Below are 114,074 nucleotides of genomic sequence, written 5' to 3'. Positions count from 1 at the left end.
TCGCGACCCTGTTCGGCACCCGCCAGGTGGACGCCACCGAGCATCACCACGGCATGATGCTGGCGATCGCGCTGGAATCGGTGGTCAAGCTGCTGGCGATGGTCGCGGTGGGCGTGTTCGCCTACGTGTGGCTGAGCGGGCGCGACGGCCAGGTGCTGCAGTCGGCGCGCACCTTGTTCCAGAACACCCCGCCGGTCGGCTTCATCTCGCAGACCCTGCTCAGCTTCCTGGCCATCGTGTGCCTGCCGCGGCAGTTCCACGTGGCGGTGGTGGAATGCAGCGACATCGGCGACATCCGCAAGGCGCGCTGGCTGTTCGGGCTGTACCTGGTGGTGATCTCGGCGATGGTGGCGCCGATCGCCGCGGCCGGCATCGCCCTGTTCGGCCAGTCCGGCGAGGTGGCCCACGACAGCATCGTGCTGGCGTTGCCGCTGGCCGAGGGCCGCACCGCGCTGGCGCTGGTCGCCTACGTGGGCGGGTTCTCCGCCGCCACCGGCATGGTCATCGTCTCCAGCATCGCGCTGGCGACGATGATCAGCAACGACCTGGTGATGCCGGTGCTGCTGCGCCGGCGCGGGCACCAGGCGGCCGGCGCCGACGTCGCCTCGCGGGTGTTGTGGATCCGCCGCCTGGCGATCCTGCTGCTGGCGCTGATCGCCTACGGCTATTACCGCAGCAGCAGCAACGACAGCTCGTTGGCCTCGTACGGGCTGATGGCCTTCGCGGCGGTGGCGCAGTTCGCGCCGGGCGTGATCGGCGGGCTGTACTGGCGCGGCGCCAGCCGCAAGGGCGTGGAGACCGGCATGGCGCTGGGCTTCGGCACCTGGATCTACACCTTGCTGTTGCCAGCGCTGACCCAGGCCGGCTGGCTGGCGCCGGACTGGCTGCACGAAGGACCGTTCGGCGTCTCCTGGCTGCAACCGCAGCAGCTGTTCGGGATGAGCGGCTGGGACCCGCTGGCGCACGGTACGTTCTGGTCGCTGCTGGTCAATGTCGGCACGATGATGCTGGTGTCGGCGCGCTGGCGCCCGGGCCTGGACGAGCGGCTGCGCGCGGCGCCATTCCTGGAGCCGTATTCGCAGCGGCCGGCGGTGGCCGGCGACTGGCTCGGGCACGTGCACGTGATCGACTTGCAGGCCCTGGCCGAACGCATGGTCGGCGAGCGCCACGCGCGCCGCGCCTTCGCCGAACAGGCGCAACTGCTCGGCCGCGAGCCGCAGCCCAGCGCGGTGGCGGACCGGGTCTGGGTGCAGTTCACCGAACGCCTGCTCGCCGCCTCGATCGGCGCGGCCTCGGCGCGGCTGGTGCTGACCAGCCTGCTGCGCGGCTCGGGCATGGACCTGGGCGAAGTGGTGGCGGTGCTCGACGAAGCTGGGCAGGAGCTGCGCTTCAACCGCGAGATCCTGTCCACCACGCTGGAGAACATCAGCGCCGGGGTCAGCGTGGTCGATCCGGCGATGCGCCTGACCGCGTGGAACCGGCGCTACCAGCAGATGTTCGGCTATCCCGACGGCATGCTCTACGTCGGCCGCCCGGTCGCCGACCTGATCCGCTACAACGCCGAGCGCGGCGAACTGGGCGAGGGCCGCATCGAAGACCAGATCGGCCGCCGCATCGCGCATCTGCGCGCCGGCACCTCGCATGTGTTCGAGCGCACCCGCAGCGACGGCAAGGTGATCGAGATGCGCGGCCAGCCGCTGCCCGGCGGCGGCTACGTGACCAGCTACAACGACATCACCGACTACAAGCGCGCCGAGCAGGCGCTGCTGGAAGCCAACGAGACGCTGGAGCAACGCGTGGCCGAGCGCTCGCGCGAGGCCGAACTGGCGCAGCAGTCCAAGACCCGCTTCCTGGCCGCGATCAGCCACGACGTGCTGCAGCCGCTCAACGCGGCACGGCTGTTCGCCTCCGCGCTGCGCGAAGCGCACCAGAACGAGGAGCAGCGGCATCTGGCCGAACGCGTGGACGCCTCGCTGCGCGCGGCCGAGGAGCTGCTCGACGGCCTGCTCGACGTGTCGCGGCTGGACGCCGGCGGCATGCTCCCGACCATCGAGGACTTCGATGCCAGCGTGCTGCTGCGCGAACTGGCCGCGCAGTACACCCCGGTCGCCGCCGGCCGCGGCCTGCGCATGCAGGTGTACGCGCGGCCGATCTGGGTGCGCAGCGACCGCCGCCTGCTGCGCCGCGTGTTGCAGAACTTCCTCGCCAATGCGCTGCGCTACACCCGCCAGGGCCGCATCGTACTGGGCATGCGCGGCCGTGGCGCGGCGCTGGAGCTGCAGGTGTGGGACACCGGCCCGGGCATCCCCAAGCACCACATGCAGCAGATCTTCGAGGAGTTCCAGCGCTACCAGCAGCCGTTCGACTGGGGCGAGCAGGGGCTGGGCCTGGGCCTGTCGATCTGCCAGCGGATCTCGCGCCTGCTCGGCCACGACCTGGATGCGCGCAGCGCGGTCGGCCACGGCAGCATGTTCGCCATCGCCGTACCGCGGGTGGCGCCGGTGCCGCAGAAGCAGCAGCGCCAGCAGCGCAGCGCTGCCGCCAGCGATTCGCTGGCCGGGTTGCGCGTGCTGTGCGTGGACAACGACCAGGAAATCCTCGACGGCATGCGCGCGCTGCTCGGGCGCTGGCAGGTGGAGGTGATCTGCGCCAGCACCGTGGACGAGGCGCTGCCGCTGGCGGCGCGCGCGCCCAATGTGATGCTGGTCGACTACCACCTGCACGACCGCCTGGACGGACTGGATACGCTGGACGCGCTGCGCGAGGCGATGGTCGGCCCGGTCGCCGGCGCCCTGCTCACCGCCGATGGGCGCGACGAACTGAAACTGCTGGCGCGCGAACGCGGTTACCGGCTGCTGACCAAGCCGGTCAAGCCGGCCTCGCTGCGCGCCTTCCTCACCGCGTACCACGATCCGATCAAGGGCGATTAGCGCGCTGCAGGCCCCTGTGCAGGCAGTGGCGTATCGGCAATGTACCTGCATGCCGCGCTGCCGCCGCGCAGCGGCGACAAGTGCCTCTTCTCCACCTGCCTGGAATTCACCGCCAAGCCGCCGCCGCAGGGCTGAGCCGGCAGCGGCGGGGCGTGCGCGGATCAGCCCGCGCCGTGCAGGTGCTCGAACAGGATGGTGCTGCCGATTGCGATCAGCAGCACGCCGCCGCCGATCTCGGCGCGCTTGCCGGCCAGGGTGCCGAGCACGCGGCCGAGCATGATGCCCAGGGTCACCATGGTCAGCGTGCACAGGCCGATGACCACCGCGACCTCGGCGATGTTCACGTCGAGGAAGGCCAGGCCGACGCCGACCGCCATCGCGTCGATGCTGGTGGCAAAGCCGGTCGCGGCCAGGTTCCAGAAGCCGTGGCGCTTGGGCGCTTCGGCGGCGTCCTCGGGCGCATCGGGCTTGAGCCCGGCGACGATCATGTGCACGCCGAGCGCGCCGAGCAGACCGAACGCGATCCAGTGGTCGAACGCGACCACGTACTTGGAAGCGGCCTGGCCGAGCACCCAGCCCAGCACGGGGGTCAGCGCCTCGATGCAGCCGAAGATCAGGCCGGCGCGAAGCGCGTCGCGCCACAGCGGCTTGCGCATGGCCGCGCCCTTGCCGACCGCCGCGGCGAAGGCGTCGGTGGACATGGCGATGCCGAGCAACAGAATGGAAAGAAACGACATGGGGGGAGGACCGCGCCGGGGCAGGAGACGAACGACGAGTGCGCGCGCCCGGCTTTCGCCACGCGAGCTCGCCGCTGGTCTCGCCAACCGAGATGGCTGCCCGCACCACGGCGCAACGGCCGAGTATGTTGATGCGGGCGCTGTCCGGTGCTGCTGGACAGCAGGCTACTCCCCAAGGGACGCGCAGTCTAACAGCGGCAAATGCCGGCGAATACGCTTCGAACGCACGCGAACCTGCAGCTGATTTTCTTAGCACGCGCTATATCGACATGCGCGCAGCCAATGCACGCGTAGCGCAATCGGTGCATGGCTCAGCGTGTCTGCGCGTGCGGATGGTCACGCCGCAGAATTTGGAGGCCGCCCGCGTTGCCGCCGCTCAGCGGTAATCCGGATAGTCGCGGCGTACGCGCTCTTCCACCGCCACGGCGAGCGGATGCGGCGGACACTCGGGCAGGTTGCGCAGGATGGTCCAGGGCGTGTCGATCAGCAGGTGGCCAGTATCGAAGTGGGGCAGGCCGTCGCGCATGCGCAAAGCCTGCACGGCGAGCAATTCGGCGGGATATACGCCATTGAAGCTCTCATCGAATTCATAGGTATTGCGCTCGGTACTGCCTTTGCTGCGGGCGATGTGCCAGTCTGCCGCATCCAGCATGGCGGCCCGGAACGCCGCTGCGTCGGTGCTTTGCCACTGGTCGAGTACGGCCTGGTATTCGGGGATCAGCGGATGCACGGGCCGGTAATGGGTGGGGATGCCGAAGGCCTGTGCGAACAGGTAAATGAGGAAAGCGTCGTTGGTGCCTTTCCCCCAACCCTCGCCACGCCACTCGTCGGGTTTCAGGGCCTGGTCCTTGTGCGCGACCTGGATCAGGAAGCGGGCGCCGGCCTCGGTGGCGTCCCACTGCGAGAGCATTGCGGTACCTGCCGCCTTCATGCTGGTCCAGAACGGCAGCAGCGGTTGCCGCTCGGTGGTCCAGGCCAGGGTCACCGCGGCTTCGAAGCGGAAGGCGATCGAGCGCATCGCCACCGCCCAGCGCAATGGCTGCGCCAGTTCGTCCAGGCGGCCCTGGCCGCTTAGGGCGCAGGCTTGCATGGCGTAAGCGTGGCCGGCCTGGCCCAAGTCCAGCCAGACTTCGCCTTTCAAGGCGCCGGATTGCGCGAGGCACGCTTCGATGCGTTCCAGATACTTGGCGGGCCTGCGATCCGTGGTGAACGCCCATTCGATCCATTTGTCGCAGGACTTGAATAGCTTCTTCAACGAGGGATGCCACGCCGGCAGGTGTTGGACCCGCTTGCCGGTTGCCATCAACTCATCCTCGCGCTGCGTGGGGTTAGGTCAGGTTGCTCGGTTTGCTGGGCGAGTGCCTGCTGCTGCTGTACCTGCGAAAAGCTCTCGGCTGCCGGGCGCTGTGCCGCCTGCTCGGCATCCACGCGGACGTGGAAATGCGGAGCTTTGTCGGCGCCGTGCGGAGAACTGACCGCGAATACCAGCGGCGCTTCCGCGCTGCCCCCGATACGCACGGAATCCAGGGACTTGCACAACGGATCGGCCTTGTGCTCGTAAAGAAGGTGGGCAGCAATGTTACGGCTTTGCTCTTCGTTCCAGCGGCCGTCGCCCTGCACTTTGCGCAGGATAGTATCGAACGCGGCATGGTCTGGGTGGCCGGCCTCATCTGGCGTCAGCATGGTCTGCTTCGGTGCCGGTTTGACCCAGGGTTCCACCGTGCGTTCGATTTGCAGGCGAGGGGAGTCCGGTGTGCGACTCAGGTTGAGTTGCACCCACGTGGCGTTGATGTTCCCGGCCTCTGGGCCAATTTCTCTTCTTATTCCATCTGGTATGTCATTCAATCCAGGAATCGTGTTCTTCGGATCCCAGTGCTTTTCCGCACGGATCGCCAGCTCGATCCGCTTGGCCACGAATTGTTCCGGATCCCCCCGCTGCGCCGGCGCCATCCCCTTGGCCGAGGTCTTGATCTCGAAGAACTCCAGATCGCCGTCGGGGTTGCGGCCGACCAGGTCGATGCCGTGGCCGGAGCGGTTCTTGATCGCGACGATGTCGCTGTAGCCCTGCTCGACCAGGTGGTGGGTCTGGATGGCTTCGCCGATGTCGCCGAGCTGGCGCGTGGTGAGCCGGGTCAGGTCCACGCCCTGGGTGCTGTGGCCCAGCGCCGTCGGGAAGTCGATCCGCCCGTCGAAGACATCCGGGCTGCGCTTGAGGATGGCGGTGAGTTCGCGCGGCGCCAGTTCGCCGCTGCGCAGCAGGCCTTCGACATTGTCGGTGGCGCGCGCGGCGCGGACCAGGTCGTCGAGGTGGCCGTCCTGGCGGGCCTGGCCGACCAGCCCGCGCAGCAGTTGCCGTGCGCCTTCGCCGGCCTCACCGCCACGCCGGGCGGCCTGGCCGGCTTCTTCCAGCGCTTCGGCGTAGGCGCCGGCGCGGCCGGGCAAGCCCGCGTGGCGCTCGGGTGCATGCCCGGCGCCGTCGTGCGCGCGCGTGCCAGCGCGTTCGGCGCGGGCGGCCTCGGCCAGGCCTGCGCCGGCCTCGGCGGCGGCGCGCGGGGCGATGTCTTCCATGAGCTGCGCGGCCTTGCCGAGCTTGCTCACCTTGCTCGCCGGCACCAGGGTGGCCAGGATCTCCACTCCGACCGCACCTTCGGCGCTGCCGATGTACTGGCGCTCGCGCCCATCGCGCTGCGCCTGCGCCAATCCCTGTTCCCAGTGCTGCCACGCCTGCGTGGCGGCGCTGCGGGCCTGGTCGATCGGCTTGTGCGGGTCGGCGGCCACCTCGGCCGCATAGATGCGGGCCATGCCGACCACCACGTCGCGGTAGTGCGGGTCGGTGGCCAGGCGCGTGCCCATGCGCGCCAGATCGACGGTCTCGCCGAGCGTGGTCAGGGCGTGCGCGGCGCCGCCGGTGACGAAACCGTAGCCTTGCTGCGCCTCGCCGATCACGTTGTTGCTGGCCTTCGCCGCGGCGCGCAGCGCAGGCGAGGCGTCGGGATCGGCGGCGGTGTCGCGGGTGCTGCGCTGTGCGGCGGCCAGGCCGTCGCTGACCTGGCTGTTGGCCCCGCGCACCGCGTTGCGCGCAGCGTCGTAGACCTGCCCGCCGGCCTGGGCGGCCTGCTCGCCCAGCCGTTCGAGCCAGCCGTCGCTGAGGTTGGCCTGGTCCAGCGCCTCTGCGAAGCGCTGCCGTTCCTGCGGCGTGTCCAGGCGCCGGTCGATGGCGGAAAAGAACGCGCGACGGTCGAACGCGGCGAATCCCGGCGAGGCCGGCAGCGCGCGGACCAGCGCGGCGGCATCCACGCTGCCCAGGCCCTGGTGCTGCAGGATCAGCCGTTGCGCCTCGTAGGCCAGCGGATCGACCCGGCCCTGCGCATCGGTGGCGGCCAGCAGCGCGGCGATCTCGGTGGTGCTGGTCATGTGGGGCCTCCTGGCGTCTGTACTGCGCATGCTCCCCTGAGGCCGGGGTTTTAGCGCGCCTGCGCCGGTATGGCAAGTCCTAACCTGGCGACTGGCTCAGTCCTCTTCCAGCGGCAGCACGATGGCGTCGCTGTCGATGGCCAGTTTGCCGGCCATCAGCACCGCCTGGGTGCGGTTGGTGACGCCGAGCTTGCGCAGGATCGCGGTGACGTGGGCCTTGATGGTGGCTTCGGACACGCCCAGGTCGTAGGCGATCTGCTTGTTGAGGCGGCCGGCGCCGAGCATCTGCAGCACGCGGAACTGCTGCGGGGTCAGTTCGCGCAAGCGCTGCCCGACCTCGCGTTCGGCGCGGTCGGTGGGCGGCACGTTATGCGCTTCCGGCGGCGCCCAGCGCTCGCCATCCAGCACCGTGCTCAGGGCCAGGCCGATGGTGTCCGAGTCGGCCGACTTGGGAATGAAGCCGAACGCGCCGTGGTCCAGCGCGCGGCGCATTACCGTCGGTTCCTCGCGCGCGGACACCACCACCACCGGCAGCTGCGGATGCAGCGCGCGCATGTGCACCAGTGCGCTGAAACCCTGCGCGCCTGGCATGTTGAGATCCATCAGTAACAGGTCGGCATCGGCGTGATGGTCGGCCAGCGCATACAGCGCCTCGACGCTGTCGGCCTCGTACAGCTGCACCCCCGGCATCACCCGCTGCACCGCTCCGCGCAGCGCCTCGCGGAACAGGGGGTGGTCGTCGGCGATCAGCAGGGTGGGCATGGGTGAGGCCGGGAATGGGGAGTCGGGAGTGGGGAATCGCAACAGCAAAAGCAACAGCAGATTTCCTGGCGCTGGGGGTGTGGAGGCGACCGGGAATCGCTTTTCACCATTCCCGATTCCCCATTCCCGACGCGCGTCAGCGCGTCAGTCGCTCGTTCACCAGCGAATCCACCACCGACGGATCGGCCAGGGTCGAGGTATCGCCGAGCTGGTCGGGGGCGTTCTCGGCGATCTTGCGCAGGATGCGGCGCATGATCTTGCCCGAGCGGGTCTTGGGCAGGCCCGGCGCCCACTGCAGGTGGTCGGGCGCGGCGATCGGGCCGATCTCCTTGCGCACCCAGGCCACCAGTTCCTTGTGCAGTTCCTCGCTCGGGGTCTCCTCGGCGATCAGGGTCACGTAGGCGTAGATGCCCTGGCCCTTGATGTCGTGCGGGAAGCCGACCACCGCGGCCTCGGCCACCTTCGGGTGCGAGACCAGCGCGCTCTCCACCTCGGCAGTGCCGATGCGGTGGCCGGAGACGTTGATGACGTCGTCCACGCGGCCGGTGATCCAGTAGTAGCCGTCGGCGTCGCGGCGGCAGCCGTCGCCGGTGAAGTAGCTGCCCGGATAGGTGCGGAAGTAGGTGTCGATGAAGCGTTGGTGGTCGCCGTAGACGGTGCGCATCTGCCCCGGCCATGAGTCGCGCAGCACCAGGTTGCCTTCGGTGGCGCCTTCCAGGACTTCGCCGTCGGCGTTGACCAGGGCCGGCTGCACGCCGAAGAACGGCAGCGTCGCCGAGCCGGGCTTGAGGTCGATCGCGCCGGCCAGCGGGGTGATCAGGATGCCGCCGGTCTCGGTCTGCCACCAGGTGTCCACGATCGGGCAGCGGCCGTCGCCGACCACATCGAAGTACCAGCGCCAGGCTTCGGGATTGATCGGCTCGCCGACGCTGCCGAGCAGGCGCAGCGACGTGCGCGAGGTGCGCTTGACCGGCGCCTCGCCCTCGCGCATCAGCGCGCGGATCGCGGTCGGCGCGGTGTAGAAGATCGTGACCTGGTGCTTGTCGATGACCTCCCAGAAGCGCGACACGTTCGGGTAGTGGGGCACGCCTTCGAACATCAGCGCGGTGGCGCCGTTGGCCAGCGGCCCGTAGACGATGTAGCTGTGGCCGGTGACCCAGCCGACGTCGGCGGTGCACCAGTAGATGTCGTCCTCGCGCAGGTCGAACACGGTCTCGTGGGTGTAGGCCGCGTACAGCAGGTAGCCGGCGGTGGTGTGCAGCACGCCCTTGGGCTTGCCGGTGGAGCCGGAGGTGTAGAGGATGAACAGCGGATCCTCGGCGTTCATGCGCTCGGGTTCGCATGTGGCCGGCTGGCTGTCGACCACGTCGTGGAACCAGCGGTCGCGCGGCGCCTGCATGTCCACCGCGCCGCCGGTGTGGCGCACCACCAGCACTGTTTCCACGCTGGTGGTGCCGGGCAGCTTCAGCGCCGCATCGACGTTGCCCTTGAGCGGGATCTTCTTGCCGCCGCGCAGGCCTTCGTCGGCGGTGATGATCAGCTTGCTGCTGCAGTCGATCACCCGGTCGGCGATCGAGTTGGGCGCAAAGCCGCCGAACACCACCGAGTGGATCGCGCCGATGCGCGCGCAGGCCAGCATCGCCACCGCCGCGTCGGGAATCATCGGCAGGTAGATCGTGACGCGGTCGCCCTTCTTCACTCCGAGCGCGCGCAGCGCGTTGCCGAGCCGGCACACGCGTTCGTACAGTTCGCGGTAGCTGACGTTGTAGGACGGCGTGTCCGGGCTGTCCGGCTCGAACAGCAGCGCGGTCTTGTCGCCGCGCGTGGCCAGCTGCCGGTCCAGGCAGTTGACGCTGGCGTTGAGCTCGCCGTCGTCGAACCAGCGGATATGGAAATCGTCCAGGGCGAAGTTCACGTCCTTGATCCGGGTCGGCTTCTTGAACCAGTCCAGGCGCTCGGCGGCCTGGCCCCAGAATGCCTCCGGCTGTTCCACCGATTGCCGGTACAGGGTCTGGTACTGGGTCTTGTCGATCCGTGCCTGGGCGGCGAACTGCGGATCGACGGGGTAGATATCGGCCATGGTGCCCTCTGCAATGAACGGGGCGCCGCATGCGGCGGCGCGTCATCGCGCAGTTTGCCGCATTCCACTGTTAAGCGCGCACGCGCCGGGCTTTAGACGATGGTCGTAAACCCCGCCCCGTTCGACTAATGGCCAATAGGCGCGACCGGCCGCGGCGCGCACTGTGCACCCAGCCGTGCCTGCGCGCGGCGGACATCCATTATTCGGGAGGGAGTAATGAGCCACCGCATCGCATCCTTGGCACGGCGCCCGTTGGCGGCCGCGCTGGTCGTCGCGCTGATCGCGCCCGGCGCGGCCTTCGCCCAGAGCGGCAAGACGCCATCGGCGCGCGAGCAGGCGCTGGAAGCCCGCGTGGCCGAGCTGGAGCGGCAGGTGCAGCAGCTGCTGTCCTCGCAGCAACAGCAGCAGGGCCAGATCGCGCAGGCGCAGAGCGAGGTCGCCGCGGTGAAGTCGAGCCAGGCCGCGCCAGCGGCGCTGCCGGCCGGCAAGGCGCCGATCCAGGTGACCACGATCACCCCGGGCGCCGCCCCCGGCACCACGTTCAAGGTCGGCGGTTTCATCAAGGCCGATTTCCTGGCCACCCGCACCGGCGACGGCCAGCTCGCCGACGACGCCACCGGGCGCGCGCTGTACCTGCCCGGGCAGACCCCGGTCGGCGGCGGCAAGTCCGGCACCGACTACAACGCGCATGCCAAGTTCTCGCGCATCAACTTCGGCGTGGACAGCGTCAGCGACGCCGGCAACAAGGCCGGGGCGCTGGTGGAACTGGATTTCTTCGGCAATGCGCTGGGTACCCAGACCGCCACCAATACCTACGGCGCCACCCTGCGCCATGCCTACATGTACTGGAACCACTGGCTGGCCGGCCAGACCTGGTCCAACTTCATGGACCCGGCGGCGCTGCCGGAAGCGGCCGACTTCATCGGTCCCACCGACGGCGTGATCTTCGTGCGCCAGGCGCAGCTGCGTTACACCAACGGCGGCTTCAGCGTCGCCCTGGAGAACCCGGAAACCACCGTCTACAACCGCAGCGCGAGCGGCGCGATCACCAGTGCCAGCTCCGACCGCGGCGCGCTGCCGGACCTGACCGTGCGTTACGGCTGGAAGGGCGACTGGGGCAGCTTCGGCATCGGCGGCCTGCTCGGCCAGCTGAAGGTGGACAACCGCGCCACCGGCGCCGACGCCAGCAAGGCCGCCGGCGGCCTGACCCTGGGCGGCAAGTGGGTGGCGGGGGACAGCGACAGCCTGTTCTACCAGCTCAGCGGCGGCGAGGGCATCGGCCGCTACGTCGGCCTGGGCATCGCCCAGGACGCGGTCTATGACGCGGCCGACCGCGACCTGGACACGGTCGGCGTGGTCGCCGGCTACATCGGCTGGCGCCATGCGTTCTCGCCCAAGCTGCGTACCAATCTGATCTACGCGCGCAGCGACTACGACAACGACACCGCGCTGACCGGGCTGGGCGTGACCAAGAACGTGCAGAGCCTGCGCGGCAACCTCTTCTACACGCCGCTGCCCAAGGTCGATGTCGGTGCCGAATTGATGGTCGGCAAGCGCGAGATCGAAAGCGGCGCCAAGGGCGACATCACCCGCCTGCAGTTCACCACCAAGTACAGCTTCTGAGGCCACGGCCGGCGCGGCGCCCTGGGAGGGCGCGCCGTGCCGCCGCGGACTCGCCCGCACCCGCGACGGACCGCGTCACCCCACCACCACCGCCACCGCCACACCACCCGCTTCGGAGGGGAAGCTTCCTATGTCCAGCACCGCCATCAACCCGTCGGGCAAGCCCCTGACCCAAGGTCACAAGAAGGTGATCTTCGCCTCCAGCCTGGGTACGGTCTTCGAGTGGTACGACTTCTATCTGTACGGTTCGCTCGCCGCGATCATCGCCAAGCAATTCTTCAGCGGGGTCAACGAGACCACCGGCTTCATCTTCGCGCTGCTGGCCTTCGCCGCCGGTTTCGCGGTGCGCCCGTTCGGCGCCGCGTTCTTCGGCAGCCTGGGCGATCGCATCGGCCGCAAATACACCTTCCTGGTCACCATCGTGCTGATGGGCCTGTCCACCTTCATCGTCGGCATCCTGCCCAACTACGCCAGCATCGGCATGGCCGCGCCGATCATCCTGATCGTGCTGCGGCTGGTGCAGGGCCTGGCGTTGGGCGGCGAATACGGCGGCGCGGCGACCTACGTGGCCGAGCACGCGCCGCCGGGCAAGCGCGGCCTGTACACCAGCTTCATCCAGACCACCGCCACGCTGGGCCTGTTCTTGTCGCTGCTGGTGATCCTGGGCACGCGCATGACCCTGGGCACCGAGGTGTTCGAAGACTGGGGCTGGCGCATTCCGTTCATGGTTTCGATCGTGCTGCTCGGCGTGTCGGTGTGGATCCGCATGCAGTTGAGCGAATCGCCGCTGTTCCAGCAGATGAAGTCCGAGGGCAAGGGCTCCAAGCAGCCGTTCCGCGATAGCCTCAAGGACGGCAATTTCCGCCTGATGCTGCTGGTGCTGCTCGGCGCCACCGCCGGCCAGGCCGTGGTCTGGTACGGCGGCCAGTTCTACTCGCTGTTCTTCCTGACCCAGACGCTGAAGGTCGACGGCACCACCGCCAACCTGCTGATCGCGGCGGCGCTGGCGCTGGCCACGCCGTTCTTCGTGATCTTCGGCTGGCTGTCGGACAAGATCGGGCGCAAGAAGATCATCCTCGCCGGCTGCCTGCTGGCGGCGCTGACCTATTTCCCGATCTTCAAGGGCCTGACCCACTTCGCCAATCCGGCGGTCGAGGAAGCCCGGCAGAGCGCGCCGGCCGCGGTGGTCGCCGATCCGGCGACCTGCAGCTTCCAGTTCGATCCGATCGGCAAGGCCAAGTTCACCAACTCCTGCGACGTCGCCGCCGCGGCGCTGGCCAAGGCCGGCGTGCCTTACGCGATCAAGCCGGCGGCGGCGGGGTCGCTGGCGCAGGTCAGCATCGGCGGCACCCAGGTGCCCGCGTACGAGGCCGCCGGGCTGGGCAAGGATGAGGCCAAAGCCAAGTCCGATGCGTTCGGCAAGCAGCTCAAAGGCGCGCTGACTGCGGCCGGCTATCCGGAGAAGGCCGATCCGGCGCGCATCAACAAGCCGATGACGCTGCTGCTGCTGTGGTTCCTGGTGATCTACGTGACCATGGTCTACGGCCCGATCGCCGCCTACCTGGTCGAGCTGTTCCCGACCCGGATCCGCTACACCTCGATGTCGCTGCCTTACCACATCGGCAACGGCTGGTTCGGCGGCTTCCTGCCGACCATCTCCTTCGCCCTGGTCGCGGCGACCGGCAACATGTACTACGGCCTGTGGTACCCGATCGGCATCGCGTTGATGACCTTCGTCATCGGCCTGTTTTTCCTGCGCGAGACCAAGGACGTGGACATCACCAAGTAAGGGCTGCCCCTTGCGCCGGGATGCTCCCGGCACCGCGACGCCGGCCTTGCGCCGGCGTCGTCGTGTGCGGCATGCGCCGCGCGCGCAGGGGCTGAGGGCCGGCGGCCTGCACACCTGCTGGCTCGACGCGCACGGCCTGGTCGTGCCGGACGGCATCGTGCTGCATGACGCAGTGGCGCCGCTGCAGGGCGTCCTGTAGGAGCGGCTTCAGCCGCGACACACAGGTCTGCGCAGGCCATGCCTGCTGGCACCGCCACGCATCGCGCCATACGCCGCCATCGTATAGTGCGTGCATGGTCATTTCCGCCGCCACTTCCGGCGCCACCGACACGCCGCTCGCCGCATTGCCGGTCACCTTGCAGCGGCTGCGCGCCGCCTGGCAGGCCGCCAAGCCCGACCAGGCGCAGCGCCGCGACGACCTGCTGCGCCTGCGCGCGGCGCTGAAGCGGCGCCTGCCGGAGATGGCCGACGCCATCGCCGCCGATTTCGGCCATCGTTCGCGCCACGAATCGCTGCTCGCCGACGGCATGACCGTGCTCGGCGAGATCGATCACCTGCTGCGCCACCTCAAGCGCTGGATGCGGCCGCAGCGCGTCGGCGCCGGCTGGCGGCTGTGGCCGGCGCGTGCGGAAGTGCGGCCGGTGCCGGTCGGCGTGGTCGGGGTGATCGCGCCGTGGAACTATCCGGTCAACCTGGCGCTGATTCCGCTGGCCACCGCGATCGCCGCCGGCAACCATGTCTACCTGAAACCGTCCGAGCACACCCCGCGCACCGCGCAGTTCCTGCAGTCGCTGCTGGCCGAGGTGTTCCCGCCGCAGCGGGTAGCGCTGGCGCTGGGCGCGGCCGAGGTGGCCGGCGCCTTCGCCGCGCTGCCGCTGGACCATCTGGTGTTCACCGGCTCCACCGCGGTCGGGCGCAAGGTGATGGCCGCCGCCGCGCCGAACCTCACCCCGCTGACCCTGGAGCTGGGCGGCAAGTCGCCGGCCATCGTCTGCGCCGACTACCCGCTCGCGCAGGCCGCCGCGCGCCTGGCCACCGGCAAGTGGTTCAACGCCGGGCAGACCTGCATCGCGCCGGACTACGCGCTGATCGACGCCGGCCGCAGCGCGGCGCTGGTGCAGGCGCTGCGCGCGCAGGTGCTGGCGCGCTACGGCGACTTCGCCGCGGCCGACGACTACACCCGCATCGTCAACGCAGGCCAGTACCGGCGCCTGCGCGGCTATCTGGACGACGCGCGTGCGCGCGGGCTGGAAGTCATCGAACTGGCCAGCGTCGAGCCCGGGCGCGCCGAACGCGAACGCCTGATCGTGCCGACCGTGGTGCTGCAGCCCGGCGACGACGCGCTGTTGATGCAGGAGGAGATCTTCGGCCCGATCCTGCCGCTGCGCAGCTATCGCACGCTGGACGAGGCCATCGCGATGGTCAACGGCCGCGACCGGCCGCTGGCGCTGTATCCCTTCAGCCACGACCGCGCGCAGGTGGAGGCGATCCTGCACGCCACCGTCGCCGGCGGCGTCACCGTCAACGACAGCCTGCTGCACTTCGCCGCCAACGCGCTGCCGTTCGGCGGCATCGGCCCCAGCGGCATGGGCGCCTACCACGGCCGCGCCGGCTTCGACGCCTTCAGCAAGGCGCTGCCGATTTTGTGGCAGTCGCGTTGGGCCGCCAGCGATCGGCTCAAGCCGCCGTATACGAAGATCGCGCGGTTGATCGATCTGCTGCTGCGCTGATCGCGCAGGCCTGGATGCCTGCGACGTCCTCGGCCGCTTCGACCCGGGACGCACACCGAGACGCGCGACCCGCGGCGCAGACGCGTGCGCGATGCCGACCTCCTTAGACAGCGGCGGCAGCGCCACGCGTAGCGGGTTGCCGCGCCGTCGTCGCGCGCCAGCAATAATTAATTCATGGTTAGTAATTAGATTGTGCCCCGACGCCACCGCCGATCACGGTCGGCTTCGGCCTCTGCGCGGCCCATTGCCGTGCTCGGAGCGCGCAGCAAGCGAGTCCGCCGCAGTGTCGACCTGCAGGCGCTCGTCCACCCCTTGCGCCACTTTTCCAACTGGGACAGAGACAATGAAAACCAACCTCGCGCAACATCCGCTGGCCCGCGCCTGTCGCGTGCTGGCGACCCTGGCCACCCTCGCCGTCGTGCCGCAACTGGCCATGGCCTCTTGCGGCGACAACACCGACACCAAGATGAGCCGCATCATGTTCAAGGGCAGCAGCGGCAATGCCGTGGTGCTGGCGCATCGCGGTCTGTGGGGCAAGTATTCGGGCATCGGCGACATGCCGGAGAATTCGCGCGGCGCGCTGCAGACGGCCAACGACCAATGCATGGACGGCGTCGAACTGGACATCAAGATGACCAGCGATGGCGTGCCGGTGGTCCTGCACGACTACAACCTGGGGCGCACCACCAACGCGTGGACCGCGTTCCGCGGCGGCACCAAGTACAACCCGGCCAACAACACCGGCACCAACCCGGCCGTGAACACGGTGCCGTGGTCCACGGTGGCCAAGCTGTCCCTGCTCACGCCCGACCGTCGCACCACCACCGGCTACCACGTGCCGCGCGTGGACGATCTGTTTGCCTACTACAAGCAGCACAACCTGAAGACGCCGATCGTGTTTGACATCAAGGACGCCGCGTCGGTGCGCGCGGTGAACCGCGCCGCTGCAGCCGCATTCTCCGTCACCGAAGGCAACTACGTCGCGGCCAAGGTCAACGTGACCCTGTATCCGACGCGCGCCGCCTACCGTGCCGACGGCGACGGCATGATCGGCATTCCGGTGTTCACCACCAACATGCTGACCAAGGTCAACGTGAACAATTCGATCCTGGCCTGGATCACCGATCGCAAGCCGATGGAAGTCAATGTCAAGCAACTGAACGGACTGCTGCAGAAGCATGCCGATGCGGTGCGCGAGGACGGCGCCCGCCTCGGCGTGTTCCAGGCGATTCCCGACGGCCCAGGCGGCGGCCAGTTCTACAACAACACCGGCGCCTGCTGCTATCGCCTGTCGGACCTGTACTTCTCCTATTCCGGCGGCCGCGACACCGCGGACAACCGTGGCGACCTCAACTACATCGTCAATCAGCAGGCCTTCGACCTGATCACCACCGACGATCCGAAGGCCGCGATCGCCTACCTGCGCGCGCGCGGCAAGCACGACTAATCAGTGCGCTTGGCCGGCCGGCCCGAATGGGCCGACCGTTTCCGACGACGGCGCACCCATGCCGTCCGCTATGCCAATTTCCAGGAGTCGAACATGTCCCTCTCCATCGCCAGGCGCGGCGCCGCCATCGCCTGTCTGCTTGCGGCCTGTCACATCGCTGCCGCGTCCGCCGCCGCCAGTGCCGAGCCTGCCGGCGCCGATCCGGTGGTGCTGCGCGTCGGCGCCGCACGCTTCACCGCCAGCGAATATCGCGCGTTGGCCAGCACCGACGCGTTGAGTGCCAGCGGCATCGACCAGCCCGACACGGTCCGCCAGTTCGCCGATCGCGTGATCCTGCTCGAGCAGGCCAAACACCACCACCTGGAGCGCGATCCGGCGGTGGCCGCACAGCTACGCCGGACGGCCGACACGATCCTGGTCGAAGCGGCCATGGCCGACCTAGCCAGCCGCGCGCGCATCGACGAGGCGCAAGTGCAACGGCAGTTCCAGGCCCATCCCGGCGACTACGACGAATACCACCTCAGCCATCTGTTCGTGGCGCTGCATCCGCAATCCGATGCGCGCCGCGGCCACGACCTGTCCGAGGCGCAGGCGCTGCAGCGTGCCGAAGCGCTCAAGCGGCAGCTCGATGCGGGCGCCGATTTCGCCACGTTGGCGGTGCGCGAGTCCGACGACGGCGCCACCGCCGCGGACGGCGGACAGCTTTCCGCCGCGTTCGGGCGCTACCTGGCCGACCCGTTCGTCGCTCCGGTGCAGCAGCTGGCGGTGAACCAGGTGTCCGCGCCGGTGCGCGGCCCCGATGGCTATCACCTGATCCGCCTGGATGCCAAGACCGCAGCGCGTTTCGATGCGGTGCGCGGGCAGATCGAAGTGCAATTGCGCGAGCAGGCGGCGGCGCAGGCGTTGCAGCAATTGCGCCAGACCCATCCGCTGAGCTTCGACCGTGCGGCGTATGCCGCCAACGCCCACTGAGCCGGCATGGACACGCTCGCACGGACACGTCCGTCGACAGCCACGTCGCGGGGGCATGTGCTGGTTGCCGCAGCGGCGCTGTCGTGCGCGGCACTGGCCATCGCGCTGCTGCGGCCACAGGCGCCGGCCGCAAGCGTTGACGCCGCGCGGCCGCGCACGCAAGCCGCGATGACGCGAGCGCTGCCGCAGACGCCGCCCGCCGCCGTCGCGGTAACGCCCACGCCGCCTTCGGCCTGGACCGCGGGCGTGGACGCGCAGCGCATGTACGCCATCGCCATGCAGTACGACGCGTGCCGGGAGCGCGCGCAGGCACCGCCGCCGAGCGCTGTGCTGCCTCCAGGGATCGACGAGATGGACAGCGCGGCGGCCGCGGCGCAGCGCGACGCCGAGCGCCAGCGCCGCGACGCCTGCGCCGGCATCGGCCGCGTGCAGTACGCGCAGATCGACACGATCCTGCGCAGCGCTGCCGCGCAGGGCGATGCGGATGCGCAGCGCACCTTGCTGGAACAGCGCGTGCACGGCGTGCTCGAGCGCGCCAGTGCCGGCCTTCGCCCCGGCGAACGGATTGCGCTGCCGGCGGCTGACGAGCGCGAAGCCGAAGCCGTCGTCGCCGATCTGGAAACGCTGGCGTTGCACGGCGATCGGCCATCGATCGACGCGCTGGCGCAGTTGCTGGAGGCGCCGACCCTGGCCATCGCCGATCCGGCCTATGCGGCGGCCTGGCGCCTGGCGGCGCGGCAGACGCCGGAGCAGCCGTTCCCGGCGCCGGAGCGGCTGGCCGGCGGCGAGGAGTTGCTCGAGCGGCTCGATCCCGCGCAGCGGCAACAGGCACTGGCCCTGGCGCCGGCGCTGTACGCGCAGTGCTGCGCCCGCCGCTGAGCGGGCGCTGGCGCGGCAGGATTGGCCGTCGCGGCGGGCAACGGTCAAAATACCCGCCGGCCGCCTGTTATGGATTTCCCCTTGAAGATCGCCTCATGGAACGTCAACTCGCTCAACGTGCGCCTGCCGCACCTGCAACAGTGGTTGGAGACGTTCGCGCCGGACGTGGTCGGCATCCAGGAAACCAAGCTGGAAGACCACAAGTTCCCGGACGCGGCGCTGGCCGCGGCCGGCTACCGCAGCGTGTTCGCCGGGCAGAAGACCTACAACGGCGTGGCGATCCTGTCGCGCGCGCCGCTGAGCGACGTGCAGATCGGCGTGCCCGGGCTGGACGACGCGCAGAAGCGGGTCATCGCCGCCACTGTCGGCGAGCTGCGCATCGTCAACCTGTATGTGGTCAACGGCCAGGACGTGGGCACCGACAAGTACGCCTACAAGCTGCGCTGGCTCGAAGCGGTGCACGCCTGGCTCGCCGCCGAACTGCAGCGCTACCCGCGCATGGTGGTGCTGGGCGATTTCAACATCGCCCCGGACGCGCGCGACGTGCACGATCCGCAGGTGTGGAGCGATAACCACATCCTCACGTCCACCGCCGAGCGCGGCGCGCTGCACAAGCTGCAGGCGCTGGGGCTGCACGACGGTTTCCGCCTGCACCATGCCGACGGCGGCATCTTCAGCTGGTGGGACTACCGCCAGGCCGGCTTCCGCCGCGACCTCGGCCTGCGCATCGACCTGACCCTGGTCTCCGACGCGCTGAAGGCGCACACGCGCGCGGCCGGCATCGACCGCGAGCCGCGCGGCTGGGAACGTCCCAGCGACCATGCGCCGGCCTGGATCGAGCTGGACGTCGAAGGACCCGGCGCATGAGCGAACGTCATCCGCGCCGCTGCATCGACAAGGTCGGCGACACCGCGATCGCGCCGCTGCACCGGCTCAGCTGCCACTGCGGCGCGGTGCAGATCGACCTGGAACTGCCGCACGGCATCGTCGATCCGCGCCGCTGCAACTGCTCGCTGTGCCGCCGCCGCGGCGCGATTGTCGCCTCGGTGCCATTGGCCGCACTGCACGTGCGCGAGGGCGCCGAGGCACTGCGCCTGTACCGCTTCAACACACATACCGCGCAACATCATTTCTGCGGTGTGTGCGGGATCTACACGCATCACCAGCGCCGCTCCGATCCTGGCGAATACGGCTACAACGTCGGCTGCCTGGACGGCGTGGATCCGTATGCGCTGGCCATCGCGGTGCCGGTCAACGACGGCGTGCAGCATCCGGCCGACCGCGCCGCCTCGTGAGCGGCGCCGCAAAAGCAAACGCCCGGCGGACCGGGCGTTTGCGCACACCTGCAGCGGCGTTTGCGCTTAGCGCGCGCGGCCGCGGGTGAACAGGTTGACGATGGCCAGCAGGATCACCGCGCCGATCAACGAGTACAGGAACGTCCACAGCGTGATCGCCTGGTTGATGCCGCCACCGAACAACCAGCCGGCGATCAGCGCGCCGACGATGCCGACGACGATATTCAGGATGATGCCCTGCTGTGCGTCACGGCGCATGATGATGCTGGCCAGCCAGCCCACGATGCCGCCGACGATCAACCAGATGATGATGCCCATGGGTCACACTCCTAGATTCTGCCCGCACCGGAAGCGGTGTGGCGTGCGCCATTTAAGGAGCGCTGCCGTGAAGCGCCCGTGTACCCGGGCAGGGGTGTCGCAGCGGCCATTGTGGTTTGTGGAAGCCGCGTGAAGGAGCCTGCCGAAGCGCCGCTGCACCCGGACCCGCCGCAATGGCGGTACGGCCCGGTGGCGCTGTGGCTGCGCCCGCATCCGCCGCGCACGCCGGGCGAGGCGCAGGCGCGGCGCCTGCTGTCCGCCGAGCTGGCCATGCCGGAGGCGCAACTGCCGCTGCGCCGCGACGAACGCGGCCGGCCGTGGCTGCACGCGCCACTGGCGCATGTCGGCACCGGCTGGAGCCACAGCGGCGACTATCTGCTGGTGGCGATCGGCGCGCACGCGCGGCTGGGCGTGGACATCGAACACCAGCGCGCGCGGCCGCGGCTGCTGGAACTGGCACAGCGCTTCTTCCATGCCGACGAAGTCGCCGCGTTGCAGGCGCTGGCCGAACCGGCGCGCGAGGCGCTGTTCTTCCGCCTGTGGTGCGCCAAGGAAGCGCTGCTCAAGGCGCACGGGCACGGGCTGTCGTTCGGGCTGCACCGGCTACGCTTTGGCGAAGACGCCGCCGGTGTGCTGCAGCTTGCCTGGTGCGACCCGGCGTTGGGCATGGCCGCGCGCTGGCAGGTGCACGAGTGGGTGCCGGCGCCGGACTATCGCGCCGCGCTGGCCTGGTATCCGCTCGACTCGGCGTAGCGCCGCCCGGCCTGATGGCGGTCTGCTTTGGGTAAGCGCGGGAACGGCTCCCGTTCGGGGATCTGCCGTGCCGGTTTCTCCCGGCGTGGGGCGCCCTCATCTATCCGGCGCGTGCCGTGCATCGCATGGCCGCTGTGGCGCCGCGCTCGGTTTGCTTGAGCGCATACGCGATTTGCTCTTCGGTGAAACGGGGCTTCTTCATCGCCTGAATCCTTTTTTTGCCACGGGATCCATACGGTGCGGAGTCTCTACTTTAGAATAGAACGGTTATAGTTACCTGTATCCAGGTTGGACTCAGCGCCTAGACACTCGAAACCGTCAGGAAGACCGAACCGGTCAGCGCTCGCGCCGATCATGGGAGCGCCACGGACAGGCCGACACCGAGGTGTCGTGCACCGGTTGCGCTTGGAAGCGCTGGAGCAGCTAGCTGCGTTTCGCTAAACTTCTTAATACGCTTTAAGCAATGGCCTTGACTAGATCTCCCACTCGGATGGTTCCCAATCGACGCGGTATCAGTTTTTGGCCAAATGTCAGGCCTTGCGCGCTGCTGCGATAGCGAGCAAGAGTGCGAAGCGGCTCGCCGCTGGCGTCGCGTTCGCCCCGTTTGAAGTCTACGTTGGCGAATACACAAAGCGTACGGGGTTTTCCCACCTCGAATTCGGTTTCGCCGATCTGGATGCACTTCCATCCATCTTCTACATGGGGGCCCTGTCCACTGATCACCAGATTCGGGCGAAACTGCAGCATCGGCACCGGGATGGCCAGCTTGGTATTGAGCAGATCCACGGACTCTTTGGAGATCAGCAGGATGGGGAAACTGTCTGCCAAGCTAACCACATCACCGGGCTGGGCGTACTTGGAGTCCAGTGGTCGCAGGCATTGAGGATCCATATGCAGCAGGCGCACCGACTGCTTGAGGAATGCGCTTAACCATGCATGTGCATCGGCGCTCGCCAAAGCAGGTGCGACCGATGAACCCCAAACAGCGGTTTCTACCCGCGTCACGGGATCAAACGGCGCTTGTACCGTGATGGCAGGCATTTCCGGCGCTTCCAGATGCAGCAGTCCGCTCTCGCCGGGCCGCGCACGGATCAGGGTCAGTTTCGGACATTCCCGGCCAGTGAGTGCCTTGCCCATCGCATCGACGACCATCCAGCGCCGGTCATGCCGCAGTCCGGAGAGTTCCAACTGTGCTTGCCCGCAGGTCAGGGGCGCACAGGATTTCATCGGATAGATATGTATCGATACGAGTGAACAGGTCATGGTAATGTCGCTAGAGAGGATATTAGGGACGGCAGTCGGGTCGGTGGCTGCCTAGCCGCGGCATTCCGTGGAGCTACTAGTTGTTGTAGCCGCCCCAAAGCAGCGCCTTGGGGATTCTGGCCTCCTCGATCGTGATCGCGCCACCGCTGTCGCCATCGCCACTGGCGGCGAGCGCGTCGACGATCTTCAACGCTTGCCGGTCCAGCAACAGCGCCGCCATCGCTTGCAATTCGGCGAAGATCGTGCCGTCCGAGCGAGACGACTCCAGCTCCAGCCTGACCGCGATCTCGCCCAGGCATCTTACGCCGTCGAACAGCCGCCATGCCCTGGCGGCCAGCGGAGAAATCTTCAACGCCGACATTCTGCCGATCAGGTAGTACTGCCCCTGGAACTGGCGCAGGCGGAAAATCCGGCATTTGGCGAAAATCGCCTCAGGGACGATCATCGCGTCTCTCCAAGCAGCGCCGTCTCCAGCGCACTTTCTTGATGATGGAATTCATCGATCAGGTTGAGGCAGTCGTCCAGTACGGTACACCGGGCCGCAGGGCTGGAGCAGTCCCGGTACAGAGCGTGCAGGATCGTGTCCTGGGTAGCTGGGATGCGATGGCTGACGCTGTCGAAAGCCTGCTTCCACCACTTGGTCCTGTCGACGCTGGCGCCCAAGTAGTTGGCGTAGATCGTCGCCAGCGACATTAGCGCTTCACGGGCCAGGAAGAAGGCCGACTCGGGTTCACCGATTTCCAAGCGGCCTGACAGATCTTCGTATAGGTGATTGAGGCGGGCGACCCGCATGCGTGCCTGCCACAGGCAAAGCCGTTTGACGCAAAGCCGCTGCTGGAGCGCCTCGAAGGCCGTGCGCCGATGTAGCGGTTTAGCTACCGACAGCCGGTGCAGAATGCTCTGCACGCTTTCCACACCCAGGTGGCTGGACAACGGGCGGGTGTTGACGAACATGCCGGGATCGGCGAAATCGAGCGCATCCAGGCGCTCGATCATTTCGGTGATGTCCTGTTCTAGGAACACCGCCACCTCGACCGGCGCGCCCCGGAACTCATCGACGAGAAAGGCCGTGCGCCCCGAGTTGGCGACACGATAGCGCCTTTCCTTGACCCTGCGCTCGATCTCGGCCGGATCAGCGATGATCACCACGTCCACGTCCGAGGTCGCGCTGCCGCGACCTTCGTTGATCGAGCCGCTGTAGTAGCACAGGAAGTCGCCTGGAGCGGCGAAATCTAGAATATCGCCTGGTGTCAGAGAAAATTTGCGAAAGAATTCCTCGTCGTTCAAGAACGGCATGCTGTCAGGCTTCCATGGAAGAGAGATTTGGCAATACCCACTTCAGCCCATGCAAAATTCGCGGAAGCGCTGGGCAAGTTGTGGAAAATCTTCGTTAGGGCGAGGCAGGCCTCGCATCGACCCTGGTGCTATCTTGGCATGTACGAACGCTGGCGAGGCGGCGTTTTCGTAGAGCTTGAGCGCGTTCTCGAACCCTGCCGCTGAGTCGACCGAAATTGCGAGCGCGTATCCACATGCCGAAGCGATCGCGCAGAAGTCGATGCCTGCGCTCACCGTTGGTTGGCCTCCAGTTGAGTCATGGCAACCATTGTCGAGCAGGACGTGCATGAATCCGGGCGGGCGCGCCGCGCCGATCGAGGCGAGGTTGCCCAAGCGCATCAGCAGCGCGCCGTCGCCGTCCAGCGCCACTACCCGCCGGCCACTGCCCAGCGCCACGCCGAGCGCCAAGGCACCGGCATGGCCCATCGAACCGGTCATGTAGAAGTGCTGCGGGCGGTCTGCCAGCGCGTACAACTCGCGTGCACACTTGCCGGTGTTGGCGATAATCGCCGTGGCGGGGTTCGTCGTAGCAAGCAGCAGGCTGAGCAATTCGTCACGGCGCAGCGGCACGCCGTGGCTACGCAGATCATGGAAACTCGATTGCGGTGTGATGGGCGTCGGCAGCGGCGGTGCCGGCAGCATGGCGAAGGCATCGCCGTCGAGGACGATGGCGGCGCGCTCGCGCGCGATCCAGGCACGCTGGGCCGTGTCGAGCGCGCGATCCCACGTGAAGTCGTGGGCGCTTGCATCCTGCCAGGCCACGACCATCTGCTCCAGCAGAGCTGGAGTGATCATACCCATCAGGGCATGTTGCGGCTCATCGTGTATGCCTGGGCGACCGCGCCAAGTCAGCATTACCAGAGCGGGGATCTGAAACGGCGCCAGCAGCGAGGTCATCGGGTTGACCATGTTGCCCAAGCCCGAGTTTTGCGACAAGGTGACGCAGCGCTTGCCGGCCAGCCACAGCCCGGCGCCAATCGCCAGCGCCTCGCCTTCGTGATTGGAATGCACGTAGCCGATGCGCTCGTGCGCCATGACGCCATTGATGAGCGGCGTCAGAAACGAGCAAGGAACTCCAGCGAAATAATCAAATCCCAGGCACGCCATGCGGTTTAGCACATCAACCGCACTGTGTGGCTGTGCGGTCGGCAAAGTTGAGTGCGGAGAGGTCATGGAATATGGATGGCGGATTCAACTCCGATTCGCAACGCTGTTGAGGACCTCCTCGGAGAAGACTTCGAGGGGCGTTTTGAATCCGAGTATCTTGCGCGGACGATTGTAGAGTCGCTGTTCGATCCATCGCAGGTGCGCATCGGTGATGGTGCTGAAATCGATGTGTCGTGGCAAGTACTGGCGCGTCAATCCGTTGGCATTTTCGTTGCTGCCTCGCTGCCATGCGCAGTACGGATCTGCAAAATAGAAGTCGCTCTGCAAGCAGGCGGCAATGAGCCGATGATCGGCGAATTCCTTGCCGTTGTCGGCGGTGAGGGTGTGCACCGTGTGGCCTAGGCCGCCCAGGCGCTGGACGATGGCGTTGCGCACGTTCTCGGCGGTGCCGTCAGGCGAGTAAGCCAGCAGATGCAGGCGACTGCGGCGTTCGGTCATGCTGACCACCACGGCCTTTCCGTGTGAGGCCCGGAGGGTATCCAGCTCCCAGTCGCCGATGCGGCTTCGCTGCTCCACCACGCTGGGGCGCTGTGTCCAGCTGCGCCGATGTGTCAGCTGTCCGCGGCCATCGCGCACGCCCCGCCGACGGCGCTTGCGGCGGCGCTTGCGTAGATGCGTGAACAACTGGCCACCGCGCTTGTGGTCAGCGTAGATGTGCCGATAGATCCATTCGTGACTGGCCAGGCCGGTGCGACCGGCAATCTGTTCCGGGCTGAAGTCCTCGCTCAGCAGGACCTCGATCTGTGCGATGCGCTCAGCGTCGATGCGTGGACGCCGGCTGGCCTGCGTGCGCCGATGCTCGCTGATGCGCTGTGCGTGATCTGGCAGATAGTGCCGAGCGTGCTGATTGCGGCGCAGTTCGCGGCTGATCGTGCTGGGCGCGCGCTCCAACGCATCGGCGATGGCCCGCATCGACATCCCGGTTTCATATAACGCATGCAAACGGTATCGTTCGGCCTGGTCCAGGCGGCTGGATGACATGGGCAACTCCACTTGGCGGTGAAGTCGCTCAAGTCAGGTCGCCGGGCCACTTCACAACCGTTGGTGTTGCGAATCGGAGTTGAAGCCGCCGATCGATTGGGGGCTAGACTGACAATAGGATTTTGCGCGGCGCGGCGTTCATACGGACGCTCTCCACCGTGTAGGCCGGCAGGCGCATTGCACAAAGTGAAAAGGGAGTTGTATGGCGGTCGCTGTGGGAAAAGGTGAACGGTATGCGCTCGCGGGCTGCCTGCTGCTGCTCGCCCTGTTCGTCGCGCTGGCGCTTCACAGTCATGTGTTCAAGTATCGCGCGCACGTGTCCGACGGCAACAGCAGCCAGCACGGCGCGCGCCTTCACATCTCGCGACAGACTGCGCGCGCTTTGCAGCACGCCAAGTTTGTCGGCATCGAGTTGGCCGGTTGCCTCGAATGGGCACGGGTGGCGCGGCTCACTGACAACGGACAGCTGTCTCAGTTCGGCGCATCGCCCCCACTTCCTGTCGTGATGGAGGTGGAACTGGCGGCGCCGCGCGGCTGCTTGGCGAACCGCCCCGGAAGCGACGCGGTGATCCTCGCGAACGAGACTTACTTGGCCCTGTTCGCCGAGTCGTTCATCCGGCGCTGAACCGCCTTGCCCCGCACCTAGCGAAGTTGCGGCCGTCGCGAACGCGCCAGGCATTGGCCGGGTGCGTCGGGTCATTCCGAACGCTCCATTTGAATGACCAGTCCCCACAGGTTGTCCAAGTCGTCGTTCTCGCCGAGATGGATCATCTGCCTGACTTCTTCCGAGGTGTAGATCAACGTCAACAACGGAGCAAGATGCGCGTGCAGCGTATCGATATAGAGTGCACCGATGCTCCTGGCGAAGCCGCCGACGAGTACGATCGCATCGGGGGCGTTGAACAGTATCCCGATGTGCAACACGTTCGCCAGGTGCTTGACCGAGCGCGATAAGACGTCGATGCAAAACGCATCCCCGAGCAGCATCGCCTTGACCGCGCTTTCGTTGACCAGCAGCCGGTCGGCGCTGAACAGGTTCTGGCCCAGCTCGGCCAGAATAGAGGCCAATGCCGATTCCTCGTAGCGCGAGCGCTCGGCTTCGTCCTGCGCGACCGTGCGTAGCAGGCGCGCAAACGACGAGCCCGAAGCGTAATGACCAAGGATGCCGACCAATTGTCCATCGCCGGTGACAGGGGCATGTGGACTTTCATCGACCTTGACCAGTCCAATCTCGCCGTTGCGCCCGCTTCTTTCGAGCACGAGGCGGCCGGCCTCGCGGTCATAGATTTTGGCACCGATGCCGCTGCTGACGCTGACCACCATGACCGAAGTCGCTTCGCCGAACCGTGTCGAGTTTCCGTAGCGTACGGCGGCGGCCGACAAGTCGTTGAGCACCGTGACTGGCATGGCCAGCGCCCCCGCCAGCGCTTGCTTGGGCAGGTCGCAACCGGATGTGCCCCAGATCGAATTCATGCGTGCAATCGCGCCGTTCCTATCGACCACTCCAGGGAAAGACAAGCCTACCCGAGAGATCAGCGGCCACTTCCGCTTCCATTCGTGGAGCTTGTCGGTCAGCTGGCTCACCCAGATCTGCTGGCACCGATCGCCGTCGTAACCGGTGGTCACCTTCGGCCGATGGGTCAGTTCGCGCTCGCTGTCGACGAAGTCGTTGCCGTCCCAAACGACGTACCTGGAATAGGTGTATCCAATGTCGATGCACAGCCAATACTGATCCACAGCGAAATCTCCTTTGCGCTAGTGATGGATGGAACGCGTACATCTAGCAACCGCTCACCCGCCCGGTACACCCGACGCGGGATACAGCCAGCGGGTGTGGCAAGCGGCGCAGCGCGTGCATGGCCTCATTCATCCGGGCCAGCCTGCTCGGTACCTGTACGCATTTGATTGCAAGGGGTTTCGGCCTTGTTCGAAAAATCGGCTTGTACAAAGCCGGCGCGAATGAACTTGCCGACGTTGCGGGTAAAGTCGCGGTAACGGATCGGGCCGGCCAGGCGCAGTACATATCCCTCGCTATCAGCCCGATTGTGTTTGCGCCACGCGCGCTCTATGGCGGCCTGATCGAATGCGCCATCGAACAAGACCGGCGCGCGGGTAATGCCGCGCTCGGCCAGGAAAGCGCTGGTCTGGTCCCAGCCGAGACAGGTGTTGGACGCATCCCACACCGAAAAGCCGATGAAATAGCTGTCCAAATCCAGATACTCGACCGTGTGTGTGAGATAGACGAACTCCCCGCACACCCGCCAGCCGTCGGGAATCCGATCCTTCTTCGCTTCCCAGAACTCGCGCAGCCATTCCTTGGACGGATGCGCGCGAGGCCACGCGCTTTTGAAGACGAATGAGTCCCGATATAGGGTCACGTTCTGCCCATCCAGCTTTTCGCTGGCGACCACGCGCTGCCCGATAAACGCGGCAGCGCTTTCCATCGGGTGGTCGCCGGCGGTGGTCACCTCGGACCAGGGCAGCACGAACGTTCTCGGGTAGCGTGCCCAGGCGCCGAACAATTGGATCTTTCCGCTGGCCGCGAGCGCTTGCTGCACATCGACCTGATCGAAGAGTTCTCCCATCGCACGTCGGCCGTCGGAGTACAGCGAGTTCCCCCAATGGTCGTATTCCAGCCAGATGTAGAACTGCGGAGGATAGGTGCGTTCGATGCGCGCGGCTTCGCGGATCGCGTTCACGGCAATGCGGTCGCTTTCGGCTGCCAGCTTGTGTTCGTGGCACAGAACCACCAGGTTGCCGGGAGGACTAACCCCGCCTGGCCATAGTCGTGAGTCCAGCAACTCGTGCACGATGCGGGCCGGTTGCCCGCACACCACGCAGTGTTCACGGTCACGACGGAGCACTTGCGCGGCGGTTTGTTCAGACCAACTCATAGACGGAATTCCAGTTCCTAAAGGCGTTGGTAGGCACGAGGGCATTGGCGAACGCGCAAGCCTGCACGCTACCTGCCACCTTGCGGGCGTGCTCGACACGTTGCCGGGCCTCGACCGAGCATGACGCGTCCGGCTCGCTAGGTTGGACGGAGTTTCGTTGCAAGTCCGCGCTAGCCATCGCAACGACCATCGCGCAGTAGCCAGCGAATGTAATCCATTTGTTCGCCGAGAAACAGGTTGGCGCGTTCCAGTAGATCCGCTTGCTCCGGTATTTGCGGCAACCCCAACCGTGCATGCAACCGTCGGTACACCGGAGCGGTGACCAGGGTCGCCAGGCAATGGAAAAGACCCTTGTCGATTCGATAGCTCTTGCGCCGTTCCTTGGAGAACGTCGTTATGTCGGCGCCCTGACGCTTCAACAAGAACCAATGCGGGATGAAGTAGTCCCACAAGGGCTCGACGACCGCTCTGGCTGTCGCCTCGTCCAGGTCGAAGAACCCACGCAGCGTCGCGGCCAGCGGATCGATCTGCCGCACATCGCTCAGCTTAAATCGTGAAACCGTATCGCACTCGCTGTACTGCTTCGGCAGCCGCCAGAGTGCGCCGGCCAGATCTCTCAACACCTGCATGCCGGCGATCTCGGTGGGTAGCTCTTGCAGACGGCGGCTGGAATCCAGGTCGGTTAGGTACACCACGCCATCGCGCTTGTTGAGATAGAAGTTGTCCCATGCCGACGAGTAGCGGTAATGGCCGGATTGGGCGAACTGCCGCAGCGCTTGCCCGACCCGGTATCCAATCTCGCGCTGCGCGGCGGCGATTGCGCGATCTTCCACCGCGTCGGCATCCAGCGCCGCCAGCACCTCCTGCAGATGCTGCCGACGCTCGCGCGAGGCCGTGCGGCAATCCAGATAGAGAACGTCCAGCGAATGCGGACTCTCATCCGGCGCCAGCGACACCACCGCGCCGAGCGGCTCTGCTTTGAACCGCAGACCCGGGTAGCGATAGAGCGCGTAGGGCACGATCGAGGGCACGCCACTCCCATGCAAAGCGAATGCATTCTCGTATTCTTGCTGGGCACGGCGCAGCAGAATCGAGCCGAAGGGCGCCGACTCGCTGTGCAAGCTTTTGAATTGCCCGTCAGAGTCGATGCCGAAATGAGCGGTGCGTGCGGTTTCTTCGTACTCTACGACCGAGGGCTGCAAGGTCCCTGACGGATGAGCCCCCTTGATGCCAGAAGGCACCTGGGGGTCGACCGGATTCCAGGCGCCGACGCCTTTCAGCTTCGCCGCCAATAGCAACGGCCCGCCCTTCACTGGTCGGACCGGATCCACCAGCCGGTACCAAGCTGTCCGCCCTGGCTTGGCGAAGTTCGGTTGCGCATGCCACGAGACCAGACGTTCGATCGCCTCCGCATCGCGCGCACTGAGCGTCACGTCCTGGTTCCTACGAATCACATCGAACGCTAGCGTTTCCACATTCCCTCACATCGGTCCCAATAGTTGATTCCGGCCCGCACAGCACTCCGCTGTTGCACTCCTTCTAATCCCCCGCTGTGCCGGCAGGCACCTTCTCAACCGTCCGCTAAGCCCGAAGCGCCGTCACGGCGTGCCGCATCCGGTGGAAGGTCTCCTCGATCGCTGCCGGGGTGCCGCCGTACGGCACTCGTATGCTCTTCGGGGAGTGATAGTGGCTACCGCCGCTGACCCGTAACCCATACGCTTTGATGAGGGTCTCAGCGAAATCGTCTCCACTCACGCCTAGCCTCGACACGTCGGGGATCAGAAAGGGACCGCCTTGCGGCACCACGAAGGAAATGCCTTCGATCGTTCCCAGTAGTCCGACCGACAAGTCGCGATTGGATTGGAATTCCGTTGCCAGATCGGCAAGCCAATCCTGCGGGCCGCTTATCACCGCTGTGGCCGCGGCCTGGGCGATGTGGTTCACCGCCAGCATCATCCATTCGATCATCCTGGCAAACACCGTCGTGAGCGTCCGCGGCGCCACGATCCAGCCGATCCGCCACGCCCCCATCGCGTAAGACTTGGTTGCGCTCTGCACCACGATCGTGCGTTCGGCCGCCCCTTCGATGCTGTAGATGCTCACGTGCCGGCGGCCGTCGTAGACAAGACGGTCGTAAGCTTCGTCGGCCAGAAGCAGCAGATCGTACTCTTGCGCGATTCGCACAAGCTCAGTCAACTCCACCATCGTCAGCACCCGGCCGGTCGGATTGGTAGGCGTGTTCACCACTAGTAGCCGGGTCTTGGCGGTGATCGCGGACCGGATGCGCTCCATGTCCCATGCATAGTCGTCTTCGATCCGCATCGGCACGATCACCGGATTCGCGCCTGCTAACCTCACCAGGCCGTCGTAGGAGTAGCAAGGAGAAGGAATGATGACTTCCTCGTCCGGCGCCAGCAGCCCCGTCATGATGATGTGCAGCGCCTGCATGGCCCCATTGGTGACCACGATCTGCTGCTCGGCATCGACCCGGATCCCGGTCTCTCCGGCGACCTTGGTGGCAAGCGCCTGCCGCAATGCCAGGATTCCTCGCCCCTGTGCATAACCAGTTTCGGTCATCGCGCGTTGCGCCGCTTCGATAACGTGGGCTGGCGGCGGCCGCCGCGGCGCCCCGGACAAGGGCACGATGTCGCCGCCCTCACGCTTGCGCTGTTGGGACAGCTCATCGGCAAAGCATGAGCCTACCCTGCCTATGGCATCGGCCCGGCGCAGGAGCGCGGCCAGGCCTGCGCTCAGCGTCGGGTCATCGTCGTGCCTATCGCCTTGGTGCGGAACAGCCATAGGTTTCAATTGCCGTGAATGGGAAAGCGCGTGTTCCGCGCCGGGTCGCAGCCTTCAAGGATGCGGTCGAGAATCTGCTTGGTGTCCACCGCCAGTACGACCTCCTCGGCGGAAACGGGCACATAGTCCGCCGCCGAATAGCACCCGGATGCATGCACGACAATCTCGCTCGACGCAGGCACGATGCCGCGGTCGATGGCACCCAGCACCCCGGTCAGCGCCATCACCAGCGCCCATTCCCGCAGGTCTCGCGGATCGGCCGGTAGCGACGGCCCTTCCGGCGGCAGCAGCGAGCGGATGAATCCATAGCGCTCCAGGCATTCCTGCAGAGACACGACGATGCCGGTGCCGCCGTTGCGGTGCAAGGCGTCCGCCACGGCCTGCGCGGTGATGGGGTGATTGCTGTAGAAAGTCGAATCGATGATTTCGTCCAGGGCCAATGTTTTGGACGGGAACGACGGGATCTGCGACTGCACGTACAAACCGCTGGTCGGATCGAACCGATAAGGCGGAAGATTCTCGCGGGAGTCATTACCGAACAGATGCCCTAGCACCAGGTCCGGGGTGCCTAAGTGTTGCACCAACAACCACTGCGAGGCGGGCAACGCGGCGGCGTCGGGAATACCCGCCAGCACTTCGCGGCCGTGGTCGTAACCGAGCAGGCCGAACGCACTGGATACCGCCTGCGCCTGGACACGGGTGATTCCGGGCTGGAGCGTGCCGAGCAGGTCAGCCTCGACGAATGCCCGGATCGAATCGGCCATGCGGTAATTGTCGAGCTGGTAGGTGTGCCACGTGCGAAGCCCATGCTCTTCCCACAGCCTCGCCGAATGCTGTTGCACGAAGGTCCGGGTTAGCCGCTTCACTTCTGCGCCGCCGCCGGTCTGCGCCACGAACACCGGATTGAGCCGGCGAAGATATGGCGAGGTTGAGAGCGGCGAGCTCCAGAGCTTGCCCAGGCCTGCACGCGGCAACACGATGGCGATGCGTAGCTGCTCAGGCTCGACCAGGCCGCATTCGGTCGCGCGTAACACGGCATCGCGCAAAGCCCCCCCCCTTGTTGCCCGAACTCGGGGTGATCAACAGGATCGATTCGCCTGTTGCGTGGATATGCCGCACCGCACGCGCGATCATCACGTAGGATGCGAAGGTTTTGGTGGTCCTGGTTCTGGGATTGCAGGTCAGGTCAAGAAGGCGAAGCGTGCTGCCGCCGTAGCTGCCCAGTTCGTGCAGTTTGATCGCCGACGGTGAGAAGAACTCCCGCAGTAGCGGGCTCGTCGGGGGAAGTGTGAATTCCGGCTCGAAGGTCGCATCGACGCCGGAGTCGGGAACGAATGGCTGACCTGCCTGCTGAATCTTTTCGTGGTAATGGCTCAGCGCATTTGCAATTGTCGTCATAGCGGTTTCCACATCACTTCCGAGCGGGTGCTGGCCCGGGCCGTGCCGGGAGGGGGGGCTGCCGGCTAGATCGGTTGTTCCGGACCGACGGTCAGTCTGCGCATGTGCCGGCGCTTGCCTTGGTAGTCGTTGATAGCGCAATGCAGCGTGTTTCGATTGTCCCAAATGGTCAATTGCCCGGGTACCCAGCGGACCCGGCAACCGAACTCCGGCGTCAGCAGGTGCGCGCACAGGAACTCGATAATCGGCCGGCTCTCCTCTTCGGTGAAGCCCTCGAAACCCAGCGTGTGCAGGGGGCTGACGTACAGCGATTTGCGGCCGGTCGCCGGATGGGTGCGAACCACCGGATGGCGGGCCTCGAAACTCTCGCTGGCCTTCGGCGCTTCGATCTGCATGCTGGAAAACTGGCTCAAGTAAGCTTGCCGCGCTCCACCCTTGCGGAACTTCAACGAACTGCTAGTGATTCCGATCAAGCCGTCCAGCAGCCGTTTCATGCCGGCGGACAACGCCTCATACGCCGATTCGGCATTGGCGAACAAGGTATCACCGCCGTAGGCCGGAGTCTGGATCGAATATAGCAAGGTGGCCAGTGGTGGTTGTTGCAGGTAAATCGAATCGATGTGCCAGTCGTTACCGAAGTTGTTACGCTCGGTTTCGGCTTTCACCACATCGTTAATATACTCGAAGCCGTCGATGCCCTTGGCGAACGGGTAGGCGCATGGCGGGCCGAACACGCTGCCGATCCGCATCAGATCGTCGGCATCGAGTTGTTGCCCGTGGATGGTGATGACCTTGTACTCGTGCAAGGCCCGGAGCAGCTCCGTTTGGAGTTGCGCGCCACGATCCCGGGCAAGATCCACGCCGCCGATCGTGGCGCCGAGCACGCCGGCGATGGGGGTCACGCTGAGGATGTTATAAGCCATGTGCGATTCCTTTCGTTTTTCACTGGAGTGTGCTGCCGGCACATCTCTGCCAGTCTTCGGCGGTCACCGCCTAGGTGGATGATGCAGCAAAAGCTCGCCGATTTGCACGGCATTCAGAGCCGCGCCCTTGCGTAGGTTGTCGCCGCTGACGAACAGCGCCAACCCGTGTTCGACCGTCGGGTCCTTGCGGATGCGGCCGACCACTACATCGTCTTGGCCGGCGATCAGGAGCGGATGGGTAATGTCGGCTAGCTGCACCCCAGGCGCGGCGCGCAAGGTTTCGATGGCCGTATCAAGGGCGATCGGGCGTTCGAATTCGGCGTTGATCGACAGCGAATGTCCGGTGAACACCGGTACGCGCACGCAAGTGCCGGACACCGGCAAGTCCGGCAACGATAGGATCTTGCGACTTTCGTCGCGCAGCTTGGCTTCCTCGTCGGTGTAGCCGTCTTCGTTGACGAGGTAGTTCAGCGGCACCACATTGTGGGCAATCGGCACGGCCCATTTGCGCGGTTGCGGATACTCCAGCGCATGGCCATTTGTGACCAGCTTCTCAACTTGGCCGGCGGTGCGGGCAAGTTGCTGCTCCAGTTCCCGCACCCCGGCGATGCCGCCCCCCGACACCGCCTGGTAGGTGCTGATCACCAAGCGCTTCAGGCCGGCCCGCGCGTGCAGCGGCTTGAGTACCGGCATTGCCACCATGGTGGTGCAGTTGGGATTGGCGATAATGCCCTTGCTCAGCGTGGCGAGGGCTTCGGGGTTGACCTCGGCTACCACCAGTGGAACCTCGGAGTCCATGCGCCACGCCGACGAGTTGTCGATCACGATGGCACCCGCGGCCGCGGCCAGCGGCGCCAGCGCGCGTGAGGCATCCCCGCCCGCCGAGAAAAAAACGATGTCGAGGCCGGCGAAATCGGCCGCGGTGGCGTCTTCGACCTGAATCTCCTGTCCGTTCCAGTGCAGTGACTTGCCGGTCGAGCGCGCGGACGCGAACAGCCGCAGCGAGCGCACCGGGTATCGGCGTTCCACCAACAACGCGAGCATCAACTCCCCGACTAAGCCGGTTGCGCCGACGATCCCCACCCGCACGCCCTCGGGGTATGCCTCGATCCTTTCTGCCATTTGCTCTGCGTCCCCAACTGTTATCGACGATACCCGGCTTGCCGCGTCGTCGGCATTCATGGCCGAGTCCATGGCTCGCTGTGGCCATCGATGATATACCGATTTTCAGGCGCGTGATCGCGGCCTACCGAATCTCGATTGTCGTGGGCCCGGGGGGCCGCAACAATGACACGCGTCAGCGCATCTTGCGGAACCGCCGCCGCTTGCGGTATTAAGTATCTTTGTAACCCACATGCGACACGGATGCGAATGGAAGGCGGGCGGAGCCAAGTTGGACCTCGCCCCATCTCCCCCTTCGGGTGCGCGAAAAAATTCACTCCATAAGGATGCGATTGGTGAACATGCGATGCTCGAAGTTGAGAAAGTTGCTGGAAGGCGCGCCTTTGTCCTTCCTGATGGAGGCTCACGATGGCGTTTCCGCGCGCATCGTCGAACACGCCGGTTTCGGCGGGATCTGGGCCTCGGGATTGTCGATCTCCACCGTGCTCGGCTTGCGGGATTGCAGCGAGGCCTCCTGGACCGAAGTGCTGCGCACCGTTGGCTACATGTCCGACGCCACCGGCGTGCCGATCCTGCTCGACGGGGACGGCGGCTATGGCAACTTCAACGCGGTGCGCTTGTTGGTGCGCAAGCTGGCGCAGATCGGCATCGCCGGTGTCTGCATCGAGGACACCTTGTTCCCGAAGACCAACTCGTTCGTGGGCGAAAAACACCCGCTACTGGACATCGGCGAGTTTTGCGGCAAGATCCGCGCCGCCAAGGACTCCCAGAGTGAAGATCAATTCTGCGTGGTCGCTCGAGTCGAGGCGCTAGTCTCCGGGCGCGGGATGAGTGAGGCGCTTGAGCGCGCCCATCGCTATCGTGAGGCCGGTGCCGACGCCATCATGATCCACTCCAAAAAAAGTGAGCCTGACGAGATCCTGGAGTTCTGCGCGCAGTGGAAGCGGCATGCCCCGTTGGTGATCGTGCCAACCAAGTATTACAAGGCGCCGACCGATGCCTTCCACCAGGCGGGCGTCTCCACCGTGGTATGGGCCAATCACAATTTGCGCGCGGCGGTTCAAGCGATGCGTTACATCTCGAACTCGATCTACGTGCACAAGAGCGTCGCCTAGGTCGAGAACAGCATCGAAAGCCTGGATTCGCTGTTCTCGCTGATGGACTACGACGAACTGGCGCGGGCCGAAGTCCGCTATCTGCCCAAGAGCGATGATCATGGGGGGGGCTGAGTCCAGCGCACAAGCATCGACTTGATTCGCACGCTGTTTCAGCCTCCTCCCATGAAACGCATTGTCTGCTGCCTGACCGATGAGGCTGCTCGCCTGGCGAGCGAATCGCTGCTACCCGTCCTTCGCCGTTTTGCCGGCACGCTCGGTATCGAGCTCGTTACCGTGGACGTGTCGCTCGCAGCGAGGATTCTGTCGGCCTTTCCTGAATGCCTACCCACGGGGCTTGGCGTCGGCGACCCTGTGGCGGACCTTCGCCAGTGGGTGCTCGCCCGTGATGCGGTGATCGTCAAGCCGCCGTGCATCAGTGCCTCGGCCTGCCAGCTAGGTGCGGCAATCAGCGAACTGCAAGGCCACGGCTATCGTCTGCCGGACTACCCAGAACGCCCGGTCGAGGCGCACCAGGCGCGGTTGCGCCACCGCTACGACACTGTGCGTGGAAGCGTGGTTAACGGCGTGCTTCGCCAAGGCACCTCGGTGCGTCGCGTGGGGTCTGCCCTCAAGCCGCATCTGCGCGCGCGCTCAACGCCACCGCATCATCCGCCATCCCCCAGCCTGCGTTCCTGCATCGACAGCATGGCGGACGGCGATTTCCTGTCGTCGGAGCAAGCGATAACGCTGCACGCCGATACGGTGTTGCGTATCGAGCATGTCGGCGCGGACGGCCGCCTCGATACCCTGGCCAGTGGCCTGCGCGTGGCTGCCGGGGATGTGCTGGATGCTGCGGTGATGCGCCGGCATGCATTGCGGGCCTTCCTCGCCGCCAGCTTCGATGCCTGCAAGCGCGATGGCCTGCTGTTCTCGCTGCCGTTGAAATGTACGAGCATGAAGGTGTCCGACTCGGCGATCTTCGCCAGCGCAGTGGACATCCACTTCGCAGAGTTGCTGTCGCGCCACGCTGCTTTGCTGCACCGCCACGGCTACTGTCCGCAGTCAGGCATCCAAGGCTTGCAGCGGATCGCCGCGTCGCATTCCGACCACGGCGAATTCGCTGCCAACCTGGCCGTGCCACGACAGCCAGAACTGGCCATGGTCGACGCCCGGGCAGGCCATTCGACGCTGAGCGCGCCGGGCAGCACCAGCATCGCCGTGCAGATGGCAGAGGCCCTCCTGCATGGCGGACGTGGCGTCGGGGCGGACGGCCGTTGGGCCGATACGCGCTTCGTCATCCCAAACCGCAGCGAGGCGGACGTGTATCGCGCGCTGCTCGAAGACATACAGCTGCACGGGCTGCCCGAACCGTCACGGATCGGATCGGCGACGGTCGTTGGCCTGAGCGCGGATGCAGCCGACGAATATGGCGCACAGGAAACCACGTTTGAAATCGAGCGTGCCGGCCGCGTTCGCATCGTCGATGCCTACGGCCGCGTCCTCATCGAGCACGCGGTGGACGCTGGCGATATTTGGCGGGCATGCCGGCGCAGCGGCCGCGCGATCGGGCATTGGATCGCCTGCGCCTTGGCCCAGGCGCGCCGCCAATCAGTGCCGCTCTTGTTTTGCCTCGATGCCAACCGCCCGCGCGACCGCGAGACCTTGCGCCATCTGCGCTCGGCCTGCCTGGCGTCGGAATGGGTTCCAGCGGGTATCAGCGTGCACTGTAGCCGCGACGCTATCGGCAGCTTGCTGGGCCGGCTACGCCGTGGAGAGGCCGTGGTGGCCGCCACCGGCAATCTGCTGCGCGACTACCTCGGCGAGTATCTGGGGGCCATCGAGGCCGGAAGCAGCGCCATGCTGGAGGTCCGCACCGAACTGCTCAATGGCGGCAAGGTGCTTGAAGCAGGCGCAGCCGGCTGCGCGCCGGCCATCGCCCGGGATTTCCTGCAACGCAACCACCTGCGCTGGAACCCTGTGGGCGACCTGCAAGCCTGGAGTGGCGCGCTGGCCGAAATCGGCGAGCGCTCGGTCTGCGCGCTGAGTATCGCCGCGGCCGAGGGATTGAAACGGGTTACAGCGAGCCTGCTCGCGCAAGTTGCGTTGCCTGCGAGCCATGGCGAAACGATGGATCTGCGGGTCGCGCATGTTCACCTGGCCTGTGCCTGGGCCTTGGAACTGCGCGATCTGCCGGAACTCGGCCCGCGCTTTGCGAGCTTGGCGCAAGCGCTGGATCAAGCGCGCGCTCGGATCGAAGACGAAATCCTGCGCGCGCGCCGCCTGCCGGCCGACTTGGGCGGCTACTATCGCCCAGATCCCGAGCGCCTGTCCCGAGCGATGCACCCCAGCCTCTGCTTCGAGCGGATTTTGAGTACCCTGGATTGAGCACAGACGTGAACGCGGACATGGACGCATACCAGGACAGCATTCAGATCGCAGTCGTCGGCTTGGGTCCGTGGGGGCTGTGCGCTTTGGAGCGTATCGTCTTTCACGCCCGCGCATCGCGCCTGGCAGCGATCACCGTGCATGTGGTCGAACCTTTCACGCCCGGCACTGGCATCTACGAGGAATCGCTACCCGACTATCTGGTCATGAACAATGCCTGCGGGGACATCGGCCTAGCGCGGTTGTGGCGACACGGCGCCGAGCAGGAAACGAGGTTGTACGACTGGGCGGTGTCCCATGGGTATCGCAGGTTCGGCCGGGACTACCGCAAGGACCCCGCTGGCGTGCCGATCACGCCGGAGGATTTCCTGCCCCGCCGCCTGATGGGTGAGTACCTGCGCTGGTATTACCGTGAACTGCTCGATTCGCTTCCGCCAACGTTGAAAATTCGACTGCACCGGACCTGGGCGCGTGCGCTACTGCCTGGGAAGGATGGCGGTGAGGAGGTATGGCTGGACAGCGGCGAATGCCTGAGCGTGGATCATGTGATACTGACGTTCGGCAATGCCGACGCTGTATCGAACCCGCCAGCGGACGACGCGGCGCGGGGCATGTCGCCTTACCCGGTGTCGGCTTATTTGCCCGGCGTCAGCGCCGAAACCCGGGTGGCGGTGACCGGCATGGGCTTGGTCGCGATCGACGTGGTGATGACACTGACCCAGGGCATGGGCGGGCGGTTTGAGGAATGCGGCGAACGCGTGGCTTACCATCCAAGTGGCCGTGAACCGAGCATTTTCCTGATCTCCCGCAGCGGCCTGCCGTTTCGCCAGAAGAGCACCGCCGTCTCGCAGGTGGCGGCGCGCAAGGCGGCGTTCGTGTTCGGGCCGCCAGCAATCGACCGCTTACTGGCGCGGGGAAAGGCCGCGATCGATTTCGTCGCCGATGTGCTGCCCTTGTTGCTGCGCGAGATGAGTGCGCGGTACTACGTCCAAGCCGTCTACGAAGCCAAGGGTGAGTTGGAGTCGCGGCAGCTGGCCCAGCGGCTGCGCAACGCGTCGTGCCTGGCGGACTTCGACGCGGCCATCGACGGCCTGGCCCGGTGTTTCGGCACGTTTGATCCGTCGGGCATATTTTACGGTGAGTGCCTTGAGTCGGCATGCTCAGCGGGTTTCCAGCAAGCTGTATGCGATGCGATCCTGCGCGAAATCACGCCCTCGGCGCGCTCGGGCCCCGAGAATGCGGCCTGCGAGACCTTCCGCGTGCTGCGCGATTCGGTGCGCACGGTCGTCGAATATGGGCGTCTGAGCTTCGACTCGCATCAGCAGTTCCATAGCCAGATTCGCGGCAACATACAACGTCTGACCTCGGGGCCTCCAGCCTGGCGTCTGCGCCAGTTGCTTGCGCTGATCGATGCCGGCGTCGTCCAACTGCCCTTTGGCCCGTCCCCTGCAATCCATCCCCCCGCGCGCGAAGGGGAAGACTTTCGCATCGCCTCGACCCATTTGGCGCGCCCCTGTGTAGAGCGGATCGATCTGTTGATTCGCGGCCACCTCGACACGCCTCGGCTTGGTGCCAGCGCCTCTCCGCTGTTGGCATCGCTACATCGGCATGGCCGGTTGGTGCCGGCGCGGTATGGTGATACCGAGGTCGGTAGCGTTGATATCACCACCGACGCGCATCCCATTGACCGACAAGGCCGGGTCCAGGAGCGTGTTTGGGTGTTCGGCGCTATCACCGAGGGCACCTTGTTCTCGACCCTCTATATTCCCTCGCCGAAAAGAGGCGTGCGCGCTTATCAGGATATCGACCGCTGTGTTTCCACCTTGCTCGGCGACGTGGCTTGTGCAGCGGCATTGGCGTGAGCCGCCGTACTGCACCGGCTTGCGCGCGCCTTAGCGCACTTGGGTGATTTTGCCCTCGTTCAGCGAATACACCCGATCGGCGAGCTCCACCGGTCCGGGCCGGTGGGACACGATGATGCACGTCGCCTTCAGTTTTTTGACCAATTCCACCACCGTCGCTTCCGAAGCTGGGTCCAGGTGGCTGGTTGCTTCGTCGAGAAACAGGAACAGCGGGCGCCGGCACAAGGCGCGCGCGATCAGCAGACGCTGACGCTGGCCGGCCGACAGGTGGCCGCCATCGTCCTTGATCACCGTGTTGTACCCGTCCGTCAGCGACTGTATATAGTCGTGTAGGCCGACATCGGCCGCGCAGCGGACGATCCACTCCCTATCCGCATCGCGAGCTGTCATGCGGATATTGTCCAGGATAGTTCCATAAAACAGTCGATCCTCGCGCAGCACGGTCGCGGTGGCGGCGTAGTAGTCGCGCCGGCGCACCTGGGCGATTGGCACCCCCGCCACTTCCAGGGTCCCGCTCCTGAATTCGATCAGTCCCAGCAGTGCCTTGGTCAGGCTGGTCTTGCCCGCGCCAGAGGGGCCGACGATGGCGATGCATTCACCGGGCCGGGCGTGGAGAACGCCATCGACCAGCAGATCTCTACTCCCGCCGACGGTCAGGCACGCCCCGCGCAACTCGATGCTGGCGTTGCCGGCGTGCACGGCCAGCGGCGGCCGGTTGGCGTCGGAGACCTCCAGCGGTTCGACCAACAGCTCCTGCATCTTGTCGCGGTGCACATCCAGCAAGCGATACGCCACCAGCTTGTCGATCAAGATAAACGCCCGCGAAAGGAACAATTCCGAATACGCCACTGTCACGATCAAGCCGCCGACCGTGATCTTCTTCGCCAGCACCGCTTCCATGAGAATCAACACGATAGCGATCCGCGCCGAGGTCGTCAGAAGCCCGGCCATGCTCCGCGACGAGGACTCGGCCTCTTGGAACACATGATCCACGCGGAACTGCTTGTGCAGCTCCGAAAACCAGCGTTGCTTGCGCTCCCCCTCGCAGGCACTCAGGCGTACCGTCTGGATGCCGGCGATGGTTTCCCACAGATTGGCCTGCTGGCTGACCCCGAGCGCCGAGCGCTCGGCGTCGGCCTGGAACTGGCGCCGGTAGATGGCCGCGCGAAACACTCCGTACAGCAGCACCGCAGCGGCCGCTGCCAGCGCGCCGACCGGCGTCAGGTAGGCCAACAGCACCAACCCGAGGACCGCCAGCAACCCGTCGAGGATGCCTTCCAGAAACGCGCCAGTCAGGACCCGCTGCATATGCGAAACGGACCAGAACTTGGCTGCGATCGTGAATACCCCGCGCGCTTCGAAGAACACTAGGGGCAGCGCCATCATGCGGTCAAACAGATTGGATAGCCAACTCTGGTTGAGTCGCTGGCTAAAGGTCATTAGCATCCTGCTGCGGCCATAAGTGAGCAGGCCTTGCGATACCGCGATCACGACGAAGATCACAAGAATGCTCACGATCAAATCGGCGTCGCCCAAGTCGATCGCGCGATCGATGATGATCCGTAGCATCATCGGCGTCATCAAGACGCAGATTTCGACCAGCAGCGCGGTGGCGACGATCAGTCCGGCGACCTTGCCGACCCCCTCGATCGGGCCAATGATCGCCCCGATCGATAGACGCTTGGGGCGTGAATTCTTGACGGTCATGGCGTCCTGTCAATTGGTTGCAGAAATCTTGTCGCGCCTCGTCGTCCACGGCGCGACGAACGACCCCGTCCACTGTGGAGACCCCGCCGCGAACGTTGCCGCGAACGGTCCGGCGATCCTAGGGAAGCTCGGAACAAGCCTCCCCATATCGGCGACATTATCAGGATGTGATCGAGGGCGTGAGACATGACGTAACTGAGCTTCTCCGACGCCGAGCATACCGGTAAGCGCAAGCGAACCCGCCGCGAGGTGTCCCTTGCGCAGACGGACCAGGTGGTGGTGTGGAACGCGCTGCCGTCGCAGATCGCGCCTCACTATCCGAAGGCCGGCCGAGGCGGCCATCCGTATGGGCTGGCAACGATGTTGCGCATCCACTTCCTGCAGCAGTGGTATGCGTTGAGCGATCCGGCGATGGAGGAGGCGCTGTATGAGATCGCTTCGATGCGTCAGTTCGCATGGGTGTCGTTGCTGGAGGCGCTACCCGATGAGACGACGATCCTCAACTTCCGGCATTTGCTGGAACGGCATGGATTGGCGCCAAAGCTGCTGGAGCCGGTGAACCGGCATGTTCAAGGCAAGGGATTGTTGCTGTGCCAAGGAACGATCCTGGACGCCACGAAGCTGCTGCACGGAAAGCGGCACGAGGTCTACGCCGATGCGGGGTAGACCGGGGCGGACAAGCGCGAGGAACTGAAGGGTCAGCGCCTGTGCTGGAACATTGCCGAGCGTCGGAGCCGGATCAGGGCGCTGCCGCAAGGCGAGTTGAAGACTCTCAGCGAATTCGTCGAGCACCTGACGGCCAAGGTGCCGGCACGGGTGGAGCATCCGTGCCGGGTGATCAAGCAGCAGTTCGGCCACCGGAAGGCGCGCTATCGGGGGCTGGCCAAGAACGATGCGCAGTTGAACGTGCTGTTTGCGTTGTCGAACACGTGGATGGCGCGCAGGCACGTGTTGGCGATGGCGGGGTACGCCGCTCGGATTGGTGACTTGTTCAGACCGTCCCTAGCGCATGCGCCTGCCGAGCGGCCAGAACTCCCACCATGCGCGCCAATCCCGCCCTGGCCACGAACGCAGTTGCGGCCAATGGAAAGGGACGGTATAAATTGAAGCTTGAGCTTGCACTGCCACGCACCGATAGGACTTCGCGCAGTCGTATGGAATCGAAACGCATTCATGAGGTCGTCGAGGAATGGGCGCCGCGCCTGCTCTCTTTGGGCGAGCTGGACGCCGGCTCGGTGGTGGATGGCAAATGGACGCGCCGGCAGCTTTTGGGCCATTTGATCGACTCGGCGATCAACAACTACCATCGCTTTGTCACGCTCAGAGCCGGCAATCTGGACGGCTTTCCTGGCTACAATCAAGAAAGCTGGGTCGCCGCCGGCGCCTACAACGCCAGCCCTCTGGTCAATCTGGTTCACCTGTGGGTAGCGTTGAATCGTCAGATCGCGGTCTTGGTGGACAACGCTGTTTCCGGCGCCGCGGACCATGTCTGGGTCGATAGAAATCTCACCTTCGGTTTCCTGTTGAACGAGTACGTGTCGCACATGCTGCGCCACCTGCCGGAGATCGCCTACGGCCATGCCGTGGCTCCGGCGGCTGCGCGCCCGGCCGCCTGACCGCCCACGTGCGGTGATCGCGGGTCCGCACATACAGGCGAGGATCTGATGCTGCTCGACGGCAGGTACGCCCCCAGTTTTCCAGATGCGCTGACCGAGATGGACAGCAAGGCCCTCCTGTACGCGCTCGACCCCTATTTTTGGGAGGGCTGGGAGGATTTGACCGCCGTGGCAGGCACGGCCGCGTGCGAACTTGCGCACACGTATTCGCTGGTGCTGCTGCGGCCCGACAGTCTCGCCGCGCGCAAGGCCGAGGCGGTGCTGGATTGGCTTCCCGACAACGGTTTCGTGGTCGTCGACTGCATTTCCTTGGGTGTCGACCGGCACCAGGTCCGGGCGCTGTGGCAATACCAGTGGAACAACGCGATCCGGGAAAGAAAAGAAGCCTGCGATGCCTTGATGCAGAGCGGGCCTTCGCTGCTGCTCATCATTAGAAGCGATACCGCTTCGGTGCTGCCCGATTCCACGGCGGCTCGCTTCGCCAGACTAAAAGGTGCCGCCGATCCAGCCTTGCGCCGCCCCGGCGATTTGCGTCTTCGCCTTGGCCATAAGTCGCGGATGCTCAGCTACCTCCATTCTCCGGACGAGCCGGCGGACTTCGTTCGCGAGCTGGCGATCCTTCTCGATAGCGCGCAGCGCCGGGCGGTGGGAAAGAAAATCACCTGCGTGGCGCCGGCGGTGACGTCACAACAGCTGGCGGGCATGGTCGCCAGTGCGTATAGCCAGACAGCGCACAACGCGCTTGATTTGGCCGCGTCCTTGGACCGCATCCAGGCGGTCGCGCTGAGCGCGACCGAGCCGACCGACCGGGACCGGCTTTCGCTGCTGTGTCTTATCGACAAGGCCAGGTGCGGGGAACGAGTGGACTGGCGGGATCTCTTTTCGCTATTGGACATGCGCGACGCCGCTTATGAACCCTGGGACCGAATCACGATCGCCGGCCACCTGATCGCGATGGATCTGCCCGGCAAGCGAAACGTGCTAGCCCATCCCGCCAGCCGAGTCGCGCGACGCGACGCCGGCTGATACGCAGGCCCCGCGCCCTGGCGGGCCGTGGTTTGGCCCCAGCAATCGTCCCCACCCAATCGCACACGCCATGAACACTGCTCAGATATGCATCGATGAAAGATTCGGCACTCCTATCGCGAGCGGCTTGACCCGGCTTGCGCAGAAGCAGGCGCTGTATTCCATCGACTCTTATTTCCAAGAGAGCTGGGAAGATGCGGTCGCCGTCGCCGGCGATTGCGCCGCCGAACTGGTGCGCCGCCATTCGCTGTTGCTGATCCGGCCCGATGCCATGGCGGCACGCCATGTCGGGGCGATACTGGACTGGCTTGCCGGTCATGAGTTCGCGGTCGTCGCCAGTGACTTCCTGCCCGTTTGCCGCCATCAGGCGACTGCGTTGTGGCGGTACCAATGGAACACCGCGCCGCGCATCCGCAAGGAGGCCCTGATCGCGGTGCTGGCCGCGGCCCCATCCCTGCTTGTGGTGATCCGTTCCGACGCGGCGCCCGAAACGTGGGCCGCTACCCGCTTCGCCCGTCTGAAAGGTTCGGCGGACCCGCAACTGCAACGTCCTGGGGAGTTGCGCGCCCTGCTACGCAGCCCGGCGCACCTGCTCAGTTTCGTCCATGCCGCCGACGATCCGGCCGATTTTGTCAGGGAGCTGGCCGTCTTCCTTCCAGAACGTCGACGCAAGCAGATCTACGCGATGATTCGTGCGGGCGTGGCGCTGTCCCCACAGGCCCTGCGCGATGGGGTTGCGGCGGCCCACGCGCAGGTCCCGCCGCACTCGCTGGATCTTTCTTCCGTGCTTGATAGGCTGCGGATGGCGGTTAGAGTTCAGTTCGTCGGCGATGCCCGCGAGCGCGAGAGGATCGAGCGCCTCTTGGCCGATGTCGGGCAAGGCGTCCGATGCGATTGGCGCGCGCTATTCGAGGCGCTGGACGAATACCATACGGTCTACGACCCGTGGGACAGGATCACCCTTGCCGGGCATGTTTCGGATCTATCGCATGAAGGGCTGTCGCCGTTGATTCCGGGGACCGCAACGGCAGGTTGAAGCTCGGCGGCCATAGAGAGTACTTGTTCACCTCTCTCAATACCCTATCCGGCCGCGATGCGGACCGGCAATTATATTTTTGCGATGAAGACCCATCCATGAACGGTGATGTCCCGATCCACAGCGCTGCTGCTGCTCACGCTCGACTCGATACTTTGCGGGCGTTCGAGCAATGGTGCCGGGATTACCCCGGGGCGATCCCATACTCGGTGGCGTTGTCCGGAAAGCGGCCGCGCGCCGTCGGCGACGCGAATCGGCACGCGGTCATCGTTTTGATGCAACATGGCGATGAATGGGGGGCGCTGCCGGTTCTGCTGGAACTCTTGCCGTGGCTGCGCAGGGTCCAGGAACAAACATCGCAAGCCACTCGCTTGACCCTGATCCTGGGCAATCCACAGGCCGCTGAGTGCGGCGAGCGCTTTATCACCCACGATCTGAATCGCTGCTATCCCGATCCAGTTGGTTTCGCGGATCCGCAGCGGTGCGCTGCCGAGCCGGCCGTCGGCGCAAGTGATGAGCAGCGGCGCGCTCATGCCATCGCCGGGGTCGTCGCCACAGCGGACATGGTGCTGGATGTCCACCAGACCCGTCAGGCCACTGCCCATCCGTTCTTCGTCTTTCCGTATCACCCCGCCTCGGTCGCGCTTGCCGAAAAAATGAGGGCGGCGCGCGTGCTGCTGACCCGGCCGCTCGGTCACGAGGGCCACAGCGGATGCATCGACGACTTCTCGCATGCCCTTGACATCCCGCTGGTGGCGATCGAAGTCGGACAGCGGGGCGACAACCCCATGTCCCGGGTCTGCGCGCGGCAGGCCATGGCCGGTTTCGCCGAACTATTCTTCGCCGGGCCAGAAGGCGTGCGGATGCGTACGCCCTTGCACCTGATAAGCATCACCCGCCGTTATGCGTTTTCCAGCAAAGCAGACTCAGTCGTTGACGGCCTGATCAACCTATCGCCCGTCTGTCGCGGCACACTGCTGATGACCGATCAGGAAACAGCGATTGCGCCGAATGATGGATTCGTTGTTTTCATCCAGAGGCCTCACAGAAACGCAGACGGGCTGATTGCTGGGACGATTCCGCGCACAGCGTTGTGTTTCGTAGAGGAGTTTCGTCATGGCGGTTTCAATAATCAAGTGCAACACGTGATTTGATCGCTCCGATTTCCGCTTCCATCGCCTCGCTAGCCGTCTTCCAGCCGAGTGTCTGGCGAGGGCGAGTGTTCATCAGCAACGCGATGTGATTGAGGTATTGCTGGCTGACGGTGGACAAGTCCGCTCAAATGGGCGGGAGTTGGCGAAGTAACGGCAGTTGGCGAAGTAAAAGGTTGGTGTTCTCTTTGCTTCAGAGCTGCCACGTTGCATGCGGATCGGCAAATGACAGGTTGATGTTCAACAGTTCCATCAGCTCGGCATAGCGCGTTATCTCGGTCCAGCGATCATAGGTCAAGCTGCTTCGCATCCGTGCGGGAAGCTTCTTCATCTGACGGGTAAATCCTTCCAGTGCATCTGTGGCGGTACAGCCATTCATCCGGCACAGCACGACAAAACGGGTCTTGTGCTCCGCCAGCGTGCCGACGCAGGAACGATTGAACGCTCCTTTGGTCAAGTCGCCTTCCCAATGCCCTGGAACCAAGCGCTGCTGCACATCGGCATCACCTGCGATAATCGGGCGATGAACGATGCCTCCCTTCCCGACTCCGTCCGCGCCGCGCTCGACCAGGGCCTGCGCGCGCAAGACCTGGACGCCGCCGCGCTGGCGCCGCCGCTGCTGGCCTACCTGGCGCTGCTGGCGCGCTGGAACCGCACCTACAACCTCACCGCGGTGCGCGACCCGCACGAGATGGTGACCCGGCACCTGCTCGATTCGCTGGCGATGCAGCCGTTCGTGGAAGAAGGCGTGCTGGCCGACCTGGGCACCGGCCCAGGGCTGCCCGGCATCCCGCTGGCGATCGCGCGGCCGCAGCTGCGGGTGACCCTGGTCGAGAGCAACGGCAAGAAGGCGCGGTTCCTGCGCGAGGCGGTGCGCCAGCTGCGCCTGGACAATGCGCGCGTGGCCGAAGCGCGCGCCGAGGCGGTGGACGAACCCGGCGCCTACGATGTCCTGACCGCGCGCGCGCTGGACACGCTGGCCGGCATCGTCGCCGTCGGCGGCCACCTGTTGCGCCCAGGCGGGCGGCTGCTGGCGATGAAGGGCGTGCGCCCGGACGAGGAGATCGCCGCGCTGCCGCCGGGCTGGGTGGCGCAGGCGGTGCACCGGCTGCAGGTGCCGGGGCTGGGCGCGGACCGCCACCTGGTGGTGGTCGAGCGCGGCTGAGCCGCCGGGGGCGCCGACGCCGATTTCCGCCCCGGGGGGGTGTGACCGCATAATGCCAGGTCCCACCCATCGCCGACGAGGCTCCCGCATGGCCCGCATCATCGCCATCGCCAACCAGAAAGGCGGCGTCGGCAAGACCACCACGGCGGTCAACCTGGCAGCGGCGCTCGCGCGCCAGCCGCAGCGCGTGCTGCTGGTGGACCTGGATTCGCAGGGCAACGCGACGATGGGCAGCGGCATCGACAAGCGCGAGGTGGCCGCGTCCACCTGCGACGTGCTGTTGGGCGAAAGCAGCGCCGCGCAGATCCGGGTGACCGCGCCGGAAGGCTTCGACCTGCTGCCCGGCAACATCGACCTGACCGCCGCCGAGATCCAGCTGATGGACCAGCCGGCGCGCGAGCAGCGGCTGAAGACCGCGCTGGCGCCCCTGCGCGCCGAGTACGACTTCATCCTGATCGACTGCCCGCCGGCGCTGTCGCTGCTGACTCTGAACGCGCTGACCGCCGCCGACTCGATCATCGTGCCGATGCAGTGCGAGTACTACGCGCTGGAAGGGCTGACCGCGCTGCTGGAGACCATCGAGGCGCTGCGCGCCGGCCTCAATCCGACGCTGGAGATCGAAGGCGTGCTGCGCACCATGTTCGACGTGCGCAACAACCTGGCCAACGCGGTGTCGGCGGAGCTGACCAACCATTTCGGCGACAAGGTGTTCCGCACCATCGTGCCGCGCAACGTGCGCCTGGCCGAGGCGCCCAGCCACGGCCAGAGCATCGTCGGCTACGACCGCACCTCGCGCGGCGGGGTGGCCTACCTGGGCCTGGCCGGCGAGATCGTGCGCCGCCGCGACGAACGCAACCGGCCCGTCCCGGCCATGGAGAGTTATTGATGAGCGCCAAGCCCCCCGCCCTCGGAGCGAAGAAGCGCGGCCTGGGCCGTGGCCTGGAAGCGTTGCTGGGACCGAAGGGCGGCGCGGCCGCGCCGGCGCCCAACGACGCAGCGCAGCCCGGCGAGAGCCTGCGCCAGCTGCCGGTCGGGCAACTGCAGCCGGGCAAGTACCAGCCGCGCCAGGAGATGGACGAGGGCAAGCTGCAGGAGCTGGCCGAGTCGATCAAGGCGCAGGGCGTGATCCAGCCGATCGTCGCCCGCGAACTGGCGCCGGGCAAGTTCGAGATCGTCGCCGGCGAACGCCGCTGGCGCGCCTCGCAGCTGGCCGGGCTGAGCGAGGTGCCAGTGGTGGTACGCGAGCTCGACGACCGCACCGTCATCGCCATGGCGCTGATCGAGAACATCCAGCGCGAGGACCTCAACCCGCTGGAGGAAGCGCAGGCGCTGCAGCGGCTGATCGACGAATTCGCGCTGACCCACGCCGAGGCCGCCGAAGCGGTGGGCCGCTCGCGCGCCTCGGTGTCCAACCTGCTGCGCCTGCTCGAGCTGCCGCCGGCGATCCGCGCGCTGCTCGAGGCCGGGCGCCTGGAAATGGGCCATGCGCGCGCGCTGCTGACGCTGTCGCCGGACCTGGCCAGCCGCCTGGCCTCCGACGCCGCCGACCAGGGCTGGTCGGTGCGCGAGGTCGAGCACCGCGCGCAGCAGTTCGCCGCCGGCAAGGTACCCAGCAACCGCAAGGCCAAGCCGGGCCGCGTCGCCCCGCAGGCCGACATCGCCTCGCTTGAGACCGAGCTGTCCGAGTCGCTGGGTACCAAGGTCGCCATCGCCCACGGCCGCGGCGGCAAGGGCAAGCTGGTGATCCACTACACCGACCTGGACACGCTCGACGGCGTGCTGGAGCGGCTGCGCGGCAAGGCCGGCTGAGCGGCCGCCGCTGATTCGCGCATGACCTCCGCCCTCGTCCCCGCAATCGCGCAAGGCGCACGCCGATGACGGTGCTGGTCACCGGCGCGGCCGGCTTCGTCGGCGCCTACACCTGCCGGGCGCTGGCCGCGCGCGGCGAGACGGTGGTGGGGCTGGACAACTACAACGACTACTACGACCCGCAGCTCAAGCGCGACCGCGTTGCCGCGCTGTGCCCGCAGATCGACATCCGCCGGCTCGACCTCACCGACCGCGACGGCCTGAGCGCGCTGTTCGACGAGATCCGCCCCGCGCGCGTGGTGCACCTGGCCGCGCAGGCGGGCGTGCGCTATTCGCTGCAGAACCCGTACGCCTACGTCGACAGCAACCTGGTCGGCTTCGTCAACGTGCTGGAACTGTGCCGGCACCGCGGCGTGCAGCACCTGGCCTACGCCTCGAGCAGCTCGGTGTACGGCGATTCGGCGACCCCGCCGTTCTCCGAAGACCAGCGCATCGACCAGCCGCGCTCGCTGTACGCGGCGACCAAGGCGGCCAACGAGCTGATGGCCTACACCTATGCGCAACTGTACGGCCTGCGCGCCACCGGCCTGCGCTTTTTCACCGTGTACGGCCCGTGGGGCCGGCCGGACATGGCGCCGCTGCTGTTCAGCCGCGCGGTGCTGGCTGGGCGCCCGATCGAGGTGTTCAACCACGGGCGCATGCGCCGCGACTTCACCTTCGTCGCCGACATCGTCGCCGGCGTGCTCGGCGCGCTCGACCATCCGTCCGCCCAGGCCGTGCCGCACCGCGTGTTCAACCTGGGCAACCACACCCCGGTCGAACTGGAACGCTTCATCGGCGTGATCGAGGCCGCCGCCGGCCGCGCCGCGGAGAAGGTGTACAAGCCGATGCAGCCCGGCGACATGGTCGAGACGATGGCCGATACTGCGCGCGCCCACGCCGCGTTCGGCTTCGATCCGAGCACGCCGATCGAGGTCGGGCTGCCGCAGGTGGTGCAGTGGTGCCGCGATTATTTCGGCGCCGCGGCCTGACCCTTCAGCCCCGGGTCACCGGCCCGGGGCACAATGCGCGGTCTTTTTGCGTCGTTGCCGCCGTTTCCCGCATTTTTCCATTGCGTTGCCGTCGAGCCTAATCGAGCCATGAACCAGCCTTCCCTTTCCGTCGTCGTCCCGGTGTTCAACGAGCGCGACAACGTGCCGCCGCTGGTGGCCGAGATCGTCGCTGCGCTGCGCGGCGTGACCGACTTCGAGATCGTCTACGTGGACGACCATTCGCGCGACGACACCCTGGCGGTGCTGGAGGGGCTGAAGGCGAGCACGCCGGAGCTGCGGGTGCTGCACCACGTCACCCAGAGCGGGCAGAGCACCGCGGTGCGCAACGGGGTCAAGGCCGCGCGCGGCGCGTGGATCGCCACCCTCGACGGCGACGGCCAGAACGATCCGGCCGACATCCCCAAGCTGCTGGCCGCGCGCGCCGCGGCGGACGCGCAGGTCAAGCTGTTCGCTGGCTGGCGCGTGTCGCGGCAGGATTCGGGCAGCAAGCGCTGGGCCTCCAAGTGGGCCAACGCGATCCGCGCGCGCATGCTGCGCGACGCCACCCCCGACACCGGCTGCGGCATCAAGCTGTTCGAGCGCGCCGCGTTCCTGGACCTGCCGTACTTCGACCACATGCACCGCTACCTGCCGGCGCTGATGCAGCGCGCTGGCTGGCAGACCTTGAGCGTGCCGGTGCACCATCGCCACCGCACCTCGGGCGTGTCCAAGTACAACAACCTCAACCGCGCCCTGGTCGGCATCCGCGACCTGCGCGGCGTGGCCTGGCTGATCGCGCGCAGCCGCCGCACCGTGGTGCAGGAGCGCTGAGATGGAGGCGCATTTCCTCAACGAACCGATCCAGGCGCTGTACTGGACCGGCCTGCACGTCACCGGCTGGAAGCTGATCGGCTACGTCGGCGCGCTGATGTTCGGCGGCCGCTGGCTGGTGCAGTTCGTCGCCTCCAAACGCGCCGGCAAACCGGTGATCCCGCGCCTGTTCTGGTACATGAGCGTGGTCGGCAGCCTGATGACGCTGAGCTACTTCCTGTTCTCGGCCAAGCAGGACTCGGTCGGCGTGCTGCAGAACCTGTTCCCCGCCTTCACTGCGTTCTATAGCCTGTACCTGGACATCAAGCACCGCGGCTGGCACCGGGATCGCGCGTCGCATTGAGCTGGCGGGAGTGTTTCCCAGTTGGAGTGTTTCCCAGTTCCGGCGGGAATCTTGTCGCGGCTGAAGCCGCTCCTACAGGGAGCCCTGCTCTTCTGTAGGAGCGGCTTCAGCCGCGACCGCTTTTGCTCTCCCCATGCGCAGGCAGCCAGATCGCATCCCAATACGGATAATCCCCCAAGCGACGAACCAAGCCGGCGCGCAATGGATTGGCCACGATGTAGCGTGCCGCGGTCAGCATGTCGTCCTCGCGCCGCAGCGCGCGATCGTGGAAGCCCGGCGACCACACCCTGCCGCCGCGGCCGCGTGCGCGATTCACTGCATGCGCGCATCGGCCCTTGGCGTGTTGCATCGCGTCGGACAGCGTCGCGTGCGGACCCAGTTCGATCAGGCCGTGCCAGTGATCGGGCATCAATACCCAGCACAGCAGTTGCACCTGCGGCCAGCTGGCGGGCGCGGAAAGGCAGGCCGCCGCTGCACGTGCGCAACGCCAGTCCGAGAACAGCGCCGCGCGTTGGAAGGTCACCACGGTCAACAGATAGGTGCGCCCCGCCTCATCGTGACGGCCTCGGCGCAATGCGGCATGTCCTGCGAGATGGGCGAGCGGAGGCATGGCGTGCAGCGTGCCTACAGCAGTGAGCGGCGCCTATCGGCCGAAGTCCGTGCGCCGTGTCGGGAAATGCCCTGCGTCGCGCGGACGGATAACTGACATTGCGCGTTGGGTAGAAGCAGGACGTCCGGCCCACCCCCACGCTGCGCCCGGGATGCGATCATCGGGCTCTCGTTCCCATTACCAGTTGCCGCCCATGCTGATCGCCAAGACCCCGCTGGCCGCTTCCCTGTTGCTCGCGCTCGCAGTCGCCACGCCGGCGCTGGCCGCCGCGCCGGCCGTACCGCCGGCGGCAGTTGCTGCGTCCGCCGCCGATGCCCGCTTCCAGGCGATTTACGAAAAGGAGTGGAAGTGGCGGCAGGCGCAGGTCGGGCAGGCCGACGAGGACAGCGACAGCAGCGGCGACAACCAGCAGCTGCCCGACGTCGGCGCGGCGGCGCAGGCGGCGCGGCTGAAGCTGTGGGACGACGTGCTGCGCCAGCTGGACGCGATCGACCCGGCGCAGCTGTCGGCCGACAACCAGGTCAACCTGGCGGTGTACCGCCCGCAGATCGAGAACCTCGCCGCCGCGGTGCGCCTGCGCGCCTACGAAATGCCGTTCAATTCCGACAGCGCGTTCTGGTCCGACCTGGGCTTCATGGCGCGGCGCACGCTGCGCACCCCGGCCGAGTATCGCGCCTACATCGCGCGGCTCGACGACGTGCCGCGCTACTTCGCGCAGCAGACCGACAACATGCGCGCCGGCCTCAAGCGCGGCTTCAGCGTGCCGCGCGCGGTGCTGGAAGGGCGCGACGGCTCGATCGCCAACGTCGCCGAGCTCAAGGACCCCACCGCCGCTGCGCTGTATGCGCCGTTCAAGCAACTGCCGGCGCAGATCCCGGCCGCCGAGCAGCAGGCATTGCGTGAACAGGCGCAGGCGGCGATCCGCGACAAGGTGATCCCGGCCTACGCGCAGCTGCTGCGCTTCTATCGCGAAGAGTACGTGCCGCAGGCGCGCACCGCGCTGGCTGCCGAGGCGCTGCCCGACGGCAAGGCTTACTACCAGCAGCAGATCCGCGAATACACCACGCTGGAGATGCGCCCGGAGCAGATCCACCAGTTGGGCCTGCAGGAAGTGGCGCGGATCCAGAAGCAGATGGACGCGATCATCCAGCAGGTCGGCTTCAAGCCGCCGGCCGGGCAGCAGACGTTTCCGGCATTCCTGCAGTTCCTGCGCAGCGACCCGCAGTTCTACGTCAAGACGCCGCAGGAACTGCTCGATCGCGCGGCGTGGATCGCCAAGCGCGTGGATGGCGAAGTCGGCAAGTTCATCGGCACCTTGCCGCGCGGGCGCTTCACCATCGTGCCGGTGCCGCCGGAGATCGCGCCGTTCTGGACCGCCGGCCGCGGCGGCGTCGGCACCTACTGGCTCAACACCTACAACCTGCCGTCGCGCCCGCTGTACAACCTGCCGGCGCTGACCCTGCACGAATCCTCGCCCGGCCACTCGCTGCAGGGCGCGCTGGCCGAAGAGCAGGGCGCGCAGCCGGCGTTCCGCCGGGAGAACTACATCTCCGCCTACGGCGAGGGCTGGGCGCTGTACACCGAGAAGCTGGGCAAGGAGATGGGCATCTACGAAACCCCGTACGAGGATTTCGGCCGGCTCAGCTACGAGATGTGGCGCGCTTGCCGGCTGGTGATCGACACCGGCGTGCACCACAAGGGCTGGAGCCGCGAGCAGGCGCTGGCCTACCTGCGCGAGCACACCGCGCTCAGCGAGCACGAGGTCACCACCGAGGTCGACCGCTACATCTCCTGGCCGGGGCAGGCGTTGAGCTACAAGCTCGGCGAGATCGCCATCGTCAAGCTACGCGCCGAGGCCGAACACGAATTGGGTGCGGACTTCGACATCAAGGCCTTCCACGACGCGGTACTGAAACAAGGCTCGGTGCCGCTGCCGGTATTGCAGCAGCAGGTGCGCGCCTTCATCGCCGAGAGCAAGCAGCAGGCCGCCACGCGCAAACACGCTGCGACCAAGCCCGAATAGCCGCCGCAATAGAGCACGCTCGCTCCCTTCTCCCCCCGGGAGCAGGTGGCGCGCAGCGCCGGATGAGGGTACGACCGCTAGCGAGGCATGGGGACGATAGCGGCAATGCCTGATAGAGGTGCGACGAGGTGCGACCGCGAGGGTGGGACCACGACCGAGAACGCGGTGAGCCGCCAGTGCGCGAGCGCAAACGAGACGGCGACCGCCAGCGCCGGATCAGGCGAAGACCATCGACGCCGCATGAGCCCACACCCATCGCCACTCGATCCGCTCTCACCTCGTCTGCCGCATGCGATTGTGTAACCCCGCCCGCATCGCTAGGCTGGCGTCATGTCCATCCGCCGTGCCCGCCTGCTCCACCCCTTGCTGCGCCTGATGGCGCTGGCGATGCTGGCGTTGGGCGTATTGGTGGCGCCGGTTGCCTGCGCGCTGGGCGATGTGCATGCCCTGTCGCACGACCAGGCGCACGTGGACGAAGAAGCGCCGCACCATGGCGATGGCGCCGGAGAACGCGATGGCGCCGGCCTGCTGCACGCGCTGATGCACAGCGGCTACTGCCACGGGCAGAGTCCGGCGCTGCTGTCGTCGCTGATCTGGCAGGGCTTGCCGTTGGCTGCGCAGCCGCGCCCGGTCGCGGGGCACCAGGACTACCGCTCGCACCTGCTGGAAACCCCGCTACGCCCTCCGATCGCGGCTTGATGCACCGCCGGCGCCTGCCGGCCCGTCCATCGATCCCCGACTCCGGAGACATCCCATGTGGTTGCGACTGGCGGCTGTTGCCGCCTTCGCGGTCGCGCCCTGCGCGTGGGCGCAGGCCGTGCCGCCCGATGCTGTGCTCACCCTGGACGACGCCTTCGCCCGCGTCGCCCGCACCCATCCCGACCTGCGCCTGGCCGACGGCCAGCGTCGCGTACTCGCCGCCGAGGCCGAGCGCGAGGCGCTACGTCCGCCGCTGCGGCTGGGCGCCGAACTGGAGAACGCCTTCGGCAGCGGCGCCGCGCGCGGCCTGGACCAGGCCGAGCTGACCGTCAGCCTGGCCGGCGTGCTCGAACGCGGCGGCAAGCTCGACGCGCGCCGCACCCTGGCCCAGGCGCGCATCGACGCGCTGGCGCCGCAACGCGAACTGGCGCGGCTGGACCTGCTCGCCGAGGTCGCGCGCCGCTACCTGGCGATCGCCGCCGCCGCGCAGCGTCAGGCCATCGCCACCGCCGACCTGGCGCAGCGCCAGCGCACCGTCGCCGCGGCGCGGCAGCGACTGCAGGCCGGCGCCTCGCCCGAATCGGTGCTGCTGACCGCACAGGCGCTGCAGGCGCGTGCGGAACTGGACCGCGACCGCGCGCAACAGGAGCACGCCGCCGCGCGCCGCCACCTGGCGGTGCTGTGGGGTGAACGCGATCCGGGCTTCGCGCAGGTGACCGGCGATCCGCTGGCGTTGCCGGCAGTGCCGGACTTCGACGTGCTGGCCGCGCTGCTCGATGCCACCCCCGAACTGGCGCGCTTCGCCGGCGAGGCGCGCGTGCGCGAGGCGCGGCTGCGGCTGGCGCGCAGCCAGGCACGACCCGACCTGGACTGGCAGGTCGGCGTGCGCCGTCTGCAGGACGGCGACGCTACCGCCCTGGTTGCCGGGATTTCGTTGCCGTTGGGCAGCGCGGCACGCGCGCAGCCGGAGATCCGCGCCGCCGAGGCCGAGCGCGACCTGCTCGGCGTGGAGCGCGAAGCGCAGGCGCTGGCGCTGTACTCCACGCTCGCCGACGCGCACGGCCGCTACCGCGCCGCGCAGCTGGAAGTGGCGCGCATGCGCGAGGACGTGCTGCCGCAACTGGCGCGCGCCGAGGCTGCCGCCGAGCGCGCCTACCGCGGCGGCGCGATCAGCTATCTGGAGTGGGCGCAGCTGCAGGCGCAGCACGGCGATGCGCGGCGGCAGCAGTTGGCCGCAGCGATCGAGGCGCAGACCGCGCTGATCGAGATCCAGCGCCTGACCGGCCAGCCGTTCGTGCTCGCGGGCGCGGCGGAGGCACCGCGATGAGCCGTGCGCCGTTGCCGCCTGCAATGCCGCCGCGCGCGCCGCGCCACGCTACGTCGCGCGGCGCGGCCCATCCCCTTCTCCCGATGCCCGGCGCCTGCCGCCGGCGTCTTTCAGGACTGCCCAAGATGAACTCCAACGCTACCGCACTGCTCGCGCCGTTGCTGCTGGCCCTGCTGCTCGGCGGCTGTGCCGGCGACGAGGCCCACGATGCCCATGGCGAAACCGAAGCGCATGCTGCCGCCGGCGACGCCCACGCCGAGGAAGCGCGCAAGGGTGCACACGGCGGCCGTCTGCTCGAGCGGGACGGCGCCGCGGTCGAACTGGCGATCGCCGAGGACGGCACGCCGCCGACCTACCAGGCCTGGCTGTACCGCGACGGCAAGCCGTTGCCGCCGGCCGCCGGCAGCGTCGAGGTGCAACTCAAGCGCCTGGGCGGTGTGGCCGAGACCCACCGCCTGCGCGCGCGAGACGACGGCAGCCTGCTGGCCGACAGCGTGGTCGGCGAGCCGCATTCCTTCGACGTGGAGGTGCGCGCCACGGTGCAGGGCAAGGCGCTACGCTGGACCTATCCCAGCTACGAAGGCCGTACCGAGATCGCGGCGAAGATCGCCGCCGATGCAGGCATCCGCGTCGCCCCGGTCGGCCCCGGCAGCATCGCCGACGAGCATGAGGTGCAAGGCCTGCTGACCCCGGCCGAAGGCGCCCAGGCGCAGGCCACCGCGCGCTTCCCCGGCCCGGTGCGCAGCCTGCGCGCCAACGTCGGCGACCGCGTGCGCGCCGGGCAGGCGCTGGCCACGGTGGAGAGCAACCTCAGCCTGACCACCTACACGATCAGCGCGCCGATCGCCGGCACCGTGCTGGCGCGCAATGCCAGCGTCGGCAGCAGCGCCGCCGAGGGCCAGGCGCTGTTCGAGATCGCAGACCTGTCCACGCTGTGGGTGGACCTGCACATCTTCGGCGCCGATGCCGGCCACATCGCCGCCGGCGCGCCGGTGACGGTGACCCGGATCAGCGACGGCACGGTCGCGCAGACCACGCTGGAACGCGTGTTGCCGGGCACCGCCACCGCCAGCCAGAGCACGGTGGCGCGCGCGGTGCTGCGCAACGAGGACGGGTTGTGGCGGCCGGGCTCGGCGGTGAAGGCGCGGGTCACGGTGGCGCAGCAGCCGGCCGACCTGGTGGTGCCGGTGACCGCCTTGCAGACCTTTCGCGACTGGGACGTGGCGTTCGTGCGCGTAGGCGATACCTACGAAGTGCGGCCGCTGCAGATCGGCGCGCGCGATGCGCGCCAGGTGCAGGTGCTGTCCGGGCTGAAGGCCGGCGACCAAGTGGTGGTGGAGCAAAGCTACCTGGTCAAGGCGGACATCGAGAAGTCGGGGGCGTCGCATGATCATTGAGCTGCGCACCGCGCCCCGGCCCCCCTGTAGGAGCGGCTTCAGCCGCGACCGATCCGCCGATCTGCCGCTTACTTCTGGATTTCTGTCGCGGCTGAAGCCGCTCCTACAGGGGAAAAGCGGCGTGCCGCGCGCCACGCATGGAGGCCGCCGCCATGCTCGCTAACCTGATCCGTTTCGCCATCGCGCAACGCTGGCTGATGCTGGCGCTGACCGGGGTGCTGATCGCGATCGGCGCGTGGAGTTTCTCGCGCCTGCCGATCGACGCCACGCCCGACATCACCAATGTGCAGGTGCAGGTCAACACCGCCGCGCCCGGCTATTCGCCGCTGGAGGCCGAGCAGCGCGTCACCTTCCCGCTGGAGACGGTGCTGGCCGGCTTGCCCGGGCTGGAATCCACGCGCTCGCTGTCGCGCTACGGGCTGTCGCAGGTCACCGTGGTGTTCGCCGACGGCACCGACCTGTACTTCGCGCGGCAGCAGGTGGCCGAGCGCCTGCAGCAGGTGAAGGCGCAATTGCCGCCGGAGCTGGAGCCGCAGCTGGGGCCGATCGCCACCGGCCTGGGCGAGATCTTCATGTACACGGTCGAGGCCAAGCCCAACGCGCGCAAGCCCGACGGCACGGCCTGGACCGCCACCGACCTGCGCACCCTGCAGGACTGGGTGGTGCGGCCGCAGTTGCGCAACGTGCCCGGCGTGACCGAGGTCAACACCATCGGCGGCTATGCGCGGCAGATCCACATCACCCCGGATCCGGCGCGGCTGGTCGCGCTCGGCTTCACCCTGGACGACGTGGCGCGCGCGGTCGAGGCCAACAACCGCAACGTCGGCGCCGGCTACATCGAGCGCAATGGGCAACAGTTCCTGGTGCGGGTGCCGGGGCAGGTCAGCGGCATCGCCGAGATCGGCGCGATCGTGCTGGACCGGCGTGCAGGCGTGCCGATCCGGGTGCGCGATGTGGCCCAGGTCGGCGAGGGGCCGGAACTGCGCACCGGTGCCGCCACCCAGGACGGCAGCGAGGTGGTGCTGGGCACGGTGTTCATGCTGGTCGGCGCCAACAGCCGTGCGGTGGCGCAGGCCTCGGCGGCCCGGCTCGCGCAGGCCAACCGCAGCCTGCCGCCGGGCGTGCAGGCGGTGCCTGTGTACGACCGCACCGCGCTGGTCGATCGCACCATCGCCACCGTGGCCAGGAACCTGGTCGAGGGTGCGCTGCTGGTGATCGCGGTGCTGTTCCTGCTGCTGGGCAATTTCCGCGCCGCGCTGATCACCGCGGCGGTGATCCCGCTGGCGATGCTGTTCACCCTCACCGGCATGGTCCGCGGCGGCGTGTCCGGTAACCTGATGAGCCTGGGGGCGCTGGATTTCGGCCTGATCGTCGATGGCGCGGTGATCATCGTGGAGAACTGCCTGAGCCGCTTCGGCCAGGCGCAGCAGCGCCTGGGCCGGGTGCTCAGCGCCGCCGAGCGCTTCGAGCTGACCGCGCAGGCCACCGCCGAGGTGATCCGTCCCAGCCTGTTCGGTGTGGGCATCATCGCCGCGGTGTACCTGCCGGTGTTCGCGCTGACCGGCATCGAAGGCAAGATGTTCCATCCGATGGCGATCACCGTGGTGCTGGCGCTGACCGGGGCGATGCTGCTGTCGCTGAGCTTCGTGCCGGCGGCGATCGCGCTGAGCCTGGGCGGCAAGGTCGCCGAGCACGAGAACCGCGTCATGCGCTGGGCGCGGCAGGCGTATGCGCCGCTGCTGGACGGCGCGTTGCGCCACGCGCGCTGGATCGGCGCCGGCGCGCTGGCGCTTGTAGTGCTGTGCGGCGTATTGGCCACGCGGCTGGGCAGCGAGTTCATTCCCAACCTCGACGAGGGCGACATCGCCCTGCACGCGCTGCGCATTCCCGGCACCAGCCTGGAACAGGCGATCGCCATGCAGTCCACGCTGGAGCGGCGGATCAAGCGGTTCCCGGAGGTGGCGCACGTGTTCGGCAAGCTCGGCACCGCCGAGGTCGCCACCGACCCGATGCCGCCGTCGGTGGCCGACACCTTCCTGATCATGAAGCCGCGCGCGCAATGGCCCGATCCGCGCAAGCCCAAGGCGCAGCTGCTGGCCGAGATCGAGGCGGCGGTGCAGCAGCTGCCCGGCAACAACTACGAGTTCACCCAGCCGATCCAGATGCGCATGAACGAGCTGATCTCCGGCGTGCGTGCGGACGTGGCGATCAAGCTCTACGGCGACGATCTGGACACGCTGGTGCAGGTCGGCCGGCGCATCGAGGAGGTCGCCCGCACCGTGCCCGGCGCGGCCGACGTCAAGCTCGAGCAGGCCACCGGCCTGCCGATGCTGACCGTGGTCCCGGACCGCACCGCGCTGGCCGGCTACGGACTCAATCCCGGCGTGGTGCAGGACACGGTGGCTGCCGCGGTGGGCGGGCAGGACGCCGGGCAACTGTTCGAAGGCGACCGCCGCTTCGCCATCGTGGTGCGCCTGCCCGAAGCGTTGCGCCAGGATCCGGCGGCACTGGCCGACCTGCCGATCCCGCTGCGCGGCGACCGCGAGCGCGGCGACGCCGACGAATCCAGCCGCGCGCCCGGCTGGCGCAGCGGCGCCCCGATCAGCGTGCCGCTGCGCGAAGTGGCCAAGGTGGAAACCGTATTGGGGCCGAACCAGATCAACCGCGAGGACGGCAAGCGCCGCATCGTGGTCACCGCCAACGTGCGCGATCGCGACCTCGGCGGCTTCGTCGCCGACCTGCAGCGCCGCGTGCAGGCCGAGGTGGTACTGCCCAGCGGCTACTGGATCGGCTACGGCGGCACTTTCGAGCAGCTGATCTCGGCCGGGCAGCGCCTGGCCTGGGTGGTGCCGGCCACGCTGCTGCTGATCTTCGCGCTGCTGTACTGGTCGTTCGGCTCGTTGCGCGATGCGGTGATCGTGTTCAGCGGCGTGCCGCTGGCGCTGACCGGCGGCGTGATCGCGCTGGCGCTGCGCGGCATCCCGTTGTCGATCTCCGCCGGGGTCGGCTTCATCGCCCTGTCCGGGGTGGCGGTGTTGAACGGGCTGGTGATGATCGCCTTCGTGCGCAAGCTGCGCGAGGACGGCCTGGCGCTGGCGCTGGCGCTGCGCGAGGGCGCGCTGGCGCGGTTGCGGCCGGTGCTGATGACCGCGCTGGTGGCGGCGCTGGGCTTCGTGCCGATGGCGTTCAACGTCGGCGCCGGCGCGGAGGTGCAGCGGCCGCTGGCCACGGTGGTGATCGGCGGCATCGTGTCGTCCACGCTGCTGACCTTGCTGGTGCTGCCGGTGCTGTACCGCTGGCTGCACCGGCGCGACGATGCCGAATCGGTGTCCGCCACCGCGGATGCTCCCACGTTGGCGAGGTGAGCGATGGCGCACCGCTGCTGCGGTTGCGGCAAGACCCTGGATGTGGCGGCGATGCAGGCGCGCCAGCGGCGGGTGCTGTGAACCTGGGCGCCAACCTGCTGTGCCTGCGCCTGCTGTGGCCGTACCGGCGCGGCGACATCAACCTGGCCTCGGCCTGGGCGTGTTCGCTCAACGACGTCTACGAGGGCGTGGCGGTGATCGCGGCCAGCGTTGCGGTGTGGGCGTTCGGCGCCGGCTGGCCGGACCTGCTGATCGCCGCGGCGCTGCTGTTGCTGTTCCTGCGCTCGGCCGGGCAGGTGGCGCGGCGTGCCTGGGCGGAACTGCGCCAGGCCCGCGCGGTGGCGGTAAGTGCTTGCGGCACAAGGGAAAGGCATGCATAATGCGCGGCTCGCTGTGCCCGACTGCTGTCGGGCCGGCGGCCGGACACGCGATCGCCGGTCGGCCTCTCCCAGCGTAACTGCTTGATTTCCCACGTCGCGTGGTGGCCCACAAGGCTGCCGGGGCCGCCGTCTCCCAGGCTATGGGCGACTCAAACTTTCTATCGAGGTGCGTAATGTCCCGCGTATGCCAAGTGTCCGGCAAGCGTGTGCAGACGGGTAACAACGTCTCCCACGCCAACAACAGAACCCGTCGCCGCTTCCTGCCCAACCTGCACGAGCGCCGCTTCTGGGTCGCCAGCGAGAACCGCTGGATCAAGCTCCGTGTGTCCGCGCATGCGTTGCGCACCATCGACAAGAACGGGATCGATGCCGTTCTGAAAGAGCTGCGCGCGCGCGGCGAAAAGGTCTGAGGAGTAAACAATCATGGCAGGCAAGCGTGACAAGATCCGTATGATTTCCTCGGCCGCCACCGGCCACTTCTACACCACGGACAAGAACAAAAAGAACACTCCGGGGAAGATGGAAATGATGAAGTACGACCCGGTCGTGCGTAAGCACGTGCTGTACAAGGAAGGCAAGATCAAGTGATCGACTGATCGCTGGATCGCCTTTCGAGGTCGACACGGAACCCGCCGCAAGGCGGGTTTCGTGCGTCTGGAGGATGCACATTTTGTTCTGGCCGCAGGCCGTCGTCGCTGCGCGAGGCCCGCGCCCGGCGCGCGCCGCCAGCCGCGGCACGGCACGCAATGGTTGCGTTTGCTGCCGCAGCCCGCAGAATCGGGCGACTTGGCGTGCGAAAGGGTCGCGATGCTGCCGTTCTGGTTGGAAGGCACCTGGTTGCTGGCGCTGGATTGGCTGATCCGGCTGGTGGCGTTGCTGTGGATTCCCGCGCGCACCACGCCCGGCGCGGCGCGCAGCTGGCTGTTGCTGGTCGGGTTCGTGCCGGTGCTGGGGTTGCCGCTGTATCTGCTGCTGGGCCATCCATGGCTGTCGCGCGAGCGCGTCCAGCGCCAGGCGCAGGCCTCGCAGGTGATCCGTGAGCAGCAGCTGCCGTTGAGCGCGCTGCGCTGGACCCCGCCCGTCGACACCGCGATCGCCGAAGTGGTGCCGCTGATCGAGCGCCAGGGCGATTTCATGCCCACCCATGGCAACACAGTGGAATTGCTGGATCGCTATGCGGACTCGCTGCAGGCGCTGATCGACGACATCGACGCGGCGGTGGAGCGCGTGCACCTGCTGTACTACCTGATGTTCGACGATGCGGTCGGCGATGCGGTGGTGGCCGCACTGCTGCGCGCCGCCGCGCGCGGCGTGCGCTGCCGCCTACTGCTCGATGCGCGCGGCGGCAAGCGCGGGCTGCGCCGTTACCGCAAGCGCCTGCGTGCGGCCGGGGTCGAGGTGCAGGCGCTGCTGCCGGGCGGCCTGCGCTGGCGCCGCAGCGGGCGCATGGACCTGCGCAACCACCGCAAGATCGCGGTCATCGACAACCGCGTCGGCTACACCGGTTCGCAGAACCTGGCCGCGGCCGACTTCGTGCACGGCCATCCCAACCGCGAACTGGTGGTGCGCCTGCAGGGGCCGGTGGTCGGGCACCTGGAGGCGGTGTTCGCCAGCGACTGGTTCATCGAGACCGGGCAGCGCCTGCGCGTGGCCGACGGCACCGCGGTGCACGGCGCCGATACCGCCACGCAACTGCTGCCCAGCGGCCCGGCCTACCCGTTCGAGAGCGCGCGCGATGCGGTCAACGCGCTGATCCATCTGGCGCGGCGGCGGATCGTGATGGTCACGCCGTACTTCGTGCCCGACGAAGCCACGCTCAGCGCGCTGCGCATCGCCGCGCTGTCCGGGGTGGACGTGCAGCTGATCCTGTCGGAGAGCAGCAACCAGCGGCTCACCGCCTGGGCGCAGGAGGCCTACTACGACGAACTGCTGCGCAGCGGTGTCAAGATCGCGCTGTACCGGCCGTGCTTCCTGCATGCCAAGCACCTGAGCGTGGACGAGGGCATCGCCCTGGTCGGCTCGATCAACCTGGACATCCGCTCCTTCGCGCTGAACGCCGAGATCGGCGTGCTGTGCTACTGCCCGGAGGTGGTGCGGCGGCTGCGCGCGGTGGAGGCCGACTACCTGGCCGATGCGCGCGCGCTGTCGCTGCAGGAATGGCGCAAGCGGCCGACCTGGCGGCGCAGCCGCGAAGGCATCGCCCGCCTGGCCGATGCGCTGATGTGAAAGCGCACGCACATGACAGCATGATGTCGCCGCCATGCGCGATCTTCGCGCCGACATGAGCGATGGTTCTTAGCCGCGGGCGGAGCCGGCGAGGGCATCCCTTACAATCGCCGGCATGAGCGAACTGCTGCCACATGCCGCCGATGACGACGGCGACTGCGATATCGCCATCGTCGGCGGCGGCGCGGCCGGCACGCTGGTGGCGCTGCACCTGCTGCAGCGGGCCACGCGCGCGCTGCGGCTGCAGCTGATCGAACCGCAGGCCGCGCTGGCGCAGGGCGTGGCCTATGCGACGCCCTGCGCGGAGCACCTGCTGAACGTGCCGGCCGGGCGCATGAGTGCCTTCGCCGAGTTGCCCGACGACTTCCTCGACTGGCTGCAGCAGCAAGCCTTGTATCCGGGGTTGCCGCGCGCCGCGCTGGCGCAGGCCTATGTGCAGCGCCGCCACTACGCCGATTACCTGCGCGCGCGGCTGGCGCAGGCGCAGGCCGCCAGCCCGGCGCAGCTGCAGTGGCGGCAGCAGCGGGTGCTGGCGCTGGACCGCAGCGAGCGCGGCCAGACGCTGCAACTGCAGGATGGCACGACGCATGCGCGCATGCGCGACGGTGCTGGCGTTGGGCAACAGCCTGCGCCCGCTGCCGGCGCGCGGCGCGCCCAGCCTGCCGGCGCAGGTGCGCGTGGATGCCTGGAACTACGCACAGCTGCGCGCGATCCCGCGCGAGTCCACGGTGTGCATCGTCGGTGCCGGCCTGAGCATGGTGGACAGCGTGCTGACCCTGCTCGCCAACGCGCACCGCGGCCCGGTCCACGTGATCTCGCGGCACGCATTGCTGCCGTTGCCGCATGCCGAACATGCCGGCCACGCCGCGGCCGGCTTCGACCCGCAGCCGTTGCTGGCCTTGCCGTTGCGCCAGCGCCTGCGCGCGCTGCGCCGGCACGCCGCCGCGGCGCAGGCGCGCGGCCTGCCCTGGCAGAGCGTGATGGACCGGTTGCGGCCGCTGGGCCAGGCGCTGTGGCAGTCGCTCTCGGTCAGCGAACAGCGGCGCTTCCTGCGCCATGCGCTGCGTTACTGGGACGTGCATCGGCACCGCATCGCCGCGCCGGTGTTCGCGCAACTGCAGGCAATGCGCCGGGTCGGCCAGCTGCGCGTGCACCGCGCGCGGCTGGACACGGTCTTCCCGGTCGGCGCCTGCGTGCAGGTCAACGCGGTCGGTCCCGACGGGTTGGCGCTGCAACTGGACGCGCACTGCGTGATCAACGCCACCGGCGTTGAGCTGCGCGCACAGACCATGCGCAACCCGCTGCTGCACCAACTGCTGGGCTGCGGCCACGCCGCGCCCGGCGCGCACGGCATCGGCGTGGCCACCGCTGCCGACGGCGCGCTGCTCGACGCCAACGGCCATGCCGATCCGCGCATCCGCGTGCTCGGCAGCCTGCGCATCGGCAGCCTGTGGGAAAGCCTGGCGATCCCGGAGTTGCGGGTGCAGGCGCAACAGCAGGCGCAGGCGTTGCTGGCGTTGTAGGGGACGCAGGGCCGGTCCCGGCTCCCGCACATGGCGTAAAATGCGCGGGTGGATGTCTCCCATTTGCTCGATGATCTGAACCCCGCCCAGCGCGAGGCCGTCTCCGCCCCGTCCGGCCATTACCTGGTCCTGGCCGGCGCCGGATCCGGCAAGACGCGCGTGCTCATCCACCGCATCGCCTGGCTCAACGAAGTCCAGGGCGTGCCGGTGCACGGCATCTTCGCGGTCACCTTCACCAACAAGGCGGCTGGCGAGATGCGCCACCGCACCGACCTGCAACTGCGCAATGGCAGCCGCGGCATGTGGATCGGCACCTTCCACGGCCTGGCGCACCGCCTGCTGCGCCTGCACTGGCCCGACGCGAAGTTGCCGGAAAGCTTCCAGGTGCTGGATTCGGACGACCAGCTGCGCCTGGTCAAGCGCGTGGTGCAGCAGCTGGAACTGGACGAGGGCAAGTTCCCGCCCAAGCAGATCGTGTGGTGGATCAACCAGCAGAAGGACGAGGGCCGGCGCGCGCAGCACATCCAGCCCGAGCCGCGCGACGAGTGGACCAGCACCTTGCGCAGCGCCTACGCGCTGTACCAGGAGCGTTGCGACCGGGCGGGCCTGGTCGATTTCGCCGAGCTGCTGCTGCGCGCGCACGAACTGTTGCGCGACAACCCAGCATTGCTGGCGCATTACCGCAGCCGCTTCAGCGAGATCCTGGTGGACGAGTTCCAGGACACCAACGCGATCCAGTACGCGTTCGTGCGCGTGCTCGCCGGCGACAGCGGGCGCGTGTTCGTGGTCGGCGACGACGACCAGGCGATCTACGGCTGGCGCGGCGCCAAGGTCGAGAACGTGCAGCGCTTCCTGAAGGATTTCCCGAACGCGCAGACCATCCGCCTGGAACAGAACTACCGCTCCAGCGCCAATATCCTCAACGCCGCCAACGCGGTGATCGCGCACAACCCGGACCGCATCGGCAAGCAGCTGTGGACCGATTCGGGCGACGGCGATCCGATCGACCTGTACGCGGCCTACAACGAGATCGACGAGGCGCGTTACGTGGTCGAGCGCGTGCGCCAGTGGGTGCGCGACGGCGGCAGCTACAGCGAGGCGGCGGTGCTCTACCGCAGCAACGCGCAGTCGCGCGCGTTCGAAGAATCGCTGATCGCCGAGCAGGTGCCGTACCGCGTCTACGGCGGCATGCGCTTCTTCGAGCGCGCCGAAATCAAGGATACCCTGGCCTATCTGCGCATGGTCGCCAACCGCGCCGACGATGCCGCGTTCGAGCGCGCGGTGAACACGCCCACGCGCGGCATCGGCGACCGCACCCTGGACGAAGTACGGCGCCTGGCGCGCGCGCAGTCGCTGTCGCTATGGGCCGCCGCGCAACAGGCCGCGCAGCAGGGCGGCGACCTGGCCGCGCGGGCGCGCAATGCCTTGGCGCAGTTCCTTGGGCTGATCGAGCAGCTGTCCGCCGAAGTGGCTGGCCTGCCGCTGCCCGAGCAGATCGACCAGGTGCTGGCGCGCTCGGCGCTGCGCGAGCACTGGAGCAAGGAAAGCCGCGGCGGCCTGGATTCGGAATCGCGCACCGATAACCTCGACGAACTGGTCTCGGTCGCCTCGCGCTTCGCGCGCGCCGACAACGACGCCGACGCCGATGAGGGGCGCCAGGCGATGACCGAGCTGGTCGCGTTCCTGGCCTACGCCTCGCTGGAGGCCGGCGACGGCCAGGCCCAGGCTGGCGAAGAGGGCATGCAGCTGATGACCCTGCATTCGGCCAAGGGCCTGGAATTCCCGCTGGTGTTCCTGGTCGGCATGGAGGATGGCCTGTTCCCCAGCGCGCGTTCGCTGGAGGAGAGCGGGCGCCTGGAAGAGGAGCGGCGCCTGGCCTACGTCGGCATCACCCGCGCCCGCCACAAGCTGGTGCTCAGCTACGCCGAGTCGCGGCGCATCCACGGCCAGGACAACTACAACGTGCCCTCGCGCTTCCTGCGCGAAATCCCGCGCGAACTGCTGCACGAAGTGCGGCCGAAGGTGCAGGTGTCGCGCAACGCCTCGCTGGGCGCGCCGCGCAACCTCGGCCACAGCGCCATCGAAGCGCCGGCGATCCGGCTCGGCGCCAACGTGCAGCATCCCAAGTTCGGCGGCGGCGTGGTCATCGACTACGAAGGCAACGGCGCGCACGCGCGCGTGCAGGTGCAGTTCGACGAGGTCGGCGCGAAGTGGCTGGTGATGGCCTACGCGAATCTGACGGTGCTCTGACGGGCTGGGCGCTGTGACGCCTTCTGTGGGCGCCAGAGTGGCGGCTGCCCTGTCGCGCTGATCGCATGGCAGCGACGGGGCGCGGCATCGCGTGGCGAACGCCGCCTCGCTGCCATCCGGCTTCCGAAGTCGGGACTGAAGTCCTTCCCACGGTGCATCCAGCCGGCTCGCCGCACGTCCTTGTTGGTGGCGCGACAGCGGTAACAGGATAGGTGTTCGATGTCTGGCGTTCTCCGGCCTACCAGGGACGCGCGATCAGTGCCCGGCAGGCGGCTGCCAAAGCTCCACCTTGTTGCCTTCCGGGTCGATGACCCAGGCGAACTTTCCGTATTCGGCATCGTCCACGCGATCGAGCACGTTGCAGCCTTCCTTGCGCAAAGCCTCGACCAGCGCGTGCAGGTCCTCGACCCGGTAATTGATCATGAAAGGCGCCGTGCTGGGCGCGAACTGATCGTCTTGCGCCGCGCCGATCGACCAGATGGTGCTGGCGGCGACCGGCGTGCCGGCATCGTCGGTCCAGGGGAACGCCGTGCCGCCCCACTCCTGTACGTCGATGCCCAGATGACGCTTGTACCAGGCCTGCAACGCCGCAGCGTCGTTGGCCTTGAAGAAGATGCCGCCAATACCGGTGACGCGCTTCATTGCAACCTCCGGGAACGGGTGGGTGGCGAAGGCGTATCGCCCGGGCCTTCGCGCAGAGCGGACGAACGCGCGCCACGACGCGATGCCCGGCTCGTCGAATACCGCCGGACTCAGCGGCGCGGTGGCGCCGCTGGCGACGGGACGCGGGTGAAATAGTCGGTGCGCATCGTCGGGCTGCCGTCCGGCGCGAACGCGGCGACGGTTTCGGTCATCGAGCGGCCATCCGCGGCGACGGTATAGATGCGGGTCGAGGCCACGCTTCTGTCCTTGGCCAGCATCATCACCAGGACGTTGGGCGCAGGCCGCTGCAAGGCGAAAGTGTCTGCTTCGAAATTGTTCTTCACCGGCGTGGCCCGGCCATCGAGGGCGGCGATGCCTTCGGCATGCAGCTTCCCGCCGCCTTGTTCGACGATGTCGACCTTGGCGGCCCACTTGCCGTTGCCCGCCTCGCCGAACGTCAGGGTGACGCTCTGCGGCCGTTCCTGCGGCGGCTTCGGCAACCGCGCCACATCCACGGCCCAACTGCCGAGCAGGGGCGAGGACTTCGGCGAATCGGCACGCGCGGACGCGCACGGCAACAAGACCGCCGCCAACACGACGGCAAACAGCATGTTCATATGACCTCCCAAGGGCGTTCCGCTTGCAGTGGACGAAGGCGTCAACGGCGATTCGGCGACAGTGCGCCGCACGACCGCGTGATCGAGCCGGCGCGTCCAACGGAACAGGCGCAATCCCTGCGTGCGCTCATGGCGTCCTCCCGTGGAATGCTGGCGCTGCGACGCTAACATTGCCGCCCGCCCCGCAACAAGCGCGGTCGGGTCAGTGCAGGGCGTTCATTCCCAGAAGCTGTATTTGCGCGCCAGCGCCAGTGGCTCGCCGCCGACCAAATGTCCGGCCAGTTCCTTGAACCCCACCGTGCCGACGAAGCTGGAGGAGGGGCCGCCCGGCGTCGTGTGCGACGGCAGCGCGATGCGCACCTGATCGGCGGTCATCGTCACCTGGCCGATCGCCGGCGGCCCGGCCTTGCCGTTGGCGCACTGCACGATCGCGTAGTAGTCCTGGGCCCGCGCCCGCGCCCGCGTCGCGATCGGCCTTCGCCGCGCGGCCTTGGCTGGCAGCGATCCGGCCGCTCACGCTGGCGGCGGGTCCGGGGCGACACGGAGCGCATCCACGCCCGAGCGCAGGCACGCGGCGCTTCAAAGCGGCAGCGCCAGGTACGCGTTGCCATCTTGGGCGTAGCCTGCCCGCGCAGTGGCTGCCGGTACCGACCCGGCAGCCCGTCGCGTCAGCGGCGCGCGGCGATGATCTGGCTCAGGCTGTCCGGCGTGCCGTCCACCCGCACCAGGTGCGGGTATTGCAGGCCGTCGTGGTAGTTCACCTCCACGCTGCGCACGCCGCCCTGGAACTTCAGCGTCAGCACGATCGGCGCGGTGCGGCCCTTGGCCTCGGCGATGGCCTGCTTGAGCACCTCGCGCGTGTACTCCTGGCCGTTGACCGCCAGCAGCGTGGCGCCGCTGCTGATGCCGGCCTTGAACGCGGGGCCGTCCCACACCACGTCGTTGATGCTGGCATCGTCGTTCATCACCAGGCCCAGCGACCAGGCGAAGTTGTAACGGTGGCGCGCCGACTGGTGGCGGCTGTCGTACTGCTTCTCGAACGCGCTGGGCTGGTCGGTATAGACCAGCTTCCAGCCGCTGGCCTGCAGCCCTTCCAGCAGCGGCGGGTTCACCGCATCCACGCGCGGGGTGAGGTAGCCGGCCCAGTCGAACGCGGCCACGCCATTGAGCGCGGCCACCACGTCGTCGAAGGTGTAGGTCCTGACCGTGTGGCTGCCGTCGTCCACGCCGAAGAAGGCCTTGGCGAAATCGTCCAGCGACTTGCGGCCATGGCTGAGCGCGCGCAGCTTGGCGTCCACCGCCAGCCACAGCATCTGCCCGCCGCTGTAATAGTCCTCGCTCATCTGCCAGCTGCGGTACGGCAGCGGCGCGCGATGCGCGGCGGTAGGATCGTTGGTGGTGTCTTCCAGCGAGCGCCACTGGAAGCCTTCGCGGTTGCGGTCGTAGTTGGCCGCGGTCATCGCCAGCGCATCGCGGAACTGCTCCGGCGTCCACATCCCGGCGCGCGCGGTGAGCACATAGCCCCAATACTGGGTCTGCCCTTCGTAGACCCACAGCAGCGAATCGCCCATCGGCACGTTGAAGGTGGGCGTCCACAGATCGGCCGGACGCCGGAACTTGCCGTTCCAGGAATGCGTGTACTCGTGCGCCAGCAGATCGCGGTCGGACGCGTTGTCGGCCCAGGCGCTGAAGTAGTCCGCTTCCAGCCCGTTCTCGCTGGACTGGTGGTGCTCCAGGCCGTTGCCGCCGAGCACGTCGGACAGCGAGAACAGGAAATCGTAGTGGTCGTAGTGATGCGCGCCGAACAGCTTGAGCGCCTGCACGGCCAAGTTGCGGTGCGCCTGCAGCTGCGCTGGCGTGATCTCCAGCGACGCCTGCGTATCGGCAATGACGTCCAGATGCACCGGCGCAGCGCCCGGCGGGGTGAGGTCCACGCGCTTGAAATAGCGCCCGGCGTAGATCGGCGAATCGACCAGCGTTTCGAAATCGACCGGCTTGAAGGTGATGCTGGCGCCGGACTGCGTGGCGGTCTCCAGCGCCGTGCCGAACTGCCATCCCGCCGGCAGGGTCACGCTGGGCAGCACGCTGATGCCGTGCGTGTAGTGCCCGGCCGGATACAAGGCCAGCTTGTTCCATTCCAGCTGCAGCATCCTGTCTGTCATCTCGAAGCCGTCGTCGCGCGGCGACAGGTACTGGAAGCTGGCCTCGATCGCGGACACGCCCGGCGGCACGTTCACATGGAAGGTGTAGACATCGAAGGTGTCGCGGCGCCACGCCAGCGGCGCGCCGTTGGCGGTGAGCGTCAGCCCGGCCAGCATCGCCACCGGCCCGCTCGGCGAATGGTCGCCGGGGATCCACTGCGGATACTGCAGCGTCAGCCGCCCGGGCGCGACCGGGATGGTTTCGCGCACCCGGTAGATGCCCTGGCGCACATCGCCGGCATCCACCTGCAGCGCGATGCTGCCGGGGTAGGGCGTGTCCTGCGGCGCCGGCACCTCCGGCGTGCGCAGGATCTGCGCGCCGGCCGTGCCTGCGATTGCCAGGCAAACGCCCAGGGCCAGGGCCGAGCAGGCGCGGCGGGGAGTAGGAATGGCGGCGACGTACATGCGGGCGCTCCGGCGGCTTGGAAGTGGGAAGGGCGAGCGCGGGACGTTAGCACCTGCGGGGCGCGCTTGGTGCGGCTGCCGGGAGTGCGGTTGCGCCGTGGTCACGTCTTTGCGTGGTCTGCGGGATGTCGCGCCTGCGCGATGCACCGCTCGCTACCTTGCGCGCCGCGGCGAAGTCGTGGTCGCGAGGGACGATGGTCGCCGGTCTTGCCCACCACCCCATGATCGACGCGGCCCAGCGCGTTCTCCGCGAGCGAATGCTTGCCCGACTCGGGGTATGCCTCGCGGTTGTCCTTGCACGCGGCCAGCAGGCTGCGGCTGACGCATTCGCTCATTGCATCGCAGGGTTTGCCGATCCCTTCGTCGATCTTGCGGATGTGTCACCGTGCTGGATGACGATCAGCGCACACCGACACGCGGCGCCGCACAGGGTTCGGCTTATCGCAATCCTGTTGGGCCCGTCACGTCGCGATGCGATGATGCGCCCTCCACATCGCCTGGGAGCCCAATATGCGTAGCGAGAAAGACAAGATGCTGGCCGGTGAGCCGTATCGCCCCGGCGATGCGCAGTTGCAGACCGACCAGGCTGCGGCCAAGGCGTGGATGCTGCGCTACAACGCGGCGTTGGCCGAGCCGCCGGCGCGGCGGCGCGACTTGCTGGCCGAGCGCTTGGGCGCGGTCGGGCGTGGGGCGGTGGTGCGGCCGCCGTTCCATTGCGACTACGGCTACAACATTTTTCTCGGCGAGGACGTGTTCCTCAACTTCAATTGCGTGATCCTGGATGTCTGCAAGGTCAGCATCGGCGACGGCACGCAGATCGGGCCGGCGGTGCAGCTGTATGCGGCCGACCATCCACGCGATGCGGTGCAGCGTGCGGCCGGGCTCGAGTTCGGCCGGCAGGTGACGATCGGCCGCAACGTCTGGATCGGCGGCGGAGCGATCGTGCTGCCGGGGGTGACGATTGGCGACGATGCGGTGATCGGCGCAGGCAGTGTGGTCACCCGCGACGTGCCCGCCGGCGCACGCGTGGCCGGCAATCCGGCGCGGCCGCTGGCGTCGCGTCCGTCCGCACGTTGATCCTGGTCAAGGCGCGGCGTTTACGCCTGGTGTGCAATGGTGCCCGTGCCGCCGCAGGCGGCGTTACCGGAGTACGCACATGTACCAGCGCATCCTGATTGCCACCGACGGTTCCCAGTTGTCCGACAAGGGCTTGCAGCAGGGGCTGGCGCTGGCCGCCCGGCTCGGCGCGGACGTGGACATCGTCACCGTCTCCGAGCCCTGGGCGATGGGCATGTACGACGCGATGGGCTGGAGCGTGGGCTACGAGGCCACGCCCGAGTACCGGCAGGACCGCGAGGACGGGGCGCAGAAGATCCTGGCGCCGGCGCTCGCCGCGGCTGCCGCGGCCGGCGTCACCGCGCATGGCTGCCACGTGCTCGATCGTTACGCGGCCGAGGGCATCATCGACATCGCCACCGCGCACCAGTGCGACCTGATCGTGATGACCTCGCATGGTCGCCGCGGCATGAGCCGGGTGCTGCTCGGCAGCCAGACCGCCGAGGTGCTGGCGCACAGTCACGTGCCGGTGCTGGTGATTCGTTGAGGCTGAGGGTTTCTGGACAAGGCGCCCCTACAGGGCGTGGCCGCGGCTAGTGCGCCGTCGCCGGTTGCACCGGCGCGCGCACAACGCCACATCGGGATGTAAAGGCCGTGGCAGTGGCATGGCGCTGCGCGGCACGCCTTGCGCATTGCGCCTGGACATGCCGAAACAGGCCTGGACGCTGCGCTGGCATTGCCGCTCCGAGGCCAGGCCCATTGCGTACCACAGCCAGGCCAGGCTGCACTGCGGCTGCAGCGCAGACGCGCGGACCCCACGCGAACGCGGCGGCAGTCGTCGACCGTGCGCCGTCGCGTGCGCATGCGCCACACGCCCCCGGCCTTCGCCGCGATCACGCTCTAGTCTGCGCGGCGGCTTCTTCCATCCGGCAGACCCGGATCGTTGCGCTCGCGTCAGCTCCGCGTCCCGGGTCGCGCCGGCCGCAGACGCAGCCGGCTACCAGCTATACAGCTTCCAGTACACCGGCGACACGTTGTCCTTGTTGCCGTCCATGTGCCCGTCGCCGTTCTGGTCGTACAGGTAGTAGGCCGGGGCATTGGCCGGGGTCACCTTGACCGCGCGCAGCTGGCCGGAGACCCGGTATTCGTCCACGCTATCGCCGTTGCCCATCGTGCGGTGGGTGACGTCCGCGCCGCGGACATCCACCGGCGGGCCGTCGCGGCCGATCCCGGTCGAGGCGCAGCCCGCCAGCAGCAACAGCGGGACCAGCATCAGGGCTTTCATCGCAGCGTTCTCCACAGCCTAAAGTCGTCGCCGCCGATTATGCGCCGCGCCGCCGCATTCGGCGCGCGAATGGCGGCCGCGCATTCCCTTCGCCCACCGGGACCATGGCCCCCTTTTCGGGGGAAGCTGGCCCGCAGGGCCGGATGAGGGTATGGGCGCCTCGCGCGCCCAACTCTGCCAGACGCTTTCGCGCCGCACCCTCACCCCAACCCGTCTACCGGCGGGAGAGGAGCTCTGGTTCCCGGTCCCGAGTCGAGCCCGGCGTAGAATTGCCCGATGAGCCGATTAGTCCTGATCGACGGGTCCAGTTACCTGTATCGCGCGTTCCACGCGCTTCCCCCGCTGACCAACCCCGCCGGCGAGCCCACCGGCGCGCTGTTCGGCGTGGTCAACATGCTGCGCGCCACCCTGAAGGAGCGCCCGGAGTACGTCGCCTTCGTGATCGATGCGCCGGGCAAGACCTTCCGCGACGACCTGTACGCGCAGTACAAGGCCAACCGCCCGCCGATGCCCGACGAGCTGCGTGCGCAGGTCGAGCCGATGTGCCAGATCGTGCATGCGCTGGGCATCACCATCCTGCGCGAGGGCGGGGTCGAGGCCGACGACGTGATCGGCACCCTGGCCCTGCAGGGCGCCGGCGACGGCCTGGAGGTGACCATCTCCACCGGCGACAAGGACTTCGCCCAGCTGGTGCGCCCCGGCGTGCAGCTGGTCAACACCATGAGCGGCAGCCGCATGGACTCCGACGCGGCGGTGATGGAGAAGTTCGGCGTGTGGCCGAGCCAGATCGTCGACCTGCTGGCGCTGATGGGCGACGCCATCGACAACGTGCCCGGCGTGGACAAGTGCGGCCCCAAGACCGCGGCCAAGTGGCTGGCCGAATACGGCTCGCTGGACGGGGTCATGGCCAACGCCGATGCGATCAAGGGCAAGATCGGCGAGAACCTGCGCGCAGCGCTGGCGCGGCTGCCGCTGAACCGCGAACTGGTCACGATCAAGACCGACGTGGCCCTGCCCGGCGGCCCGCGCACGCTGGGCCTGCGCGAGCAGGACCCGGAGCAGCTGCGCGGCCTGTACCAGCGCTACGGCTTCACCCAGGCGCTACGCGACCTGGACGGCGGCGTGGCGGCCCCGGCCGGCGCCGCCGAGGTCACCCCCAGCCTGCGCGGCACCGCCGCCGGCTATGCCCGCGGCGCCGCGCCGATCGACGCCACGCTGGACCCGGCGCTGGCCGCCAAGGGCGAGTACGCCGCGATCATGACCCCGGAGCAGTTCGAGGACCTGCTGCAGCGCCTACGCGCCGCCGCCGGCTTCGCCTTCGACAGCGAGACCGACGCGCTGGACGCGATGCGCGCCAACCTGGTCGGGCTCAGCTTCGCGATCGAGCCGGGCCGCGCCGACTACCTGCCGCTGGGCCACGACTACCCCGGCGCGCCGGTGCAGCTGGACCGGACCCTGGCGCTGGCGGCGCTGAAGCCGCTGCTGGAGGACCCGGCCAAGCCCAAGGTCGGCCAGCACGGCAAGTACGACCTGCACGTGCTGCGCCGCCACGGCGTGGACGTGCGCGGCTACGCCGACGACACCATGCTGGAGAGCTTCGTGCTCAATTCCACCGCCAGCCGCCACGACATGGATTCGCTGGCGCGGCGCTACCTGGGCTACGACACGATCAAGTACGAGGACGTGGCCGGCAAGGGCGCCAAGCAGATCGCGTTCTCGCAGGTGGCCATCGACGACGCCACCGGCTACGCCGCCGAGGACGCCGACATCACCCTGCGCCTGCACCGTGCGCTGTCCGCGCAACTGGATGCCGAACCGGCGCTGGCGCGGGTCTACCGCGACATCGAAATGCCGCTGGTACCGGTGTTGGCCCGCATCGAGGCCAATGGCGTGTGCGTGGACATGGCCGAACTGCGCAGGCAGAGCCAGGACCTGAGCCAGCGCATGCTCGCCGCGCAGCAAAAGGCCACCTCGCTGGCCGGGCGCACCTTCAACCTGGATTCGCCCAAGCAGCTGCAGGCGGTGCTGTTCGACGAACTGAAGCTGCCGGCGCTGATGAAGACCCCCAAGGGCCAGCCCAGCACCAACGAAGAGGCGCTGGAGGCGATCGCCGAGCAGCACGAACTGCCGCGGGTGATCCTGGAGTACCGCGGCCTGGCCAAGCTGCGCAGCACCTACACCGACAAGCTGCCGGAGATGATCAATCCCGACACCGGCCGCGTGCACACCAGCTACCACCAGGCCGGCGCCGCCACCGGGCGGCTGTCCTCGGCCGATCCGAACCTGCAGAACATCCCGATCCGCACCGACGACGGCCGCCGCATCCGCCGCGCCTTCGTCGCCCCGCCCGGGCGCAAGCTGATCGCCTGCGACTACTCGCAGATCGAACTGCGGATCATGGCCCACCTGTCCGAGGACCCGGGCCTGCTGCGTGCCTTCGGCGCCGGCGTGGACGTGCACCGCGCCACCGCCGCCGAGGTGTTCGGGCGCAAGCTGGAAGACGTCACAAGCAACGAGCGCCGTGCCGCCAAGGCGATCAACTTCGGCCTGATGTACGGCATGAGCGCATTCGGCCTGGCCCGCAACCTGGGCATCGGCCGCGGCGAGGCGCAGGACTACGTGGCGCTGTACTTCAGCCGCTACCCGGCGGTGCGCGACTTCATGGAGCGCATGCGCGAGCAGGCGCGCAGCCAGGGCTACGTGGAGACCCTGTTCGGCCGCCGGCTATACCTGAACGACATCAACGCCAAGCAGCAGGGCCTGCGCGCCGGCGCCGAGCGCGCCGCGATCAACGCACCGATGCAGGGCACCGCCGCGGACATCATCAAGCGCGCGATGGTGACCGTGGACGCCTGGCTGGAGCAGCACCGCGAACGCGCGCTGATGATCCTGCAGGTGCACGACGAACTGGTGTTCGAGGCCGATGCCGATTTCGTCGACACCTTGCTGCCCGAGGTGACCCGGCGGATGGCCGGCGCCGCCGAACTGAAGGTGCCGCTGGTGGTGGACAGCGGCGTCGGCGACAACTGGGACGAGGCGCACTAGGCTTTTCTCGGGACTCGGGACTCGGGACTCGGGACTCGGGACTCGGGACGGCGGGACGGCGGGACAGATGCTGCGAACGTGCCCGGGTCGCGCGCCTGAACGTCTTTATGCGTCGCCAGGCATTCCCCTGGCGCAAGAATCGCCGGCGGCGAAGGGACGTCTCGGCGCGTTGGCGTCCTCGCCTGGATCGCCGTCGTCGCTCGAATGCGGATCGGGACCGGATCGTTGCTGCAGCATTGACGCAGCAACTGACGAGCAGCGTGCGGTTTCGGGATCCACTCCGCAGCACAAGCCATCGGTTGCCGCGTTCCTGCGAACGGATCCGTCGTATAAAAAGCAGCTGTTCCTGAAACCTGCGTTGCGTGGGATTTTGTGAATGAATCGGCCCTTAATTCGATGAATTTTTAACTAAAATCTTCACGAACTAGCAAGGTGCAAAGTGGGGCGGCTTCAACTCCGATTCGCAACACCAACGGTTGTGAAGTGGCCCGGCGACCTGACTTGAGCGACTTCACCGCCAAGTGGAGTTGCCCATGTCATCCAGCCGCCTGGACCAGGCCGAACGATACCGTTTGCATGCGTTATATGAAACCGGGATGTCGATGCGGGCCATCGCCGATGCGTTGGAGCGCGCGCCCAGCACGATCAGCCGCGAACTGCGCCGCAATCAGCACGCTCGGCACTATCTGCCAGATCACGCACAGCGCATCAGCGAGCATCGGCGCACGCAGGCCAGCCGGCGTCCACGCATCGACGCTGAGCGCATCGCACAGATCGAGGTCCTGCTGAGCGAGGACTTCAGCCCGGAACAGATTGCCGGTCGCACCGGCCTGGCCAGTCACGAATGGATCTATCGGCACATCTACGCTGACCACAAGCGCGGTGGCCAGTTGTTCACGCATCTACGCAAGCGCCGCCGCAAGCGCCGTCGGCGGGGCGTGCGCGATGGCCGCGGACAGCTGACACATCGGCGCAGCTGGACACAGCGCCCCAGCGTGGTGGAGCAGCGAAGCCGCATCGGCGACTGGGAGCTGGATACCCTCCGGGCCTCACACGGAAAGGCCGTGGTGGTCAGCATGACCGAACGCCGCAGTCGCCTGCATCTGCTGGCTTACTCGCCTGACGGCACCGCCGAGAACGTGCGCAACGCCATCGTCCAGCGCCTGGGCGGCCTAGGCCACACGGTGCACACCCTCACCGCCGACAACGGCAAGGAATTCGCCGATCATCGGCTCATTGCCGCCTGCTTGCAGAGCGACTTCTATTTTGCAGATCCGTACTGCGCATGGCAGCGAGGCAGCAACGAAAATGCCAACGGATTGACGCGCCAGTACTTGCCACGACACATCGATTTCAGCACCATCACCGATGCGCACCTGCGATGGATCGAACAGCGACTCTACAATCGTCCGCGCAAGATACTCGGATTCAAAACGCCCCTCGAAGTCTTCTCCGAGGAGGTCCTCAACAGCGTTGCGAATCGGAGTTGAATCCGCCTGGTTTTATATCCATCGACAGGCGCAATACCTGTCGCGGATCTCCTCCCATCCCCTGGAGCAGATCCAGGAACGGCGACTCCTCCCCAAGTCTCCGTTCCCTGGCCCCGCCGACCTCCCCCTGGTCCGCGGGGCTTTCTTATTGGGCCCTGGAAAATCCAGTGCATTGCCATCGCCAGCGGCGTAAGGTCGCGGCTCCATCCAACCCTGCGAGCCGTGCGATGCCCGATCTTTTTCATCTGTCGATGCCATGGTGGGAATTCATTTTCCGCGCGGTGGTGGTGTATGCGGCGGTGCTGACCATGGTGCGGGTGTCGGGCAAGCGCGCGATGGGGCAATTGACGCCGTTCGACATGCTGCTGATCGTGCTGCTCGGCAATGCGGTGCAGAACGCACTGCTGGGCCAGGACACCTCGCTCGGCGGCGGCCTGTTGCTGGCGGCGACGCTGATCACGCTGAACTTCGGGGTCGGCCTGATCACCTCGCGCAGCGATCGCGCCGAACGCCTGATCGAAGGCGAGCCGGTGGTGCTGGCGCGCGACGGCCATGTATTCCGCCAGGTGCTGCGCCGCGAACTGGTCAGCAACGCCGACTTCGAGGCGGCGATGCGCCAGCAGGGCTGCGCGGGCCTGGACAACGTGCGCCTGGCGCTGCTGGAGACCAACGGCCACATCACCATCCTGACCACCAAGGACGGTTGAGCGGGCAGCGCCCAGGTTGCTTGGCCGCAATCCTGTAGGAGCGGCTTCAGCCGCGACCGGGCGTTACCGGGAAAGCCCGGTCGCGGCTGAAGCCGCTCCTACAGGAAGCGGCGTCATCGCGATCAGCGGTGCGTCTCGGTCGGCTGTTCGAGCTGGTAGAGCGCGTCGTCCAGCGCGTCCAGCTGGGTGGCCAGCTGGGCACGCGCGTCCTGCAAGCCGCGATTGTAGAAATGCGCGCCGATGCGCTCGGCGACGAAATCGAGCAGGAATTGCGCTTCGAAGCCGCCGATCTCCTGCTGCAGTTCCTCGCGCAGATAGCGCTGCAACTGCTCGGCGATGCGTGCCTTGTCCTCGCGCCCCAGCACGCTCGCCGGCAACGGCGCGCTCATGCCAGCCAGTCGCGCGGCACCAGGTACTCGGCCAGGCGCGCCTCGGCGCTGTCCGGCTCGGGCTGGAAGCCGTATTCCCAGCGCACCCGCGGCGGCAGGCTCATCAGGATGCTCTCGCTGCGGCCGCCGCTCTGCAGGCCGAACAGGGTGCCGCGGTCGTAGACCAGGTTGAACTCGACGTAGCGCCCGCGCCGGTACAGCTGGAACTCGCGCTCGCGCTCGCCCCACGGCAGCGCGCGGCGGCGCTCGAGGATCGGCAGGTAGGCGTCCAGGAACCCGTCGCCGACCGCGCGCTGGTAGGCGAAGTCGCGTTCGAAGTCGGCATGCAGGTCGTCGAAGAACAACCCGCCCACGCCGCGGGTCTCGTTGCGGTGCTTGAGGAAGAAGTATTCGTCGCACCAGCGCTTGTGCGCGGCATAGCGGTCCTCGCCGAACGGCGCGCACAGCGCCTGCGCGGTGCGGTGCCAGTGGCGCACGTCCTCGTCGAACGGGTAGTACGGGGTCAGGTCGAAGCCGCCGCCGAACCACCAGGCCACGGTCTGGCCGTCGCGCTCGGCGCGTAAGAAGCGCACGTTGGTGTGGGTGGTGGGCAGGTAGGGGCTGTGCGGGTGGAACACCAGCGACACGCCGGTGGCGCGCCACGAGGCGCCGGCCAGTTCCGGGCGGTTGGCGCTGGCCGAAGGCGGCAGGCGCGTGCCGGACACGTCGGAGAAGCCGATCCCGGCCTGCTCGAACAGCGCGCCGTCGCGCAGGATACGGGTGCGTCCGCCGCCGCCTTCGGCCCGCTGCCACACGTCCTCGGCGAAGCGGGCGCGGCCGTCGGCGGCCTCGATGGCGGCGCAGATGCGGTCCTGCAATCCGGTGAGATAGTCGCGGACTCTGTCGAAATCGTGCATGGGCGCATTCTAAGCGGTCGCCACCGCGGCGTCTGCACGCCGAGATGCTGTGCATGGGCGGCCGCGCCGGACGCGACCATCACGCTGCCGCACCGCAGCATGCGCGCAGCGCCGCCATGCCCAATGCCTTGGAAAACGTGTGCAGCAGCACCGGGCGCCGGCCGGCGCGCACGGGTCCTCCACGTCGTCCATGGAGGCTTCGTCCACGACCAAGCTCGCGCCATGGCGCTGCGCAGTTGCTTTTCGGATAGCGCCTGGAATGGGCTTCCAGTTCCTGTTGCAACAGTGTGGTGATGCCGGGGGCGGACCGTAGGGCGATTCGTTCAGATGCAGGCGCAGCAGCAGCTGCTCGCCTGCGGCGAAGCCGCCGTTGTCGTCGACCAAGGGGCCGGTGGGCGACACCATGGGGCAATCCTGTTGGGGAGGTGCTTGGCGGTCAGGTAGGGACGGCGTTCAGTGCCGGTATCACCTGTTCTCCGAACAGGCGGTAGGAGGTCTGTACCGCGTCGCGGTCTTGGCGATGGCCGGCGAAGAAGCCGACGATGTTGCCGGCACCGGTGGCGTGCAGCTGGGCGAGGATCTGCGCGCCGACGTCGTCGGGGCTGCCGGAGATGATGTCCTCGTCCAGGATCGACGGCATCTGCGCCTGTGCGGCCTTCGCGTGCGCCAGGGCATGTGCGCGGCTGTTGGCGACGAAGATGCAGCGGCGGATCGCCAGCTGCTCGCGGCTTTCCGCTCGCCCGGCCCGTTCCGCCGCCTGCCGGTAGGCATCGAACAGCTGTACGATCTGCGCGGTGGGCAGGAAGCCGGTGCAGACCTTGTGGCCGCGGCGGGCCGCCTCCGCCGCCGCGTCAGGGCTGCGCACCGTGGCCCAGATGGGGGGCGCCGGCTGTTGCAGCGGGCGTGGCACGATAAGCAGGTTGTCGAACGACCAGTACCGCCCCCGATGCGACAGGCCCGGGCTGTGCAGCGCTTGCTCGATGATATCCAGGGCTTCGCGGTACATCGGCGCGATATCGTCCTCGCCGATGCCGACCGCAACTGCCTCGCGCGGATTGGAGCCGCGGCGGGCCACTCCGATCTCCAAACGGCCCTGGCTGAGTTGGTCGAGGACGCCGATTTCCTCGAGCAAACGCCATGGGTGCCACATCGGCAATACCCAGCCCAGCACGCCGATGCGCAGGCGACGGGTGCGCGCCGCGACGCTGGCCGCCAGCAGTCCCGGCGCGGGGCAGGCGCGCGCGCCGCTGAAGTGGTGTTCGCTGAAGAAGATGCCGTGGAAGCCTTGCGATTCGGCCTGTGTCCACGTCTCGCTGCGCCATGCGTATTCGTCGCTGCATAACGAGGCATCGAAATGCAGGGGGTTCTCGTCGGAAGCGATGTTCAGTTGTTCGAAAATCCATGACTTGATCATGCAGGCATTTACGGAGGGAAGGAGAACGGTCATGAAGACCGCACGCACGATTGCCCCTTGCCCCTTGCCCCTTGCCCCTTGCCGCGTGGCGCGTGGCGAAGGCTTGCGGCTGCCAAAACTCTTCGAGGGGACGAAGCGCCAGCGGGTGAGGGGAGCGCGGCGCGTTTTCAATGGAGCAGTTACTTTGCACGCGGCGCGGCGCACGCGGGGCGCTATCAGTCACACATAGCTCGCGCAGTCGGATTTGTCTCGCTATTACGACGGCGCTGCATGCGCCAGCGGCTGCTGCGCGCGCTCGCGGTGGCGTATCGACATGGCGTTTTGGCCAATCGGGGCTGGTCGCCAGGAGCGCACGCGATCTGCAGGAAGATGCGCCATGCAGGTGGCCTGGTTGCGCCGAGCTGCGTGGGATCGGCAAGCGGACTCATGCCGCCGTCGAACGTAGCCGATTGCCCGCGATCAGGCGCAAATCCGTTGCAGCATCGCCGCGGACTCGATGCTGCCTGCAGTGGCGGTGCCGTGCGCTCAGCGGCGGAATTCGGCGCGGATCGTTGGCCGGTACAACTGGTAGACGATCCAGCCGTGCAGCGCGGCGAACACCAACGCGGTCGCCGCGGCAGTGGCGATGCTGACCATGCGTCCGGTCTGCAATTGACCGAGCAACTGCGCGCCGTCGGCGCGATGCCGCATCGCCTCGGGCAGCATCTGCTGCATCGCGCCGAAGAATTGCCACAGCAGCGGCAGGCTGGCGAAGTTGGCCAGGGCGGTGACGATCAGGAAGGCGACGAAGCCCAGCCGTGCCCATTCGCGCCGTTGCTGCAGTCCCCACGCGGAGCCGCTGAACAGCAGCGCCAGCAACGCCGACAGCAGCGACAGGGCCAGCATGTGGTCCAGGCACCATTGCAGCAGCGATGGCAGGGGGATGCCGATGCGCAGCACCACTGCTTGCAGCGCGCCATCGGGCAGCAGCGCCAGCACCGCCAATTGGCCCAGTGCGTACAGCAGCCAGACCACGCCGACCAGCAGCGAGATCTTCGCCATCGTGTCGATCATCGGGTTACGCGCGGTGGGCAGGGGCGGGGGCAGCATCGGCGGTCCTTCGATGGGGTGGCGCAGCGGGGCGCCGCAAAGCGTTCGGCAAGGATAGGGCGGGTTGCTGCCGGCACAAGCGAGCTGCGTCCCTACCGGGAAGCCGGCGTGTCGCTTGTCGCGGCTGAAGCCGCTCCTACAAGAGCCTCTGGGTTGCACAGCAAGCCCCTGTAGGAGCGGCTTCAGCCGCGACCGCTTGCCGCAGGCAGGGCCTTACTTCAACTGCTGCTCGAACAGTTTCAGCACCCGCTTGTATTCGTCCAGCCACGAATCGGCGCGGGTGAAGCCGTGCCGTTCCAGCGGGTACGGGGCGATCTCCCAGTTGTCCTTGTGCAGCTCGATCAGCTTCTGGCTCATGCTCACCGAATCGCGGAAGAACACGTTGTCGTCGATCATGCCGTGGGCGATCAGCAGGTGGTCGCGCAGGCCGGCGGCGTATTCGATCGGCGAGGAGGCGCGGTAGGCCTGCGGGTCCAGCTCCGGGGTGTTGAGGATGTTGGCGGTGTACTCGTGGTTGTACTGGGTCCAGTCGCCGACCGGGCGCAGTGCCGCGCCGGCCTTGAACGTGCCGGGGCTGCGGAACAGCGCCATGTAGGTCAGGAAGCCGCCGTAGGAGCCGCCGTAGATGCCGGCGCGGTCGCGGTCGCCCTGCTTGTCGGCGACCAGCCAGTCCAGGCCGTCCAGGTAGTCGTCCAGCTCCGGATGGCCCATGTTGCGGTAGATCGCGGTGCGCCAGTCGCGGCCGTAGCCGGCGCTGGCGCGGTAGTCCAGGTCGAGCACCACGTAGCCCTTCTGCACCAGCAGGTTGTGGAACATCTGCTCGCGGAAGTACGGCGTGTAGCGCGCCGACACGTTCTGCAGGTAGCCGGCGCCGTGCACGAACATCACGATCGGGTAGCGCTTGCCGGGCTCGGGGTGCTGCGGGCCGTAGTACTTGCCCCAGACCACGCCGGCGCCATGCCTGGACGGCACCTGCACGTACTGCGGCTGGATCCAGGCGCGCGCTTTGAACGCGGCGCTGCGCGTGTCGGTGAGGGTGCGCGCGCTGCCGCCGGCCACCGGCAACACCGCCAGTTGCGGCGGCAGGTAGCTGCCCGAATAGCGCACCAGCAGCTGTTGGCCGTCCGGCGACAGCGCGAAGTCTTCCACGCCGTCGAGTGCGGTCAGCTCGCTGACACGGTCGTCGCGCAGGTCGAGCTTGCACACCTCGTAGTCGCCCGGCCATTTGCGGTTGCACAGGAACAGGAAGCCCTGGCCGTCGGCGCTCACCACCGGCGCGGAGACTTCCCACTTGCCCGAGGTGCGCTGCCGCGGCGTGTCGTTGCCGCGCTGGGTGTACAGGTGCGCATAGCCGGATTGCTCGGACAGCAGCCACAGCGTCTGGTTGTCGGGCAGCCAGCCGAACGCGTTGAAGCCCCAGCCGATCCAGGCCGCATCGGTGAGACGGTGACGGTTGTGCAACGTGGCCTTGTCCAGGTCCACGCTGGCGATCCAGCGGTCCTTGTTGTCCACCGCGCGCAGCATCACCGCGGCAGTGCGGCCGTCGGCGCTCCACTGCAGCGCCGGACCATCGCCGTCGCCGTCGGTCTCCACGCGGATCGCGCGCGGTCCCTTCAGCGGTTCTTGCCCGGCCGCCTTGCGCAGTGCCGCCAGCGGATCGGCGTCGATGCCGGGCAGGCCCGCCACGTCGAGCTTGCGCGCGCTGCCGGCGACCACGTCCACCAGCCACAGGGTCTGCGCCAGCGGCGGATTGCGGCCGACGCGGGTGCGCGCTTCCTGGAATTCCTCGTAGCCCGATTCGGTCACGTACCTGGGCATCTTGCCGTCGCGGCCTTCGTCGCCGTCCTTGGCGTGGGTGACCACCAGCAGGTGGCGGCCGTCCGGCGACAGCGCGCTGTCGTCGATGGCCACGTCCTCGCCCAGGTACACCGGCGCTGGTGCGCGGCTGCCGTCGGCGCGGCGCCAGGCCTGCTCCTGCTGCCGCGCCAGCTCGCGCTGCGCGCGATCGCGGGCCAGGGTTTCCAGGGTGCGCAGTTGCTGCTCGCGCAGCGCATCGGGCTTGGGTGCGGCGTTGGGATCGCGCTCGGCCTTGAGCACCGCCGCCTGCTGCGTGCCGCCGCCGGCGCTCCAGCGGTACCAGTCGTTGCCGACGCGCCACAGCGCGCCGCCGTCGGTGCCGAACTGCGGGCGCGCCGCAGCCTCGTTGCTGCGGGTCAGCTGGGTCAGCGCGCCGCTGCGCAGGTCGCGCAGGAACACGTCGCCGTTGCGCACGAACAGCATGCGCTCGCGGCGCGCGTCGTAGACCGGATCGGCCGCATCCAGCGTGCTGCGCTGGGTGTCCTCGACGCGCTGCGCGGCGGCGCCATCGACGCCCTGCCGGTAGGTGTCGCGCACCGGGCTGCCGGCGCGCTTGAGCTGGTACTGTACCTGGCGCCCGTCCCACGCCCACCAGGCGGCTTCGACCGGCGGCCCGATCCAGTCCGGATCGGCCATCGCCTGCTCGATCGTCAACGGGGCAGCGGCGTCCTGGGCGACGGCCAGCGGCGCCAGGCAGGACAGGGACAGCAACACAAGGCACAAGCGGACGCGACGCATCTGGATTCCGGACGAACGGGAAGCGGCGAGGGTAGCAGTCGCGGCGCGGCGGCGACTGCGCCGTCGGTCATGGAGTCGGGACCCGGGACCGGGGACCCGGGGGTGTGCGCGAGGGCGCTGCATTCTTAGCTTTGCGTTAGGAGAGAAGCTGCTTCTTCTTCAAGGAAAATCGGCACTTTTTCATCGGGCCGCTTGACGATGCTTCCTGCTCCGGCACGCTCCTGCGGTCCCCGGTCCCCGGTCCCCGGTCCCCGGTCCCCGGTCCCCGGTCCCCGCCACCCCTGCGACAACCCGTCACACGCAATTTCTCGACCGGGGGCTAACAATGACGCTCAGTTACGGTTTCCCGAGCGAACGTCCCATGGACGCAGTGCTGCTCTCGCGCATCCAGTTCGGATTCGTCATCAGTTTCCACGTGTTGTTCCCGGCCTTCACCATCGGCCTGTCGAGTTGGCTGGCGTTCCTGGAATGGCGCTGGCTGCGCACCCGCGACACGCTGTGGCGCGATCTGTATTTCTTCTGGCTGAAGATCTTCGCGGTGTCGTTCGGCATGGGCGTGGTCAGCGGCATCGTGATGAGCTTTCAGTTCGGCACCAACTGGTCGGTGCTCAGCGAGCGCGCCGGCAATATCCTCGGCCCGCTGCTCAGCTACGAAGTGCTGACCGCGTTCTTCCTGGAGGCCTCGTTCCTGGGGGTGATGCTGTTCGGCTGGCGCAAGGTGCCGGAGAAACTGCATTTCCTGGCCACCTGTCTGGTCGCGCTGGGGACGCTGATCTCCACCTTCTGGATTCTGTCGGCCAACAGCTGGCTGCACACGCCGGCCGGCTACGCCATCGTCGATGGCGTGTTCCAGCCGGCGTACTGGCGCGAGGTGATCTTCAATCCGTCGTTCCCGTACCGGCTGACGCACATGGTGCTGGCCGCATTCATCACCACCTGCTTCGTGATCGGCGGGGTCAGCGGCTGGTACCTGCGCCGCGGCGTGCATGTGGACGTGGCGGGGCGGATGCTGAAGCTGGCGGTGGCGTTCGCCGCGATCGCGGTGCCGCTGCAGATCGCCGCCGGCGACGCGCACGGCCTGAACACGCTCGAGCACCAGCCGATGAAGGTGGCGGCGATGGAGGCGCACTGGCATGGCGAGGCGCCCGGCGCCGGCGTGCCGCTGGTGCTGTTCGCGGTGCCCAACGAGCAGGCCGAGCGCAACGACTACGAAGTCAAGATCCCGCGTGTGGGCAGCCTGATCCTGACTCATACCCTGGATGGCGAGATCGCGCCGCTGACCTCGGTGCCGGCCGACGAGCGGCCGCCGGTGATGCCGGTGTTCTACGCGTTCCGGATCATGGTCGGGCTGGGCATGGCCATGCTCCTGCTGGCGTTCGTGTCGCTGTGGTTCTGGTGGCGCGGCACGCTGTTGCGGCGGCGCTGGCTGCACGTGGCCTGGAACGCGATGCTGCCGGCCGGGTTCGTGGCCTTGCTGGCCGGCTGGTTCGTCACCGAGATCGGGCGCCAGCCGTACGTGATCTACGGCCTGCTGCGCACCCGCGATGCGGTCAGCGCGATCAGCCCGGCGATGGTGTGGGTGTCGCTGGGCGTGTACGTGGCCGCGTATGCCTTCGTGTTCGGCTTCGGCGGCTGGTACATCCTGAAGATGCTGCGCAAGGGGCCGCTGCCGCACGAGCCCGAGCCGCAACTGCACGATGGCGACAAGACGCCGGCGCGGCCGATTTCGGCGGCCGACGATGAGCTCGAGGAGACGCGCTGATGGACATGGCCACCGTGCTGCCGGTGATCTGGTTCGGGGTGATCGGCTTCGGCGTGCTGATGTACGTGCTGCTGGACGGCTTCGTGCTCGGCCTGGGCATCCTCGCCCCGTTCGCCGAGGACGAGGCGCAGCTCGACCTGATGATGAACACCGCCGCGCCGATCTGGGACGGCAACGAGACCTGGCTGGTGCTTGGCGGCGCCGGCCTGCTGGCGGCGTTCCCCAAGGCCTATGCGCTGATTCTGTCGGCGCTGTACCTGCCGGTGCTGCTGATGCTGATCGCGCTGGTGTTCCGCGGCGTGGCGTTCGAGTTCCGCTTCAAGGCGCACCGTTCCAAGTACCTGTGGGGCTGGGCCTTCGCGCTGGGCTCGCTGTGCGCGGCGTTCTGGCAGGGCGTGATCCTCGGTGCGCTGGTCGAGGGCATGCCGCTGCAGGGCGGCAAGTATCTGGGCGGCGTGCTCGGCTGGTTCAGCCCGTTCTCGATGCTGACCGGCGCGGCGGTGGTGTTCGGCTATGCGCTGCTCGGCGGCAGCTGGCTGATCCTGAAGACCGAGGGACCGATGCAGCGCGTGGCGCGTTCGCTGACCCGGCCGCTGGTGCTGGTGGTGGTTGTGTTCATGGGCCTGGTCAGCGCCTGGCTGCCGTTCCTGGATTCGCGGATCATGGCGCGCTGGTTCCACGACGGCAATTTCTGGTGGCTGTCGCCGGTGCCGCTGCTGGTGCTGGTCAACGCGTTCGCGCTGTGGCGCGCGGCGATGGCGCAGGGCCGCGATGCGCGTCCGTTCCTGCTGACGCTGTGCTTCTTCGTGCTCGGTTTCTTCGGCCTGGTGCTGGGCATCTGGCCGAACATCGTGCCGCCGGGGCTGACCATCTGGGACGCGGCGTCGCCGCCGTCCTCGCAGGGCTTCGTGCTGGCCGGGCTGGCGGTGCTGCTGCCGGTGATCCTGGGCTATACCGCATGGTCGTACCGGGTGTTCCGCGGCAAGATCACTGCCGACAGCGGCTACCACCACTGAGTCGCGCGGCGTCGGCGCGGCGCTTGCCGCGCGCGCGTGAGCTGCACGCCCTGCTTGCCAGCGGCGTCGGCGGCGGCCAAGCTACCGACTCGCGCCGCCCGTTGCGGGCCAGTCGCCCGCCGAGCCTTCGCCACGCATGCCTGCCGCCTCTTCCGTCGTTTCCACGCCATTGCTGCATCCGCTTGCGGTCGGCGACCTGCACCGTCCGCTGGCCTATGCCGGCGGCCAGCACATCGATCTGGCCACCTTTCTCGGCCATGTGCGCGGCCTGGCGGCGGTGCTGCCGCCGGGCCGGCATGCGCTGAACCTGTGCGAGGACCGCTACCGGTTCATGGTCGCGTTCTGCGCGGCGGCGCTGCGCGGGCAGACCTCGCTGCTGCCGTCCTCGCGCGCGCCGGCGGTGGTCACCGAGGTGCAGTGCAGCCATGCCGACAGCTATTGCCTGGGCGACCTGGTGCTGGCCGAACCGCCGCCGCGCTACTGGCAACTGCCCGAACAATTGCCCAGCCTGGACGGCGCCATGCCGCAGCTGGCGGACGACGCGCTGGTCGCGATCGGCTTCACCTCCGGCAGCACCGGCGCGCCGAAACCCAATCCCAAGACCTGGGGCAGCTTCCTGACCAGCACCCGCCAGGACCTGCTGGCGCTGGTCGGACTGTGGGACGCTGACGCGGTGCCGCAGGTGGTGGCGACGGTGCCGCCGCAGCACATGTACGGCATGGAGCTGTCGGTGCTGCTGCCGCTGGTGACGCCGCTGGCGGTGCATGCGGGGCGGCCGTTCTTCCCCGAGGACGTGGCGCACGCGCTGGCGCAGGTGCCGGCGCCGCGGCTGCTGGTGACCACCCCGGTGCACTTGCGCGCGCTGGTCGAATCCGGTGTCGCCCTGCCGCCGCTGGCCGGCATCGTCTCGGCCACCGCGCCGCTGGCGCAGGAACTGGCCGCCGCCGCCGAGGCCCGCTTCGGCGGCGAAGTGCGCGAGATGTTCGGTTCCACCGAGACCTGCGTGTTCGCCAGCCGCCGCACCGCCTGCGAAGCGCCGTGGACGCCGCTGCCCGGTGTGCGCGTGGCGCCGCAGCCCGACGGCACGCTGGTGCACGCGCCGCACCTGCCGCAGCCGGTGCTGCTCGCCGACCTGATGGAAGTGGACGCCGACGGCCGCTTCCAGGTCCGCGGACGTCAGGCCGACCTGCTGGAGATCGCCGGCAAGCGCGCCTCGCTGGCCGACCTGACACGGCGCCTGCTGGCCGTGCCGGGCGTGGTCGACGGCGCGATGTTGCAGTTGGAGCCCGAACCCGGCCAGGCGGTCGGCCGCATCGCGGCCGTTGTGGTCGCGCCAACCCTGGACGAAGCCGCGATCCTGGCCGTATTGCGCCGCGAACTGGACCCGGTGTTCCTGCCGCGCCGCCTGCGCAAGCTCGATGCCTTGCCGCGCAACGAAACCGGCAAGCTGCCGCGCGATCGGCTGCTGGCGTTGTTGGCGGGGGAGCGCGAGAGCTGAGGGTTGGTTGGCGCCGGATGCCGTACTGCTTCCGGTGACTGTCGCATCTGCAGAGCATGGCGCTGCATTGGCCGGGAAATTCGCTGCTGGTCCTGATCGGATAAGTGGATACGGTACGCGGCACGCATCTCGCATGCCCTGGCGGTCGTCACTGCCTTTGGCACTCGGCCTGGCCTCAACGCCGAATGGACCAGCCGCCGCTCCTCAGGATAAAGCGCTCAATACCTTCGCCACGAGGCGCTCCAGGTCCACCGGCACGCGCGTATCCACCGCGAGCACCGTCCCTAGTCCAACCGGTCCGGCGTACTCCGCAAGCATGTCCGGCGGCAGTTCTTTCAACGGATGCGCAGCGTGATGCGCGCTGGCCGCCGCGCGCTCCCGAAAACGCCGGGCGGTTTCGTCGGGGCCGCAGTCGCAGTGAACCTCGACGATGACCGCGTCCAGGCTGGCCAGTTTGTCGCGTTCGTACGCGCTGCGCGGCCGGAAGTTGGCTTCCAGCACCGCGTGCGGCGCGTGGCGCGCCAGCGACCAGAGCAGTTCCATCGCCGCGCCGCCGAGCCGGCGTGACGCGGCCAGATCGCCGCCGCTGTCGCCGAGGCTGTCGGTCAGCGTTTCCTTGATCACATCCTTGCAGAACAGCGGAAAGCCGAGCCGTTTGGCGAGCGGCATCGCCAAGGTGGTTTTTCCTGCGCCAGGCGCGCCGGAAACGATCACGATCTTGCGGCGAATGTCGGACATGGAAGGCCAGTGCACAGGTCTGGATCGGATGCCGCCGATCATCTGGCGACGCTACTCGGGGTTCGGTGCGCGTATGCGAGCACCGAACCGGGCCGCCGCCGCTGCCGACCATCTTGCGTTGCTCGACGCCTCGTCGAGCAGGCGCTACGGCCGCCATGACGGCAGGCGGATAACCTCAGCCGCGCGTAGGCTCAACCATGCACGCCATCGATCTCCACCGCCAGTTCGTTGCGGCAGATCACCGCGTGCAGCAGCAGGCGCGGCACGCGGTCGCCGAAGCGGGCGTCCAGCGCGGCGGCGACCAACGGCAGGTCGGCCGCTTCGCGGACGTAGACCTTGAGCCGGGTGCCGTCGCCGAACTGGTCCGGCAGGTCCGGGCGGTGGCGGCGGGCGGCGGCCAGCAGCGCGTCGAAGTTGGCGAAGGTTTCTTCCAACTGCGCCAGCAGCTGGCCGGTATGCATCGAGGCGTGGCCGACCACGCTGGCGGTGCCGGACAGCAGCAGCGGCATGTCGCTGCCGGCCGGTGGCAGCATCGCGCGGGCGAAGCTCGGCGATTGCGGGCCGTACTGGCGTGGGTAGCGGTAGGCGCTGACCTGGCGCGGGTTCTCCAGTGGGGTGCCGGCCTGGGCGGCGGCCAGCCAGTAGATCTGCATCACCCGCGCGTCGTCGCAGCGGCCGACCGCGGTGGCGGCCGGCAGCTGGCTGGCGTCGAAATCGCCCAGCCCGCGCGCGCGGCCGACGCAGAACTGGCGGTAGCGCTCGCGGTCGCCATTGCCCAGGGTGATCGCGTCGAGGTAGTTCCAGATGCGCAGCATGCGCGGCGTGGCGCTGCCGGCGACGAAGGCGGTGATCTGCGCGTAGGCCAGCGCCGAGGCTTCTTCGATCGCCAGCGCCTGCTCGTCGATTTCGATCACGCCGAACTGCAGGTGCCCGTCGCTGGCCCAGGCGATGTCGCCGTCGCGGCCGCTGCTGACCGGCGCGTCGGTGCGCCACACTTCGAGCATGCGCGGGCCGTGCGGTTGCAGCGGCACGCGCAGGTAGCGGGGGTCGTGGTGGCGCGGGGCGTCGTTGCCGAAGCCGAACACCGCCAACACCCGTTCGTCGCGCAGCAGGTCGCCCAGGTCGGTTTCGGCGACGTAGTCCACCTGCAGCCGCGGATGCCGCTGCTCGTGGTGCGGGAACTGCGGGTGCGGCCGGTTCATGAGTTGTCTCCGTGCAAGGTGTCGCCGTGGAAATGTTCGCGTGCCTGGCGGCGACGATGGCGCCATGCGCGCCATGCGCGCGGCAGCATCGCCAGCGCGGACATGGCGTAGATCGCGCGGAACACGCGCAGCCGGCGCAGCACCGCGCGGTTGTCGAACACGTCGCCGGCCAGCATCGCCACCACCGCCTGTTCCACCTGCAGCACGTTGCGCGGCTGCGCGAACAGCTCGCGCATGGTGGGCGAGGTGAAGCGGTAGATGAACCACTTGAATTCGTTCAGGCCGCGCCGCAGGTGCCGCTCCAGGCCCCGCTGCAGGCGCGCTTCGCTGGCCGGATCGCGCAGCGCCGCATCCACCATCGCCGCGCCGCGCTCGGCGCTGTGCATGGCCAGGTACACGCCGGAGGAAAACATCGGATCGACAAAGGCGTAGGCGTCGCCGAGCATCAGCCAGCGCGGCCCGCTCATGCGCGTGCACTCGTAGGCGTAGTTGCCGGTGGCATGCACTGGCGCGATGCGTTGCGCGCCTTGCATGCGCGCGGCCACGTCGGGATTGAGCGCCAGGGTGCGCAGCAGGAACGCCTCGCTGTCGCCCTGGCGGGTCTTCATGTATTCCGGATCGCACACCGCGCCGACGCTCATCACGTCGTCGGGCAGCGGGATCAGCCACATCCAGCCGTGCGCATGGCGGTAGATGCTGATGTTGCCGGCATCTTCGCCGGGGCGCCGCGCCACCCCGCGGAAATGGCTGAACAGCGCCGCCGACTGGTGCCGCGCGTTGGCGCGCTTGAGTTTGAGCGTGTTGCCGAGGAAGGTGTCGCGGCCGCTGGCGTCGATCAGGTAGCGCGGGCGGAAGTGGCGCAGCCCGTCGGCGTCGCGCGCCTGCACCAGCGGCTGCGCGCCGTCCAACTGCACGCTCTCGACCTTGACGCCTTCGCGCAGATCGGCGCCGGCGGCGCGGGCATGGGCGAACAGGACCCGGTCGAAGTCGGCGCGCGGCACCTGGAACGCGTAGTCGGACTGCGCGCCCAGCGCCTGCGCGAAGCGGAAGGTGTTGTAGCCGCCGCTGTCGTTGGGGAAGTCGGCGCCGAGCTTGAGCACGCCGATCGCGCGCACCTGCTCCAGCACGCCCAGCCGCTGCAGGATCGGGATGTTCATCGGCAGGAGCGATTCGCCGATGTGGAAGCGCGGATGGTGGCCCTTCTCCAGCAGGGTCACCTGCCAGCCCTGTTGCGCCAGCAGGATCGCCGCGGCGCAGCCGGCCGGGCCGCCGCCGATCACCAGCACGTCCGGCGTTTCCGCCGCGGGCGCCTGCGGCGTGGCTGGGGAGGGCGCGGGCGCGCGGGCGGGAGCGGTGGAATTCATCCTGAAAAACCTGCGGTAGACATGTCAGACAAATGCCATGATAGCTTGCCTGCAAGAGGCGGACAGTTGCGTCGCTGCGCGCGATGCACCATCTTGTCGCTCCTGCCCTCACCGCCTGGAAGCCCCTGGATGTCTTCGCAAACTGCCGCCGAACGTGAACTGGCCGAGCTGCTGGTCGAGAGCCTGAACCTGGAGGACGTGCAGCCCGGCGACATCGATCCAGAAGCGCCGCTGTTCAATACCGGCTTGGGCCTGGACTCGATCGATGCGCTGGAGCTGGCGCTGGCGATCAGCAAGCGCTACGGCTTCCAGCTGCGCTCGGACAACGACGAGAACCGCCGCATCTTCGCCTCGCTGCGCGCACTGTCGGCGCATGTCGAAGCCAACAAGACCAGCTGATCCGCCGGCTGCCGCCGCGCCGTGGGCGCTGGCGCTGGGGGTGTTGCTGGCGCTGGCGTATTCGCCGCTGGCGCACTGGGCCAACGCCGCGCACCGTTCCGACCTGGCCGTGCTGGCCGGCGCGGCGCTGGTGCTGATGCTGCTGGTGGAGCCGATGGCGCGGCTGCGGCCGTGGGCCTGGGCGCTGGCGCTGCTGGCGCTGGCCGCGTTGCTGCCGCTGTGGCGCTCGCCGCACGCGCTGCTGTTGCTGGCCGCGCCGCCGGTGCTGTTCACCGCCTGGGTGGCCTGGTTCTTCGGGCGCAGCCTGCAGCGCGGGCGCACGCCGCTGATCTCGCGCATCGTCGAGGCGCTGTACCGCCAGGCCGGGCTGCCGCTGACCCCCGAGCAGTTGCGCTACACCCGCCGGCTGACCCTGGCCTGGGCGCTGCTGCTGGCCGCCATGACCTTGCTGAATCTGTTGCTGGCGCTGTGCGCCGTGCCCAGCGGGGTGCTGGCGCAGCTGGGGCAGGCCTCGCCGGTGCCGATCGGCGATGCGCGCGCCTCGCTGATCGCCAATCTGCTGGGCTACGGGGTCATCGGCGGCTTCTTCGTCGGCGAGTATTTCCTGCGCGGGCGCTGGTTTCCGCTGCGTCCCTACCGTAATCTGCCTGACTTCCTGCACCAGCTGGCGCGGCTGGGGCCGGGTTTTTGGCGCGATCTATTGCGCTGACGCGCGCATCGGGGGGTGCAGAGGCTTGTGCAGATCATCAAGGACAAACTGAAGATGCCGCAGGCAGGGATGCCGTCGCGCATGGCCTGGGCCGTGTGGAATACCTTGCAACTGCTGTTCACTCTGGCGTTCACCGGGCTGGGCATCGTCGTGGCGCTGGGCCTGTTGCTGCTGGCCGGGCCGCCGCTGCCGCTGCGCATGGGCGCGCGGGTGTGGGCGCCGGTGCTGTTCTTCGGCGCCGGCGTGCGTTTCGAAGTGGAAGGCCAGGAGCGGGTGGACTGGTCGCGCAACCACCTGTTCGTCAGCAACCACCAGTCGATCATCGACATCTGCGCGCTGTTCGCGGCGCTGCCGGTGCCGCTGCGCTTCCTGCTCAAGGACGAAATGCTGCAGGTGCCGTTCGTGAGCTGGTATGCGCGCGCCACCGGCATGCTGTTCCTGGACCGCGACAGCCGCCGCGCCGGGGCCATGGTCCGGCGCCAGGCCGCGGCGCTGCTGCGCCAGGGCCAGGACCTGTGCCTGTTCCCGGAAGGCACCCGCAGCCGCAACGGCGAACTGGCCGAATTCAAGGCCGGGCTGTTGCAGGCCGCTATCGATGCTGGCGTGGACGTGGTGCCGGTGGCGTTGGACGGGGCGGGCAAGGTGCTGCCGTCGACCAGCCTGTTCCGGGTCCGGCCCGGGGTGATCCGGGTGCGGATCGGCACGCCGATCAATGTGAACGGCGCCGATGGCCCGCTGGACCGGCAACAGCTGACCCAGCGCGCACACCAGGCCGTCCGTGCCATGCTCGAACCCAGAATCTGAGTCGCCAAGCCTTATGGATTTCGTCGTACCGCCTGATCATCCCAGCCTGCCAGGGCATTTCCCGGGCCACCCGGTGGTGCCCGGCGTGGTGGTGCTGGACCACGTGCTGCAGGCCGTCGAGGCCGTGCACGGCGCCTGTGGGCCGCTGCGCCTGCCGCAGGTGAAGTTCCTGCAGCCGCTGCTGCCCGGGCAACCGGCGCGGGTGGAACTGGACGGCGCCGCGCCGCGCTGGCGGTTCCGCGTGCGTCGCGGCGAGGACCTGCTGGTCAGCGGCGAGCTGGTCGCCGAGGCGGCGCCATGAGCGCCAGCTGGAAACACCGCCCCGAGGGCGGCGGCCGTGTCGCGCTGTGGCTGATCCGCAGCATCGCCCGCTACGGCGGCCGCGCGCTCGGGCGCCTGCTGCTGTATCCGATCACCCTGTATTTCCTGCTGGTGCGCGGCCCGGAGCGGCGCGATTCGCGCCACTACCTGGGGCGCGTGCTGGACCGCCCGGCCACGCTGCTGGACGTGGCCCGGCACATCCACACCTTCGCCTCCACCATCCTGGACCGGGTGTTCATGCTGTGCGGGCAGATGCAGCGCTTCCAGGTCGACATCCAGGGCCTGGAACAGCTGCATGCGCAGATGGACCGCGGCCAGGGCGTGCTGATCTTCGGCTCGCACCTTGGCAGTTTCGACGCGCTGCGGGTGCTGGCCACCGAGCGCCCGGACGTGCAGGTCAAGGTGGTACTGGACAAGGCCCACAACCCGGCGATGACCGAGCTGCTGGGCGCGCTGAACCCGCAGCTGGCGGCCAACATCATCGACGCCGGCATGGACAGCACCTCGATCGTCATGGCGATCAAGCAGGCCACCGACGAAGGCGCGCTGGTCGCGCTGCTGGTCGATCGCCCGCGCCCGGAAGACCCGGCGCTGCCGGCCGCGTTCATCGGCCAGGGCGCACTGTTCCCGACCTCGCCTTGGCTGATCGCCGCGGCGCTGAAGGTGCCGGTGGTGCTGGCGTTCGGCCTGTACCGCGGCGGCAACCGCTACCAGCTGGTGTTCGAGACCTTCAGCGAAGGCCTGGACCTGCCGCGCCGGCAGCGCGCGCCGGCGCTGGCCGCGCTCATCCGCGATTACGCCGCCAGGCTGGAACATCACACGCGCTCCGCGCCGTACAACTGGTTCAACTTCTACGATTTCTGGAACAACCGCCATGCCGATGCGCCGCACCTTGCCGTGGATGCTGATACTGCTGTGCAGCGCCGCACCGCTGTGCGCCGCGTCGCCTGAGCCGCTCGACCCCGGCTGGATCCTGCAGAAGCTGGCGCGGCCGGTCCCGGTCAGCACCGAGTTCGTCGAACTGCGCGGCTCGGCGCTGCTGAAGGCGCCGTTGCGCGTGCAGGGCCAGTACCGGCGCCCGGACAGCGACACGCTGGTGCGCGAAGTCACCGCGCCGTACCGCGAGACCACCACCCTGCGCGGCGGCGAAGCCACGCTGGAGCGCGCCGGCAAGGCGCCGCGGCGCTTCTCGCTGGCGCGCGTGCCGGAACTGGCCGGCCTGCAGAACGGCTTCGGCGCGCTGCTGTCCGGCGACCGTGCGCAGTTGCAGCAGCACTACACGCTGAGCAGCAGCGGCACCCGCGAACGCTGGCAGCTGCAGCTGCAGCCCAAGGACCCGGCGCTGGCCGCGCAGGTGCGCAGCCTGCGCCTGTACGGCCGCGGGGCCGAACTGCGCTGCATCGAGACCACCCCGGCCAAGGGCGACGTGCAGCGCACCCTGCTGGCCGGCGCCGCGCGCGACGCGGCCAGCCTGGCCGAGACCGAGGCGCTGACCGCGCTGTGCCACGGCGACGCGCGCTGATGCTGGCGCGCGTTAGTTGCAGGCGGGCCGCGCTGTGCGCGGCCCCGGGGAAGAACGTGCTGGCACTTGCGTGGCCGCAGCGATGAAACGCGAACTGAGTTCGAAGGCGCGCATCTCGCTGGCGCTGCTATGGCTGGCGCTGCTGACCGTGGCCGGTCTCTGGCTGGGCAACGTGCTGCAGGTGTCCGGTGACTTGCGCAAATTCATGCCGGAAGCCCAGACCCCCGCGCAAAAACTGCTGCTCGACGAACTCGGCGAAGGCCCGGGCTCGCGGCTGCTGCTGTTCTCGCTGTCCGGCGCGGACCCGGCGACGCTGGCGCGGCAGTCGCAGGCGATACGCGCGCAGCTGACCGCGCAGCGCGACACCTTCGAACTGGTCGCCAACGGCGCCAATGCCGGCCTGGACGCGATCCCCGAGCGCCTGCTGGCCTACCGCTACCTGCTCAGCGACAGCTTCGACGCCCACCCGCTGGATGCGGCGACCCTGGCCGACGCGCTGCAGGCGCGGTTGCAGGACCTGGGCTCGCCGGCCGCGGCGATGGTCGAGCCGCTGCTGCCGCGCGATCCGACCCTGGAAGTGCTGCACCTGGCCGAAAGCCTGCAGCCGGCCGGCGGCCCGCAGCAGCGCGACGGGGTCTGGTTCGATCGCGCCGGCAAGGACGCGCTGCTGGTGGCGCAGACCCGCGCCGCCGGGTTCGATCCGACCGGGCAGCAGCAGGCGGTGGACGCGATCCATGCCGCCTTCGCCAAGGCCAGCGCCGGCAGCGCCAGCCGTCTGACCCTGACCGGCCCCGGCGCGTTCTCGGTGGAGATCGGCGGGCGCACCCAGAGCGAGGCGCAGTGGATCGGCATGCTGGATACGCTGGGCCTGATCGTGCTGCTGCTGGTCGCCTACCGCAGCTGGAAGATCCCGGTGCTCGGCGTGCTGCCGCTGGCCAGCGCCGGCCTGGCCGGGCTGGGCGCGGTGGCGCTGCTGTTCGACGGCGTGCACGGCATCACCGTGGCGTTCGGCTTCACCCTGATCGGCGTGGTCCAGGACTATCCGATCCACCTGTTCAGCCATCAGCGGCCGGGCCTGGATCCGCGCGCCAATGCGCGCCACCTGTGGCCGACCCTGGCCACCGGCGTGGTCTCCACCTGCATCGCCTACGTCACCTTCCTGTTCTCCGGGGTGGACGGCCTGCGCCAGCTGGCGGTGTTCACCATCGCCGGGCTGCTGGTGGCGGCGCTGACCACGCGCCTGCTGCTGCCGGCGCTGATCGATCCTTCGCCGCGCGACCATGCCGATTCGCCGGCGCTGGCGCGGCTGTGGCGCGGCATCGCGCGGTTGCCGCGGCCGCGTTGGTCGCTGCTGCCGCTGGCGCTGGTCGCCGCGGCGGTGATCGCGTTCGCGCCGGGGCCGTTCTGGCAGAACGACCTGTCCAAGCTGACCCCGGTGCCGGCCGACGGCCTGGCCCGCGACGCGCATCTGCGCAAGGAACTGGGCGCGCCGGACGTGCGCTACGTGCTGGCCGTGCCGGCGGCCTCCGCCGATGCCGCGCTGGCCGCCTCGGAGCGGCTGCGCCCGCGCCTGGGCGCGCTGGTCGCGCGCGGCGAGCTGGCCGGTTACGACATGGCCGCGCGCTACCTGCCCAGCGCGGCGACCCAGCAGCGGCGCCAGGCGGCGTTGCCCGACGCGGCGCAGGCGCGCGCGCTGACCGTTACCGCGGTGGCGGCCACACCGTTCCGCGCCGACGCCTTCGCCCCGTTCCTGGCCGACCTGGAGCGCGCCCGCCGCGCGCCGCCGCTGACCGCGCGCGACCTGCACGGCACGCCGCTGGCGACTACGGTCGATGGCCTGCTGCTGGATCGCGCCGACCACGCTACCGCGCTGGTATCGCTGACCGGCCTGCGCGACCCGGCGCTGCTGGCCGCCGCGGTGCAGGGCAGCGGCGCGCAATTGATGGACCTGAAGGAGGCCTCCGAATCGCTGGTCGCCGCCTACCGCGGCCGCGTGCTCGGCGCGCTAGGCATCGCCGCGCTGCTGCTGGCGCTGACCGTGGCGATCGCGCTGCGCACGCCGCGCCGGATCGTGCGCGTGCTGCTGCCGATGGCGCTGACCACGCTGCTGATCCTGGCGCTCCTGCGCGGCTGCGGGGTCGAGCTGAACCTGTTCCACCTGATCGCGCTGATCCTGGCCGCCGGCCTGGGCCTGGACTACGCGCTGTTCTTCGACCACGCCGGCGACGACCGCGCCGACCAGCTGCGCACGCTGCACGCCCTGATCGTGTGCAGCCTGATGACGCTGCTGGTGTTCGCGCTGCTGGCCGCCTCCAGCATTCCGGTGCTGCGCGCGATCGGCAGCACGGTGGCGCTGGGCGTGCTGTTCAACTTCGTGCTGGCGTTGCTGATTTCGCGCGAGACGGCCAGCGACACGCCGGCCACCGCGGCGCATTAGGAGACATGGCATGACCGAGCTTCCGCGCGAACGCGATGCGATCGCGGCGCTGGTGCCGCACCAGGGCCTGATGTGCCTGTGGGAACAGGTGATCGCCTGGGACGCGCAACGCATCGTGCTGCGCAGCCAGACCCATCGCGCCGCCGAGCATCCGCTGCGCAGCGGCGGCCGCCTGCGCGCGCTGCACCTGTGCGAGTACGGTGCGCAGGCGATGGCGGTGCACGGCGGCCTGCTCGCTCGCGCCAGCGGCAAGCCGGTGCACGGCGAGCTGCTCGACCGGGCCATCGGCACACCGGCGCGCCTGGGCATGTTGGTCGCGCTGCGTGGCGTGCACTTGCATGTGGCCGATCTGCAGGATCTGCCGGATGCGATCGAGTGCGAGGCCGACGTGCTGTTGCAGGCCGAGGACAGCCAGCAATACCGCTTCCGCCTGGTGCACCGCGCGCAACTGCTGGCCGAAGGCCGGGCCACGGTGATGCTACGCGCGGCCTAGCTTTTTGTAGGGGCGACCGTCTTCAGCCGCGACGAGCGCAGCGGCGGGCTTTCCGGCTTCGGAAGTTGTCGCGGCTGAAGCCGCTCCTACAGTGCACCAGCAGGCTATCCGCAAGCCGTGTAGGAGCGGCTTCAGCCGCGACACTTTACCGACAGTGCCTGTCGCGGCTGATGGCACGAGGCATCCAGAGCCGCCGCCACAAAAGCGGGCACGCGCTTTGGCGCAACGCCTGCGAATCGTTAGGATGGCGACCGGCCCCCATTCCGTCCGAGGAAATCCAGATGTCACAGCCTTCTTCCCCGCGCCGCGCCCTGGTCACCGGCGGCAGCGGCGATCTCGGCGGTGCGATCTGCGGGCAGCTGGCCACGCAGGGATTGCATGTGATCGTGCACGCCAACGGCAACCTGGCACGCGCCGCCGCGGTGGTGCAGGACATCGCCGCGGCCGGCGGCAGTGCCGAGGCGGTGGCGTTCGACGTGGCCGATGCCGCTGCCAGCGCCGCGGCGCTGGCGGCGCTGCTGGAGGCCGGGCCGATCCAGGTGGTGGTCAATAACGCCGGCATCCACGACGACGCGCCGATGGCCGGGATGAGCGCGGCGCAATGGCACCGGGTCATCGACGTGTCGCTGCACGGTTTCTTCAACGTGACCCAGCCGTTGCTGCTGCCGATGGCGCGCACGCGCTGGGGCCGCATCGTCAGCGTGTCGTCGGTGGCGGCGGTGCTCGGCAACCGCGGGCAGACCAACTACGCCGCGGCCAAGGCCGCGCTGCACGGCGCCAGCAAGTCGCTGGCGCGGGAGATGGCCAGCCGCGGGATCAGCGTCAACGTGGTCGCGCCCGGGGTGATCGAAGGCGCGATGGCCGGCGAGGCGTTCGCGCCGGAGGCGATCAAGCAGCTGGTGCCGGCCGGCCGCCCCGGCAAGGCGGATGAGGTCGCCGCGCTGGTCGGATTCCTGTGCTCGGACGCGGCCGGCTACATCAACGGCCAGGTGATCGGCATCAACGGCGGCATGGGCTGAGGCCCGCCACGCCGCCTGCGCTCACGCGGCGCGCGCGTACCAGGTGTCGGCCAGCGAGCGCTCGCCCTGCAGCGCGTCGGCGAGCAGCGCTTCCAGGCCGTGGTCGCCGATCTGCGGATGCTGCGCGCGCGCCTGGTCCAGCACTTCGCGTGCCAGCCAGCTCATCCGCGCGACGTTGCCGCGCAGGCGCGCGACGAAGGCCGCGTCGTCCAGCACTTCGCGCAAGGCCCCGTTGAGCTCGTGGAACCAGCCGATCAGGTACTGGTCGAGCAGCCGCGCATCGGTTTCGGGACGGCCCTGCGCGTCGTTGTGGCGGCCCCAGTCGCGCAGCAGCGCCTGCATGCCCAGGTTGAGTTCGCGCGCGCGGGTGAATTCCGGCCGCAGCCGGCCCAGCGTGGGCAGGTCGGCGATGCGTTCGGAGAAATACAGCGGCGCCAGCAACGACCAGTAGTAGGTGTAGTCCCAGATCACCTTGATCGGCATCACTTGCGCATCGCCGAACAGCGGGTACTGGTCCTGGTACAGGGTCAGGGTGTTCTCGTAGAACGAGAAGTACAGCTGCTGGTACAGCTCGGCGTAGGGCGCGATGTTGTGCCCGGCGCGGTCGCGTCCGATCAGTTCGCAGATGTAGGTGTTGGAGATGGCGATGAAGTCGCTGCCCGGCGAATAGAACGGATCCAGGAACACGCCGGCCTCGCCGGTCAGCGCCCAGCGCTGCGCCGAGAACACCTGCTTGCAGCCATAGGAGAACTCGCGCAGGAACATGAAGTCCTGCAGCGCATGCTGGCTCTGGGCGAGCGTGCGCGCGACCTGCGGTTGGTGCCGGTGCAGCCAGGCCATCGCTTTTTCGTGCGTGTTCATCGTCTCCAGCGGGTGCATCGCCGCGTCGCAGACGATGCCCAGCGAATGCGCGCCGGAGGACAGCGGGATCAGCCAGAACCAGTAGCCCGGGCCGCACATGTGGTTGGTCGAGCGCCAGCGGTCCGGCGGCGTGCAGCGCTGCAGCCAGCCGCTGTCCTGCGACCAGGCATTGGGATCCACCAACCCGTCCACCCGCCACCACACCGCATTGGCGTGGTGCGCGTTGTCCTGGGCCAGGCCCAGCTTGCGCTTGAGCAGGCCGGCGCGGCCGCTGGCGTCCACCACCCAGCGCGCGCGCAGCGTCGCCGCTGCGCCGTCGCGCTCGTAGCGCACCTGGTGGTCGGCGTCGTCGTCGGCCAGGTCGATGCCGCGCACCGTGCAGCCGTCGATGAATGCGATGTCCAGCGCGCGCGCGCGTTCGCCGAGGAAATTCTCGAAGCGGCCGCGGTCGATCTGCCACGACGGCGTCGGCAGCAACTTGCTGACACCCAGTTCGGTGCAGCGGTCGATGTCCTCGCGCCCGTCGGAGAAGAAGAAGCGGAAGCCGAACTTGCGGATCTGTTCGCTGTCCAGGTGCTCGCGCAGGCCGAGCACCTCGGCGAAATAGTGCGCACCGATCTCCACCGAGGATTCGCCGACCTTGAACGCGGCCTCGCGCACCGGGTGCGCGCGCCGTTCCAGCACGCTGATGCGCAGGTGCGGATCTTGCTGGCGCAACTGCAGGGCCAGAGTCAGCCCGGCCAGGCCGCCGCCGGTGATCACCACATCCGCATGCCGTTCGTTCATGTCGTCTCTTGCTTGTCGAAAGGAGTGGGCCGCGCCGCGAATTCGCCGGCGCTGTCGTCGATCAGCACCGGATTGGCGCGGGCGCGGCGGTATTCCCGAACCACATGGCCGTACTGCCAGACCTGCGCGATCACGTGCGAGGTGATTTTCCACAGATCGCGCGCCAGGCGGAAATGGCTCTTGCGGAAACTGCCGGGCGTCTGGTTGGCGTAGCGCGTTTCGATCGGCACCGCGACCACGCGCGCGCCGGCCTGGCGCGCGGCGGAGATCAGCAGCTGCGCCTCAAACACGAAGCCTTCGCCGGGCACGTCGGGCAGGGTGTACACCGCCTGCGGATACAGGCGCTGCCCGCTCTGGCTGTCGATCAGGCGGAAGCCGCAGGCCCAGGCGATGCCCCAGTCGCCGAAGTCGTTGCCGATGCGGCGGATGGTCGGCTGGCTGGCGCGCTTGCGCAGGCGCGCGCCGACGATCACGCAGCCGGGATGGCGATTGGCTGCAGCCAGCAGGCGCGGGAAATCGGCGGCGCTGTGCTGCCCGTCGCCGTCCATCGTCATCACCGCGCGAGCGCCCTGGCGCTGCGCTTCGGCGAAGCCGCTGCGCAGCGCGGCGCCCTTGCCGCGCCGCTGCGGATGGCGGATCAGGGTCACCGGCAGGCCGGCGATGCAGTCGCTGGTGCCGTCGTCGGAGCCGTCGTCGACCACGATCACCCGCGGGCAGTGCGCCAGCGCGTTGCTGACCACCTCGCGGATGCGCAGCGATTCGTTCAGCGCCGGGATCAGGATCGCGGCCTCGGCGGCGCTCAGCGCGATCCGGCTCATGCCTGCAGTTCCACGTGCAGGCAGCGGCCGCCACCGGCATCCAGGGTGCAGCCGGCGGCGCCGGCGGCCAGCGCGTCGAACAGCACCAGCATCGGTGCCATCGCGTTGCCGGCGGCATGCCGAGCCAGCGCGCCGTCGCCGTCGGCCGCGTCGCCGTCGGCCAGGCGCACGCGCAGGCGCGGCTTGCCGGGCAGCGCCGCGGCGCCGAGCACCAGCGCGGCGCCGAGCAGGCTGTCGCTTTGCGAAACGCGTGCGAGCGGACCGGCCGAACGGCTGTCGTAGGCGGCCAGCAGCACCGCCGCCTCGCCGGCGGCCAGTTGCGACAGCGCTTCCAGCAGGCCCTGCGCGAAGCTGGCGCGGTGCGCGCTGATCGCGGTCGCCGCGGTGGTGGCGCCGGCGCCGATGGTCCAGTAGCCGGCGGCGGCGTTGTGCACCGAGTTGTGGAACTTGGTCGGCGAGATCGCCAGCGGATCGCTGGCCAGCGTGGTGCACATGTAGTCGGTGATCGCCACGTCGCCGTGGGTGGAGGTGAAGATGGAGGGCAACGTGGCCGGATCGCGGCCGGCGTCCTGGCACGCGGCCAGCGCCACTTCCAGCGACACCGCCACCGTGTCCGGCGCGCGCCGCCGCTCGTTGGGCGCCAGCAGTTGCGAGGCCGGCCGCGGCGGCGTGTCCACGGTGCCGCCGCGGCCGGCGGCGAAGGCGTGCGCGGCAGCCCACGTGGGCAGGCCGGCGGCCCAGAAACCGATGCCTTCGATGGTCGCGGTCAACATCGGCGTGCTCATGCGCGGCCGAACAGCAGCGAGCAATTGTTGCCGCCGAAGCCGAAGGAATTGTTCATCGCGTAACGGACCTGTGCGTGGGCAGTGGCGAAGCGGATCTGCGGGCCGCATTCGGGATCGGGCTGTTCGCTGTTGAGGGTGCCGGGGAGCAGGCCGTCGCGCAGCGCCAGCAGCGCGAACACCGATTCGACGATCCCCGCCGCGCCCAGCGTATGCCCGGTCCAGGCCTTGGTCGAACTGGCATGCAGGGTGGCCGGGAACAGCGCGGCGACCGCGCCGGCCTCCACGCTGTCGTTGGCCGGGGTGGCGGTGCCGTGCAGGTTGAGGTAGCCGATCTGCGCAGCGTCCACGCCCGCGCGCTGCAGCGCGCCGCCCATTGCCAGGCGCGCGCCGAGGCCCTGCGGGTGCGGTGCGGACATATGGTGCGCGTCGCTGGATTCGCCGTAGCCGCACAGCAGGGCTAGCGCCGGCGGCGCGCCAGCGGCATCGGCGCGCTCCAGCAGCGCGTAGCCGCCGGCTTCGCCCAGCGACAACCCGAGCCGGCGCACATCGAACGGCCGGCATGGCTCCGGCGACACCACCTGCAGCGAATTGAAGCCGAACAGCACGCTGCCGCACAGCGTGTCCACGCCGCCGACCAGGGCCGCATCCACCACCCCGGCGGCGATCAGCCGCGCGGCCTGCGCGAACACCTTGGCGCTGGACGAGCAGGCGGTGGCGACGGTGACGCACGGGCCGCGCAGGCCGGTGGCACGGCGCACGAAATCGCCCGGCGAATGCGGCGTATGCACGATCGGCCGGTCCAGGTCGGCGGGAAACCGCATGCCCTCGGCGTGCGGTTCGAGCCGGGTATAGGCCTCTTCGCTGGCGCCGATGCTGGCGGTGGACGTACCGATCACCACCGCCACGCGCTCGGCGCCGTGGCGCTGCGCGGCGGCGGCCACCGCCGCGAGCATGCCGTCCTGCTGCAGCGCCAGCCACGCCAGGCGGTTGTTGCGGCATTCCCATCCGGCCAGCGCCGGCGGCAGCGGCGCGGTCTCCAGCGCGTCCACGCGGCCGATCCAGCAGGGCAGCGGTTGCGCGCCGAAGTCGTTGCGGCGCAGGCCGCTGCGGTTGTCGCGCAAGGCCGTGGCCTGCGCCTGCAATCCGCTGCCGAGCGCGGTGGTCGCGGTGTAGGCACGAATTGCGACGGGGGCCATGCGGGGCGACGGGGACGCTGCGGTCACGCGATATTCCGGAAAGGATCGGTCGCAGGAGTATATCGACGCGCTCCGCACTACCGTGAAGCGCGCGCCTACGCTGAACGTGAACAGGCACGGCGCGTGCATTTATAAATGCTGTGCGGCGCGCGCGCTTTCGCCGCTGGCGCATTTCCTCCACAATCGCTTGCCTTTCCACGCCAGGCGCACGCCGCGCGCATGCAAGCCTACGTTTATAAAAGCCAACGCAAGCCGGACACCTATCTGTACCTCGCCGCGCGCGACGACTTCGGCTGTCTGCCGCAGCCGCTGCTGGCGTCGTTGCAGCCGCTGGTGTTCGTGCTGGACGTGGCGTTGACCGCCGAGCGCACCCTGGCCCGGACCGATCCGGCGGCGGTGCGCGCCAACCTGGCCGGCTGCGGCTTCCATCTGCAAGTGCCGCCGCTGCCCGACGGCCGGACCGATCGAGACGATGACTGAATCCCCCTTCCGCGCGCGCGCTCCCTGGATCGCCGCGGCGCTGGGCGTGCTGCTGGCGCTGGGCGCCGGGTTCGGCCCGCTGCCCGCCGCCCTGGGCGCGTGGCTGGCGCAGCCGGCGTTCGCGCTGGCGCTGTCCTGGTCCCGCGGCCGCCGGCCGCGGCCGGCCAGCGTGCAGGCGCTGGGCCGCGACCTGCTGCCGCTGCTGGCGCTGTGGGCCGGCGGACTGGGCCTGGTCGCGCTGCTGGTGGCCTGGCCGCTGGCGGCGCTGCACGACAGCGGCAGCCTGGCCGCCGCGCTGGCGCTGAGCGTGGCCGCCAGCGCCGCGCTGCTCGGATTGTGGCGCACCTGGCCGCTGTGGCACGGCGGCGAATGCGAGGGCGGCGCGCTGGGCGCGCGCTGGCAGGCGCTGGCGCAGCAGGACGTGCAGGCCTGGCGCGGCCTGGCCGTGGCGGCGCTGGTGTTGCTGCTGGCCGGGCTCGGCGTGCTGCTGGCCTGGCCCGGGCTGCTGGCCGCCGCGGCGCGCTGGCCGCTGGCGCTGGCCTATGCGCTGCTGTCGCCATTGCTGCATGCCCTGCTGCAGCGCGTGGCGCCGCCGCAGGCGCTGCCGCTGCCGGTGCGGGCCACCTCGGCCGACCTGTTCGCCGAACTGAGCGCCGCCTCCGCGCCGCGCGCGGACGAAGCGCCGCCGGCCGCGGACGAACTGCATGCGGCGCTGTACGCCGCCGCGCGCGGCGGCCGCGTGGACCGTGCGCTGCAGCTGCTGCAGTCCGGCGCCGACCCGCACGCGCTGCCGGCGCCGGACTGGCGCGACCAGCGCAGCCTGCCGGTGCTGGCCGCGGTGTTGCCGGACCTGCGCCTGCTGCGCGAGCTGATCGTGCGCGGCGTGGACGTCAACCAGCCGCACCTGGGCATGACCCCGCTGCTGGCCGCCACCCGCGACAGCTGGCACGGCCGTCCCGAGGCGGTGATGACCCTGCTCGCCAACGGCGCCGATCCGCGCGCCAGCGACAGCGACGGCAACACCCCGCTGCACCACGCCGCGCGCAGTTCCGATCCGGGCGTGGCGGCCTTGCTGCGCGATGCCGCCGCCGAGCTGGACGCGCTGAACCGCGACGGCCTGACCCCGCTGGCGGTGGCCTGCCACGTCGGCAACTGGCGCATGGGCAAGTTCCTGCTCGAGCGCGGCGCCAAGCCCGAGCCGGCCGAGGGCAGCCCGGTGCTGCTGGCCGCGGCCGGCACCGAGGAAGACGATCCGGCCGGCGTGCAGATGCTGCTCAAGCACAAGGCGCGGGTCGATGCGCGCGATCGCCAGCGCCGCAGCGCGCTGCACGAAGCGGCGCAGGCCGGGCATGTGGAGATCGTCGTTGCGCTGCTCGGCGCCGGCGCCAACCTGGAAGCGCGCGATGCCCTGGGCCGCACGCCATGGCTGGAAGCCGCGCGGCATGGCCGCGTCGCGGTGCTGGAACACCTGCTGCCGCACAAGCCCGATCTGACCGCGGTCGATGGCGACGGCCGCAACGCGGTGCTGCTGGCCTGCACCGCCGACCAGGTCTCGCCGGGGCTGATCCGGCGCCTGCTGGAACTGGGCATCGCCGCCGCGCAGCCGGACCAGAGCGGACGCCGCGCGGTCGATCTGGCCGCCGAGGCCGGGCGCTGGGCGATCGTGTCCGCGCTGGACCCGGACTACCCGTTGCCGGCCGCGGTCAGCGACGGCCAGGGCGAAGTCGGCAGCGCCAGCCTGCCCGACCGGCCACCGCTGGAACTGCTGCGCGAAGGCCTGCAACTGGGCCAGCGCGACGGCCTGGCGGCGTTGGCGCGGCTGTGCGCGGCCGAGGAACTGGGCGCGCTGCTGCACGATCCGCATCTGGCCCTGAACCCGCAGGCGGTGGAGTGGCTGCTGGCGCATGGCGCCGCGCCGGAAGTGCTCGACGCCTGCGGCGACACGCCGATGTTCGCGCTGCTGTCGCGCGGCGTGGAAGCGGTGCCCAGCCTGCAGGCGATGCTGCGCCAGGGCGTGTCGCCGGCCGGGCGCGGCGGCCTGACCCGGCTGCTCGCCGCCTGCGCCCAGCACGACCACGCCTCACGCGCGCTGGAGCAGTTCGCGCTGGAACTGCTCGAACGCGGCGCCGACCCGTTCGCGCCGTCGCCGGCCGGCGATCCGCCGTTGTCGCTGGCGGTACGCCTGGGCTGGCTGCGCCTGCAACTGCAGCTGCTGGAGCGCGGCGCCGACCGCGAGGCGCGCGACAGCCACGGCATGACCGCGCTGCACCTGGCCGCCGCGCTGGGCCGCGAGGCCTCGCTGAAACTGCTGATCCAGCAGGGCGCCTCGCCCGAGGCGCGGGCCGCCGACGGGCAGACTCCGCTGGGCGTGGCCCTGGCCAGCGGCCGTCGCGACCTGGCCGATTGGCTGGATTGGCGGATCTGGCCGCTGCCGCGGCGCCCGCTGCGCGAGGCCGACCTGCCGGCCGCGGCGATGGTCGGCGACGCCGACGCGATCCGCCGCCTGATCGACCTCGGCATGCCGGTGGACGCGATCGACGCGCAGGGCTGCACCGCGCTGCTGCGCGCCGCCGGTGGCGGCCATGCCGCGGCGGTGGACCTGTTGCTGGCGCGTGGCGCTAACCTGCAGCACGCCGCCGGCAGCGGCGCCACGCCGTTGTCGGCGGCGGTGAGCATGCGCCAGACCGACATCGTCGCCGCGCTGCTGGCCGCCGGCGCGCAGATCGAACACCGCCTGCCCGGTGGTGTCACCGTGCTGATGCTGGCCTGCGCGCTGGGCCTGCCGGACATCGCCGCGCGCCTGCTGGCGGCCGGCGCCGATGTGCATGCCGGCGACGCGCAGCAGCTGGCGCCGCTGCACTGCGCCGCGCTGTACGGCTTCACCGCGCGCGACAAGTCGCGCCTGCTGGCGCTGCTGGACACCTTGCTGCTGGCCGGCGCCGAAGCCGACCGCAGCGCCGCCGGCGGGGTGACCCCGCTGCTGCTGCTGCTCGGCGCGCGCGCCGAGCCGGGCACCGCCTGCGAAGAGCCGGTGGTGCTGGCCGGGGTGGAGCGCCTGCTCGACGAAGACGTGAGCGTGGACGTGCAGGACCCGCGCGGCTTCGGCCCGCTGCACCTGGCCGCGCTGCACGGCCTGCCGTTGCTGGTGCAGCGCCTGCTGCGCGCCGGTGCCGATCCGGACCTGCGCGACACGCTGAACCGCCCGCCGCGCGAGATCGCGGTGATGCGCGGCTTCGTCGATGTCGCCGGGCAGTTCCAGCCGGCGCTGCCGGGGGTGTCGTCGATGGCCCGGTTCCTGCGCGAAAGCCGCTGACGGCCGCTGGCTCGGCGCGGCGGCGGTGCAGGTGCATGGCTGATCGCCGGCGCGGCAGTCGCGCGCCGGCGCTGGCGCCACGGCGCCAAAACGGTACCCGCGGTAGGGCGGGCCGTTCGATGCTCATCAAGACGCGCGCGGCAGGGTGTTCCCTCCCGCGCGCTGCGGCGAACGGCGCCGCCGGGCGTCGTTTCCCCGCTTACTGCCGCACCACCAGGGTCAGGCCGCTGTAGCTGCCGGACAGGCGCAGATAGTAGGTGCCTGCGCTGGACGGAGTGACGCGGATCGTCTGGGTGGTGCCGGCACGCACCGAGCGTGCGTCGTAGCTGCTGCTGCTCGGCGTCTTGCCGGCCGCCGCGTAGAGCGCGACGTTGCCGCTGCCGCCGAAGGTCATGAAGCTCACGGGCTTGCCGGCGTCGGCCTGGAAGCTGTACAGCGCGTCGCCGCCCCGGCTGCCGAGGCCGCGCAGTTCGACCTTGTTGCTGAGGGTCTTGGTCGGCGGAATGCAGCTGCTGTCCGTCGGGTCGCACGCCGGTGTCGTGGCCATCTGCAACAGCATGCCGAGGTCCAGGATGCCGGCGCCGATCGGCGTGCTGGTCGGGATCGCCACCGGGAACGGACGCGCGCTGGCGCGCAGCAGGTCGCGCATGCCGCTCCAGGTGAACGGGGTCTTGGCCACGCTCTGCACCATCGCCACCGCCGCGGCCACATGCGGCGAGGCCATCGAGGTGCCGGCCATGCCGCGGATCTCCCACTCGCCGGTCGGACGCTGGCTGCCGCCGTTGATCACCTGGAAGATGTAGCCGTTCGGATTGCCGTCGATGTCGCCGCCGCCGCCCGGCGCGGCGATGTCCACGCGCGTGCCGTAGCTGGAGTAGCTGGTGCGGCCGCCATTGCTGCGGCTGGCGCCGACGCTGATCACGCCGTTGCAGGAGGACATGGTGTATGCGCCGGCGTCGGCGTTGGCGTTGCCGGCCGCGACCACGATGATGCTGCCGGCGGCATTGATCTTGTCGATCGCGTCCTGGTACAGCTGCGGGCAGCTCTGCGGTCCGCTGCTGCCGATGCTCATGTTGATCACTTCGGCCGGGTTCGGGTTGGTCGGCAGGCCGTCCACCGGCAGCCCTGCGGCCCACAGCATGCCGTCGGCGATGTCGCTGCTGAAGCCGCCGCACGCGCCGAGCGCGCGCACCGGCAGGATCTTGGCGTCGTAGGCCAGGCCGGCGGTGGCCTTGTTGTTGTTGCTGACCTGGGCGATGGTGCCGGAGACGTGGCTGCCGTGCCAGGAGCTGGGTTGCGCCGCATTGCCTGGCCTGCCCAGGGCGGCGCAGTAGTCGGCATCGACCCAGTCGCCCAGATCAAAACCGCCTGGCGCGCGTCCGTCGCTGTCGCGGCGCGATATGACATGGTTGGTGATCATGTCGTAGCCAGGCAGCAGATTGGCGGCCAGTTCGGGATTGTCCTTGGCCACGCCGTTGTCGACCACTGCCACCACCACGCCCTTGCCGGTGGAGCGGGTCCAGGCCTGCTCGGCGTTGACGCCGCCGACCGGGTCGTGGAAATTCCACTGCAGTTTGGCGTAGGCCGGATCGTTTGGCGTGGTGGAGGCCGCCGCTTCGGTCGCACGCGGCATGGCCACGCTGGCGTTGTCCAGGATTTGGTACATGCGGTCGACCTCCACCGACTGCACCGACGGATCGGCCTTGAGTTCGGCGACGAACGCGGCGCGTTCGCTCTCGCTGAGGTGGCGCGAGGTCTGCACCACGTGCCAGCCGGGCACCGCCATCTCGCGCAGCACCTTGGCGCTGAGCGCGCCGCGCGCCGGCACAGTGGCGCTGGCGGCTTTGGCCTGTTGCATGCCGCTGCGCGAGATGGCGTTGGACAGGGTGCCGTCGAGCAGGCGCCGCGCCTGGTTGCCGCTGTCGCGGGTCTTGACCACGAAGCGCTGGCCCAGCTCCGCGGGCTGCGCGGATTGCGCAACGGCGTCATGCACGCTGCCCATGCCGATGACCGGCGTGGCGGCGTGGGCGCTGCCGGTGGCAAGGGCGGCGGCAAGGGCAATGGCGAGTTTGTCGGAGGAAATCATCGGCAGCTCCTGGAGAACGAGAAGGAAGAGAAGAAGCCCAAGGCGCGTTGTGTGCCGTGCGCGATCACAGGTCCACGCCCACGCCGATGCCGGCGGAGGATTCGCCGTCGCTGAACGCGCCGCCCAGGCTGAACGAGGCGCGCGCCCCGATCTTCCTGGCGTAGCCGATCGACAGCGCCTGCTCGCCGCCCTGGAAGCCGGCGCCGACCGACACGCGTCCGCGCGGACTTTGCGTGCCGGCGGCATTGACCGCCATGTTCAGCATCGCCGCGCTCATCGCGCCCAGCTTGTCCATGCGCCGGTCCATCCCGTCGAGGCGGCGTTGGGTATCCGTGCGCAGTTGGCTGAAGCTGTCGTCGAGCGCGCTGATGCGGGTATTGGTATAGGCATTGGCGCTGCTCAGCGTGGCGCTGTCGCCGGCGCGCATCTGCGCTACGTTGGCCGCGTCGGTGCCGGCGCTGCCGGCGGCGACGTTGGCGATCTGGCGCTCGTTGCCGCTGCTGCCGACCGAGACGGTGTTGGCGCGGTCGGCGAGCGAGCCCTGGCCCAGCGCGACGGCGTTGGCGGCGGTGGCCGAGGCGCCCTGGCCGAGCGCGGTGGAGGACGCGGCAGAGGCGCTGGCGCTCTCGCCGAGCGCCACCGCATTGGTCGCGACCGCGGCGATGCGGGCGTTGGCCCCGACTGCGGTGCTGCCGTCGGCGTTGACCTTGGCGTTGGCGCCGATCGCGGTGTCGTTGGGGCCGTGGGCCAGCGATTGGGCGCCCAGCGCCAGGCCGTTGTTGCCGTTGGCGGTGGCGCCGGAGCCAATCGCCACTGCGTTGGTGCCGGTGCCGGCGCTGGAGGGCGTGACGTCGCCGCCGCCGATGCTGACCGCTTGGCCGCTGCCAGAATTGGCGATGGCGTTGATGCGGGTGTCGAAGCCGGTCAGCGCCGTGTCGAACGCGCCCATCGCCGAGCCGAGGTCGCTGTAGTGCGTGCCCTGTACCAGGTAGTTGCCGCCGATCAGCTTGCCGTTGGCGTCGACCATGCTGCCGGCGCCGAAGGCGGTGGCGACAGTGCGCAACTGCGCCAGGTTGACCGCATCGGTGTCGGCGGTGCCGGCGGCCAGATTGGTGAGTTGGCGCTCTGCGCCGGCGTGGCCGATGGAAAGGGTGTTGTCGCGCTCGGCGACCGAGCCGGAACCCAGCGCCACACTGTTGTTGGTGACGATCTGCACATCGTTGACGTAGGTGGAGTTGCCGACCCGCGCACCGGCGCCGATCGCGACCGACTGGTTGCCATTGACGTCCGCGCCGGTACCCATCGCGATGCTGTCGTAGAAAAGAATCGGGGGGGCGTCGCCCCCAAAAACGCCGTTCCAGACCATCGCCTTGCCGATGGCGATGCTGCGGGTGCCGCCGGCCCAGGCGCCGTTGCCGATGGCGGTGGAGTCCGGCGCCAGCGCCAGTGCGGAATACCCGACAGCAGTGGCGTTTTCCGCCTGCGCGAAGGCCTGCGCGCCGAGCGCCACGCCGCGATCGCTCAGCGCCCGCGCGCCATTGCCCACGGCGAGGGCCCATTGGCCGGTCGCCTGCGTCTGCGCGCCCAGCGCGACCGCAGCATATTTGTTGGCGGTGGCACTCTGGCCGACCGCGACGGTGCGTTCGGAACTGGCCTCGGCCAGCGCGCCGACCGCGGTGGAACTGTAGGCGGTGGCCATCGCGCCGCCGCCCACCGCGGTGGACAGCGGGCCGGTGGCCTGGGTGGCCTGCAACTGAAACCCTGCCCCGCCTAAGCTGTCTTCGCCCACGTCGACGATGCCGCCGATGGCGACGCTGGAGCGGTCGCTGGCGATCGCGCCGGCACCGGCGGCCACGGTGTACTTGCTGCTGGCCTGGGCACCGGCGCCCAGCGCGGTCGCGGCCATGCCGGAGGCGGAGGTCTGCTGCAGGATGACCGCACCGTCGGGCTGGGAAGAGAAGTCCAGGTCGAGCATGCCGCCGACGGCGGTGGTGGAGACCTCGTTGGCCAGGCTGTTGTGGCCCACCGCCAGCGCCTGTTTGGCGTAGCTGACCGCCCCTGCGCCGAGCGCGACGGTGCCGGTGCCGACCGCCGAGGCGGCCTCGCCGGCGGCCAGCGTCTCCTCGCCGTCGGCGTAGGCGCCGGCGTTGCTGCTGTCGCTGCCGGTGGCCTTGAAGTAAAGGGCGGTGTCGGCGCTCGCATCCGCTGGCACCGCGTTCGCGTCGGTCGGCGCCGCATCGGCGGTCGTCGCCGGGGTCGCAGTCGGGGTGGCGGCCGAGACCGCAGCCGGGGGGGGGGCGGCCTGCGCCAGCGACGAGGTCGCCAGGCACAGCGCGCAGGCAAGCGCCAGCGCGCTGCGGGCGCCAGTGCGCGAAACGGCGGGCGCGGCATGGCGGATCGGGCGATAGGCGGCGGTGCCGCGTATGGTCGTACATTCGTGCATGGCTATCTCTCGGTACTGAGGCGGATGGGCAGGAGGCGACGTCAGCGGCGCGCAAGCGCGCCGCTTCGGTATCGGGGGTCTTGGGATGCGCCGCTGACCCCTGGCGCGTTCCGTGCAGCGAACTTATGCGCGGCGTCATTTGCTTGTCACCCGCAAGTTCTCGCACGATCATCACCGGGTTCTCACCGAGCCAGGTGGGATGGGGAGCTCAGTCGAATGGTGAAGGCGTTATTGGATTGGTTCGATCGGGCGCCGGTCCTGGACGAGGTGGACCGGCGCAACGTGCGCGTGATCCAGCTGCTGCTGCTGTTCCTGGCGATCACCATTCCGGCCGTCCTCGTCACCTCGCTGATCCTGGCCTGGCCGCAGTTGCGCGGACGCGCCGTGCCGCTCGGGATGACGATCTCGCTGGCGATGAGCCTGGGCATCGCCCTGTGCGCGGCGATCAGTTTCGTGCGCGTGCGCCGCGGCGCGCTGCGGGGGGGGCGTCGGCTTACTGTTGGCCGCGCTGCTGGCATCGCTGCTGGTCAATGCCGCGGTCAACGGCCTGCAGCGTCAGTTGCCGGACCAGTTGGCGCAGATGCTGGTGTTGATCCTGGCCGGACTGGTGCTCGGGCGCCGTGCGCTGTGGATCACCTTCGGCGCACTGCTGCTGATGCTGGGCCTGGGCCTGGGCGTGGGCCACGACGCGCTGCTGGAATTCGTCGCCGAGCCGGCGCGC

At 68.5% G+C, this 114,074-nt stretch carries 94 protein-coding genes, 5 pseudogenes and 1 riboswitch (2 of these 100 only partly in view); of the genes and pseudogenes, 57 read left to right on the top strand and 42 right to left on the bottom strand.

Annotated features, from left to right (window positions below; translation table 11 throughout):
• On the top strand, window positions 1-2,930 hold the 3' portion of the coding sequence (locus KHF85_RS19625) for a hybrid sensor histidine kinase/response regulator (RefSeq protein WP_284567953.1). It extends 511 nt beyond the left edge of the window; the window shows 2,930 of its 3,441 coding nt (coding positions 512-3,441); its start codon lies beyond the left edge, outside the window; the stop codon is at window positions 2,928-2,930.
• Between the two features lie 161 nt (window positions 2,931-3,091).
• Here KHF85_RS19625 and KHF85_RS19620 read toward each other — a convergent pair whose 3' ends face one another.
• The 5 genes from KHF85_RS19620 to acs form a co-directional block, all read right to left on the bottom strand.
• Window positions 3,092-3,667 carry a manganese efflux pump MntP gene (locus KHF85_RS19620; RefSeq protein WP_284567952.1) on the bottom strand — a complete coding sequence of 192 codons (576 nt, stop codon included), beginning with the start codon at window positions 3,665-3,667 and terminating at the stop codon, window positions 3,092-3,094.
• Window positions 3,668-3,683: 16 nt separating this feature from the next.
• A riboswitch (yybP-ykoY riboswitch) is annotated at window positions 3,684-3,843 on the bottom strand.
• Between the two features lie 200 nt (window positions 3,844-4,043).
• The gene (locus KHF85_RS19615) at window positions 4,044-4,970 is read right to left on the bottom strand and encodes a hypothetical protein (RefSeq protein ID WP_284567951.1); all 927 of its coding nucleotides are present in this window, start codon (window positions 4,968-4,970) and stop codon (window positions 4,044-4,046) included.
• The gene (locus tag KHF85_RS19610) at window positions 4,970-7,081 is read right to left on the bottom strand and encodes an XVIPCD domain-containing protein (RefSeq protein ID WP_284567950.1); all 2,112 of its coding nucleotides are present in this window, start codon (window positions 7,079-7,081) and stop codon (window positions 4,970-4,972) included. The genes KHF85_RS19615 and KHF85_RS19610 overlap by 1 nt, the downstream gene beginning before the upstream one ends.
• A gap of 96 nt (window positions 7,082-7,177) precedes the next feature.
• Window positions 7,178-7,843, bottom strand: coding sequence for a response regulator transcription factor (locus tag KHF85_RS19605; RefSeq protein ID WP_009573538.1), 666 nt, complete (start codon window positions 7,841-7,843; stop codon window positions 7,178-7,180).
• Window positions 7,844-7,979: 136 nt separating this feature from the next.
• Window positions 7,980-9,923, bottom strand: a complete 1,944-nt coding sequence (acs, locus tag KHF85_RS19600; protein WP_284567949.1) for an acetate--CoA ligase — start codon at window positions 9,921-9,923, stop codon at window positions 7,980-7,982.
• Between the two features lie 216 nt (window positions 9,924-10,139).
• Here acs and KHF85_RS19595 point away from each other — a divergent pair, with 216 nt between their 5' ends.
• The 9 genes from KHF85_RS19595 to KHF85_RS19555 all read left to right on the top strand — a co-directional run bounded on the left by KHF85_RS19595 (window position 10,140) and on the right by KHF85_RS19555 (window position 19,658).
• The gene (locus tag KHF85_RS19595) at window positions 10,140-11,546 is read left to right on the top strand and encodes a DcaP family trimeric outer membrane transporter (RefSeq protein ID WP_284567948.1); all 1,407 of its coding nucleotides are present in this window, start codon (window positions 10,140-10,142) and stop codon (window positions 11,544-11,546) included.
• A 130-nt stretch (window positions 11,547-11,676) separates the two neighbouring features.
• On the top strand, window positions 11,677-13,335 hold the full coding sequence (locus tag KHF85_RS19590; RefSeq protein ID WP_284567947.1) for an MFS transporter: 1,659 nt from the start codon (window positions 11,677-11,679) through the stop codon (window positions 13,333-13,335).
• 10 nt (window positions 13,336-13,345) lie between these two features.
• Window positions 13,346-13,534, top strand: a complete 189-nt coding sequence (locus tag KHF85_RS19585) for a hypothetical protein (RefSeq protein WP_284567946.1) — start codon at window positions 13,346-13,348, stop codon at window positions 13,532-13,534.
• Between the two features lie 94 nt (window positions 13,535-13,628).
• Window positions 13,629-15,065: a coniferyl aldehyde dehydrogenase gene (locus KHF85_RS19580; RefSeq protein WP_284567945.1), complete on the top strand. Its 1,437-nt coding sequence runs from the start codon at window positions 13,629-13,631 to the stop codon at window positions 15,063-15,065.
• A gap of 433 nt (window positions 15,066-15,498) precedes the next feature.
• Window positions 15,499-16,512, top strand: a complete 1,014-nt coding sequence (locus KHF85_RS19575) for a glycerophosphodiester phosphodiesterase family protein (protein ID WP_284569606.1) — start codon at window positions 15,499-15,501, stop codon at window positions 16,510-16,512.
• Window positions 16,513-16,605: 93 nt separating this feature from the next.
• Window positions 16,606-17,484 carry a peptidylprolyl isomerase gene (locus tag KHF85_RS19570; protein WP_284567944.1) on the top strand — a complete coding sequence of 293 codons (879 nt, stop codon included), beginning with the start codon at window positions 16,606-16,608 and terminating at the stop codon, window positions 17,482-17,484.
• 168 nt (window positions 17,485-17,652) lie between these two features.
• Window positions 17,653-18,363: a hypothetical protein gene (locus KHF85_RS19565; protein WP_284567943.1), complete on the top strand. Its 711-nt coding sequence runs from the start codon at window positions 17,653-17,655 to the stop codon at window positions 18,361-18,363.
• Window positions 18,364-18,444: 81 nt separating this feature from the next.
• Window positions 18,445-19,230, top strand: coding sequence for an exodeoxyribonuclease III (xth, locus tag KHF85_RS19560; RefSeq protein ID WP_284567942.1), 786 nt, complete (start codon window positions 18,445-18,447; stop codon window positions 19,228-19,230).
• Window positions 19,227-19,658, top strand: coding sequence for a GFA family protein (locus tag KHF85_RS19555; protein ID WP_284567941.1), 432 nt, complete (start codon window positions 19,227-19,229; stop codon window positions 19,656-19,658). The genes xth and KHF85_RS19555 overlap by 4 nt, the downstream gene beginning before the upstream one ends.
• Window positions 19,659-19,724: 66 nt before the next feature.
• Here KHF85_RS19555 and KHF85_RS19550 read toward each other — a convergent pair whose 3' ends face one another.
• Window positions 19,725-19,976, bottom strand: coding sequence for a GlsB/YeaQ/YmgE family stress response membrane protein (locus KHF85_RS19550; protein ID WP_003466992.1), 252 nt, complete (start codon window positions 19,974-19,976; stop codon window positions 19,725-19,727).
• Window positions 19,977-20,105: 129 nt separating this feature from the next.
• Between KHF85_RS19550 and KHF85_RS19545 the strand changes: the two genes are divergently transcribed.
• A complete protein-coding gene (locus KHF85_RS19545; protein WP_284567940.1) occupies window positions 20,106-20,729 on the top strand; it encodes a 4'-phosphopantetheinyl transferase family protein in 624 nt (207 codons plus the stop codon).
• A gap of 456 nt (window positions 20,730-21,185) precedes the next feature.
• Here the strand turns inward: KHF85_RS19545 and KHF85_RS19540 are convergent, their stop codons facing one another.
• The 5 genes from KHF85_RS19540 to KHF85_RS19520 form a co-directional block, all read right to left on the bottom strand.
• Window positions 21,186-21,992 (bottom strand): MOSC domain-containing protein, encoded by an 807-nt coding sequence (locus KHF85_RS19540; protein WP_284567939.1) that lies wholly within the window; start codon window positions 21,990-21,992, stop codon window positions 21,186-21,188.
• Window positions 21,993-22,068: 76 nt separating this feature from the next.
• Complete coding sequence (locus tag KHF85_RS19535) at window positions 22,069-22,437, bottom strand: hypothetical protein (RefSeq protein WP_284567938.1); 369 nt, start codon at window positions 22,435-22,437, stop codon at window positions 22,069-22,071.
• Complete coding sequence (locus KHF85_RS19530; protein WP_284567937.1) at window positions 22,434-23,288, bottom strand: hypothetical protein; 855 nt, start codon at window positions 23,286-23,288, stop codon at window positions 22,434-22,436. Before KHF85_RS19530 ends, KHF85_RS19535 begins: the two co-directional genes overlap by 4 nt.
• Window positions 23,289-23,330: 42 nt before the next feature.
• Window positions 23,331-24,500 (bottom strand): phosphonopyruvate decarboxylase, encoded by a 1,170-nt coding sequence (gene aepY, locus KHF85_RS19525; RefSeq protein WP_284567936.1) that lies wholly within the window; start codon window positions 24,498-24,500, stop codon window positions 23,331-23,333.
• Window positions 24,501-24,518: 18 nt separating this feature from the next.
• Window positions 24,519-25,475: an IS30 family transposase gene (locus KHF85_RS19520; RefSeq protein ID WP_009597007.1), complete on the bottom strand. Its 957-nt coding sequence runs from the start codon at window positions 25,473-25,475 to the stop codon at window positions 24,519-24,521.
• 202 nt (window positions 25,476-25,677) lie between these two features.
• On the opposite strand from KHF85_RS19520, the gene KHF85_RS19515 reads away from it, so the two are divergent.
• Entirely contained in the window at window positions 25,678-26,100 is a 423-nt protein-coding gene (locus KHF85_RS19515; RefSeq protein WP_284567935.1) for a hypothetical protein, read from the top strand.
• A gap of 71 nt (window positions 26,101-26,171) precedes the next feature.
• Here the strand turns inward: KHF85_RS19515 and KHF85_RS19510 are convergent, their stop codons facing one another.
• The 8 genes from KHF85_RS19510 to KHF85_RS19475 all read right to left on the bottom strand — a co-directional run bounded on the left by KHF85_RS19510 (window position 26,172) and on the right by KHF85_RS19475 (window position 34,671).
• On the bottom strand, window positions 26,172-27,212 hold the full coding sequence (locus KHF85_RS19510) for an ROK family protein (protein WP_284567934.1): 1,041 nt from the start codon (window positions 27,210-27,212) through the stop codon (window positions 26,172-26,174).
• Between the two features lie 125 nt (window positions 27,213-27,337).
• Window positions 27,338-28,369, bottom strand: a complete 1,032-nt coding sequence (locus tag KHF85_RS19505; RefSeq protein ID WP_284567933.1) for an RNA ligase family protein — start codon at window positions 28,367-28,369, stop codon at window positions 27,338-27,340.
• A gap of 170 nt (window positions 28,370-28,539) precedes the next feature.
• A complete protein-coding gene (locus KHF85_RS19500) occupies window positions 28,540-29,802 on the bottom strand; it encodes a hypothetical protein (protein WP_284567932.1) in 1,263 nt (420 codons plus the stop codon).
• A gap of 148 nt (window positions 29,803-29,950) precedes the next feature.
• On the bottom strand, window positions 29,951-31,168 hold the full coding sequence (locus KHF85_RS19495; protein ID WP_284567931.1) for a pyridoxal phosphate-dependent aminotransferase: 1,218 nt from the start codon (window positions 31,166-31,168) through the stop codon (window positions 29,951-29,953).
• A gap of 5 nt (window positions 31,169-31,173) precedes the next feature.
• On the bottom strand, window positions 31,174-32,214 hold the full coding sequence (locus KHF85_RS19490; RefSeq protein ID WP_284567930.1) for a DUF6002 family protein: 1,041 nt from the start codon (window positions 32,212-32,214) through the stop codon (window positions 31,174-31,176).
• Window positions 32,165-32,566: a DUF6002 family protein gene (locus KHF85_RS19485; protein ID WP_284567929.1), complete on the bottom strand. Its 402-nt coding sequence runs from the start codon at window positions 32,564-32,566 to the stop codon at window positions 32,165-32,167. The genes KHF85_RS19490 and KHF85_RS19485 overlap by 50 nt, the downstream gene beginning before the upstream one ends.
• A gap of 65 nt (window positions 32,567-32,631) precedes the next feature.
• A complete protein-coding gene (locus KHF85_RS19480; protein ID WP_284567928.1) occupies window positions 32,632-33,489 on the bottom strand; it encodes a TauD/TfdA dioxygenase family protein in 858 nt (285 codons plus the stop codon).
• Between the two features lie 63 nt (window positions 33,490-33,552).
• Window positions 33,553-34,671, bottom strand: coding sequence for an aspartate-semialdehyde dehydrogenase (locus KHF85_RS19475; RefSeq protein WP_284567927.1), 1,119 nt, complete (start codon window positions 34,669-34,671; stop codon window positions 33,553-33,555).
• 296 nt (window positions 34,672-34,967) lie between these two features.
• Here KHF85_RS19475 and aepX point away from each other — a divergent pair, with 296 nt between their 5' ends.
• The 3 genes from aepX (at window position 34,968) to KHF85_RS19460 (ending at window position 39,955) form a co-directional block, all read left to right on the top strand.
• On the top strand, window positions 34,968-35,726 hold the full coding sequence (gene aepX / locus KHF85_RS19470) for a phosphoenolpyruvate mutase (protein ID WP_284567926.1): 759 nt from the start codon (window positions 34,968-34,970) through the stop codon (window positions 35,724-35,726).
• Between the two features lie 165 nt (window positions 35,727-35,891).
• Entirely contained in the window at window positions 35,892-38,093 is a 2,202-nt protein-coding gene (locus tag KHF85_RS19465; protein WP_284567925.1) for an NADP-dependent isocitrate dehydrogenase, read from the top strand.
• Between the two features lie 8 nt (window positions 38,094-38,101).
• Entirely contained in the window at window positions 38,102-39,955 is a 1,854-nt protein-coding gene (locus tag KHF85_RS19460) for an FAD/NAD(P)-binding protein (protein WP_284567924.1), read from the top strand.
• Between the two features lie 30 nt (window positions 39,956-39,985).
• On the opposite strand, the gene KHF85_RS19455 is transcribed toward KHF85_RS19460, so the two are convergent.
• Window positions 39,986-41,662: a peptidase domain-containing ABC transporter gene (locus KHF85_RS19455; protein ID WP_284567923.1), complete on the bottom strand. Its 1,677-nt coding sequence runs from the start codon at window positions 41,660-41,662 to the stop codon at window positions 39,986-39,988.
• 195 nt (window positions 41,663-41,857) lie between these two features.
• On the opposite strand from KHF85_RS19455, the pseudogene KHF85_RS19450 reads away from it, so the two are divergent.
• The 5 genes and pseudogenes from KHF85_RS19450 to KHF85_RS19430 all read left to right on the top strand — a co-directional run.
• Window positions 41,858-42,628: pseudogene (locus tag KHF85_RS19450) on the top strand (IS5 family transposase); the annotation flags it as partial.
• A 74-nt stretch (window positions 42,629-42,702) separates the two neighbouring features.
• Window positions 42,703-43,278 (top strand): DinB family protein, encoded by a 576-nt coding sequence (locus KHF85_RS19445; RefSeq protein ID WP_284567922.1) that lies wholly within the window; start codon window positions 42,703-42,705, stop codon window positions 43,276-43,278.
• A gap of 48 nt (window positions 43,279-43,326) precedes the next feature.
• Window positions 43,327-44,304 carry a nucleoside-diphosphate kinase gene (locus KHF85_RS19440; protein ID WP_284567921.1) on the top strand — a complete coding sequence of 326 codons (978 nt, stop codon included), beginning with the start codon at window positions 43,327-43,329 and terminating at the stop codon, window positions 44,302-44,304.
• 70 nt (window positions 44,305-44,374) lie between these two features.
• Window positions 44,375-45,340, top strand: a complete 966-nt coding sequence (locus tag KHF85_RS19435; RefSeq protein ID WP_284567920.1) for a nucleoside-diphosphate kinase — start codon at window positions 44,375-44,377, stop codon at window positions 45,338-45,340.
• Window positions 45,341-45,363: 23 nt separating this feature from the next.
• A complete protein-coding gene (locus KHF85_RS19430; RefSeq protein ID WP_284567919.1) occupies window positions 45,364-46,494 on the top strand; it encodes a M14 family metallopeptidase in 1,131 nt (376 codons plus the stop codon).
• Here the strand turns inward: KHF85_RS19430 and KHF85_RS20745 are convergent.
• Window positions 46,466-47,023, bottom strand: a pseudogene (locus KHF85_RS20745) (IS30 family transposase); the annotation flags it as partial. The gene KHF85_RS19430 and the pseudogene KHF85_RS20745 overlap by 29 nt on opposite strands.
• Between KHF85_RS20745 and rsmG the strand changes: the two are divergent.
• The 6 genes from rsmG to KHF85_RS19395 all read left to right on the top strand — a co-directional run bounded on the left by rsmG (window position 47,015) and on the right by KHF85_RS19395 (window position 51,670).
• The gene (gene rsmG, locus KHF85_RS19420; protein WP_284567918.1) at window positions 47,015-47,656 is read left to right on the top strand and encodes a 16S rRNA (guanine(527)-N(7))-methyltransferase RsmG; all 642 of its coding nucleotides are present in this window, start codon (window positions 47,015-47,017) and stop codon (window positions 47,654-47,656) included. The pseudogene KHF85_RS20745 and the gene rsmG sit on opposite strands and share 9 nt — an antisense overlap.
• Before the next feature lie 88 nt (window positions 47,657-47,744).
• Window positions 47,745-48,542, top strand: coding sequence for a ParA family protein (locus KHF85_RS19415; RefSeq protein WP_053838126.1), 798 nt, complete (start codon window positions 47,745-47,747; stop codon window positions 48,540-48,542).
• Window positions 48,542-49,465 carry a ParB/RepB/Spo0J family partition protein gene (locus tag KHF85_RS19410; RefSeq protein ID WP_237652631.1) on the top strand — a complete coding sequence of 308 codons (924 nt, stop codon included), beginning with the start codon at window positions 48,542-48,544 and terminating at the stop codon, window positions 49,463-49,465. Before KHF85_RS19415 ends, KHF85_RS19410 begins: the two co-directional genes overlap by 1 nt.
• Before the next feature lie 65 nt (window positions 49,466-49,530).
• Complete coding sequence (locus KHF85_RS19405; protein ID WP_284567917.1) at window positions 49,531-50,496, top strand: NAD-dependent epimerase/dehydratase family protein; 966 nt, start codon at window positions 49,531-49,533, stop codon at window positions 50,494-50,496.
• A 108-nt stretch (window positions 50,497-50,604) separates the two neighbouring features.
• A complete protein-coding gene (locus tag KHF85_RS19400; RefSeq protein WP_009573438.1) occupies window positions 50,605-51,327 on the top strand; it encodes a glycosyltransferase family 2 protein in 723 nt (240 codons plus the stop codon).
• Window position 51,328: 1 nt separating this feature from the next.
• Window positions 51,329-51,670 carry a lipid-A-disaccharide synthase N-terminal domain-containing protein gene (locus tag KHF85_RS19395; protein WP_064542378.1) on the top strand — a complete coding sequence of 114 codons (342 nt, stop codon included), beginning with the start codon at window positions 51,329-51,331 and terminating at the stop codon, window positions 51,668-51,670.
• A 106-nt stretch (window positions 51,671-51,776) separates the two neighbouring features.
• Here KHF85_RS19395 and KHF85_RS19390 read toward each other — a convergent pair whose 3' ends face one another.
• Window positions 51,777-52,244 (bottom strand): REP-associated tyrosine transposase, encoded by a 468-nt coding sequence (locus tag KHF85_RS19390; RefSeq protein WP_080999522.1) that lies wholly within the window; start codon window positions 52,242-52,244, stop codon window positions 51,777-51,779.
• Window positions 52,245-52,473: 229 nt separating this feature from the next.
• Here KHF85_RS19390 and KHF85_RS19385 point away from each other — a divergent pair, with 229 nt between their 5' ends.
• The 11 genes and pseudogenes from KHF85_RS19385 to uvrD all read left to right on the top strand — a co-directional run bounded on the left by KHF85_RS19385 (window position 52,474) and on the right by uvrD (window position 67,470).
• The gene (locus KHF85_RS19385; protein WP_284567916.1) at window positions 52,474-54,303 is read left to right on the top strand and encodes a DUF885 domain-containing protein; all 1,830 of its coding nucleotides are present in this window, start codon (window positions 52,474-52,476) and stop codon (window positions 54,301-54,303) included.
• Between the two features lie 330 nt (window positions 54,304-54,633).
• On the top strand, window positions 54,634-55,002 hold the full coding sequence (locus KHF85_RS19380; RefSeq protein ID WP_064539146.1) for a hypothetical protein: 369 nt from the start codon (window positions 54,634-54,636) through the stop codon (window positions 55,000-55,002).
• A gap of 55 nt (window positions 55,003-55,057) precedes the next feature.
• Window positions 55,058-56,329, top strand: a complete 1,272-nt coding sequence (locus KHF85_RS19375; RefSeq protein ID WP_284567915.1) for a TolC family protein — start codon at window positions 55,058-55,060, stop codon at window positions 56,327-56,329.
• Window positions 56,330-56,454: 125 nt separating this feature from the next.
• Window positions 56,455-57,726: an efflux RND transporter periplasmic adaptor subunit gene (locus tag KHF85_RS19370; RefSeq protein ID WP_284567914.1), complete on the top strand. Its 1,272-nt coding sequence runs from the start codon at window positions 56,455-56,457 to the stop codon at window positions 57,724-57,726.
• A 152-nt stretch (window positions 57,727-57,878) separates the two neighbouring features.
• Window positions 57,879-61,091, top strand: a complete 3,213-nt coding sequence (locus tag KHF85_RS19365) for an efflux RND transporter permease subunit (protein WP_284567913.1) — start codon at window positions 57,879-57,881, stop codon at window positions 61,089-61,091.
• A 74-nt stretch (window positions 61,092-61,165) separates the two neighbouring features.
• A pseudogene (locus KHF85_RS19360) lies at window positions 61,166-61,471 on the top strand (cation transporter); the annotation flags it as partial.
• A gap of 173 nt (window positions 61,472-61,644) precedes the next feature.
• Window positions 61,645-61,881 (top strand): 50S ribosomal protein L28, encoded by a 237-nt coding sequence (gene rpmB / locus KHF85_RS19355; protein WP_003467012.1) that lies wholly within the window; start codon window positions 61,645-61,647, stop codon window positions 61,879-61,881.
• A 10-nt stretch (window positions 61,882-61,891) separates the two neighbouring features.
• Window positions 61,892-62,059, top strand: a complete 168-nt coding sequence (rpmG, locus tag KHF85_RS19350) for a 50S ribosomal protein L33 (RefSeq protein ID WP_170867542.1) — start codon at window positions 61,892-61,894, stop codon at window positions 62,057-62,059.
• A 219-nt stretch (window positions 62,060-62,278) separates the two neighbouring features.
• Window positions 62,279-63,697, top strand: a complete 1,419-nt coding sequence (cls, locus tag KHF85_RS19345; protein WP_284567912.1) for a cardiolipin synthase — start codon at window positions 62,279-62,281, stop codon at window positions 63,695-63,697.
• A 115-nt stretch (window positions 63,698-63,812) separates the two neighbouring features.
• A pseudogene (locus KHF85_RS19340) lies at window positions 63,813-65,220 on the top strand (FAD/NAD(P)-binding protein).
• A gap of 48 nt (window positions 65,221-65,268) precedes the next feature.
• The gene (uvrD, locus tag KHF85_RS19335) at window positions 65,269-67,470 is read left to right on the top strand and encodes a DNA helicase II (RefSeq protein ID WP_284567911.1); all 2,202 of its coding nucleotides are present in this window, start codon (window positions 65,269-65,271) and stop codon (window positions 67,468-67,470) included.
• A gap of 255 nt (window positions 67,471-67,725) precedes the next feature.
• Here uvrD and KHF85_RS19330 read toward each other — a convergent pair whose 3' ends face one another.
• From KHF85_RS19330 to KHF85_RS20685, 5 genes and pseudogenes are all read right to left on the bottom strand, one after another.
• Window positions 67,726-68,112 carry a VOC family protein gene (locus KHF85_RS19330; protein ID WP_284567910.1) on the bottom strand — a complete coding sequence of 129 codons (387 nt, stop codon included), beginning with the start codon at window positions 68,110-68,112 and terminating at the stop codon, window positions 67,726-67,728.
• A 110-nt stretch (window positions 68,113-68,222) separates the two neighbouring features.
• Window positions 68,223-68,723, bottom strand: coding sequence for a hypothetical protein (locus KHF85_RS19325; protein WP_345782189.1), 501 nt, complete (start codon window positions 68,721-68,723; stop codon window positions 68,223-68,225).
• 222 nt (window positions 68,724-68,945) lie between these two features.
• Window positions 68,946-69,155, bottom strand: a complete 210-nt coding sequence (locus KHF85_RS19320) for a hypothetical protein (protein ID WP_284567908.1) — start codon at window positions 69,153-69,155, stop codon at window positions 68,946-68,948.
• Between the two features lie 242 nt (window positions 69,156-69,397).
• Window positions 69,398-71,335: a M61 family metallopeptidase gene (locus tag KHF85_RS19315; RefSeq protein WP_284567907.1), complete on the bottom strand. Its 1,938-nt coding sequence runs from the start codon at window positions 71,333-71,335 to the stop codon at window positions 69,398-69,400.
• Between the two features lie 197 nt (window positions 71,336-71,532).
• Window positions 71,533-71,712: pseudogene (locus KHF85_RS20685) on the bottom strand (XVIPCD domain-containing protein); the annotation flags it as partial.
• A gap of 133 nt (window positions 71,713-71,845) precedes the next feature.
• Between KHF85_RS20685 and KHF85_RS19305 the strand changes: the two are divergent.
• Together KHF85_RS19305 and KHF85_RS19300 are read left to right on the top strand one after the other, a co-directional pair.
• Complete coding sequence (locus tag KHF85_RS19305; RefSeq protein WP_284567905.1) at window positions 71,846-72,412, top strand: sugar O-acetyltransferase; 567 nt, start codon at window positions 71,846-71,848, stop codon at window positions 72,410-72,412.
• 79 nt (window positions 72,413-72,491) lie between these two features.
• Window positions 72,492-72,938, top strand: a complete 447-nt coding sequence (locus KHF85_RS19300) for a universal stress protein (protein ID WP_064539157.1) — start codon at window positions 72,492-72,494, stop codon at window positions 72,936-72,938.
• Window positions 72,939-73,388: 450 nt separating this feature from the next.
• Here KHF85_RS19300 and KHF85_RS19290 read toward each other — a convergent pair whose 3' ends face one another.
• Complete coding sequence (locus KHF85_RS19290; RefSeq protein WP_284567904.1) at window positions 73,389-73,676, bottom strand: DUF2782 domain-containing protein; 288 nt, start codon at window positions 73,674-73,676, stop codon at window positions 73,389-73,391.
• Between the two features lie 276 nt (window positions 73,677-73,952).
• On the opposite strand from KHF85_RS19290, the gene polA reads away from it, so the two are divergent.
• The 3 genes from polA (at window position 73,953) to KHF85_RS19275 (ending at window position 78,918) form a co-directional block, all read left to right on the top strand.
• A complete protein-coding gene (polA, locus tag KHF85_RS19285; protein ID WP_284567903.1) occupies window positions 73,953-76,721 on the top strand; it encodes a DNA polymerase I in 2,769 nt (922 codons plus the stop codon).
• Between the two features lie 533 nt (window positions 76,722-77,254).
• Complete coding sequence (locus KHF85_RS19280) at window positions 77,255-78,211, top strand: IS30 family transposase (protein WP_009597007.1); 957 nt, start codon at window positions 77,255-77,257, stop codon at window positions 78,209-78,211.
• A gap of 227 nt (window positions 78,212-78,438) precedes the next feature.
• A complete protein-coding gene (locus KHF85_RS19275) occupies window positions 78,439-78,918 on the top strand; it encodes a DUF421 domain-containing protein (RefSeq protein ID WP_003476661.1) in 480 nt (159 codons plus the stop codon).
• 122 nt (window positions 78,919-79,040) lie between these two features.
• Here KHF85_RS19275 and KHF85_RS19270 read toward each other — a convergent pair whose 3' ends face one another.
• The 5 genes from KHF85_RS19270 to KHF85_RS19250 all read right to left on the bottom strand — a co-directional run bounded on the left by KHF85_RS19270 (window position 79,041) and on the right by KHF85_RS19250 (window position 85,301).
• Window positions 79,041-79,307 (bottom strand): DUF2164 domain-containing protein, encoded by a 267-nt coding sequence (locus tag KHF85_RS19270; protein ID WP_284567902.1) that lies wholly within the window; start codon window positions 79,305-79,307, stop codon window positions 79,041-79,043.
• The gene (gene hemF / locus KHF85_RS19265; RefSeq protein ID WP_284567901.1) at window positions 79,304-80,203 is read right to left on the bottom strand and encodes an oxygen-dependent coproporphyrinogen oxidase; all 900 of its coding nucleotides are present in this window, start codon (window positions 80,201-80,203) and stop codon (window positions 79,304-79,306) included. The genes KHF85_RS19270 and hemF overlap by 4 nt, the downstream gene beginning before the upstream one ends.
• 436 nt (window positions 80,204-80,639) lie before the next feature.
• Window positions 80,640-81,788, bottom strand: a complete 1,149-nt coding sequence (locus tag KHF85_RS19260) for an LLM class flavin-dependent oxidoreductase (RefSeq protein ID WP_284567900.1) — start codon at window positions 81,786-81,788, stop codon at window positions 80,640-80,642.
• Window positions 81,789-82,142: 354 nt separating this feature from the next.
• Window positions 82,143-82,706, bottom strand: coding sequence for a hypothetical protein (locus tag KHF85_RS19255; protein WP_284567899.1), 564 nt, complete (start codon window positions 82,704-82,706; stop codon window positions 82,143-82,145).
• 213 nt (window positions 82,707-82,919) lie between these two features.
• The gene (locus KHF85_RS19250; RefSeq protein WP_284567898.1) at window positions 82,920-85,301 is read right to left on the bottom strand and encodes a S9 family peptidase; all 2,382 of its coding nucleotides are present in this window, start codon (window positions 85,299-85,301) and stop codon (window positions 82,920-82,922) included.
• Between the two features lie 361 nt (window positions 85,302-85,662).
• On the opposite strand from KHF85_RS19250, the gene KHF85_RS19245 reads away from it, so the two are divergent.
• From KHF85_RS19245 to KHF85_RS19235, 3 genes are all read left to right on the top strand, one after another.
• Entirely contained in the window at window positions 85,663-87,063 is a 1,401-nt protein-coding gene (locus tag KHF85_RS19245; RefSeq protein ID WP_284569605.1) for a cytochrome ubiquinol oxidase subunit I, read from the top strand.
• Window positions 87,063-88,079, top strand: coding sequence for a cytochrome d ubiquinol oxidase subunit II (gene cydB, locus KHF85_RS19240; RefSeq protein WP_284567897.1), 1,017 nt, complete (start codon window positions 87,063-87,065; stop codon window positions 88,077-88,079). The genes KHF85_RS19245 and cydB overlap by 1 nt, the downstream gene beginning before the upstream one ends.
• A gap of 136 nt (window positions 88,080-88,215) precedes the next feature.
• A complete protein-coding gene (locus KHF85_RS19235; protein WP_284567896.1) occupies window positions 88,216-89,577 on the top strand; it encodes an AMP-binding protein in 1,362 nt (453 codons plus the stop codon).
• A 204-nt stretch (window positions 89,578-89,781) separates the two neighbouring features.
• Here the strand turns inward: KHF85_RS19235 and KHF85_RS19230 are convergent, their stop codons facing one another.
• The 3 genes from KHF85_RS19230 to KHF85_RS19220 all read right to left on the bottom strand — a co-directional run bounded on the left by KHF85_RS19230 (window position 89,782) and on the right by KHF85_RS19220 (window position 92,881).
• Window positions 89,782-90,315 (bottom strand): AAA family ATPase, encoded by a 534-nt coding sequence (locus tag KHF85_RS19230; protein WP_284567895.1) that lies wholly within the window; start codon window positions 90,313-90,315, stop codon window positions 89,782-89,784.
• Between the two features lie 191 nt (window positions 90,316-90,506).
• Window positions 90,507-91,517 carry a chorismate transformation enzyme, FkbO/Hyg5 family gene (locus KHF85_RS19225; RefSeq protein WP_284567894.1) on the bottom strand — a complete coding sequence of 337 codons (1,011 nt, stop codon included), beginning with the start codon at window positions 91,515-91,517 and terminating at the stop codon, window positions 90,507-90,509.
• The gene (locus KHF85_RS19220) at window positions 91,514-92,881 is read right to left on the bottom strand and encodes an NAD(P)/FAD-dependent oxidoreductase (protein ID WP_284567893.1); all 1,368 of its coding nucleotides are present in this window, start codon (window positions 92,879-92,881) and stop codon (window positions 91,514-91,516) included. The genes KHF85_RS19225 and KHF85_RS19220 overlap by 4 nt, the downstream gene beginning before the upstream one ends.
• A 129-nt stretch (window positions 92,882-93,010) precedes the next feature.
• Here KHF85_RS19220 and xanC point away from each other — a divergent pair, with 129 nt between their 5' ends.
• From xanC to fabG, 9 genes are all read left to right on the top strand, one after another.
• Window positions 93,011-93,280 (top strand): xanthomonadin biosynthesis acyl carrier protein XanC, encoded by a 270-nt coding sequence (gene xanC, locus KHF85_RS19215; protein ID WP_003470209.1) that lies wholly within the window; start codon window positions 93,011-93,013, stop codon window positions 93,278-93,280.
• A complete protein-coding gene (locus tag KHF85_RS19210) occupies window positions 93,255-93,989 on the top strand; it encodes a ketosynthase (protein WP_284567892.1) in 735 nt (244 codons plus the stop codon). Before xanC ends, KHF85_RS19210 begins: the two co-directional genes overlap by 26 nt.
• Before the next feature lie 54 nt (window positions 93,990-94,043).
• A complete protein-coding gene (locus tag KHF85_RS19205) occupies window positions 94,044-94,793 on the top strand; it encodes a lysophospholipid acyltransferase family protein (protein WP_284569604.1) in 750 nt (249 codons plus the stop codon).
• A 13-nt stretch (window positions 94,794-94,806) separates the two neighbouring features.
• Window positions 94,807-95,094: a hypothetical protein gene (locus tag KHF85_RS19200; RefSeq protein ID WP_284567891.1), complete on the top strand. Its 288-nt coding sequence runs from the start codon at window positions 94,807-94,809 to the stop codon at window positions 95,092-95,094.
• Window positions 95,091-96,065, top strand: coding sequence for an LpxL/LpxP family acyltransferase (locus KHF85_RS19195; protein WP_284567890.1), 975 nt, complete (start codon window positions 95,091-95,093; stop codon window positions 96,063-96,065). The genes KHF85_RS19200 and KHF85_RS19195 overlap by 4 nt, the downstream gene beginning before the upstream one ends.
• Entirely contained in the window at window positions 95,989-96,636 is a 648-nt protein-coding gene (locus KHF85_RS19190) for a LolA-related protein (protein WP_039955235.1), read from the top strand. The genes KHF85_RS19195 and KHF85_RS19190 overlap by 77 nt, the downstream gene beginning before the upstream one ends.
• 82 nt (window positions 96,637-96,718) lie before the next feature.
• Window positions 96,719-99,073, top strand: coding sequence for an MMPL family transporter (locus KHF85_RS19185; protein ID WP_284567889.1), 2,355 nt, complete (start codon window positions 96,719-96,721; stop codon window positions 99,071-99,073).
• Between the two features lie 10 nt (window positions 99,074-99,083).
• The gene (locus KHF85_RS19180) at window positions 99,084-99,566 is read left to right on the top strand and encodes a phosphotransferase (RefSeq protein ID WP_284567888.1); all 483 of its coding nucleotides are present in this window, start codon (window positions 99,084-99,086) and stop codon (window positions 99,564-99,566) included.
• A 281-nt stretch (window positions 99,567-99,847) separates the two neighbouring features.
• Window positions 99,848-100,585 carry a 3-oxoacyl-ACP reductase FabG gene (fabG, locus tag KHF85_RS19175; protein ID WP_284567887.1) on the top strand — a complete coding sequence of 246 codons (738 nt, stop codon included), beginning with the start codon at window positions 99,848-99,850 and terminating at the stop codon, window positions 100,583-100,585.
• 21 nt (window positions 100,586-100,606) lie between these two features.
• Here the strand turns inward: fabG and KHF85_RS19170 are convergent, their stop codons facing one another.
• From KHF85_RS19170 to KHF85_RS19155, 4 genes are read right to left on the bottom strand one after another with little or no spacing between them, the layout of a single operon-like run.
• Window positions 100,607-102,232, bottom strand: a complete 1,626-nt coding sequence (locus KHF85_RS19170; protein WP_284567886.1) for an NAD(P)/FAD-dependent oxidoreductase — start codon at window positions 102,230-102,232, stop codon at window positions 100,607-100,609.
• Window positions 102,229-103,050, bottom strand: coding sequence for a glycosyltransferase family 2 protein (locus tag KHF85_RS19165; protein ID WP_284567885.1), 822 nt, complete (start codon window positions 103,048-103,050; stop codon window positions 102,229-102,231). The genes KHF85_RS19170 and KHF85_RS19165 overlap by 4 nt, the downstream gene beginning before the upstream one ends.
• Window positions 103,047-103,823 (bottom strand): beta-ketoacyl synthase chain length factor, encoded by a 777-nt coding sequence (locus KHF85_RS19160; RefSeq protein ID WP_284567884.1) that lies wholly within the window; start codon window positions 103,821-103,823, stop codon window positions 103,047-103,049. Before KHF85_RS19160 ends, KHF85_RS19165 begins: the two co-directional genes overlap by 4 nt.
• Before the next feature lie 8 nt (window positions 103,824-103,831).
• A complete protein-coding gene (locus KHF85_RS19155) occupies window positions 103,832-105,031 on the bottom strand; it encodes a beta-ketoacyl-[acyl-carrier-protein] synthase family protein (protein ID WP_284567883.1) in 1,200 nt (399 codons plus the stop codon).
• A 219-nt stretch (window positions 105,032-105,250) separates the two neighbouring features.
• On the opposite strand from KHF85_RS19155, the gene KHF85_RS19150 reads away from it, so the two are divergent.
• Together KHF85_RS19150 and KHF85_RS19145 are read left to right on the top strand one after the other, a co-directional pair.
• Window positions 105,251-105,511: a YcgL domain-containing protein gene (locus KHF85_RS19150; RefSeq protein WP_064541040.1), complete on the top strand. Its 261-nt coding sequence runs from the start codon at window positions 105,251-105,253 to the stop codon at window positions 105,509-105,511.
• Window positions 105,504-108,824 carry an ankyrin repeat domain-containing protein gene (locus KHF85_RS19145; RefSeq protein ID WP_284567882.1) on the top strand — a complete coding sequence of 1,107 codons (3,321 nt, stop codon included), beginning with the start codon at window positions 105,504-105,506 and terminating at the stop codon, window positions 108,822-108,824. Before KHF85_RS19150 ends, KHF85_RS19145 begins: the two co-directional genes overlap by 8 nt.
• A gap of 199 nt (window positions 108,825-109,023) precedes the next feature.
• Here the strand turns inward: KHF85_RS19145 and KHF85_RS19140 are convergent, their stop codons facing one another.
• Together KHF85_RS19140 and KHF85_RS19135 are read right to left on the bottom strand one after the other, a co-directional pair.
• Complete coding sequence (locus tag KHF85_RS19140) at window positions 109,024-110,910, bottom strand: S8 family serine peptidase (protein WP_284567881.1); 1,887 nt, start codon at window positions 110,908-110,910, stop codon at window positions 109,024-109,026.
• Between the two features lie 64 nt (window positions 110,911-110,974).
• The gene (locus KHF85_RS19135) at window positions 110,975-113,353 is read right to left on the bottom strand and encodes a YadA family autotransporter adhesin (RefSeq protein WP_284567880.1); all 2,379 of its coding nucleotides are present in this window, start codon (window positions 113,351-113,353) and stop codon (window positions 110,975-110,977) included.
• Between the two features lie 499 nt (window positions 113,354-113,852).
• Between KHF85_RS19135 and KHF85_RS19130 the strand changes: the two genes are divergently transcribed.
• Window positions 113,853-114,074 carry the 5' end (the start) of a sensor histidine kinase gene (locus KHF85_RS19130; protein ID WP_284567879.1) on the top strand. 903 nt of this gene lie beyond the right edge of the window, so the window shows 222 of its 1,125 coding nt (coding positions 1-222); the start codon lies at window positions 113,853-113,855; its stop codon lies beyond the right edge, outside the window.

The organism is Xanthomonas graminis pv. graminis (assembly GCF_030168915.1).
In the GTDB taxonomy this organism is placed as follows: Bacteria; Pseudomonadota; Gammaproteobacteria; order Xanthomonadales; family Xanthomonadaceae; genus Xanthomonas_A; species Xanthomonas_A translucens.
The sequence above is the reverse complement of the archived record's forward strand: the minus strand, read 5'-3'. Positions and strand labels throughout refer to the sequence as shown.

What these genes read in the sequence shown, in the direction of transcription:
- KHF85_RS19515 (WP_284567935.1), top strand. Translation starts at nt 25,678, where the DNA reads ATGGCGGTCGCTGTGGGAAAAGGTGAACGGTATGCGCTCGCGGGCTGC.
- KHF85_RS19275 (WP_003476661.1), top strand. Translation starts at nt 78,439, where the DNA reads ATGCCCGATCTTTTTCATCTGTCGATGCCATGGTGGGAATTCATTTTC.
- KHF85_RS19620 (WP_284567952.1), bottom strand. Translation starts at nt 3,667, where the DNA reads ATGTCGTTTCTTTCCATTCTGTTGCTCGGCATCGCCATGTCCACCGAC.
- fabG (WP_284567887.1), top strand. Translation starts at nt 99,848, where the DNA reads ATGTCACAGCCTTCTTCCCCGCGCCGCGCCCTGGTCACCGGCGGCAGC.
- KHF85_RS19195 (WP_284567890.1), top strand. Translation starts at nt 95,091, where the DNA reads ATGAGCGCCAGCTGGAAACACCGCCCCGAGGGCGGCGGCCGTGTCGCG.
- KHF85_RS19370 (WP_284567914.1), top strand. Translation starts at nt 56,455, where the DNA reads ATGAACTCCAACGCTACCGCACTGCTCGCGCCGTTGCTGCTGGCCCTG.
- cls (WP_284567912.1), top strand. Translation starts at nt 62,279, where the DNA reads ATGCTGCCGTTCTGGTTGGAAGGCACCTGGTTGCTGGCGCTGGATTGG.
- KHF85_RS19385 (WP_284567916.1), top strand. Translation starts at nt 52,474, where the DNA reads ATGCTGATCGCCAAGACCCCGCTGGCCGCTTCCCTGTTGCTCGCGCTC.
- KHF85_RS19165 (WP_284567885.1), bottom strand. Translation starts at nt 103,050, where the DNA reads ATGAGCCGGATCGCGCTGAGCGCCGCCGAGGCCGCGATCCTGATCCCG.
- KHF85_RS19520 (WP_009597007.1), bottom strand. Translation starts at nt 25,475, where the DNA reads ATGTCATCCAGCCGCCTGGACCAGGCCGAACGATACCGTTTGCATGCG.
- KHF85_RS19595 (WP_284567948.1), top strand. Translation starts at nt 10,140, where the DNA reads ATGAGCCACCGCATCGCATCCTTGGCACGGCGCCCGTTGGCGGCCGCG.
- KHF85_RS19570 (WP_284567944.1), top strand. Translation starts at nt 16,606, where the DNA reads ATGTCCCTCTCCATCGCCAGGCGCGGCGCCGCCATCGCCTGTCTGCTT.
- KHF85_RS19445 (WP_284567922.1), top strand. Translation starts at nt 42,703, where the DNA reads ATGCGCGCCAATCCCGCCCTGGCCACGAACGCAGTTGCGGCCAATGGA.
- KHF85_RS19365 (WP_284567913.1), top strand. Translation starts at nt 57,879, where the DNA reads ATGCTCGCTAACCTGATCCGTTTCGCCATCGCGCAACGCTGGCTGATG.
- KHF85_RS19270 (WP_284567902.1), bottom strand. Translation starts at nt 79,307, where the DNA reads ATGAGCGCGCCGTTGCCGGCGAGCGTGCTGGGGCGCGAGGACAAGGCA.
- KHF85_RS19535 (WP_284567938.1), bottom strand. Translation starts at nt 22,437, where the DNA reads ATGATCGTCCCTGAGGCGATTTTCGCCAAATGCCGGATTTTCCGCCTG.
- KHF85_RS19280 (WP_009597007.1), top strand. Translation starts at nt 77,255, where the DNA reads ATGTCATCCAGCCGCCTGGACCAGGCCGAACGATACCGTTTGCATGCG.
- KHF85_RS19605 (WP_009573538.1), bottom strand. Translation starts at nt 7,843, where the DNA reads ATGCCCACCCTGCTGATCGCCGACGACCACCCCCTGTTCCGCGAGGCG.
- KHF85_RS19230 (WP_284567895.1), bottom strand. Translation starts at nt 90,315, where the DNA reads ATGTCCGACATTCGCCGCAAGATCGTGATCGTTTCCGGCGCGCCTGGC.
- KHF85_RS19225 (WP_284567894.1), bottom strand. Translation starts at nt 91,517, where the DNA reads ATGAACCGGCCGCACCCGCAGTTCCCGCACCACGAGCAGCGGCATCCG.
- KHF85_RS19395 (WP_064542378.1), top strand. Translation starts at nt 51,329, where the DNA reads ATGGAGGCGCATTTCCTCAACGAACCGATCCAGGCGCTGTACTGGACC.
- KHF85_RS19565 (WP_284567943.1), top strand. Translation starts at nt 17,653, where the DNA reads ATGACGCGAGCGCTGCCGCAGACGCCGCCCGCCGCCGTCGCGGTAACG.
- cydB (WP_284567897.1), top strand. Translation starts at nt 87,063, where the DNA reads ATGGACATGGCCACCGTGCTGCCGGTGATCTGGTTCGGGGTGATCGGC.
- KHF85_RS19400 (WP_009573438.1), top strand. Translation starts at nt 50,605, where the DNA reads ATGAACCAGCCTTCCCTTTCCGTCGTCGTCCCGGTGTTCAACGAGCGC.
- KHF85_RS19155 (WP_284567883.1), bottom strand. Translation starts at nt 105,031, where the DNA reads ATGGCCCCCGTCGCAATTCGTGCCTACACCGCGACCACCGCGCTCGGC.
- KHF85_RS19170 (WP_284567886.1), bottom strand. Translation starts at nt 102,232, where the DNA reads ATGAACGAACGGCATGCGGATGTGGTGATCACCGGCGGCGGCCTGGCC.
- KHF85_RS19315 (WP_284567907.1), bottom strand. Translation starts at nt 71,335, where the DNA reads ATGTACGTCGCCGCCATTCCTACTCCCCGCCGCGCCTGCTCGGCCCTG.
- KHF85_RS19145 (WP_284567882.1), top strand. Translation starts at nt 105,504, where the DNA reads ATGACTGAATCCCCCTTCCGCGCGCGCGCTCCCTGGATCGCCGCGGCG.
- KHF85_RS19330 (WP_284567910.1), bottom strand. Translation starts at nt 68,112, where the DNA reads ATGAAGCGCGTCACCGGTATTGGCGGCATCTTCTTCAAGGCCAACGAC.
- KHF85_RS19480 (WP_284567928.1), bottom strand. Translation starts at nt 33,489, where the DNA reads ATGGCTTATAACATCCTCAGCGTGACCCCCATCGCCGGCGTGCTCGGC.
- KHF85_RS19140 (WP_284567881.1), bottom strand. Translation starts at nt 110,910, where the DNA reads ATGATTTCCTCCGACAAACTCGCCATTGCCCTTGCCGCCGCCCTTGCC.
- KHF85_RS19530 (WP_284567937.1), bottom strand. Translation starts at nt 23,288, where the DNA reads ATGCCGTTCTTGAACGACGAGGAATTCTTTCGCAAATTTTCTCTGACA.
- KHF85_RS19305 (WP_284567905.1), top strand. Translation starts at nt 71,846, where the DNA reads ATGCGTAGCGAGAAAGACAAGATGCTGGCCGGTGAGCCGTATCGCCCC.
- acs (WP_284567949.1), bottom strand. Translation starts at nt 9,923, where the DNA reads ATGGCCGATATCTACCCCGTCGATCCGCAGTTCGCCGCCCAGGCACGG.
- KHF85_RS19495 (WP_284567931.1), bottom strand. Translation starts at nt 31,168, where the DNA reads ATGGCTGTTCCGCACCAAGGCGATAGGCACGACGATGACCCGACGCTG.
- KHF85_RS19590 (WP_284567947.1), top strand. Translation starts at nt 11,677, where the DNA reads ATGTCCAGCACCGCCATCAACCCGTCGGGCAAGCCCCTGACCCAAGGT.
- KHF85_RS19580 (WP_284567945.1), top strand. Translation starts at nt 13,629, where the DNA reads ATGGTCATTTCCGCCGCCACTTCCGGCGCCACCGACACGCCGCTCGCC.
- KHF85_RS19505 (WP_284567933.1), bottom strand. Translation starts at nt 28,369, where the DNA reads ATGAGTTGGTCTGAACAAACCGCCGCGCAAGTGCTCCGTCGTGACCGT.
- KHF85_RS19375 (WP_284567915.1), top strand. Translation starts at nt 55,058, where the DNA reads ATGTGGTTGCGACTGGCGGCTGTTGCCGCCTTCGCGGTCGCGCCCTGC.
- KHF85_RS19615 (WP_284567951.1), bottom strand. Translation starts at nt 4,970, where the DNA reads ATGGCAACCGGCAAGCGGGTCCAACACCTGCCGGCGTGGCATCCCTCG.
- KHF85_RS19290 (WP_284567904.1), bottom strand. Translation starts at nt 73,676, where the DNA reads ATGAAAGCCCTGATGCTGGTCCCGCTGTTGCTGCTGGCGGGCTGCGCC.
- KHF85_RS19190 (WP_039955235.1), top strand. Translation starts at nt 95,989, where the DNA reads ATGCCGATGCGCCGCACCTTGCCGTGGATGCTGATACTGCTGTGCAGC.
- KHF85_RS19415 (WP_053838126.1), top strand. Translation starts at nt 47,745, where the DNA reads ATGGCCCGCATCATCGCCATCGCCAACCAGAAAGGCGGCGTCGGCAAG.
- KHF85_RS19405 (WP_284567917.1), top strand. Translation starts at nt 49,531, where the DNA reads ATGACGGTGCTGGTCACCGGCGCGGCCGGCTTCGTCGGCGCCTACACC.
- KHF85_RS19150 (WP_064541040.1), top strand. Translation starts at nt 105,251, where the DNA reads ATGCAAGCCTACGTTTATAAAAGCCAACGCAAGCCGGACACCTATCTG.
- KHF85_RS19250 (WP_284567898.1), bottom strand. Translation starts at nt 85,301, where the DNA reads ATGCGTCGCGTCCGCTTGTGCCTTGTGTTGCTGTCCCTGTCCTGCCTG.
- KHF85_RS19255 (WP_284567899.1), bottom strand. Translation starts at nt 82,706, where the DNA reads ATGCTGCCCCCGCCCCTGCCCACCGCGCGTAACCCGATGATCGACACG.
- KHF85_RS19210 (WP_284567892.1), top strand. Translation starts at nt 93,255, where the DNA reads ATGTCGAAGCCAACAAGACCAGCTGATCCGCCGGCTGCCGCCGCGCCG.
- aepY (WP_284567936.1), bottom strand. Translation starts at nt 24,500, where the DNA reads ATGACCTCTCCGCACTCAACTTTGCCGACCGCACAGCCACACAGTGCG.
- xanC (WP_003470209.1), top strand. Translation starts at nt 93,011, where the DNA reads ATGTCTTCGCAAACTGCCGCCGAACGTGAACTGGCCGAGCTGCTGGTC.
- KHF85_RS19465 (WP_284567925.1), top strand. Translation starts at nt 35,892, where the DNA reads ATGAAACGCATTGTCTGCTGCCTGACCGATGAGGCTGCTCGCCTGGCG.
- KHF85_RS19185 (WP_284567889.1), top strand. Translation starts at nt 96,719, where the DNA reads ATGAAACGCGAACTGAGTTCGAAGGCGCGCATCTCGCTGGCGCTGCTA.
- KHF85_RS19160 (WP_284567884.1), bottom strand. Translation starts at nt 103,823, where the DNA reads ATGTTGACCGCGACCATCGAAGGCATCGGTTTCTGGGCCGCCGGCCTG.
- polA (WP_284567903.1), top strand. Translation starts at nt 73,953, where the DNA reads ATGAGCCGATTAGTCCTGATCGACGGGTCCAGTTACCTGTATCGCGCG.
- rsmG (WP_284567918.1), top strand. Translation starts at nt 47,015, where the DNA reads ATGAACGATGCCTCCCTTCCCGACTCCGTCCGCGCCGCGCTCGACCAG.
- KHF85_RS19485 (WP_284567929.1), bottom strand. Translation starts at nt 32,566, where the DNA reads ATGACGACAATTGCAAATGCGCTGAGCCATTACCACGAAAAGATTCAG.
- KHF85_RS19200 (WP_284567891.1), top strand. Translation starts at nt 94,807, where the DNA reads ATGGATTTCGTCGTACCGCCTGATCATCCCAGCCTGCCAGGGCATTTC.
- KHF85_RS19440 (WP_284567921.1), top strand. Translation starts at nt 43,327, where the DNA reads ATGCTGCTCGACGGCAGGTACGCCCCCAGTTTTCCAGATGCGCTGACC.
- KHF85_RS19540 (WP_284567939.1), bottom strand. Translation starts at nt 21,992, where the DNA reads ATGACCTGTTCACTCGTATCGATACATATCTATCCGATGAAATCCTGT.
- KHF85_RS19245 (WP_284569605.1), top strand. Translation starts at nt 85,663, where the DNA reads ATGGACGCAGTGCTGCTCTCGCGCATCCAGTTCGGATTCGTCATCAGT.
- KHF85_RS19325 (WP_345782189.1), bottom strand. Translation starts at nt 68,723, where the DNA reads ATGCTGTTTGCCGTCGTGTTGGCGGCGGTCTTGTTGCCGTGCGCGTCC.
- rpmB (WP_003467012.1), top strand. Translation starts at nt 61,645, where the DNA reads ATGTCCCGCGTATGCCAAGTGTCCGGCAAGCGTGTGCAGACGGGTAAC.
- KHF85_RS19380 (WP_064539146.1), top strand. Translation starts at nt 54,634, where the DNA reads ATGTCCATCCGCCGTGCCCGCCTGCTCCACCCCTTGCTGCGCCTGATG.
- KHF85_RS19235 (WP_284567896.1), top strand. Translation starts at nt 88,216, where the DNA reads ATGCCTGCCGCCTCTTCCGTCGTTTCCACGCCATTGCTGCATCCGCTT.
- KHF85_RS19475 (WP_284567927.1), bottom strand. Translation starts at nt 34,671, where the DNA reads ATGAATGCCGACGACGCGGCAAGCCGGGTATCGTCGATAACAGTTGGG.
- KHF85_RS19550 (WP_003466992.1), bottom strand. Translation starts at nt 19,976, where the DNA reads ATGGGCATCATCATCTGGTTGATCGTCGGCGGCATCGTGGGCTGGCTG.
- hemF (WP_284567901.1), bottom strand. Translation starts at nt 80,203, where the DNA reads ATGCACGATTTCGACAGAGTCCGCGACTATCTCACCGGATTGCAGGAC.
- KHF85_RS19205 (WP_284569604.1), top strand. Translation starts at nt 94,044, where the DNA reads ATGCCGCAGGCAGGGATGCCGTCGCGCATGGCCTGGGCCGTGTGGAAT.
- KHF85_RS19455 (WP_284567923.1), bottom strand. Translation starts at nt 41,662, where the DNA reads ATGACCGTCAAGAATTCACGCCCCAAGCGTCTATCGATCGGGGCGATC.
- KHF85_RS19180 (WP_284567888.1), top strand. Translation starts at nt 99,084, where the DNA reads ATGACCGAGCTTCCGCGCGAACGCGATGCGATCGCGGCGCTGGTGCCG.
- KHF85_RS19300 (WP_064539157.1), top strand. Translation starts at nt 72,492, where the DNA reads ATGTACCAGCGCATCCTGATTGCCACCGACGGTTCCCAGTTGTCCGAC.
- KHF85_RS19435 (WP_284567920.1), top strand. Translation starts at nt 44,375, where the DNA reads ATGAACACTGCTCAGATATGCATCGATGAAAGATTCGGCACTCCTATC.
- KHF85_RS19610 (WP_284567950.1), bottom strand. Translation starts at nt 7,081, where the DNA reads ATGACCAGCACCACCGAGATCGCCGCGCTGCTGGCCGCCACCGATGCG.
- KHF85_RS19220 (WP_284567893.1), bottom strand. Translation starts at nt 92,881, where the DNA reads ATGAATTCCACCGCTCCCGCCCGCGCGCCCGCGCCCTCCCCAGCCACG.
- KHF85_RS19410 (WP_237652631.1), top strand. Translation starts at nt 48,542, where the DNA reads ATGAGCGCCAAGCCCCCCGCCCTCGGAGCGAAGAAGCGCGGCCTGGGC.
- KHF85_RS19135 (WP_284567880.1), bottom strand. Translation starts at nt 113,353, where the DNA reads ATGCACGAATGTACGACCATACGCGGCACCGCCGCCTATCGCCCGATC.
- KHF85_RS19555 (WP_284567941.1), top strand. Translation starts at nt 19,227, where the DNA reads ATGAGCGAACGTCATCCGCGCCGCTGCATCGACAAGGTCGGCGACACC.
- KHF85_RS19575 (WP_284569606.1), top strand. Translation starts at nt 15,499, where the DNA reads ATGGCCTCTTGCGGCGACAACACCGACACCAAGATGAGCCGCATCATG.